This window comes from Streptomyces sp. NPDC041068 (assembly GCF_040647455.1).
Taxonomy (GTDB): domain Bacteria; phylum Actinomycetota; class Actinomycetes; order Streptomycetales; family Streptomycetaceae; genus Streptomyces.
The window spans coordinates 1-113,088 of sequence record NZ_JBEZCG010000014.1; the positions used below are offsets into that span (position 1 = coordinate 1).

Genomic DNA, 113,088 nt, shown 5'->3' on the forward strand with positions numbered 1-113,088 from the left:
CGGGGCGTGGGTGCGGGAGGGGGCGGTGGGTGCGCTCTTGGTGTGGTGGGCGTAGCAGAGCTGTGGCGGGGGTTGTTTGTTTCACGTGAAACAACCACTGGTCCGTTATGTGCTGAGGGGCGCTGTTTCACGTGAAACCGTGAAACAGCGCCCCTCGGCCGTCGCTTACTTGGTTTCCTTCAGGCAGAGCACGACGTTGTGGCCCTTGCCCTGCTGGTAGTAGGCGATCTCGGAGGTCTTGACGGCCTCGCACTTGGTGCTGTCGCTGGTGTTGTCGAACTTCTCGACGACCTCGAACTCGGAGTCGCTCGAGGAGCAGTCGACCTCTTCCAGGTCCGGCGAGATCTGCGTGCCCTTGTTGTGCATGCAGCTGCCGACGGTGGTGGATTCGGCGTCACTCTTGCCGAGGTACCACTTGCCGACGCCTATGAGGATCGCGACCAGGACGAAGCCGCCTATGCGCAGAAGCAGCTTGCGGCCGCCCCGGCCGCGAGCGGGCTGCGGCGGAACCGGCGCACCCTGATTGAAGGCCGGATACGGCTGCTGCGGCATGCCCGGCTGGCCCTGCTGCGGCGGGTACGGAGCCGCTGGTGCCTGCTGGCCGTAAGGAGCTCCACCCTGGGGCTGGCCATAGGGGTTCTGGCCCTGGGGCGGGTACGGAGTCTGGCCCTGGGGCGGCGGAGTGGTCACTTTGGGGGTCCCCCTCGAACGAGAACGCGATGGCGCGAATAAGACGCCCGTAAGTTATCGAGGAGAAGCGGTATCTCTGAAACCCACAGGGACTCTGTGGCACTGATGTGACACTTACTGCGCTTCAAATCAGGTCATAGCCCCACGAATTGGTTGCCCGTCCTATCTACACGTTGTGGAGGTAGTAGCTGACGAGCTTGCCGTCGACACCGGCCCTCATCCACTGCTCCTTGTCGATCTGGAAGCTGCTTCCCTTGAACAGCACGTTGCCCTCCCAGACGACTGACGCGTCAACGTTGTGGCCGCTGGTGCAGTGGTCAAAGGTGCGGCATCGGGTCCACTTGCTCAGTGACTTCTTCGGAGTGCCCTTGGAGAGGCTGATGGCGCCGCTGAGGTTCGTCTTGCCGGCGTCGGCATGGTTCGCCTTAGTGATGTCTCGTCCATTGCTGTGGAAGTTGACCCACAGACTGAGCTTTATGACCTTGATGCCGAAGTACTTGACATAAGTGGTGTACTTCGCCTCGTGATTTCCCTTGGGCAGGGCTCCCTTAGCCGTGGAGGAGCGACCGCTGATTGTGCGCTCTTGTCCGATGGTGACGTCGCCGTTGTGCAGTGAGGTCGTGCTCTTGCCGCTCCGGGAGTAGACCGAAATTCCGCCTCCCTGATTCCCGGCCTCCTCGAGGAGTGACTTGAGCAGGGCCGGGTCGTGCAGATAGTCGATGAACTTATTCTGCTGGGTCTTCGTCAGGCGCTGGAACTTCTTGAGGGCGTCAGCAGCGCCCTCTTCGCCGGAGTGGCGCAGATAGTCGACGTACGCGGCCGGCGTAGCGACGAGGTCGCCCTGCATGGTTGTGGGCTGCGTAATCTCGGTGGCGGAGGCCTGGGTAACGGTGCCTGCGAGGAGGGCGACAGCGCTGAACGATGCTGCTACACCATGCTTGGCGCGATTCTTCATTGACATTCCCCGATTTCTGGAAAGTGAGGTCCTGTGCTGTTGTGCTCGGGTGGTCGTAGCCGCGCACTGAGCAAGATCAGTTCATGGGAACTTCTCCTGGAACAAGGGAGTTGAGGTTCTTCAGAGAAAGATGGGTTTTGGCACAGGCGGCCAAGGCTGTAACTGCTGCACTAGCCCGATGCTCGTCTCTTTTCTGCCTGGAACATGTAGGCGGCAACTGCCGCGTAGAGCAGTGCCACCCCCACGACAAGCGGAACCGACCTGCCGTCAGGCGGCAGCATCAGGGCTGCCACCGCTGCCGCGCCGACGAAAGCGACGTTGAAGAGGACGTCGTAGACGGAGAAGATTCGGCCGCGGAAGCCATCGTCCACCGAGGACTGCACCACCGTGTCCGTGGCGATCTTCGCGCCCTGAGTCGTGAGGCCGAGGACGAAGGCGGCGATGAGCAGGGGGACGGGCTCGAAGGGGAGGCCCAGGGCCGGCTCCAGGACCGCCGCTGTCGCCGCGCAGGCCACGATCCAGCCGCTCGCCCCCAGCCGCGCCACCGCGGAAGGCGTCACCACGGCGGCCACGAAGAACCCCGCGCCGGAGATCCCCACGGCAAGTCCCAGCAGCGCGAGCCCGTCGGACTCCGTCGACGTCCAGGCGTACCGGCACAACATCAGGACCATGACCGTGAGCGCGCCGTAGCAGAACCGCATCACCGTCATCGCGGCCAGCGCGCGGGCGGCCGCGGGGCGCTGCGCCAGATGGCGTACTCCCGCTCGCAGGCCTCGGGCCGTCCCGGCCAGCGCGACCGCCAGGCGTGGCTGCACCAACTCAGGGTCCGGGCCGAGCAGTTCACGGGCCATGCGGAGGGACGCGAGCGCCGCACAGAGGTACAGGCCGGCGCCGAGGAGCACCACCGCCGCGTCCGAGTCCGACGCCACCAGACGGACGACGAAGGCGAGGCCGCCTCCCACGGTCGCGGCGAGCGTCCCCGCGGTCGGCGAGAGGGAGTTGGCGATGACCAGGCGGTCGGCGTCGACGACGCGGGGCAGGGCGGCCGAGAGCCCGGCCAGGACGAAGCGGTTGACGGCCGTGACGCACAGCGCGGAGGCGTAGAAGAGCCAGTCGGGGACGTCACTGAGCATCAGCAGCGCGGTCAGTGACGCAAGCCCGGCCCGCAGGAGATTGCCGTACAGGAAGACCTGGCGGCGCTGCCAGCGGTCGAGCAGGACACCGGCGAAAGGCCCGATCAAGGAGTACGGGAGAAGCAGCACGGCCATGGCGGAGGCGATCGCTCCGGGCGAGGCCTGCTTCTCCGGCGAGAAGACGACGTACGCCGCGAGGGCGACCTGATAGACACCGTCCGCGCCCTGCGAGATCAGTCGTACGGCGAGCAGTCGCCGGAAGTCCCGCAGCCGCAGCAGTATCCGCAGGTCACCGACGACAGCCATGGGCCAAGCCTCACATACGAAGAGGGTCCTCGGGCGGAATGCCCGAGGACCCTCAACACGTCACAAGGAGAAGGCGGTTGGCGCGCCCTCCGGGTCTCGCTAGCGCTCGACCTCGCCCTTGATGAACTTCTCGACGTTCGCGTAGGCCTCGTCGTCGAAGTACTGGACCGGCGGGGACTTCATGAAGTAGCTCGACGCGGAGAGGATCGGGCCGCCGATGCCGCGGTCCTTGGCGATCTTCGCGGCGCGCAGGGCGTCGATGATGACACCGGCCGAGTTCGGGGAGTCCCAGACCTCGAGCTTGTACTCCAGGTTCAGCGGGACCTCACCGAAGGCGCGGCCCTCGAGGCGGACGTACGCCCACTTGCGGTCGTCGAGCCACGCCACGTAGTCCGACGGGCCGATGTGGACGTTCTTCTCGCCCAGCTCGCGGTCCGGGATCTGCGAGGTGACGGCCTGCGTCTTCGAGATCTTCTTGGACTCGAGGCGGTCGCGCTCGAGCATGTTCTTGAAGTCCATGTTGCCGCCGACGTTGAGCTGCATGGTGCGCTCGAGACGGACACCGCGGTCCTCGAACAGCTTCGCCATCACGCGGTGCGTGATGGTGGCGCCGACCTGCGACTTGATGTCGTCGCCGACGATCGGGACACCGGCCTCGGTGAACTTGTCCGCCCACTCCTTGGTGCCGGCGATGAAGACCGGCAGGGCGTTGACGAACGCGACCTTGGCGTCGATGGCGCACTGCGCGTAGTACTTCGCGGCGTCCTCGGAGCCCACGGGCAGGTAGCAGACGAGCACGTCGACCTGGCGGTCCTTGAGGATCTGGACCACGTCGACCGGGGCCTCGGCGGACTCCTCGATGGTCTGGCGGTAGTACTTGCCCAGGCCGTCGAGGGTGTGGCCGCGCTGGACCTGGACGCCGGTGTTCGGCACGTCGCAGATCTTGATGGTGTTGTTCTCGCTGGCACCGATGGCGTCCGCGAGGTCGAGGCCGACCTTCTTCGCGTCGACGTCGAAGGCGGCGACGAACTCGACGTCACCGACGTGGTAGTCGCCGAACTGGACGTGCATCAGGCCCGGGACCTTGGTGTCCGGGTCGGCGTCCTTGTAGAACTCGACGCCCTGGACCAGCGAGGCGGCGCAGTTGCCCACGCCGACGATGGCTACGCGAACCGAACCCATTCCGGTTGCTCCCTGTGTGATCTCGGTATTCCGGATGAAACCCTGCAAAACGCCGGGTCTCACTTGGCGGGGTCATCGGACGGATCCGGCGGCGGGTTGTTCTCCCGCCGCCGGGGCAGGACCGCCGACTCCCCTGATGTGCTGTTCTGTTGAGCGGAGCTGTCGGGGGCGGACCGTTGCTGGTCCCGTCCCGCTCGCTCGCTCTCGATGAGCTCGTTCAGCCAGCGCACTTCGCGCTCCACGGACTCCATGCCGTGCCGCTGGAGCTCAAGCGTGTAGTCGTCCAGGCGCTCCCGGGTACGGGCCAGGGAGGCGCGCATCTTCTCCAGGCGCTCTTCGAGTCGGCTGCGGCGGCCCTCGAGCACCCGCATGCGTACGTCCCGCGAGGTCTGCCCGAAGAAGGCGAAGCGGGCGGCGAAGTGCTCGTCCTCGTACGCGTCGGGGCCGGTCTGCGAGAGCAGATCCTCGAAATGCTCCTTACCTTCCGCCGTCAACCGATAGACGATCTTGGCGCGACGCCCTGAGAGTGGAGCTGCGAGGGCGTCCTCGGGGTTGCTGCCCGGCTCCTCGATCAACCAGCCGTTGGCGACCAGCGTCTTGAGGCACGGATAGAGGGTCCCGTAGCTGAAGGCGCGGAACACCCCCAGCGACGTATTGAGTCGTTTCCGCAGCTCATAGCCGTGCATCGGGGACTCGCGGAGCAGACCGAGCACGGCGAATTCCAGGATGCCGGAGCGCCTGCTCATCGTCGCCTCCCGTCTGCCGCGGTCTCTCAGTACGACCTTTATGCCGAGCTGATGTATCGACTCGATACATCGAGACGATAGAACGGCGATCCGGCTGAGACAAGAGGGGGCACGGTGAACGGCGTCACATCACCGATTCGTAGGAAGTAACTTGCCTGATTTGGGGTGAACTTCAGCTCTACGAGGGTTTTGACGGTGCGTAGTCTGTGCGCCATGCATGCCGCCGGGAACCAAGTGACGCGAGGGAGCGTCGTCGTCCCCGGTGTAGTGCGGGTGAGCGCCGGAACGGGCGCATCCGTACTTCGGGGGGACCGGAAACCAGCCGCCGTTTCCAGGCGTGGACAGCTGCGCCTGCCCGAGGAGTAATCGTTCGATGAGCGAGCACCGTCGCAAACCGCCGCAGCCGCAGGGTGGCGGACGCGCCGCGGCCAGGCGCGGCGCCCCAGGAGCGTCGTCGGGCCGCCGCGCGGCACCGCGGGGCGCCACTGGATCGCCCTCTTCCTCCTATGGGTCGCATGGATCAGGGGCCCCGGACGACGGGGACCGCCCTTACGGCGGACGGGCCGAGGCCCGTCGCGCCGCTCAGCGCAGTGGTTCGGTGGGTGCGGGCGGCAGTCGTCGCAGAGCGCCCGACGGGTCCGGCGGCGGGCGCTCCGGCGCCGGCGGCGGTGGCCGTCGTGGTGGTGGCGGGCCCGGTGGTCCGAGCGGCCCCGGGCGCGGCAGGGGACGGGGCGCCGAGCCGCCCCGCAAGAAGAGGTTCATCGACTACCCGCGCGCGGGCAGGCACGGCGCGCGGCGCTGGATCCCGTCGTGGCGTCTGGTCAGCGGCGTGTTCATCGGCTTCCTCGGCAGCCTGATGGCGGTCGCCGGCATCTCGTACGCCCTGGTGGAGGTGCCGGAGGTCGACAAGGCGGCCAAGGCCCAGAACAACGTCTACTACTGGGCCGACGGCAAGCAAATGGTCGCGACCGGCGGTGAGCGCAACCGCCAGATCATCGACTACGACGACATCCCCAAGGAGATGCGCTTCGCCGTCATGTCGGCGGAGAACAAGACCTTCGAGAAAGACAAGGGCATCGACCCGATGGGCATCACCCGTGCCCTGGTCAACATGGCCAAGGGCGGGCAGACCCAGGGTGGCTCCACCATCACCCAGCAGTACGTGAAGAACGCGCGCCTGGGCGACCAGTCGCAGACGTTCACCCGTAAGTTCAAAGAGCTCTTCATCTCGATAAAGGTCGGCCGGACGGTCCCCAAGGAGGACATCATGGCCGGCTACCTCAACACCGCTTACTACGGTCGTGGGGCGTACGGCATCCAGGCGGCGGCGCGGGCGTACTTCGACAAGGAAGCCAAAGAGCTGGACCCGAGCGAGTGCGCTCTCCTCGCCACGGTACTCAAGGGCGCCACGTACTACGACCCGGCCGGCTACCCCGAGATCGACCCTGCGGCCAACAGCAAGGACAACACTGAGCGTGCCAAGAAGCGCTGGGCGTGGATCCTCGACGAAGAGGTCAAGGACGGTCGTCTGACCGCCGAGGAGCGGGGCAAGTACAACAAGTTCCCCAAGCTGCAGAACCCGCGGTCGAACACCCAGCTCGCCGGCCAGACCGGTTACCTCGTGGACCTGGCCAAGGCGTACGTCATCAGGAACACCGACATCACCGCCGAGAAGCTCCAACAGGGCGGCTACGAGATCCACACGACCTTCGACAGGAAGAAGGTCAAGGAACTCGAGAAAGCGGTGAAGAAGGTCCAGAAGGACAAGATCAAGCCGAAGCTGCGCCCGGACAAGGACACGCACGTCCAGTTCGGTGGTGCCTCCGTGAGCCCGAAGGACGGTGCGATCAAGGCCATCTACGGTGGTGAGGACGCGACGAAGCACTTCACCAACAACGCCGACCAGACCGGTGCCCAGGTCGGTTCGACGTACAAGCCGTTCGTGCTGGCCGCTGCTTTCAAGCACGGAGTGCGGGACCCGGAGGGCGCCGAGGTCCAGTCCGACACCGAGCGCACCGTCGTCAACCCGAAGAGCCTGTACAGCGGCAAGAACAAGCTCAAGATCCAGAAGTACAACGGGGACGTCTGGACCGACCGGGAAGGCAAGGAGTGGCTCCAGACGAACGACGGAGACCAGTCCTACAACGCCCCGACCTACCAGATCGACCTGCGTGAGGCGATGCGGGAGTCGGTCAACTCGGCCTATGTGCAGCTCGGCATGGACGTCGGCCTGGACAAGGTGAAGGAGACGGCCATGGAGGCCGGTCTCAAGGACGACACCTCCATGGCCAGTGCCAATTACCCGTCCTTCTCGCTCGGTACCTCGTCGCCGAGCGCGATCCGGATGGCCGGGGCGTACTCCACCTTCGCGGCCAGCGGCGAGCAGAACGAGCCGTACTCGGTCACCGAGGTCGAGCACGAGGGCGACACGGTCTACCAGCACGAGAAGGAGACCAAGCGGGTCTTCACCTCGGAGGTCGCCGACAACGTCACCGACGTGCTGAGGACCGTCGTGGAGAAGGGCACCGGTACGTCGGCCCGGCTGCAGGGCCGCCAGGTCGCCGGCAAGACCGGTACGACCGACGGCAACAAGTCCGCCTGGTTCGTCGGCTACACCCCGCAGCTGTCGACGGCGATCAGCATGTACCGACTCGACGACGACGAGAACAACAAGAAGCGCGAGTTCCTGGAGATGTTCGGCACGGGTGGCGAGGAGAAGATCCACGGTGCCTCGTTCCCCGCGCAGATCTGGCAGGACTACATGACGCAGGCGCTCAAGGGCGCGAAGGTCGTGAACTTCCCCGTGCCGAAGCCGATCGGTGAGCTCGTCGGCGAGACTCCGCCTCCGCCGCCGTCCCCGACGGAGACCGAGGAGCCCGAGGAGACCACGTCGCCCACGCCCACGGAGTCCGAATCCTCGAAGCCTCCGACGGAGTCGCCTGACCCCGGTGAATCCTGCGACCCGTTCGACTGGGACTGCAACCACGACGGTGGCCAGGAGAACGGTGGTGCTGACGGAGGAGTCGACGGTGGCCCCGGCGGCGAGTCGCCACCGGCCACCGAGGATCCGACCGGTGGTGGCGGGAACAACGGCAACGGCAATGGCAGTGGAGGCGGCTTCATCTCCGGTTCGGACGGCTGAGCCGAGACCGCCGGACCGAGCCGGCGGGACGCCGGGGACTCCCCCGCGGATGTTTCACGTGAAACGAGGGTCGTCGCACCGATGGGTGCGGCGGCCCTCTCCGTGTTCTCAGTCGCGTACGGCAGGATGGCGGTCATGCCCAGTGCAGACCCCAGCGCAGACCCGAGCGCAGAGACGCCGCGCACGAGCGTGTACGAGCCTGTGAGCCCGCAGGAACCGGAGCCGGATCCGGTACGGCCCACGAAGGAGGACGAGGTCGCCAGGGCCGGCAGTGAGCTGATCGGCGGCCCCATCGGCCGAAGAGTGCTGTTCGCGGCGACCTGGTGGACGCCCGTACGCATCATTGCGCTCGTCGCAATCGGGATGTTCGCGCTCGGAATGATCCAGAAGATGCCCTGCTACAACGGCGCGTGGTTCTTCGGGGCGAGCTCGCAGTACACGCACGCGTGCTACTCCGACATCCCGCATCTCTACCAGGGGCGTGGCTTCGCCGACGGTCTCGTGCCGTACTTCGACAAGCTGCCCGGCGACATGGAGTACCTCGAGTATCCGGTCCTCACCGGGGTGTTCATGGAGGTGGCCTCCTGGGTGACTCCCGGCAGCGGCTCCATCCAGCACCAGGAGAAGATCTACTGGATGGTCAACGCCGGGATGCTGATGGTCTGCGCCGCGGTCATCGCCGTCTGCGTCGCCCGCACCCACCGGCGCCGTCCTTGGGACGCTCTGCTGGTCGCCCTGGCACCGGCCTTCGCGCTGACGGCCACCATCAACTGGGACCTGTTCGCCGTCGCTCTCACGGCCGCGGCGATGATGATGTGGGCACGCGCGCGTGTACTCGCCTTCGGTGTGCTCCTCGGGCTCGCGACGGCCGCCAAGCTCTATCCGGTGCTGCTGCTCGGGCCGCTGCTGATTCTGTGCTGGCGCGCGGGCCGGTGGCGGGAGTTCGGCACTGCCCTGCTCGGTACGGCGGGAGCCTGGCTGGGCGTCAACCTTCCGGTGCTGCTGCTCGCGAGCGACGGCTGGTCGAAGTTCTACACCTTCAGCCAGGAGCGCGGCGTCGACTTCGGGTCCTTCTGGCTGATCCTCTCCCAGCGCATGGACTCCCCACTGACCACCGACACGGTCAACACCCTGGCGCTGGCACTGATGCTGCTCGCCTGTCTGGGCATAGGAGCGCTCGGGCTCACCGCGCCGCGCCGCCCGCGCTTCGCACAGCTCGCCTTCCTGGTGGTCGCCGCCTTCATCCTCACCAACAAGGTCTACTCACCGCAGTACGTGCTGTGGCTGATCCCCCTCGCCGCGCTCGCGAGGCCGCGCTGGCGCGACTTCCTGATCTGGCAGGCGTGCGAGGTCGCGTACTTCTTGGGGATCTGGCTGTACCTGGCGTACACGACGAGCGGAGACGCCCACAAGGGGCTGCCGACCGAGGGCTATCAACTGGCCATCGCCGTCCACCTGTTGGGGACGCTGTACCTGTGTGTCGTGGTCGTACGCGACATCCTGATGCCGGAGCGGGACGTGGTGCGGAGAGCCGGGGACGACGACCCTTCGGGGGGTGTCCTGGACGGGGCGGAGGACGTCTTCGTCCTGACGCCAGGAGGGCAGCCGACACGGACCACTGCGCACTCCAGCGCGGGGCCGTGTGTGAAGTGGGGGTCGGCGAGCGACCTGCCGCGCTGAGGCGCGTGGCGTTCACTCTGGGCGAACGGTGCATGGGGAAGGGCCGGTACGACACACGTCGTACCGGCCCTTCCCCATGCACGACCGACTGCTCAGCGGTCGATGATCCGGTCGAACTGCGTGGTGGTGTGCCGCAGGTGGGCCACCAGTTCCTCGCCGACCTTCGGCTCCGGTGCGTCGGAGGGCACGAAGAGGATGGAGACCTGCATGTGCGGCGGCTCCGCGAACCAGCGCTGCTTGCCCGCCCAGACGAACGGCGAGAGGTTGCGGTTGACGGTCGCGAGACCGGCGCGGGCCACGCCCTTGGCCCGCGGCATCATGCCGTGCAGGGCCTTCGGGGCCTCCAGGCCGACGCCGTGCGAGGTGCCGCCCGCGACCACGACCAGCCAGCCGTCGGAGGCGGCCTTCTGCTGGCGGTAGCCGAAGCGGTCGCCCTTCGCGACAGCGGTGACGTCGAGGACGGCGCCGCGGTACTCCGTGGCCTCGTGGTCGCCCAGCCAGAGGTTCGTGCCGATGCGGGCGCGGAAGCGGGTCTGCGGGAACTGCTGCTGCAGACGGGCGAGTTCGCCGGCCTTGAGGTGGCTGACGAACATCGTGTGCAGCGGGAGGCGGGCCGCGCGCAGGCGGTCCATCCATCCGATGACCTCCTCGACGGCGTCCGAGCCGTCGGTGCGGTCCAGCGGCAGGTGGATCGCGAAGCCTTCGAGGCGTACGTCCTCGATGGCGGCGTGCAGCTGCGGGAGCTCCTGTTCGCTGATGCCGTGGCGCTTCATCGAGGACATGACCTCGATGACGACGCGGGCGCCCACGAGGCCGTGCACGCCGTCGAGCGACGACACGGAGCGGATGACGCGGTCGGGCAGCGGCACCGGCTCCTCGCCCCGCCGGAACGGGGTCAGGACCAGCAGGTCGCCGCCGAACCAGTCCTTGATCCGGGCGGCTTCATAGGTGGTGCCCACGGCGAGCACGTCGGAGCCGAAGCGCGTGGCTTCCTCGGCCAGGCGCTCATGACCGAAGCCGTAGCCGTTGCCCTTGCAGACCGGGACGATGCCCGGGAACTGCTCCAGCATGTGCTTCTGGTGTGCCCGCCAGCGCGCGGTGTCGACATAGAGCGTGAGCGCCATGGCTGGATCCCGGAACCTTTCTCGTGTCTGCGGTGTATCAGAGTTATGGAAGGAAATTGTGCGGGATCAGCGGCGCGACATGTAGATGTCGAGCGCCTTGTGCAGCAGCTTGTTGAGCGGGAAGTCCCACTCGCCGATGTACTCGGCGGCCTCGCCACCGGTGCCGACCTTGAACTGGATCAGGCCGAAGAGGTGGTCGGTCTCGTCCAGGGAGTCGGAGATGCCGCGCAGGTCATAGACCGTGGCACCCATCGCGTAGGCGTCACGGAGCATCCGCCACTGCATCGCGTTCGAGGGCCGGACCTCGCGCCCGATGTTGTCCGACGCGCCGTAGGAGTACCAGACGTGTCCGCCGACGACCAGCATCGTCGCGGCCGACAGGTTCACGCCGTTGTGCCGCGCGAAGTACAGCCGCATGCGGTTGGGGTCCTCGGAGTTGAGGGCCTGCCACATCTGCTGGAAGTAGCCGAGCGGGCGCGGGCGGAACTTGTCGCGGACCGCCGTGATCTCGTACAGGCGCTGCCACTCGGCGAGGTCCTGGTAACCACCCTGGACGACCTCGACGCCGGCCTTCTCGGCCTTCTTGATGTTGCGGCGCCACAGCTGGTTGAAGCCCTTCTGGACCTCGTCCAGGGAGCGGTTGGCCAGCGGCACCTGGAAGACGAAGCGGGGCTGGACGTCACCGAAGCCGGCGCCGCCGTCCTCGCCCTGCTGCCAGCCCATGCGGCGCAGCCGGTCGGAGACCTCGAAGGCGCGCGGCTCGATGTGCGTGGCCTCGGTGTCCCGCAGGCGCTTCACATCGGGGTTCTGGATGCCCGCCTTGATCGCCGGAGCGTCCCAGCGCCGGATGACGACCGGCGGGCCCATCTTCACGGAGAAGGCGCCCTGCTGCTTGAGATGCGCCAGCATCGGCTGCAGCCACTCGTCCAGGTTCGGGGCGTACCAATTGATGACCGGACCCTCGGGGAGGTACGCGAGATACCGCTTCAGCTTGGGCAACTGGCGGTAGAGCACCAGGCCGACACCGACCAGCTGACCGGTCCTGTCGTCGAACCAGCCCAGGTTCTCCGAGCGCCATTCGCTCTTCACGTCAGCCCATGCCGGGACCTGGCAATGACTCGCCGACGGCAGGCTCTGGATATATGCCAGATGCTGCTCGCGACTGATGGTCCTCAGGGTCAGACTCATTCGGGGCGCTCCTCGGGCTGGTGTGTCCCCATGGGTACAGGGGCTCCGGCTCTCGCGCCGAAGCCTACTGCGCCCTGCGAGCGACCCGTCTGGGCGTACGGAACCTGGGCCCCCGGCCGACTGCGTGACCGGGGTGCCGCGAGGTCGTCAGCCGACGATTCCGCCGAAGAGTCCGCCGTGTGCCATGCCCAGGAAGAAGCCGACCGCCGAGGCGCCGAGCCCCAGGATCAGGCCGAACCGCTCTCGCGTCGTGGCCGAGATGAACTGGCCGTACGCACCCGTGGCGATCCCGACCAGGCCGGCCCACGAGCTGAGCAGATGGAGGTTGTGGAACATCGCGGTCACGAAGGCGATCGCACCCAGCACCAGCGTCACGCCGACCAGCGTGTCCTGGAGCGGATGGGACTTGCCGTCCGTGGCGAAGAGAGAGGTGGCGGTGTTCGGACGCATTGTCTGTGCCATGTGAGGCACCTCCTGCGGAAGGCGGCGCATCGTAGCGCCATACACACCCGATGTGTACAGATTCTGCCCGTCCGACGTCGGATTTCAACCGGAAGCCTCGGTGCGGGTACTCTGTACCGTCTGCACCGGTGTCTGCCCAGGCCACGGCATGAGCCCCCGCTCTCGGGAGCCGATTGTCAGTGGCGGCCGATACCGTTGCGTACGCATCACGACCCTCCTGCCACGGAACGACCGTGGCCGCTGAGTCCAAAGGAGGTGGGTTCCACATGCGTCACTACGAAGTGATGGTCATCCTCGACCCCGATCTCGAGGAGCGCGCTGTCTCCCCGCTGATCGAGAACTTCCTCTCCGTCGTCCGTGAGGGCAACGGAAAGGTCGAGAAGGTCGACACCTGGGGCCGTCGTCGTCTGTCCTACGAGATCAAGAAGAAGCCCGAGGGCATCTACTCGGTCATCGACCTGCAGGCCGAGCCTGCGGTCGTCAAGGAGCTCGACCGACAGATGAACCTGAACGAGTCGGTCCTCCGGACCAAGGTCCTCCGTCCCGAGACCCACTGAGCTTCCTAGCTCAGCGGCACTCGGGATTCGAGTAGCAGCAAGCAGCCAGCAGCAAACCCGCCGAGAGGTTCCCCCATGGCAGGCGAGACCGTCATCACGGTCGTCGGCAATCTTGTCGACGACCCCGAGCTGCGCTTCACCCCCTCCGGTGCGGCGGTCGCGAAGTTCCGTGTCGCGTCCACCCCCCGCACCTTCGACCGTCAGACGAACGAGTGGAAGGACGGCGAGAGCCTGTTCCTGACCTGCTCGGTCTGGCGTCAGGCGGCGGAGAACGTCGCGGAGTCGCTCCAGCGAGGCATGCGCGTCATCGTGCAGGGCCGACTGAAGCAGCGGTCCTACGAGGACCGTGAGGGCATCAAGCGCACGGTCTACGAGCTGGACGTCGAGGAAGTCGGCGCCAGCCTGAAGAACGCCACGGCCAAGGTCACCAAGACCACCGGTCGCGGTGGCCAGGGCGGTTACGGCGGCGGCGGTGGCGGCGGCCAGCAGGGCGGCGGCTGGGGCGGTGGCTCCGGCGGCGGTCAGCAGCAGGGTGGCGGCGGTGCTCCCGCCGACGACCCCTGGGCGACCGGTGCGCCTGCCGGCGGCGGCCAGCAGGGCGGCGGCGGTGGCGGCTGGGGCGGAAGCTCCGGCGGCTCCGGTGGCGGCTACTCGGACGAGCCCCCCTTCTAAGCCCTCAGGGCTTGGTGGCCCTTGGGCCAGGGGTGGGGCCGTACCCACACTTCTTGATCACACAGGAGAAACACCATGGCGAAGCCGCCTGTGCGCAAGCCTAAGAAGAAGGTCTGCGCGTTCTGCAAGGACAAGGTCACGTACGTGGACTACAAGGACACGAACATGCTGCGGAAGTTCATTTCCGACCGCGGCAAGATCCGTGCCCGCCGCGTGACCGGCAACTGCACGCAGCACCAGCGTGACGTCGCCACGGCCGTGAAGAACAGCCGTGAGATGGCGCTGCTGCCCTACACGTCCACCGCGCGATAAGGGAAGGGTGACCGACTAATGAAGATCATCCTCACCCACGAGGTCTCCGGCCTCGGCGCCGCCGGCGAGGTCGTAGACGTCAAGGACGGCTACGCCCGTAACTACCTGATCCCGCGGAACTTCGCGATCCGCTGGACCAAGGGTGGCGAGAAGGACGTCGAGCAGATCCGTCGTGCTCGCAAGATCCACGAGATCGCGACGATCGAGCAGGCCAACGAGGTCAAGGCCCAGCTCGAGGCCGTCAAGGTCCGCCTGGCCGTCCGCTCCGGCGACGCCGGTCGTCTCTTCGGTTCCGTCACCCCGGCTGACGTCGCTTCGGCGATCGAGGCTGCCGGTGGCCCGAAGATCGACAAGCGCCGCGTCGAGCTGGGTGCGCCGATCAAGACCCTGGGCGCCCACGCGACGTCCGTGCGTCTGCACCCCGAGGTTGCCGCCAAGGTCAACGTCGAGGTTGTCTCCGCCTAAGCACTGCGCTTGGCAGGACTGAGTGAAGGGGCCGTACCCACTGGGTGCGGCCCCTTCCTCGTGCGATCTGGCGTGGTTTCACGTGAAACAGCGTGAAACCGAAGCAGCGTGAAACAGTCAGCGCATGGCGCCCGTGACGATCCAGCGGCCGGAGCGGGAGCGAAGCCACAGGGTTACCATGCGCACGGCCATCATCAGCGTCATCGCTCCCCACAGCGCCGTCAGGCCTCCGCCGAGGGTCGGTACGACCAGGGCGACGGGGGTGAAGACGGCCAGCGTGATGAGCATCGCCCAAGCGAGATACGGTCCGTCGCCCGCGCCCATCAGGACACCGTCGAGCACGAAGACGATGCCGCAGATCGGCTGGGCGAGCGCCACCACCACCAGGGCGGGCAGCGCCGCGTCCTGGACGGCGGCGTCGCTGGTGAACAGAGGGATGAACAACGGCCGCGCGAGGACGACCAGCAGACCGAGGACGACGCCTGAGGCGATGCCCCACTGCACCATTCGTCGGCAGACGTCGCGTGCGCCGTCGGGATCGTCGGCGCCCAGATAGCGTCCGATGATCGCCTGCCCGGCGATGGCGATGGCGTCCAGCGCGAAGGCCAGCAGACTCCACAGCGAGAGAACGATCTGGTGGGCTGCCACGTCGGCGTCGCCGAGGCGGGCGGCCACGGCGGTGGCGATCATCAGGATGGCCCGCAGTGAGAGCGTGCGGACCAGGAGGGGTGCCCCGGCCTGGGCGCAGGCCCGGATCCCGGCGGCGTCGGGGCGCAGCGAGGCGCCGTGCCGTCTGGCACCGCGTACGACGACGAAGAGGTACACGGCGGCCATGCCGCACTGGGCGATGACGGTGCCCCAGGCGGAGCCGGCGATGCCGAGGTCCGCGCCGTAGACCAGGCCGACGTTGAGGACGCCGTTGGCGACGAAGCCGCCGATCGCGACGTACAGCGGGGTCCTGGTGTCCTGCAGACCGCGCAGTACACCGGTGGCGGCGAGCACGACGAGCATGGCGGGGATGCCGAGCGAGGAGATCCGCAGATACGTGATGGCGTACGGAGCCGCGGTGTCCGAGGCGCCGAAAAGCTCCACCAGTGCGGGGGCGGTGGGCAGGACGACGGCGATGACGGCGGCGCCGAGGAGCAGCGCGAGCCAGATCCCGTCCATGCCCTGGCGGATGGCGGCCTGGAGATCCCCGGCCCCCACCCTGCGGGCGACGGCGGCCGTGGTGGCGTAGGCGAGGAAGACGAAGACGCTCACCGCTGTGGTGAGGAGCGCCGAGGCGACGCCGAGGCCGGCCAGTTGCGCGGTGCCGAGGTGGCCGACGATGGCGCTGTCGGCCATCACGAAGAGGGGCTCGGCGACGAGTGCGCCGAAGGCCGGGACGGCGAGCGCGATGATCTCTCGGTCGTGTCTTCGCCGGGCAGCCTTGGGCGTCGCGGGAGCCTGTGTCATGGGCACCAATCTAATCTTCCACAGGTAAGAGATGCAATGTTCTTTAGACCCTTACTTGATCTCTCGTGGGACGCTCCGCGGCGCGCCGTTTGCGACGATCTTGATCCGACTGGGGAAGTTTTTCTTCTGCACAGCCGGTGGATGGGAAAGGTGCAGGTCAGAGGTCATTTGTTGAGATGCCTGAGGGCTTGTTCACAGGGCTGTCCACCGGCCCGTGCACAGGTTTTGCCGGGTTCTCCACAGCGTAGGGCCCGTCATCCACACCGCCTGTGGATAACCAGATTGGCTGACGGTGCCCACAGGCCTACCGTGGTCCGGCGCCCGCCTCGTCGTACGACATCGGAAACCCCGCAAAACCGACGCGTCAGAACCGGAGTTGGGCCCCCTTATTTGTCAGTGTCGTGCCGTAGGAAAGAGGGGCACGGCGAGGTCCGCTCGGCGGACGGGAGGAGGTGGCCCGGTGAGTATCTCCGAGCCTTTGGACGACCCCTGGGCCGACAGCGGTCCCAGTGATCGTCTGCCCGTCTCCCGCCAGCGCCGCGACGGAGGCAAGGGCCGCGACGAGCAGCACGAGCGCGGACGCGAGGGCGGCTGGGACGGCGGCGGTTCGTCGTTCGAGCGCGTCCCTCCGCAGGATCTCGACGCCGAGCAGTCCGTGCTCGGCGGCATGCTGCTCTCCAAGGACGCCATCGCCGATGTCGTCGAGGTCCTCAAGGGCCATGACTTCTACCGGCCCGCGCACGAGACGATCTTCGCCTCGATCCTCGACCTGTACGCGAAGGGCGAGCCGGCCGATCCGATCACCGTCGCCGCCGAACTCACCAAGCGCGGCGAGATCACCAAGGTCGGCGGCGCATCGTATCTGCACACCCTGGTCCAGACGGTCCCGACGGCGGCGAACGCCGAGTACTACGCGGAGATCGTCCACGAGCGCGCGGTCCTGCGCCGCCTCGTCGAGGCCGGCACGCGCATCACGCAGATGGGATACGCGGCCGACGGCGACGTCGACGAGATCGTCAACAGCGCCCAGGCCGAGATCTACGCGGTTACCGAGCAGCGCACCGCCGAGGACTATCTGCCGCTCGGCGACATCATGGAGGGCGCCCTCGACGAGATCGAGGCGATCGGCTCGCGGTCGGGGGAGATGACCGGTGTGCCGACCGGCTTCACCGACCTCGACCAGCTCACCAATGGTCTGCACCCGGGCCAGATGATCATCATTGCGGCCCGTCCCGCCATGGGTAAGTCGACACTGGCCCTGGACTTCGCGCGGGCATGCTCGATCAAGCACAACATGCCGAGCGTGATCTTCTCGCTCGAAATGGGGCGCAACGAGATCGCGATGCGCCTGCTCTCCGCCGAGGCGCGGGTGGCGCTGCACCACATGCGTTCAGGCACGATGACGGACGAGGACTGGACCCGGCTCGCCCGCCGGATGCCGGACGTCTCGGCCGCCCCGCTCTACATCGACGACTCCCCGAACCTGTCGATGATGGAGATCCGTGCCAAGTGCCGCCGTCTCAAGCAGCGCAACGACCTGAAGCTCGTCGTCATCGACTACCTGCAGCTGATGCAGTCGGGCGGCAAGCGGTCCGAGAGTCGCCAGCAGGAAGTCTCGGACATGTCGCGAAACCTCAAGCTCCTGGCCAAGGAGCTGGAGCTGCCGGTGATCGCGCTCTCGCAGCTGAACCGTGGCCCCGAGCAGCGTACGGACAAGAAGCCCATGGTCTCCGACCTGCGTGAATCCGGCTCGATCGAGCAGGACGCGGACATGGTGATCCTGCTGCATCGCGAGGACGCGTACGAGAAGGAGTCACCGCGCGCGGGCGAGGCGGACATCATCGTGGGCAAGCACCGTAACGGCCCGACGGCGACGATCACGGTCGCCTTCCAGGGCCATTACTCGCGCTTCGTGGACATGGCGCAGACCTGATCCGGGCCCGTGTGGGGTCTCAGATTTCGTGGCCAAATCTCACGAGCGACGGCCAAGCGAAGGCATATCTGACACGAAGCTGAGACTGGCAGGTCAAGCCGCCCAGACGATCCCGGCTGAGGAAATGCCACGACGGTGAGAGGAAACACCCGTCCAAGCCGTGAGGCAGCGGGAAGCTGCTCAGCGCCTCGTCGCGTACCTGGTCAGGATCACGCCGCCGGGAAGCGTCCGCGTCTCCACCAGGTTCAGGTTCACCCAGCTGTCCAGCGCGGTGAAGAACGGTGTGCCGCCGCCCACCAGGACCGGCGTGGTGGCCAGCACGTACTCGTCAATCAGACCGGCCCGCATGGCCGCCCCGGCGAGCGTCGCGCCGCCGATGTCCATCGGGCCGCCGTCCTCGGCCTTGAGGCGGGTGATCTCGGCGACCGCGTCGCCGGTGACCAGGCGGGTGTTCCAGTCGACCTTGTGGATCTTCGAGGAGAACACCACCTTCGACATCTCCCGCCAGCGGCGCGCGAACTCGATCTCCGCCGGGGTGGCGTTGGGCTGCTGGTCGCCGGTCGGCCAGTAGGAGCTCATCGTCTGCCAAAGCTTGCGCCCGTACAGCGTCAGGTCGGTCGCCTGCAACTGGTCGGACCAAAACTGGAACAGCTCGTCGCTGGGCACGCTCCAGCCGATGTCGTCGCCGGGCGCGGCGATGTAGCCGTCCAGGGACAGGTTCATGCCGTAGATCAATTTCCGCATGGCGCCAGCCTTCCGTGAGTCGGTCTCACGCGTACGGACCGGCGCGGCGCGGGAAACTCATCGGTGCGCGATCTGAGCTCGCATGCAGTCCGCGTGCTCGGTGGCTCAGCCGCAGACTCATCGTTCCGCCGAGGAAATGGCATCGATCCGAGACTGATCTTGGGTGACGTCGCGGTGAGACAACAGAGAACCAGCAGGTCACAGAGGATCGACATGTCATCGGCGGCGAGACCCTACAGTCCGCTCCGTACCGCGGCTCAGCGTTCCAGGGCGGCGGCCTTGGTCTCGCGCTGTGCGAAGACGTCGTCCTGGCGGTTGTCCATCTGCCGGAGGGCGTCCTTGCGGTCCCGCTTGGAGAGTCGGTCGAGGTAGGTGTGGCCGATGAGGTGGTCGCTCTCGTGCTGCAGGCATCGGGCGAAGTAGCCCGCCCCCTCGATGAGGAGTGCGTTGCCGTCCTTGTCGAAGCCGCGGACGACGGCCCGATCGGTGCGGGGCACCTCCATGGTGGCGCCGGGCACGGACAGGCAGCCCTCGAACTCGTCGACGAGCCGGCGGCTGCCCGGCTCCGGCAGTTCAAGGACCGGGTTGATGATGTGGCCGACGTGCCGGACCCCCTGGTCGTCCGGGCAGTCGTACACGAACAGGCGCAGGTCGACTCCGACCTGGTTGGCGGCCAGGCCGGCGCCGTCGGCGACGTGCATGGTCAGGAACATGTCGTCGATCAGCGCAGACAGCTCCGGAGTGCCGAACCCGGTCACCTCCCGGCAGGGGCGGCTCAGGACTTCCTCGCCCACCACCGTGATCCTGCGGACCGCACCCCGTTCCGCCTCCGGCGGCAGGGCCGGGTAGGTCTCGACGGGGTGGCCCTGCAGGCGGACCCGCCGGTCGACCGAACGGGACGGTTCGTGCTGAACAGACATGGCTGTCTCCCCTTTTCGCGCATGCCTCAAAGGCCGCGGAGGTCACCGCGGCTGATGTCCTGGGCAAGGATGGCCGCTTGCCAAGGGCTTTGCAAAGTAGCAGACTTTGCAAAGTGACTGAAGATGACGTCAACGCCCAGGGCGCGCAGGACGACCGGGCCGCAGGTGCCGGCGAAGGGCTGCGGGAGCATGAAGTCCGCACGGCCCTGTTGGACCTGCTCGCCGAAGTCGGCACCGTCACCGCGACCGAAGCCGCCTCCCGGCTGGGCTACAGCTCCGGCCTCTGCTCCTTCCACCTGCGGCAGCTCGAGCGTCACGGGTACATCGAGGAGGCGCCCCACAGCGGTGGCCGCGCACGCCCCTGGCGGTTGAGACAGCGCACGGCTGGAGCCGAGGGGCCCGCGGAGGAGCAGTTCGGGGATCTGGCCCGGGGCCTTGAGGACGAGAGCTGGCAGCGATGGCTGACCCAGCGGGACCAGGCGCCGTCCGAATGGCGCCATGACGAGGCCTTCAGCGCCATCGCCTATCTGACTCCCGAGGAGATGAGCAGGGTCGCGGACGTCATCCGGCGGGCGCTCGCGCCCTACCAGGACCGTGAACAACGCCCCCTGGCCCGGCCCGACGGCGCTCGTCCGGTGGCTCTCATCACCCGGCTGTTCCCCCTGCTGCCCCACACGGCGGACGACGACGTGGACCGGGACTGACGACGCGGGCCAGGACTGACGACGACGCAGGCCGGGACTGAGGTCAGCGGGCCCGGCCTTTCAGAAGGCGCTGAGTCCCGTGAGCTCGCAGGAGAGGTCCCAGAGCCGGGCCGCCGCGTTGGGGTCGGTGGCCCACGGCTTGACGCCGCCGATGAGCATGTCGTCCGTGGTGGCCGGTTCGGCGATGTCGCAGTCCTGGCAGTACGCACCTCCGTGGCCGTCAAGGAGCGGTGATGTCGCCGCCCACACGGCGGTCGCCGCGCCCTGTCCCGGGGTCTTGAAGCCTTCGGCCGGAGTGCCGTCCGGCGTCACCCAGCCCTGCGCGAGCCACTCCTCGCGGGGGATGTGACGCTGCAGCGGGGTGAGGATGCTGCCGGGATGCACGGCGAAGGCGTGCAGGCCGCGTTCGGCGCCGAGGCGGTCGAGGTGCAGGGCGAACAGGGCGTTGGCGGTCTTGGACTGGGCATAGGCCAGCCACCGGTCGTAGCCGGTGCGGAAATGGAGGTCGTCCCAGCGGATGTCGGACAGGAAGTGCCCGGAGGAGGCGACGGCCACCACACGCGCCCTGCCGGGGGTGAAGGCCGGGCTCAGGCGGTGGGTGAGCGCGAAGTGCCCGAGGTGGTTGATCGCGAAGTGCGCTTCCCAGCCCGGGGCGATGCGCGACTCCGGGCAGGCCATCACGCCTGCGCCGTTGATGAGGACGTCGAGGGTGCGGCCGGTTTCCAGGAAGCGCTCGGAGAAGACGCGGACGCTGTCCAGGTCGGCCAGGTCGAGGGCGTGCACCTCTGTCCGGGGTGTGCCGCGCAGGGCCTCCTCGGCGGTGTCGGGGCGGCGGGCCGGGACGACGACGTGCGCGCCCGCGCGGGCGAGAGCGCGGGTGGTGGCGAGCCCGAGGCCGGAGTATCCGCCGGTCACCAGGGCGGTGGTGCCTGTCAGGTCGATGCCGGTCAGGACGTCGTCGGCGGTGCTCCGGGCGCCGAATCCGGTCCCGAGTCTCCGCTGTTCTGTGATCATGCACGCGACGCTAAAACCTAGACTGCGCGCTAGGTCAAGGGCGGTCGGTACGGTCGTGGCATGAGCGAGGACGCGGGTGGCCTGTCCACCAGGAACACGGGCGGTCTGTCCATCGGGAAGGTCGCCGAGGCGACCGGTCTGAGCGTGCACGCGCTGCGGTTCTTCGAGCGCGAGGGACTCTTCCTGCGCGATATCCCGCGTTCCGGCGGTGGTCAGCGGGTCTATGAACAGGCAGACGTGGACTGGCTCCTGCTGTGCGGGCGGCTGCGGGACTCGGGCATGCCGATCGCCACGATCAAGCGGTTCGCGGCGCTCGTCCGCTCCGGGCCCGGCAATGAGAAGGACCGCCTCGCGCTGCTCCGGGAGCACGAGTGCGACGTACGCGCGAAGATCGACGATCTCGGTGCCTGCCTGGACGTCATCCACGGCAAGGTCGTCGTCTACGAGCAGCATCTGCGCGACGGCACGGCCGCCGGGCTCTGGTCGCCGACGCCAGGGTCGGGACCGACACTGACACCGACACCGACACCGACACCGACACCGGGGCAGGAATCGGCATCGGTCACTGGCTGAATTCGCTCGACTCGTAGACGCCTCCCAGGTGAACTGGTCCCATGACGACACCCCACGAAGAGCTGCTCCCCACCACGCGCCGAGCCCTCCTGCACCGCATCGCCACCGCTCAGGCGGAGGGCCGGACACCCTCGCTGGTCGCCTCGGTGGCCCGGGACGGAGAGCTGGTGTGGAGCGGCGGCCGCAGCATGACGGACGGTCATGAGCCGGACGAGAACGTCCAGTACCGCATCGGCTCGATCACCAAGACCTTCACCGCCGTGCTGGTGATGCGGCTGCGGGACGAGGGTGTGCTGGACCTGGGTGACCCGCTGGAGAAGCACCTGCCGGGCACCGGCGCAGGGGAGGCAACGATCGCCGAACTCCTTGCGCACACAGGTGGGTTGGCGGCCGAGACCCCGGGCGAGTGGTGGGAGCGCACCCCCGGCGCGGTGCGTCCGGACCTCACCGACGTACTCGGCGAGCAGCCCTTCAAGCACCCCGTCGGCCGCCGTTTCCACTACTCCAACCCCGGCTATACGCTGCTGGGATCGCTGGTGGAGGCGCTGCGGGGCGCTCCGTGGGAAGAGGTACTGCGGCGTGAGGTCCTCGAGCCGCTGGGGCTGAGCCGTACCAGTGCGCAGCCCGAGGCCCCGCACGCGGGCGGTTGGGCCGTGCATCCCTGGGCGGACGTGATGATGCCGGAGCCCGTCGAGGACTTGGGGCTGATGGCCCCGGCCGGCCAACTGTGGTCCACGACGGCGGACCTGGTGCGCTTCGCCTCCTTCTTGGCCAAGGGCGACGACCGGGTCCTCGGCGCGGAGTCCGTGCGGGAGATGAGGACGCCCGCGGCGCCCTCGCAGGCGGGGGACTGGGACAGGGCGTACGGCCTGGGCATGGATCTGCTGCGGTGGGACGGGATCGGCCTGGCCGGGCACACGGGATCGCTCCCCGGCTTCCTCGCCGGTCTGTGGGTGAGCGAGAAGGACGGTGTGGCCGCGGTCGCGCTCGCCAACTGCACGTCCGGGCCGCTGATGGCGGCGCTGGCCGCGGACCTGGTGAAGATCGTGGTCCAGGCCGAGCCCCGTATCCCCGAGCCGTGGCGCCCCCTGCCCGAAGTCGACGAGAAGGTACTGGAGTTGGCGGGGCCCTGGTACTGGGGGACCCAGGTGCTCGCGCTCCGGCTGACGGCCGGTGGCGGGGTCGAGCTGGGCCCGCTCTCCGGCGCGGGCCGCCAGGCGCGGTTCCGGTCCAACGGCGACGGCACGTGGACGGGGCTCAACGGCTACTACGCGGGTGAGCTCCTGCAGGCGGTGCGGCGGCCGGACGGATCGGTGAGCCATCTCGACCTGGGCTCGTTCGTCTTCACCCGTGAGCCGTACGACGCGGGGGCACCGGTGCCGGGCGGGGTGGACCCGCAGGGGTGGCGCGGCTTCTGACGCCGAGAGGTTCTCACCGCGACGTTCTCATCGAAGGTTCTCGCCGAAGAAGTCTCGCTGAAGAAGCCCTCGTCGAAGGGGCCTCGTCGAGAGGGCCTCGTCGAAGGGGGTCTCGTCGAAGGGGGGGTGTTTCACGTGAAACACCCCCCCTTCGGCACATCAAGAGCCGACTCAGAGCTGCATCTTGAAGCCCACGTGCGACGCCTCGAATCCGAGCCGCTCGTAGAAGCGGTGGGCGTCGGTGCGGGTGACGTCGGAGGTCAGCTGCACCAACTGGCAGTTCTGGCGCCGGGATTCCTCGACGGCCCATTCGATGAACCGAGTACCGAGCCCGCTGCCACGCTCGTCGGCGTGGACGCGTACGCCTTCGATGATCGACCGCGTGGAGCCCTTCCGGGAGAGCCCCGGAATGATCGTGAGCTGGAGCGTGCCGACGACGCGCCCCTCGCGTACGGCGACGACCAGACGCTGGTTCGGGTCGTTGGCCAGGCGCTCGAAGGCGGCGACGTACGGAGTGAGGTCGTCCGGCGACTCGCGTGCCGCGCCCAGGGGGTCATCGGCGAGCATGCCCACGATGGAGGGCAGGTCCTCGGCGACGGCAGGGCGTAGTTCAAGATCTCCCATGGCCGCAGCCTATGCGGACCGACCGCCGTGTGGGCAGGTGCTCGCGGCTTGCCCTAGGCGGGCACGCGCAGCGTTTCGACGGCCTTGACCAGCGGGGCGAGCTCCGGGTTCCGCGCCGCCTCGTCGAGCGCCTCGCGCAGGGCGGCGTCATTGGTGGGGCGCGCCTCGGCGAGCAGCGTGGCGCCGGCCTCGCTGACGTCCGTGTAGATGCCGCGGCGGTCGGTGGGGCACAGATAGCGGGCGAGCAGGCCGCGCTCCTCGAGGCGGGTCACCAGGCGGGTTGTCGCGCTCTGGCTCAGCACCACGGCGTCGGCGACCTGCTTCATCTGCAGATGGCCGCCCTCTCCGTCGTGCTGACGGTTGAGGACGTCGAGAAGGCTGTACTCGCGCACGCTCAGGCCGTGCTTGGCCTGGAGGGCACGCTCGACGCGGGCCTCGATCTTTCCGTGGAGCAAGGAGAGTGCGCACCAGCTTTGGGCGAGCGCGGTGAGTGCGGGGTCTGTCGCTGTCATGGCTCTTGTTCCTCCGTCCCGGAGCGGCTGCACCCAGGGTAATCCACAGATGCAATATCCGGCGCTTGCAATTAACCAGCGCGTGCAACTATTGTGGACGCACGTTAAGCGCACCTGCAACCGTCTGGAAGGTAGATCCATGCCTCTCGCGCTGCTGGCCCTTGCGATCGGGGCCTTCGGAATCGGAACCACAGAGTTCGTGATCATGGGGCTGCTTCCCGAGGTCGCGGGTGACTTCGGTGTCTCCATCCCCACGGCCGGCTTCCTCGTGACCGGCTACGCCCTCGGCGTCGTCCTCGGCGCCCCTCTGATGACCGCCCTCGGCACCCGCATCTCCCGCAAGCGGATGCTGATGCTGCTGATGGGCCTCTTCATCATCGGCAACCTGCTCTCCGCCGTGGCCCCGGTCTTCGGCGTGATGGTGGCGGGCCGCATCGTCGCCTCGTTGGCCCACGGCGCCTTCTTCGGCATCGGATCGGTCGTCGCGGCCGAGCTGGTGGCACCCGAGAAGAAGGCAGGAGCCATCGCCATGATGTTCTCGGGCCTCACGGTCGCCAACGTGGTCGGTGTCCCGCTGGGCACCTTCGTCGGCCAGGCCATCGGCTGGCGCATCACCTTCGTGATCGTCGCCGCCCTCGGTGTCGCCGGCCTCGCCGGGATCGCCAAGCTCGTACCGGACCTGCCCAAGCCCGAAGGCGTGCGACTGCGCGACGAGGTCGGCGCCTTCCGTAACGCACAGGTGCTGCTCGCCATGGCGATGACCGTTCTCGGCTTCGGCGGCGTCTTCGCGGCCATCACCTACATCACGCCGATGATGACGGACGTCGCCGGCTACGCGGACTCCTCCGTCACCTGGCTGCTCGTCCTCTTCGGGCTCGGCATGGTCGGCGGCAACCTCGTCGGAGGACGGTTCGCTGACCGCGCGCTGATGCCGATGCTGTACGTGTCGCTGGGCTTCCTCGCTTTGGTCCTCGCCCTGTTCACCCTCACCGCGCACAACAAGGTCGCGGCCGCCGTGACGATCATGCTGATCGGTGCCCTGGGCTTCGCGACCGTGCCGCCGCTGCAGAAGCGGGTCCTGGACTACGCCTCCGGCGCCCCGACGCTTGCCTCCGCGGTCAACATCGGCGCCTTCAACCTGGGCAACGCGCTGGCGGCGTGGCTCGGCGGGATCGTGATCTCGGCCGGCCTCGGTTACACCGCCCCGAACTGGGTCGGCGCGGTCCTCGCCGCCTCCGCGCTCGTCCTGGCTCTCGTCTCGGCCGCCCTGGAGCGCCGCTCCGGCGCCCCCAGCCTGGTCGTGACCGGCTCGGCACCCGTCGAGCAGGCAGTGCCGGTCCACCACTGACCTCTCCCCCCTCTTCCGCCTCTCCCCCTGTAACCCCAGCAACACCCGCAAGGAGAAACCCCTCATGAGCACCACCGCCGTCGCCCCGCTGACCATCGAGGACGCCGAAGCACTCGTGACCGCGGCCCGTCGCGCCGCTGAGGCAGTCGGTGTCACGGTCAGCGTCACCGTCCTCGACGCGGGCGGTCACCTGCTCGCCTTCCGGCGCGACGACCGGGCCGTGCTGATCTCCGGTGAGACCAGCACGCGTAAGGCGTACACCGCCCTCCAGCTGAACGCCCCGACCGCCGATCTCGTCGACGCGGTCCAGCCCGGTGGCCTCTTCCACACCCTGCCCACCGCCCTCGACCGCCCGCTGCTCTTCATCGCGGGCGGGGTGCCGGTCCACCGCGACGGCCGTCTGATCGGTGCGATCGGGGTCGGCGGCGGCGCGCCGGAGCAGGACCACGGTTTCGCGACGGCGGCCGTGGAGGCCCTCGCGTAAGCCACGTACGGACGACGTTCGATACGTGCGACGTTCGATGCGTACGAGAGAGGCCCGCCCCTTCAAGGGGCGGGCCTCTCCGCGTTGGTGTCGCGCGGCGACGGTCGGGGGCGGGTCAGCCGGCCGCGACCGTGAGCGGTGCGAAGCGGCGGGTCCAGTCGCCGGGCAACTCCGGTGCGCCGAAGGCCATCACCGCGTTGAAGGCGACGGTCTCGAGGCCGCTCTCCTTCACCCACGCCAGGAGCTCTTCGTGCCGCACGTCGATGTCGGTGCGCAGCGGGCGGTCGCTGTGGGCGCCGAGCGAGGCGATGAGGGCCTTCGCGGTCTCGGTGTCACGGGCGATGAGCGGACCCACGACATGGGTGTCCATGTTCGGCCAGGCGCCGGCGTAGCCGATGATCTCGCCGTCGGCCTCCGCGACTCGGAGCTGGTCGGTGAAGGCGGGCAGCCGGGTGATCACGTGCGTGCGGTCGTGGCCGAAGACTTCGGTGTCGAGCCGGAGGATGGTGGTCAGATCCTCCGCGGTGGCCGGCCGGGTGGCGATGTCGGGCAGCGAGCCCGCAGGAGTGAGGCGGCCGCGAACCATCTCGGCGCGACCGATCACCTTGAACCCGAGCTGTTCGTAGAGCGGGCGGCCGTTGGGTGTCGCGTGGAGGGTGAGCGGGGTGGTGGCCGCCTCCTCGATGGCGTACTGCATCAAGCGGCGACCGATGCCCTGGCGGGCGTACCTCTCGGCGACGAGGACCATGCCGATCGCCGCGAGACCGGGACGCTCCTGAGGGCCGTACTGGGTCACTACATAGGCACCGATGAGGCCGTGACCGTCGGGGTCGTCGATGCCGTAGCCCGTTCCGGCCGAGAGCAGCAGACCCCACTTGTGTTCTTCACGAGGCCAGCCCCGGTCCTCGGACAGATCGGCGCAGGACTGCAGATCGCGGGGGGTGAGTCGGCGGATGGGCAGTGCGGAGAGGGAAGGTGTCGACACCCGGGTCAGGCTGTCTGACGTACGACCTCGGCGTCCACCCGTTTGTGGGCAGAAGCACGTTGCTTTTGGCCACGTTGCTTCCGGCCATGCCGGGTCAGCCCTCAGGGCTTGAGCACCGACAGGACCGTCATGAAGAGGTAGGCGCTGAGCGAGACGATGGGGCCGGCGATCAGATCGGTCGGCTCCGCCAGTGGGTTCCCCGCCGCGACGGTCGCGGCCGCGTCGCTGACACCAGGGCGCAGCGCGAAGACCGACGCGATGGTGGTGGCCAGGGTCAGCCAGAACTTCGTGTACACCCAGCGGTGCCTGGCGAGGCCCCACTGCGTCCCCAGGGACAGCAGCAGACCACTCAGCAGGGTGAGCAGGGCAAGAGGGATCACCAGCCAGTCCGTGAAGATCTGCATCGAGCGGACGGTGGCCTCGACGGTCGCGGTGGATCCCGTCGTGATCGCGGTCAGGGCGAGAGCGAGCAGCCCGAGCGTGAGCCCGAGCCAGCCGGCTGCGCCGACTACATGGACAACCAGGGTGGCCCGTCGTGCGGGGCGGCTAAGTTTCACGTGAAACACGGTGCCAAGCGGGGGAGCCAGGGGCGTCTGACAGCGGGAGTAACCGCGGGTACTAGCCTCGGCGTACATGGCACGCCTACACCTCTTCGATCTGGACGGGACGCTGCTGCACGGCACGGCGGCACCCGTGGAAATATCGCGGCAGCTCGGACTGGACGCTGAGATCGCCGAGCTCGAGCGGGACTTCGTGGCGGGGTTGATCGACTCACCGGAGTACGCGGTGCGCGTGCACGCCTTGTGGGCGGAGCTCACGGACGCGCAGGTGACGGCCGCCTTCGATGGAGCGCCCTGGCTCTCCGGCATCCAGGACACCTGGGCGGAGATCCGGGAAGGCGGTGACTACTGCGCGGTGGTGTCGCTGTCGCCGTCCTTCTTCGTGGAGCGGCTCGTCGCGTGGGGCGCGCATGCCGCGCACGGATCGCGTTTCCCTGCCGTGCCGTTCACCGAGCCCATCGATCCGACGGGCATTCTCAATGCGGCGGGCAAGGTGAAGATCGCGGACCGGCTCTGTGAAGAGTTCGGGGTGAGTCGGAGCGATTGCGTCGCGTACGGCGACTCGCTTTCCGACCTGGAGTTGTTCGGTGCCGTGCCGGTTTCCGTGGCCGTCAATGCGGATCAACGGCTGGTGGGGCTGGCCACTCACTCCTATGTCGGGCGGGATCTGCGTAAGGCGTACGAATTGGTGCGGCACGCCCGGTAATTGAGGCAATTGGCAGGCGGAGGCGTTGAATTGCAGGTGAAGGGAAGGAGGGCTTGTGCGCCCGGCGGCTGCCGGTATGGTCGACTCCGATTCGTGCCGGGTGCGTTTCTTCGCACTCTGGGGGCACGCGCGCAGGCCAATGAAGCCTAACGGGGCAAAGAGATCCAGAACCCGTACTTCTCGTTATGCGGCCTGCGCGGACGCGGCGAATGGGATGCTGCGGTGAGGCGACTGCGGCCAATGTCACATTCTCGACCTACTTGTCCGTAGGGTCCCGGAATCCGGGGTTCAATGTGGCCGTATCGGCGATCGAGGCAGAGCGGGGACAGCGAGGAGAACAGGCGGCTTCCGACAGGCGGCTTCCGACAGGAAGTGCGCAGACCGACCGAGAGATGTTCGAGGCGAGGCACAGCATGGACGCTCCGACCACCGCGTCGGCGGACGATGGCACTGCCGGTGACGGGGGCGGCTGGTTCACCCCGCGCAGGCCGCCGCAGCGGCAGGAGGACGGGGTGCCGCGGCAGTCCGACGCCTCCGACCCGACACCTGGGCCGACGACGACCGGGGCTCCTGAGCGGATGGCACCTGCCGCGCCGACCGACGAGCGAATACCCGCCGCGTCGACGGCCTCGCGCCTGACCTCGACCCCGTCGCCCTCGACCGCCTCGCACGCGCCCTCGACCGCGGAGGCCCGGCAGGCGCCGACGCCGACACCTGCGCCCACGCTGGAAGTGAAGCCGCCGGAGGGGGGTTCGGAGAAGGCATCCCCCGACGCCGTCCTGGTGCAGCGCACGATGGCTGAAATCGGCCCTGTCGCCGGCCAGGTCACCTCGTACTTCTACGCGCTGCTCTTCACCCGCCACCCCGACCTGCGCGCCCTGTTCCCCGCCGCGATGGACACCCAGCGGGACCGGCTCCTCAAGGCGCTGCTGACCGCTGCCGAGCACATCGACAACACCGACGTACTCGTCTCGTACCTGAAGAACCTCGGGCGCGGACACCGCAAGTACGGCACCCAGCCCGAGCACTATCCGGCCGTCGGCGAGTGCCTGATCGGCTCCCTGAGCCGGTACGCGAGCGCGATCTGGGACGAGGAGACCGAGGCCGCCTGGGTCCGGACGTACACGACGATCTCCCAGGTCATGATCGACGCGGCCGCGGAGGACGAACTGCGCGCCCCGGCCTGGTGGTTCGCCGAGGTCGTCTCGCACGACCTCAGGACCCCCGACATAGCCGTCGTCACGGTCCGCCCCGACCAGCCGTACCCCTTCCTCGCCGGGCAGTACACCAGCCTGGAGACCCCCTGGTGGCCCCGGATCTGGCGGCACTACTCCTTCGCTTCGGCGCCCCGCTCCGACGGGCTGCTGTCCTTCCATGTGAAGGCCGTGCCGGCCGGCTGGGTCTCCAACGCCCTGGTGCACCACGCGCGCCCCGGTGACGTCCTGCGGCTCGGTCCGCCGGCCGGTTCGATGACCGTCGACCACACCACCGACAGCGGCCTGCTCTGCCTGGGTGGCGGCACGGGCATCGCGCCGATCAAGGCCCTGGTCGAGGACGTCGCCGAGCACGGCAGACGGCGCCCGGTCGAGGTGTTCTACGGCGCCCGGACCGATCACGACCTGTACGACATCGACACGATGCTGCGGCTCCAGCAGAACCACCCCTGGCTGTCCGTCCGCCCGGTCGTCGACCAGCGCGCCCAACTGCCGGACGCCGTGCGCGAGTACGGCCCGTGGAACGAGTACGACGCGTATCTCTCGGGACCGCCCGGCATGATCCGCAGCGGAGTGGATGCCCTGCGGGACGTCGGCATCCCCGAGGGCCGCATCCGCCACGACTCCGTCGAGGAACTGGTGGCGGCCGGGGACTAGCCCGGAGCCGGGAACCCGGAACCGGTGGTCAGCCCAGATCGGGGGCGTGCATCGCACGCACGCCCTCGATGTTCCCGTCCAAGTAGTGCCGCAGCGACAGCGGTACGAGATGGACCGAGGCAATGCCGACCCGGGTGAAGGGCACGTGCACGATCTCGTACTCGCCGCACGGCTCCTCGATCTCGGGGCCGTGCCGCAGGCCGGTGTCCATGGACTCCAGGCGGCAGACGAAGAAGTGCTGCACCTTCACGCCGGTCGCGCCGCCGTCCTCGCCGATGTGTTCCACGGTGTCGACGAAGCAGGGCACGACATCGGTGATCTTGGCGCCGAGTTCCTCGTGGACCTCACGATGGAGCGCGTCGACGACGGTGGCGTCCGCGGGCTCCACGCCGCCCCCCGGGGTGACCCAGTACGGATCGACACCGGGCTTGGTCCGCTTGATCAGGATCAGGTCGTCTCCGTCCAGCAGGACGGCGCGTGCGGTGCGTTTGACCACGGGTCGGACGGTCATGGGAGAAATGTGGCCCGGACTGTTCCACGTGAAACATCGTGAACCAGCCGGGACCTCCATCAAGCCCAGTCGACGGCAGCACGCAGCAGCCACTCGTGCGCCCGCGCGATGTGCGGCATGGCGAGCGTGCCGGTGCGCACCGCCAGGAAGTACGTGCGCAAAGGAGGCACCGCGGGGTCGAGGAGCGCCACGACGTCTCCGCGCTTCAGGGCCTCGGCGCACAGATAGCGGGGCAGTACCGCGAGGCCGGCGCCCGCGGCCGCGCAGGCCAGGACCGCGCGCAGATCCGGCACGATGACGGCGCCGGCTGCCGCGGGACGGGCATCGAAGACGGATGCCCAGTAGCGGGAGACGAACGGCAGCGACTCGTGCACCTCGACCACCGGAAGGTTCTCCAGCGGCAGTGCTCCCTTGCGGCGCAGCTTGCCGGGGCCGATACGGGCGGCCCAGCGCTTCCCCGCGACCAGGACGTGCTCCTCGTCGCAGAGCGGTGTCGCGGTGAGCAGTGCGCCGCGCGGCTGGGCCGTGGTGATGGCCAGGTCGTGGTGCCCGGCGGCGAGCCCCTCCAGGGCCTCCTCGGCGGTGCCGAATGAGGCACGCAGGGCGTAGCCGTGGCCGTCCTGGCCGGTCAGGGTGGTGAGCGCGGGCAGGGCGCGCTCCGCGGTGAACTCCGGTGGCCCCGCGAGGTGAAGGGTGCGTACCGACGAGTCCTCCTCCAGCCCGGTCTCGGCGATCTCCACCAGGGCGTCCAGATGAGGGGCGGCCTTGTGCGCGAGCTCGTCGCCGATGGTCGTGGGTGTCACGCCGCGGGCCTGGCGGAGGAAGAGGGGGCGGCCCAACTGCCGTTCCAGGGTGCGGATCTGGGAGGTGACTGCGGGCTGGGAGAGTCCGAGCAGCGCTGCCGCGCGCGTGAAGGAGCCGGCCCGGTGCACCGTCACAAAGGTGCGCAGCAGGGCCAGATCCATCGTGACGTCCCTTCCCTTCCTGTCCTCAGGGCGCGCCCCACTATAAATATGTCGATAGGTCTCTGTCGCTACTGTGATTGGACACTGACACAGAGTCAACTAGCCTTGTTGGCGCGGTTCTTCGCGCGCGGAACCGGAACGGTCCGAGCCACGAGGGGGGAGGCTCGGACCGTTCGTTGTGCGTAGGCGCGGTGCTGTCTGGAGCGTCAGTCGCCGAACCGGCGCGTCAGTCCGCTGAATCGGAGCGTCGGTCCGCCGAATCGACGCGTCAGCCTGCCGAATCGGCCGACTCGTCCAGCGCACGCAGGACGTCCGCCACCAGGTCGTCGGGGTCCTCGGCACCCGCGGAGAAGCGGATGAAGCCCTCAGGGACGGCGTCTCCGCCCCAGCGACGACGGCGCTCGGCCGTGGACCGCACACCGCCGAAGCTGGTCGCGTCGTCGACGAGACGCAGCGCTTCGAGGAAACGCTCGGCACGCGCGCGCGTGGGCAGCGTGAAGGAGACCACGCACCCGTAGCGCCGCATCTGCTGCGAGGCGATCTTGTGCGAGGGGTCGTCGGGCAGCCCGGGATAGCGCAGCCCGGACACCTCGGCGCGGTCGCGCAGCGCCTCGGCGAGGGCCAGGGCGTTCGAGCTCTGCCGGTCGGCGCGCAGCTGGAGCGTGGCGAGCGAGCGGTGCGCGAGCCAGGCCTCCATCGGCCCCGGGATGGCTCCGACGATCTTGCGCCAGCGCCGTACGGAGGCGGTCAGCTCCGCGTCGCGGCAGGCGACGTACCCCAGGAGGATGTCGCCGTGGCCGGTGAGCATCTTGGTGCCGCTGGCCACCGAGAAGTCGGCACCGAGGTCGAGGGGGCGCTGGCCGAGCGGCGTGGCCAGGGTGTTGTCGACCGCCACCAGGGCACCACGCGCGTGTGCCGCCTCTGCGAGCCTGCGCACGTCGCACACGTCGAGGCCGGGGTTGGACGGAGTCTCGATCCACAGCAGCTTGGCGCCGTCCAGGACGTCGAGTTGGGCGTCGCCGCCGGTCGGGGCGGTGCGCACCTCGATGCCGTACGCCGTGAGCTGCTCGCGGACCAGCGGGAGCGCCTGATAGCCGTCGTCCGGCAGGACCACCGCGTCACCGGCGCGCAGCTGCGAGAACAGCACCGCCGAGATCGCGGCCATGCCGGAGGCGAAGACCAGAGTCTCGACGGCCTCCCCGGAGTCCGGAGCCTCGAGCTCGCCGACGGCGCGCTCCAGGTGCGTCCAGGTGGGGTTCTCGTCGCGGCCGTAGGCGTATCCGCCCGTGGGATCCCCCGGCAGGTGGAAGTGGGCCGCGAACACCGGCCCTGGAAGCGTCGGTTCGTGCTTCACCGGCTCGGGGAGCCCGGCGCGCACCGCGCGCGTGCCGTCGCCTATGGGACCCGTGGGCTCCGATTCCGTCGTCATGCCGCCCGCCTCTCCACTGCTTCGCGTACCGCGTCGAGCAGGCCATCGCTCGCCGCCTCCACCATTCTCAGACACTCCTCGAACCCCTCGAAGTCCCCGTAATAGGGGTCGGGAACGTCCGGCTCCGCGGCCTCGGGGTCGTACGAGCGCAGCAGCCGCACCTTGTCCGCGTCGGCCGGGGTCGGCGCCAGGCGGCGCAGCGTGCGCAGATGGCCGGAGTCCAGGGCGATGACGAGGTCGAGCTTCGCGAACCAGTCGGCCTGGAAGTGGCGGGCCATGTGGTCGCTCTGATGTCCCGCGGCCCGCAGGACGGAGACGGTGCGCGGATCGGCGCCGTCCCCTTCGTGCCAGCCGTCGGTGCCCGCACTGTCGACCACGACCCGGTCACCGAGACCGGCCTCGTCGACCAGGGAGCGGAAGACCGATTCGGCCATCGGGGAGCGGCAGATGTTGCCGGTGCAGACGAAGCAGACGGAGAAGGGCATCGGGCGGGCTCAGTCCTTGTCGTCGGGGAGCACGACGTTCATGGCCCAGGAGACGATCGAGATGATCAGGCCACCCAGGACGGCGGTCCAGAAGCCCTCCACGTGGAAGCTGAGGTCGAGCTTGTCCGCCAGCCACGAAGTGAGCAGCAGCATCAGGGCGTTGACCACGAACGTGATCAGGCCGAGGGTCAGGATGAAGAGCGGGAAGGTGAGGACCTTCACCACCGGCTTGACCAGGAAGTTCACCAGGCCGAAGAGCAGGGCGACGATGAGCAGCGTGCCCACCTTCTTGCCCGTGCTGTCGCCGGTCAGGGTGATCTTGTCGAGCAGCCACACGGCGACGGCCAGGGCCGCTGCGTTGGCGATCGTCTTGACTACGAAATTCTTCATGTGTCTGATCGTGGCAGACGTGGGCCGGTAACGGTCGGTCCACGAGGGGCCGAGGATCAGCAAGGGGCGTACGAAGGCGATGAAGGCATTCCGACTGGACGAGCTGGAGGCGGAGCGCGCCGCGAACGACGGCGCGTATCTGCAGTTTCTGCGTGAGCGGAACATGTCGGTCGGGCTGTACGCGCTCAACGCGGGCGAGGCCGACCCGCAGCAGCCGCACGGGCAGGACGAGGTGTACATGGTGGTCAGCGGCCGTGCCTCGATCACGGTCGGCATGGAGACCACGCAGGTGGCGCGCGGCAGCGTCGTCTATGTGCCGGCCGGGGTCGCCCACAAGTTCCACCACATCAGCGAGGACCTGCGGGTGCTCGTCGTCTTCTCTCCGCCCGAGGCCTGACGGCGCCCCCTCCTGGAGACTGACTGAATCGGGGCTCCGACCTCGGGGTTCCCTAAGGGTTGGATCAGGGGAGTTCGGGGGATCGCGGGCGCCCATACGGCTCTTTGCGGCCCTAGCATCGAATGCAGGAAGCAAGGAACTTGCAGAGAGAGGTAAGGACGATGGCGGCGAAGGAGATCTTTGCGGGAATGCCGTGGTGGGTGAAGTGGGTGGCCGTGCCGGTCATCGCACTCGTCGTGTTCGGCAGCGTGATAGCGAGCGTGGTCGGATTCGTGGTCAGCCTGCTCTTCAAGGCGCTGATTTTCGTCGCCCTGGTCGGTGGACTCATCTACGTCGTACGGAAGTTCATATCCGGCTCGTCCTCGTCGCGCACCGACTGGTGACCGTGGGCCGATGACCACCGACTGGTGAGTTTTCGCAACGGTTCCCTCGGCCGGGGGAAGTTTCCCGGCAGGGCGCCGTAGAGCGGTGGCCAAGGGTTAGAGTCCGAAAACCGACGCGGGGGGCGATCCCCGCGGACGGGCGCACTGCCCCTTCCCGTGTGTATCCGGTGTATCTGGTGTAACCGGGCATGGGCGGAGACCCCCCACGTGCTTCGGGAGCGAACCTTGGCCGCGGTCGACACCACCACTCCACCGGTTGACGCCGACGCGGTCTCCGCAGGCGTCGCGCCGACCCTCATCGGCTCCGTGCAGCGGGCGATGCGGCTGCTGGAAGCCGCCGCCTCGCACCAGGACGGGGCGCCCGCCAAACAACTGGCCCGAGAGGCGAGGCTCGCGCTCCCCACCGCGTACCACCTGCTGCGCACCCTGACCCACGAGGGCTATCTGCGCCGCCAGAAGGGCGTGTTCGTGCTCGGCGAGGCAGCCGAGAGGCTGAGCGGCAGCGGGGCGCAGCAGAATCGGCGCGGCCTGATCGACGAATCGCTGGCCCACTGGCGCGACACCATCGGCGTTCCCGTCTACTTCGCGGTCTACCGCGAGGGCGAGATCGAGATCGTCGCCGTCTCCGACACCCCGAGCAATCCCGCAGTCGAGGAGTGGGCGGACTTCCGCGAGACGGGGCACGCCCACGCGATCGGCCAGTGTCTGCTCGGCCAGCTCGACGACGAGGCGCGCCAGGACCACCTCGACCGCTATCCGGTGCAGTCGATCACTCGCTACTCGGTGCGGGACGACCGGACGTTCATGCGACGGCTGGAAGCCATGGAGCGGATGCGGCCCGTCGTGGAGCGCCAGGAGTACGCCCTCGGGACGGTCTGCGCGGCGATTCCGATCACGGCCGGGGACACCGCGGCGACCATGGCCATTTCTGTTCCCGCCTATCAGGCCGACCGGCTGCTGCCCGCGGCCGAGAGGCTGCAGCGCGAGATCGGAAAGCTACTAGGGACACTCGCCTTCTCTATCAGCATCTGAAAACTCACTCCTTGTGATCTGGTGTGTACGTTAAGCAAGATGCCAGGAGTGTCAGGGAGTTGGTTCCTGGCCAAGTGAGGGCTAAGCGACGGGGTAGGGCGCGATGGGCGAGTCGGTTCAGGCAGAGGTCATGATGAGCTTCCTTGTTTCCGAGGAGCTGTCGTTTCGTATCCCGGTGGAGTTGCGCTACGAGATCGACGATCCCTATGCCGTGCGGCTGACATTCCATCTGCCCGGCGATGCCCCGGTGACGTGGGCCTTCGGGCGGGAGTTGCTGATCGACGGGGTCGGCAGGCCGTGCGGGGACGGGGACGTGCGCATCGAGCCCACCGATCCCGATCTGCTCGACGAGGCCCTGATCAGGCTTCAGGTCGGCGGGGACCAGGCGCTGTTCCGGGTGGGCATTCCGCCGCTGCTTGCCTTCCTCGACCGTACGGACAAGCTGGTGCCGCTCGGGCAGGAGCGGGCGCTCGCCGACTTCGACACGCATCTCGACGAGGCGCTCCACCGGATCCTCGCGGAGGAGCAGAACGCGGGCTGACCCCTGAGGCCAACGGGCCGATGGGGATGGCAGATTGGTGCATTTCGTGGCACGCCGGGAGAGGTCTCACGGTTGGGAGCGACCCCGCGTGTGCCCGCCGTCAGGCCTTGCGGCGGCGGCCCCTTCCCCCGCGTGAAGGGCGAGCCACCGGGGCTGCCGGACCCGGCGAGCGGTCGGCGGACACCACCAGGGCGGCGAGCGCGGTTGTCACCGGCACCGAGGCGACCAGGCCGATCGAGCCGATCAGGGTGCGCACGATCTCCTCGGCGACCAACTCGCTGTTGGCCACGGTGCCCACGCTGGACTGCGCGATCGAGAAGAGCAGCAGCAGGGGCAGCGCGGCGCCCGCGTAGGCGAGGACGAGGGTGTTGACGACCGAGGCGATGTGGTCGCGCCCGATGCGGATGCCGGCGCGGTACAGGCCGCGCCAGCCCATCGTCGGGTTGGCCTGGTGCAGCTCCCAGACCGCGGAGGTCTGCGTGACCGTCACGTCGTCGAGTACGCCGAGCGAGCCGATGATGACGCCCGCGAGCAGCAGGCCGCTCATGTCGATGGACGGATACAGGCCGTGGATGAGGCCGGTGTTGTCGTCCGTGTTGCCGGTCAGCGCCGCCCAGCCGATGAACAGCGAACCGAGCAGACCGATCAGCAGCAGCGAGATCAGTGTGCCGAGCACCGCGACCGAGGTGCGGGCGGTGAGGCCATGGCAGAGATAGAGCGCGATCAGCATGATGGCGCTCGCCCCGATCACCGCCACGACCAGGGGGTTCGAGCCCTGCAGGATCGCCGGCAGGATGAAGAAGGTCAGCACCAGGAAGCTGATGGCGAGCGCGACCAGGGCCATCACACCGCGCAGCCGTCCCACCACGACGACGGCGAGCGCGAAGATGCCGGCGAGCAGCGCCATCGGGACCTTGCGGTTCACATCGGTGACCGAGTACTGCAGCGACTCGGGTGCCTTGGGCTCGTAGGCGACCACCACCTGCTGGCCCTCGTGGAGTTGCCGGGGCGAGTCCGGCTGGATGATCTCGATGAAGGTGCGGCCCTTGTCCTTGCCGCTGGTCACCTCGATCGTCGCCTTCTTGCAGGTGCCCTCGGCGCGGGACTGCGCGGACTGGCCCTCGGCGGTGGAGGTGTCGCCGTTCGGCGGGGTCTGCGAGGCGTTGAGGTCCTTGCAGGGCAGCTCCTGCACCTTCGTGACCTTCGCCGACTGCATCTGCCGGTCGAAGCCGACGCCGGTCCGCTCGTGCGCGGGTGTGCCGCCGGGCCAGAAGACCATGAGCCCCACGACCACCGCGGTGGCGAAAGGAATCAGCACCGCGGCGATGACTTTGCGCAGATGCTTGGAGACGGGCGCGGCGGGGCCGTGGCTGTGCGAGTGCCCGTGGCCTCCGCCACCACCTCCGTGACCGTGTCCATGGGGGTCGGGAGGCGGCGGCTGCGAGGGCGGCGGAGGCGGCGGCTCTGTGGTGGTCACTGCCCGATCATCGCAAGAACGGAGGGGGCCCTCTGTTCAGCGCGCCCGACATGACGCTAGCGTGGAGCCACCTTTGCAATCGCGGGAGCTCGGAGCACCGGGCTGAGAGGGCGCTGACCTCCGTAGAAATCGGTACGAAGCGACACGAGTCGTGGAAGCCGTGCGGAATCCGCTGCGTCGACCGCCGAACCTGTTACCGGGTAATGCCGGCGTAGGGAGTAGGTCTCATGACCACATCGGACGCACGCACGCCTGCCTCAAGCACGCCCGAGGGCGCGGAGGCCGGGAAGTCCATCGGCTGGCACAAGGCGTACGTCGAGGGTTCGCGCCCCGACCTGCGCGTGCCGGTCCGCCAGGTGCACCTCACCAACGGCAAGTCCGTCACGCTGTACGACACCTCGGGTCCCTACACGGACCCGTCGGCCGAGACCGACGTCCGCCGCGGCCTGCCGCCGCTGCGGGAGAACTGGATCATCGCCCGCGGCGACACCGAGGAGTACGTGGGCCGTCCGCCCCGCCCCGAGGACGACGGCATCAAGCACACCTCGCCGCGCGGCGGGCTCAAGAACCTCGACGCGGTCTTCCCCGGCCGCCCGCGCCAGCCGCGCCGCGCCCGCGCGGGCCAGGCGGTGACGCAGCTCGCGTACGCCCGCCGCGGCGAGATCACGCCCGAGATGGAGTTCATCGGGATCCGGGAGAACATCGACCCCGAGATCGTGCGCGCCGAGGTCGCCGCGGGCCGTGCGGTCATCCCGGCCAACGTCAACCACCCGGAGATCGAGCCGATGATCATCGGCAAGAAGTTCCTGGTGAAGGTGAACGCCAACATCGGCAATTCCGCGGTCACTTCCTCCATCGAGGAGGAGGTGGACAAGATGACATGGGCGACCAAGTGGGGCGCCGACACGGTCATGGACCTCTCCACCGGCCGCAACATCCACACCACCCGCGAGTGGGTCCTGCGCAACTCCCCCGTCCCGATCGGCACCGTCCCCCTCTACCAGGCCCTGGAGAAGGTCGACGGCAAGGCCGAGGAGCTGACCTGGGAGATCTACAAGGACACGGTCATCGAGCAGGCCGAGCAGGGCGTGGACTACATGACGGTGCACGCGGGCGTGCGCCTTCCGTATGTCCCGCTCACCGCGCGCCGCAAGACCGGCATCGTCTCGCGCGGCGGTTCGATCATGGCCGCCTGGTGCCTCGCGCACCACAAGGAGAGCTTCCTGTACGAGCACTTCGAGGAGCTCTGCGAGATCCTCGCGGCGTACGACGTGACGTACTCGCTCGGCGACGGCCTGCGGCCCGGATCGATCGCGGACGCCAACGACGAGGCGCAGTTCGCGGAGCTCAGGACCCTCGGCGAGCTCAACACCATCGCCAAGCGGCACAACGTACAGACCATGATCGAGGGCCCGGGGCATGTCCCGATGCACAAGATCAAGGAGAACATCGACCTCCAGCAGGAGATCTGCGAGGAGGCGCCGTTCTACACGCTCGGCCCGCTGACCACGGACATCGCGCCCGCCTACGACCACATCACCTCCGGCATCGGCGCCGCGATGATCGGCTGGTGGGGCACGGCGATGCTCTGCTACGTCACGCCCAAGGAGCACCTGGGCCTGCCGAACAGGGATGACGTCAAGACGGGCGTGATCACGTACAAGATCGCGGCGCACGCCGCCGACCTTGCCAAGGGGCACCCCGGCGCGCAGGACTGGGACGACGCGCTCTCGGACGCGCGCTTCGAGTTCCGCTGGGAGGACCAGTTCAATCTGGCCCTCGACCCGGTCACGGCACGGGAGTTCCACGACGAGACGCTGCCGGCCGAGCCCGCGAAGACGGCGCACTTCTGCTCGATGTGCGGGCCGAAGTTCTGCTCGATGAAGATCTCCCAGGACATCCGCCGCGAGCACGGCGGGGATCTGGCCGCCGACGACATCGAGGCGGGCATGGAGCAGAAGTCCAAGGAGTTCGCGGCCGCGGGAAACCGGGTCTATCTGCCGATCGCCGACTGATCCAGGACTCGCCGACTGATCCAGGGCCGCGATCGCCACCGCGCGGGGGCAAGGCCGTGCACCGGTTCCCGACCGGTCACTGCCCTGCTCCCGTACCGCGCGAGGGCCGGCTTTCGCGCTTCCAGGGCCATGAGGGCATGACGAACCGCCCACCTGGCCCTACGCCTCCCATGCGCGCCGCCGCTCGTCGACAGCGGCGCGTCGAGGCGAAGTCGAACCCCGTCGTCCGGGACCCCGTCGTCCGGGACCCCGGGTCCGGAGCCCGTTACTCCGGCTTGTGGTCGGGCCCGCCGAAGTCCGGGCTGGAGAAGTCCGGGCTCGAGAAGCTCGGCCGCGGACCCGCCGTCGGGCCGCCGTCCGGGCTGCTGAATCCCGGCCTGTGGTAGCCGAGTTGAGGCATGCGGCCGTTGCCGCCGTGCCCCCCGGACCCCGATGACGGCGTACGGGCGGCGGGAGCCCCGCCCGGTTCCGTCAGGGCTTCCCGCAGGAACGGCACGACGCCCCGCTCGAGGAGCGCCCGGCCCCAGGCTTCCCTGGCGCGGGACACTTCCTCATGCCGCTCGCCGTGCAGTCCTGCCTGGAGCGAGGTGGCGCCGTTGCGCAGGGCGGTCAGGAGAAGCCCGACCGCGGCGACCAGGATGCCCCCGGCGGTGAGCGCGCCGAACAGCCATCCCGCGGTGAGCAGGGTGTTCGCGAAGGCGGGCTCGGGGTTGAGCATCTTCAGGATGTAGCCGACGAGCAGGAAGATCGCGGCTGCCGTCCCCGCGAGGACGGGTGCGAGGACCGCGACGACGGCGATCGCGCCGGCTCCCGCTGCCGCCGGTTCGGCGACCTCGCCCATCGTGGTGGCGAGGCTGACGCCGCCGGAGCCCGACTCCGCGGCGCTCTGTCCGCTCCCTTCGCGGATCGATGTGGACGTCGGTCGAGGTTCGCGCAACTCCTCGCGAACCTTCACGTAGTGCGCGTATTCGGCCGAGGCAGCGGCCGTGATCAGTGCTGTCGCGTTCAGGGCCATGGTGCGCAGTTGTTCGGTGTTGAGCCGCTGGCCCACTGCGGCGAGTTCGGGACGGTCAGGTGCGGTGCGCAGCGCCTCATCGAGGATCCGCTCGTACTCGGGGCGGTCCTCATTGAGCAGGTGTGGAGCGCTGTTCATGTGCATCCCCCGATGCTCCGTAGGGCTAAGGCTCGCATGGCTACGAGCCGTCGGGCAGAAACGGAGGGGAGCCTGCTACGGATAAGCCGATGGTAGAGCCGTGACGGCACGCGGTGACAGGGGGTTTCCAGAAATTGCCCCCCTGGCCAGCGTGATCCTGTAATGGACCGCCTGCCCAGTGAACGCTCAGATACCCAGGGGGAGTTGCTGGACCAGTAGCTTTCCGGCCATGGTCACTCCGCCGTCCATGGCGATGGCCAGACCGTCGGCGTAGACGTGCGGGCCCTCGATGACCGGACCGCCGCCGTCCGACTCGTCCTCGGAGCCGACGTCGCCCAGGAGGTACGGGATGGGGCTGTGGCCATGGACGATGCGCGTGCCGCCGTACATGTCGAGGAGCTCGCGCACGGCCGAGGGGCCCGACTCGTCGCGGAAGGCGAAGCGCTTGGTGAACTTGCGGAAGAGGTCCCAGCACTCGTCGGCGTCGTTGCGCGTGAGTGTCTCCCGGATGGTGTCGTTCACCGCCTCGATCGAGTCACCGTAATCCAGATAGGCGGTCGTGTCGGAGTGCACGAGGAGATGACCGTCGGCCTCCTCCATCGCGTCCAGGCGGGCCATCCACTGGAGATGGTGGTCCTCCAGGCGCTCCATGTCGGTCTTCTGGCCGCCGTTCAGGAGCCAGGCGGCCTGGAAGGTGGCGGTGCCCGCGCCGGAGTTGACGGGGGTGTCGCCGAAGCGCTTGGCGCCGAGCAGGAGCAGCTCGTGGTTGCCCATGAGCGCCTTGCAGTAGCCGCCGGCGGCCGCCGCCTCCGCGGAGAGGCGCATCACGAGGTCGATGACGCCGATGCCGTCGGGCCCGCGGTCCGTGAAGTCGCCGAGGAACCACAGGCGCGCGTTGCCCGCGGACCAGCTGCCGTCGGCGTCGATCAGGCCCTGCTCCTGGAGGGCCGCGACGAGCTCGTCCAGATAGCCGTGGACGTCGCCCACGACGTACAGCGGGCCGTGCTCGTCGCTCGGCCGCGGCTGCGGGGGCTCCGGCATGACCTGCACCTGCACGGTGTCGCCGCGGTTGATGACGGGCAGGTCGCGCTGGGTGGGGGTGTAGCCGTCGTCCGGCAGTTCACCGGGCGCCCCGGGGCTCGCCGCGGCGGGACCGGTCGTCTCATGGACGTACGCCGGTACGCGGAAGTCGCGCAGCGTCGCCGTCCGCACATCGGGTCCCTGACCGGCCCCCTGAGTCATCGACCCCTCCACCACCATTGCGCCGCATCTGCACCGAGATCGGACTGCCTGGTCGCAGCGGCCCGCGGTGTCGTCCGCCCATCATAGGAATGCGGCTCCCGCTGTGTGGTGCACCAGGGGTGGTGAATCGGTGCCGGAGCCGGGTTCACCGAGGTTTTCTCCCGAATTGGGCAGAGGTTTCCCCGCTGGTGGCGGGGTATTGGTCGGCCTCTGCCCGGTGCCGGCGGCTCGGGCGGGAGCGGTCAGCCGTGGCCGGGCGAGCGGGGCGGGCTGACCGTCGTGCGCGGTGGACGTCGCTCGGACGAGGTGCGCACGATCAGTTCGGTCGGTATCACCTGCTCGATGGGACGCCCCGCGTCGAGCCCCTCGATCGCGTCGATCAGGAGCTGGACGACGGCGGTGCCGATGCGGCGCGGTTTGAGGGAGAGCGTGGTGATGGGCGGTTCCGTGGTGGCGTACACCGTGGACTCGCTGCAGCAGACGAGCAGCAGGTCGTCGGGGACGCGCAGGCCGTACCGCCGGGCGGCGGCGAGCAGGTCGGTGCCGTTGGGGTCGAAGAGGCCGTACACGGCGTCGGGACGGTCGGGTCGGGCGAGCAGCCGGTCGGCGGCGACGGCGCCCGCACAGGGGTCGTGGGCGGGGTAGGACTCGTAGACGGGATCCTGGCCCACGCGCTCGCACCAGCGCAGATAGGCAGTGGTGGACAGATGGGTGTACGTGTCCGTGGTGGTGCCGGTGAGCAGGCCGATGCGGCGTGCGCCGGCGGCGGCGAGGTGGTCGAGGATCTCCAGGACGGCGGCCTCGTGGTCGTTGTCGACCCAGGCCGTGACCGGGAGGGAGCCCGCCGGGCGTCCGTCGGAGACCACCGGCAGGCCCTGTCTGACCAGCTCGCTCACGACCGGGTCGTGGTCGGAGGGGTCGACGACGACGGTTCCGTCGAGGGCGACGTTCGACCACACGTCGACCGGGCTGCGGCGTGAGGTGGCGGGCAGGATGACCAGGGCGTAGCCCCGGGCGAGGGCGGCCGATGTGGCGGCTCTGGCCATCTCGGCGAAATAGGCGAACTCGGTGAAGGTGAAAGGTTCATCCCCGTACGTCGTCACGGTCAGGCCGATGAGGCCGGACTTGCCGGTACGGAGGGTGCGGGCCGCTGCGGACGGGCGATAGCCCAGCCGCTCTGCGACCTCGCGGACATGGCGTCGGGTGGCGTCGGGCAGCCGACCCTTGCCGTTGAGGGCGTCGGAGACAGTCGTGATGGAGACACCGGCTGCGGCGGCGACGTCTCTGATGCCCGCTCGGCTCTGCCGGTTACCCCGGCGCGCGGTCTCCGCTCGGCTCACCTGGTGCTTCCCTGCTGCTGTCATGGCGAGCCGATAGTAGGGCTCATGGGGGTGGGTAGCAGGGGCGCATATTCACGCGTTGACAGGCACGTTTCTGCATGGTGATGACCTGTCAATGACCATGGAATACAAGGGGGTTCGGCAGATCAACAGGTAGCTGCCCCTGATCGTCGCGCGCGGGCCTGCCAAATGCGCGAGGTCTCGAAGAGGTCTCAACTCACCTTCACGAGGGACGCGCGCCACGGAGCGAGCCACCGGCGCATGGGGGAGCACGAGGCGCTCCCCCCTCTCCGCACGCCTTCGTACGGCGATGTTGCGGGGCTCGGTGGACCAATGCCGCGAGGCCATTCGCAGCGGCGCCGAATCCTCATAAGGTAAGCAGTATTCGAACCTGTCTGTGACTGGCTACGAGGAGGACTGCGGTGAGCGAGACGAGCCCGAGGCTGCGCGCCGAGCTGGAGGGTATCCCCACCTACAAGCCGGGCAAGCCCGCCGCGGCCGACGGGCCTGTGGCCTACAAACTGTCCTCCAACGAGAACCCCTATCCGCCGCTCCCCGGCGTCATGGAGAGCGCGCTCGCCGCCGCCGGATCCTTCAACCGCTACCCCGACATGGCGTGCACGGGCCTGATGAACGAGCTGGCCGAGCGTTTCGGGGTGCCCGTCTCGCACATCGCCACCGGCACCGGCTCCGTCGGCGTCGCCCAGCAGCTGCTGCAGGCCACGGCGGGCCCGGGTGACGAGGTGATCTACGCCTGGCGGTCCTTCGAGGCGTACCCGATCATCACGCAGGTCAGCGGCGCGACGTCGGTGCGGGTGCCGTTGACCGAGGGCGAGGTGCACGACCTGGACGCGATGGCCGCTGCCATCACCGAGCGCACCCGCCTCATCTTCGTCTGCAACCCCAACAACCCCACGGGCACCTTGGTCCGCAGGGCCGAGCTCGAGCGCTTCCTGGACCGGGTGCCGAGCGACGTCCTGGTGGTGCTCGACGAGGCGTACCGCGAGTTCATCCGTGCCGCCGAAGGTGAAGGGGGTGCGGTCCCGGACGGCATCGAGCTCTACCGCGACCGCCCGAACGTCTGCGTCCTGCGTACGTTCTCGAAGGCGTACGGCCTCGCGGGTCTGCGCGTCGGCTTCGCGGTCGCCCACGAGCCGGTGGCCGCGGCCCTGCGCAAGACGGCGGTGCCCTTCGGTGTCAGCCAGCTCGCGCAGGACGCGGCGGTGGCCTCGCTGCGCGCCGAGGACGAACTGATGGGCCGCGTCGGCTCGTTGGTCTCCGAGCGCACGCGCGTGATCGAGGCGCTGCGCGGTCAGGGCTGGACGGTGCCCGAGACGCAGGCGAACTTCGTGTGGCTGCGGCTCGGGGACCGTACGACCGACTTCGCTGCGGCCTGCGAGAAGGCCGGCGTCGTGGTGCGGCCGTTCGCGGGCGAGGGGATGCGGGCCACGATCGGCGAGACCGAGGCCAACGACATCTTCCTGCAGGCGGCGGAGGCGTTCCGCAAGGAGCTGTAGCGCTCCGCTTCGGGGTCGGTGTTTCGACTGCGCGTCCGCCGTGGCTGGTCGCGCAGTTCCCCGCACCCCTGTGGGGCGCGGTCGGCTAGGAGGCCTGTTCCACGCGGATCGGGTCGCCGCTGCGCACGGTGGCCAGGGTCCTTGGGTCGCCGTCGATCCGGCCCAGGAGATTGCACGGGCTCGCGAGGCGGCACTCGTCGCCCCGCGAGATCGGCGTGGGGCCGTAGGGGAGCGCGAGGGCGTCGCCGTCGGTCCAGAAGGCGACCGTGCCCGGCTCGACGACCTGCTGGGCGCCGTCCTCGCGCGGGACGCTGACGCCCGTGTCGAAGTAGACCTCCTCGCCCCAGGTGTTGGCGGTGGCGGAGAGCGGCAGTGCCTGGGCGAGGGCCTGGCTGGTGGGGGTCTCGTCGAGCGTCGCGGTGAGGTGGCCTGCGGGCCAGGAGATCCGTATCTGCATGGCGCGGATTCAACAATATGTTGAAGTTCTTGGGAAGGCCCCGGAGGGCGTCTCTCCAGGGCCTTCGCGCGCTCTTCGCGGCGATCCGGCTCGCTCCTTGCGGTCATCGGCGCGTTCCCCGCGGTAAGGGGACCCCCGCGTCAACGTGCCGACAGCCAGTACGACATAATGCTTGTGAATGTGAACGCGTTCACAAGCGTGTCCCGGTTCCTCCGGAGATCAGTGGGATTAAAGGGGCAAACTGCCGCTATGACCACGGCGAGTAAGGAGAAGACGCAGTGGACCTGGCTCTAGCGCCGGAGACCCTGGCGCGATGGCAGTTCGGCATCACGACCGTCTACCACTTCTTGTTCGTTCCCCTGACGATCTCGCTCGCCGCTCTCACGGCGATCCTCGAGACGGCATGGGTGCGGACGGGCAAGGAGCACTACCTCAGAGCGACCAAGTTCTGGGGCAAGCTGTTCCTGATCAATATCGCGATGGGCGTCGTCACCGGCATCGTCCAGGAGTTCCAGTTCGGCATGAACTGGTCCGATTACTCGCGCTTCGTCGGTGACATCTTCGGGGCGCCGCTCGCCTTCGAGGCGCTGATCGCCTTCTTCTTCGAGTCGACCTTCATCGGCCTGTGGATCTTCGGCTGGGACAAGCTGCCGAAGAAGCTGCACTGTGCGACGATCTGGATCGTCTCCATCGGCACGGTCCTGTCGGCGTACTTCATCATCGCCGCCAACGCCTGGATGCAGCACCCGGTCGGCTACAAGATCGTGGAGCGGGACGGCACCAAGCGCGCGGAGCTCACCGACTTCGCCAAGGTGCTCTTCCAGGAGACGACGCTCGTCAACTTCTTCCACGTCATCTCGGCGGCCGTCCTGGTCGGTGGCGCCTTCATGACCGGCATCGCCATCTTCCACCTGCGCAAGAAGCAGCACGTCCGCACCATGCGGATGTCGATGCGGCTCGGCCTGGTCACCGCGTTCGTGGGCACCCTGCTCACGGTCATCAGCGCCGACACCCTCGGCAAGGTGATGTACGAGCAGCAGCCGATGAAGATGTCGGCCGCCGAGGCGCTGTGGGAGACCGAGAAGCCGGCGCCGTTCTCGCTCTTCGCGTACGGCGACGTCTCCAAGGGGCACAACGACGTCGCCATCGAGATCCCCGGGATACTGTCCTTCCTCGCCAAGAACAACTTCAGCGCCGAGATCCCCGGCATCAACGACCTCAACAAGGAGGCGCAGGAGAAGTTCGGGCCCGGTGACTACCGGCCCAACATCCCCACCGCCTACTGGTCGTACCGCTGGATGATCGGCTTCGGCGGCGTCTCGATGGCCCTGTGCACCGCGGGCCTGTGGCTGACGCGCAAGAAGTTCTGGCTCGCTCCGGAGCACCGCACCGGCGCCGACGACGTGCCGAAGCTGATGCTCACCAAGAACAAGGAGCTGGCGCCGAAGCTCGGCAACTGGTGGTGGCGGCTCTCCCAGTGGACGCTGATCTTCCCCCTCATCGGCACCGCCTGGGGCTGGATCTTCACCGAGACGGGGCGTCAGCCCTGGGTGGTCTACGGGGTGCTGCGCACCGAGGACGCGGTCTCGCCCGGGGTTTCGCAGGGCGAGGTGCTCACCTCGCTGATCGGGTTCACGCTTCTCTACGCGATCCTCGCCGTGATCGAGGTGAAGCTCCTGCTCAAGTACATCAAGAAGGGGCCGCCCGAGCTGACCGAGGCGGACCTCAACCCGCCCACCAAGATCGGCGGACCCGGGTCGGGCAACGGCTCCGACTCCGATTCCGACGACGCCGACCGGCCCATGGCCTTCTCGTACTGAAGGAAGGAGCGACGAGGACATGGAACTTCACGACGTCTGGTTCGTACTGATCGCCGTCCTGTGGATCGGCTACTTCTTCCTGGAGGGCTTCGACTTCGGGATCGGCGTACTGACCAAGCTGCTCGCCCGCGACCGGGTCGAGAAGCGGGTTCTCATCAACACCATCGGACCCGTCTGGGACGGCAACGAGGTGTGGCTGCTCACGGCGGGCGGCGCGACCTTCGCCGCCTTCCCCGAGTGGTACGCGACGCTCTTCTCCGGGTTCTACCTGCCGCTCCTGATCATCCTGATCTGCCTGATCGTGCGCGGTGTCGCCTTCGAGTACCGCGCCAAGCGGCCCGAGGAGCGGTGGCAGACCAACTGGGAGCACGCGATCTTCTGGACCTCGCTGATCCCGGCGCTGCTGTGGGGTGTGGCCTTCGGCAACATCGTGCGCGGCGTGAAGATCGACGCCCACAAGGAGTACGTGGGCAACTTCTGGGACCTGCTCAATCCGTACGCGATCCTCGGCGGTCTGGTCACCCTGACGCTGTTCACCTTCCACGGCGCGGTGTTCGCCTCGCTCAAGACGGTGGGTGACATCCGGGTGCGGGCGCGGAAGACGGCGCTCGGCCTCGGGCTCGTCACGGCCGTGCTCGCGCTCGGGTTCCTGATCTGGACGCAGGCCGACAAGGGCGACGGCAAGAGCCTGGTCGCGATGATCGTGGCGGTGGTGGCCCTGGTCGGCGCCATCGCGGCCATCAGGATCGGGCGTGAGGGCTGGTCGTTCGCGCTGTCGGGGATCACCATCGCGGCGGCCGTAGCGATGCTCTTCCTGACGCTCTTCCCGAACGTCATGCCGTCGTCGCTGAACGAGGAGTGGAGCCTGACGGTCACCAATGCCTCGTCCAGCCCGTACACCCTGAAGATCATGACCTGGTGCGCGGGCATCGCGACCCCTGTGGTGCTGCTCTACCAGTCGTGGACGTACTGGGTGTTCCGCAAGCGGATCGGGACGCAGCACATCGCGGATGCGGCGCACTGAGTCCGTACTGAGTCCGTACTGAGTCCTTGGTGTTCCTGGTGTTCCTGATGTTCCTGACCGAGCTCCCGATGTTCCCGCTGGTTTCTCGGAGGGTGTGTTTCACGTGAAACCGATCGACCCGCGTCTGCTTCGCTACGCCCGCGCCACTCGCTTCTTCCTTGTCGCGGTGGTGGTCCTGGGGCTCGTCGGGGCCGGCCTGGTCATCGGCCAGGCGATGCTCATCGCCGAGGTCGTGGTGGACTCCTTCCAAAAGGGCCTCACCACGGGGGACTTGGGAACTCCGCTCGTGCTGCTCGCCCTGGTCGCGGTGGGACGGGGCCTTGTCTCCTGGCTGACCGAGCTCGCCGCGCACCGGGCGAGCGCGGCGGTCAAGTCGGAGCTGCGGGGGCGGCTCCTCGAACGGGCCGGGGAACTCGGGCCGGGGTGGCTGACCAGCCAGCGGACCGGCTCGCTCGTCTCGCTCGCGACGCGGGGCGTGGACGCGCTCGACGACTACTTCTCGCGCTATCTGCCGCAGTTGGGGCTCGCGGTGGTGGTGCCGGTGGCGGTGCTCGCCCGCATCGTCACCGAGGACTGGGTGTCGGCGGCGATCATCGTCGTGACGCTGCCGCTGATCCCGGTCTTCATGATTCTGATCGGCTGGGCCACGCAGAACCGGATGGACCGTCAATGGCGGCTCCTGTCACGCCTGTCGGGGCACTTCCTGGACGTGGTGGCGGGGCTTCCGACCCTGAAGGTGTTCGGCCGCGCCAAGGCGCAGGCCGAGTCCATCCGCAAGATCACCGGCGAGTACCGGCAGGCGACGATGCGGACCCTGCGCATCGCCTTCCTGTCGTCGTTCGCCCTGGAACTGCTCGCGACGATCTCGGTCGCGCTGGTCGCCGTGACCATCGGCATGCGGCTCGTCCACGGCGAGATGGACCTGTACGACGGTCTCGTCGTCCTCGTCCTCGCGCCCGAGGCCTATCTGCCGCTGCGCCAGGTCGGTGCGCAGTACCACGCGGCGGCGGAAGGGCTCTCGGCCGCCGAGGAGATCTTCGAGGTCCTGGAGACGCCGGTGCCGGCCGTCGGAACGGGGCCCGCGCCCGCCGGTGCCATCCGCTTCGAGGGGGTGACGGTTCGCTACCCGGGCCGGTCGGCGGATGCCGTGTCGGACGTCTCCTTCGATGTCGGGGCCGGCGAGACCGTGGCGCTCGTGGGGCCGAGCGGCGTGGGTAAGTCGACGCTTCTGAACGTGCTGTTGGGCTTCGTACGTCCTGACAGCGGGCGGGTCCGTGTCGGCGACGTCGACCTGGCCGAGGTGTCGCCGGAGCGGTGGTGGGAGCGGATCGCGTGGGTGCCGCAGCGGCCGCATCTGTTCGCGGGGACCGTCGCGGAGAACGTGCGGCTCGCGCGGCCGGACGCGGACGACGCGGCGGTGCGGGGGGCGCTGCGCTCGGCGGGGGCGTGGGGCTTTGTGGAGGCGCTGCCTGCGGGGCTTGAGACCGTGCTCGGTGAGGACGGGGCCGGGCTCTCCGCCGGGCAGCGGCAACGGCTTTCACTGGCGCGGGCGTTCCTCGCGGATCGGCCTGTGGTGCTGCTGGATGAGCCGACGGCGGCGCTCGACGGTGGGACCGAGGCGGAGGTTGTCGAGGCGGTTCGGCGGCTGGCCGTCGGGCGGACGGTGCTGTTGGTGGTGCATCGGCCTGCGTTGTTGGCTGTCGCGGATCGTGTGGTGCGGCTTGAGGCACGCCCCTCCGGGGCGGGGGAGCTTCCCACCCACCCGTCCGTACACGTCGACTTGCCCGGTGAGGAGCGAGAGACGGGTGGGGCAACTCCCGCTGATGGTGCGGTGGACGATGGCGTCTCCGGCGCCTCGGCTCTGCCAGGAGGCGGCGTCCTGGCCCGGGTCAGGAAGGCTGCTCAGGCCCGGCGTGGGCAGCTGGCGCTTGCGTTGCTGCTCGGGAGTCTCGCGCTCGGGAGTGCCGTCGGGCTCATGGCCACGTCCGGGTGGCTGATCTCGCGGGCCTCTGAGCAGCCGCCCGTGATGTACCTGATGATTGCCGTGACGGCGACCCGTGCCTTCGGGATCGGCCGTGCCGTCTTCCGGTACGCCGAGCGGCTCGTCGCGCACGACGCCGTGCTGCGGATGCTCGCCGACACCCGGGTCGCCGTCTACCGGCGCCTGGAGCGGCTCGCTCCCGCGGGGCTGCGCGCGACCCGCCGCGGTGATCTCCTCTCCCGGCTCGTCGCCGACGTCGACGCCCTGCAGGACTACTGGCTGCGCTGGCTGCTGCCCGCGTCCGCCGCGGCCGTGGTGAGCGCCGGGGCCGTCGGCTTCACCGCGTGGCTGCTGCCCGAGGCGGGCGCGGTGCTCGCCGTCGGACTGCTCGCCGCGGGGCTCGGCGTGCCGCTGGTGAGCGGTGCCGTGGCGCGCCGTGCGGAGCGCAAGCTGGCTCCCGCGCGCGGGGTGCTCGCCACGCGCGTGGCCGACCTGCTCACCGGGACCGCCGAGCTGACGGTCGCCGGTGCGCTGAAGCGACGTACGGCCAAGGCCGGGGAAGCCGACGCAGAGCTCACCGGAATCGCCTCCCGGGGCGCCACCGCCACCGCGCTCGGCGACGGACTCGGTGCGCTCGTCACCGGTCTCACCGTGGCCGGAGCGGCCTTCGTCGGCGTGCAGGCGGTCGGCGACGGGCGGCTCAGCGGTCTCGCCCTCGCCGTGGTCGTGCTCACGCCGCTCGCCGCCTTCGAGGCGGTGATGGGCCTGCCGCTCGCCGTGCAGTACCGCCAGCGGGTCAGGAAGAGCGCAGAGCGGGTCTACGAGCTCTCCGACGCGGCCGAGCCCGTGCCGGAGCCGGCCGAGCCCGTACAGGCGCCGCAGTCGCCGTTCCCGCTGCGCGTCGAAGGGCTCAGCGCCCGCCACGAAGGGCAGTCCGTCGAAGCGCCCGCGCTCGCAGGCGTCGGCCTCACGCTGGAGCGGGGCCGGCGGATCGCGGTGGTCGGCCCGTCCGGGTCCGGCAAGACGACGCTCGCGCAGGTGCTGCTGCGGTTCCTGGGCGCGTACGAAGGGACGTACACGCTCGGTGGCACGGACGCGGCCACGCTGGACGGCGACACCGTGCGCGGCATGGTCGGGCTGTGCGCCCAGGACGCCCACATCTTCGACAGCTCGGTGCGCGAGAACCTGCTGCTCGCCAAGAGGGACGCCACGGACGCGGAGCTGCGCGACGCCCTGGAGCGGGCGCGTCTCGACGGCTGGGTCGCCTCGCTTCCCGAGGGGCTCGACACGCTCGTGGGCGAGCACGGCGCACGGCTCTCCGGAGGGCAGCGGCAGCGTCTCGCGCTGGCCCGCGCGCTGCTCGCCGACTTCCCCGTCCTCGTCCTGGACGAGCCGGCCGAGCACCTCGACCTGCCGACCGCGGACGCCCTCACGACCGACCTGCTGGCCGCGACCGAGGGGCGCACGACGCTGCTCATCACGCACCGGCTCGCCGGGCTCGACGCGGTGGACGAAGTGATCGTCCTGGACGCGGGGCGGGTGGCGCAGCGCGGCACGTACGCGGAACTCGCGGCCGAGGAGGGGCCGCTGCGGCGGATGCTGGAGGTGGAGCGGGCGGCGGATCTGCTGATGGCGGGCTGAGTCCCGGCGGCCGCCCGCCCGGGAGAGCTCCGGCTTTCCCCGCCGGGCTCTCCGAGACGGTCTCGGCTTTCCCTGCTGGGTTTCCGGAGATGGTCTCGGCTTTCCCCGCCGGGCGTCCCGAGACGGCCTCGACTTTCCCCTGCAAATAGGACTTACTAGGCTCAAAGGCATGCCAGCACCCTCGGCCTCCGCCGACTCCCCGCTCCCCGACGGCACACCGGACTCGGTGGAGGCGGCGGCGCGGGCGACCCGCAGCCTCCAAGGGCTCTCGCCCGAGCTGACCTCGCGGGTGCCGCAGCTGCTCGAAGCCATGCGGTCGGTCGGCACCGGTCTTGAACTGCACACCACCCTGGACCGCATCTGCGAGACCGCCGCCGAGCTCGCCGACGCCCACTACGCCGCGATCGGTGTCGTCGCGGAGGACGGCGAAGGGCTCTCCGACTTCGTCTACTACGGCATCGACGAGGAGACCGCCGAGCGGATCGGGCGTCTGCCCGACGGCCACAGAGGACTGCTCGGCGCGCTCATCCACCAGCCGAGGACGCTGCGTCTCGCCGATCTCTCCGCCGACCCGCGCTCCTGCGGATTCCCGCCCCACCACCCGCCGATGCGAACCTTCCTCGGTGTCCCGATCCGCGTGCAGGGCGAGATCTTCGGCAACCTCTATCTGACCGAGAAGCGCGGCGGGGCCGAATTCAACGACTACGACGTGCACATGGTGCGTGTGCTCGCCACGGAGGCCGGTATCGCCATCGGGAACGCACGCCTCTACGAAGCCGCCAAGCAGCGCGAGCGCTGGATCGACGGCTCCGTGGCGGTCACCACCGCCCTGCTGTCCGGCAGCGACGCCGAGGAGGCGCTCGCGGTCGTCGCCGAGCAGGCCAGGCACCTCGCGGACTCGGCCGCGGGCATCGTGCTGCTGCCCGACGAGGAGGGCGGCATGGAGATCGTCGCCGTCTCCTCGGACGACCCCTCCGGGGCGCTCGGCGTGATCGTCCCTCCGGAGAGCCGCATCGTCGCCGACCTGCTCGAAGGGGAGGCCGTGTTCATCGACGACGCGGCCACCGACCCGCGCATCATGACCGATCTCGCGCGCGGCTACGGCCCCTGCATGATGCTGCCGTTGCAGAGCGACGGCCGGGTCCTCGGGACGCTCGTGACGCCCCGCGCGCGTGGGGGACGTCCCTTCAGCGAGGCCGAGCGGACGCTGGCCGCCCAGTTCGCCTCGCAGGCCGCGCTCGCGCTGATGATGGCCGAGGCACAGCGGGACCGGGAGCGGCTCGCGGTGTACGAGGACCGCGACCGGATCGCCAGGGACCTGCACGACCTGGTCATCCAGCGGCTGTTCGCCACCGGGATGATGCTGGAGAGCGCCCAGCGCAGGTCGGTCGTGCCGGAGGTGCAGGTCGGGGTCGGCAAGGCGGTCGACGAGCTGGACGTGACGATCCAGGAGATCCGTACGGCGATCTTCGCGCTGCAGCAGGGCCCCGCCGAGGCGCCGTCCGGGCTGCGGACCCGTGTGCTGCGCGAGATCAACATGGCCGCCGTCCCGCTGGGCTTCAAGCCCACGCACCACTTCGTGGGCCCCGTCGACACGGTGGTCGGCGAGCTGACCGGCAAGAACCTGATCGCGGCCCTGCGGGAGGCCCTGTCCAACGCGTTCCGGCACGCGCAGGCCGCCCGCATCGACGTCGTCGTCGACTCGACCGTGGTCCTCCCCGACGGTCAGCAGGGCGTGCGCCTGACCGTCGCCGACGACGGCGTGGGCATCGCGGAGGGCGGTCGGCGCAGCGGCCTGAAGAACCTCAAGCGGCGGGCCGAGTCGCTGGGGGGCGACAGCTGGTACGGGCCCGGCATCGGCGAGGACGGCGGCGGCACGACGGTGGTGTGGCAGGCGCCGTACTGATCCGACGTGCGGGCCGCCGTTCCGACCTCACGCCCTGGCCGCCGTTCGGCGGTACGCACGTGGGCCGTACGGGGCACGACGCCCCCCGAGTGCACGAGTCGCGCAGGACCCGCGCCGCCGTGGCGGGCAACGATCCCTGACATGTTCCTGAGCCACCGCAGCCGTCCGCGCCCGCTCGTCAGTGTGTCGGTGCTGCTGTGCGCGCTGCTCGGCTCCCCTCTCCCCGCCACCGCGTCCGAGGGGCCGAGCGCGAGCGCCGATGTGGCACGGCTCTACGAAGAGGCGTCCGCCGCGACCGCACGCTACGAAGAGGGCCGTCGCGCGGCGGGCATCCAGAAGGCGAAGGTCCGGAAACTGGACCGACTCCTCGCCGAGGAGCGCGACCACGTGGCGGTGCTGCACGGGGATCTGGGGCGGATGGCCAGCGCCCAGTACCGCACCGGTGGCGGACTCCCCTACACCGCGCAGTTGCTCCTCGCCGACAGCCCCGACGCCCTGATGCGCGGGAAGCAGGTCCTGGGGCAGGCGGACCTCGCCGTCAACAGCGCCGTGGCCAAGACCCAGCGGGCCGCGGCCCGTCTCGCCGTCGCCAAACGCAGGGCGGACCGGGCCAAGCGCTCCCTGGACCGGCGCAACGTACGCCTTGCGGAGCTCAAGCGCGGCATCGAGCGGAAGCTGGAGTCGGCGCGGTGGACCCTGCAGGGCGAGGCCGACCGGTCGGTCGCGGCGGGCAAGTGCCGCGGTGCGGTGCGCCTGGACCAGCAGAGAACACCCGTCACGCGCGCGTGGGTCGCGCCCGTGGAGTCGTACGAACTCTCGGCGGGCTTCGACAGCGCCGGTGAGCGCTGGGCCCACCGGCACACCGGGCAGGACTTCGCGGTCGGCATCGGGACGCCCGTGCGGTCGGTCGGCGCGGGCCGGGTGCAGAGCGTGTCCTGCGGCGGGGGCTTCGGTATCGAGGTCGTGGTGCGCCACGAGGGCGGGTACTTCACGCAGTACGCGCACCTCGCGGCCGTCACCGTCGACCAGGGGGACCGGGTGCGCCCCGGTCAGTGGATCGGGCAGGCGGGCACGACCGGCAACTCGACCGGGCCTCACCTGCACTTCGAGGCGCGGCTCACGCCCTACCTGGGATCCGGCGTCGATCCCAGCAAGTGGCTGGCCGAGCGGGGCGTCAGGCTCTAGGAGCCCTGCCCTGCCCTGCCTTGCCCTGTCTCTTGCCCTTGCCCCGCCCCGTCGGCCTCCGCCCCGCCGGCCTCCGGCCTCTAGGAGGTCCGGTCCGTTTCGTTCCGGCGGTCCGCCAGGATCTGTTCGATCACGACCGCGACACCGTCGTCGTTGTTGGCGACCGTGCTTCCGGAGGCCGCGGCGATGACGTCAGGGTGGGCGTTGCCCATCGCGTACGACGTACCGGCCCAGGTCAGCATCTCGATGTCGTTCGGCATGTCTCCGAAGGCGACGACCTCCTCCGGGGCGATGCCGCGCTCGGCGCAGCACAGCTCCAGGGTGCTCGCCTTGGAGACGCCGGGGCCGCTGATCTCCAGGAGGGCGCTGGGGCTCGAACGGGTGACCATGGCCCGGTCGCCGATGGCCGCGCGGGCGAGCACCAGGAAGTCGTCGGGAGCGAGACCCGGGTGGAAGGCGAGGACCTTCAGGACGGGCTGCTCGGCGACGGCGGGGTCCGCGGGGTTCTCGGCGAGCAGCTTCTCGGCGGGCGCGACGCTCTCGCCCGGCTCCATGTGCAGCGGCGGGTACGTCTCCTCGTGGTGCAGTCCCCCGGTCCGCTCGATCGCGAAGGACGTGCCCGGCGCGGCGGCGCGGAGCCTGCGGACCACGTCGAGGGCGCACTCCCGCTCCAGCGCGCGGATCTTGACGAAGCGGTGGGTGCCGGGGCCGCCGTGCAGGTCGACCACCGCCGCGCCGTTGCCGCAGATGGCGAGGCCGTGACCGTGGACGTGGGCGCTGACGACGTTCATCCAGCGGGCCGGGCGGCCGGTCACGAAGAAGACCTCGATACCGGCCTCCTCGGCCGCGCCGAGCGCGGCGACCGTGCGGTCCGAGACCGTCTTGTCGTCGCGCAGCAGCGTGCCGTCCAGGTCCGTCGCTATCAGCCGGGTCCGCGGTCGGGGCCCGGACGGGGCGGCGGTTGCCGGAGCGGTGGAGGCCGGGGACTCCGGCCCTGGGGTAGCTGAGGTCACGCCGTCGATTGTCCCGCACATGCGTGCACGGCCGTGCGCTGGGGCGCACATTTGAGTGCCCCCAGGCCCCACCCGTGCCTGTGTTCAGCCGGTCCTCGGGCGCCGCCGTAAGCTCGGAGACATGAGCCTGCGCCTGAGCACTGTGATCCTTCCCGTACGTCGCTGGCACGCAGGGGGCCGTGAGCAGTGGGTGCGCGCGGAGGAACTGGGCTTCCACACCGCGTACACGTACGACCACCTGGCCTGGCGGACCTTCCGCGACGGACCCTGGTTCGGCGCGGTGCCGACGCTCACCGCCGCCGCGGCCGCCACGGAGCGGATGCGCCTGGGCACGCTCGTGACGTCGCCCAACTTCCGCCACCCGGTGACGCTCGCCAAGGAGCTCATCTCGCTCGACGACATCTCCGGCGGGCGGATCACGCTCGGCATCGGCGCGGGCGGCAACGGCTTCGACGCGACGACGCTGCTCAAGGAGGGCGAGGAGCCCTGGACGCCGCGTGAACGTGCCGACCGCTTCGGGGAGTTCGTGCCGCTGCTCGACCGTCTCCTCACCGAGGACTCGGTGACGTACGAGGGGACCTTCTACTCGGCGACCGAGGCGCGCGACATCCCCGGGTGCGTGCAGCGGCCGCGGCTGCCCTTCGCCGTCGCGGCGACAGGACCGCGCGGTCTGCGGCTCGCGGCCCGGCACGGGCAGGCGTGGGTGACCACGGGCGACCCGAAGCTCTTCGAGACGGGCACGCCCGAGCAGTCCCGCGAGGCGATCCGGGGGCAGATCGAGAAGCTCGGCAAGGCGTGCGCGGACATCGGCAGGGACGCGGCCGAGCTCGACAAGATCCTGCTGACCGGCTTCACGCCGGACCGCAACCGGCCGCTGGAATCCCTCGACGCCTTCGTGGACTTCGCGGGCAGGCACGCGGAGCTCGGCTTCACCGAGATCGTCGTGCACGCGCCGATCCCCGACTCGGACTTCGCCGCCGATCAGGGCGTCTTCGAGAGGATCGCGACCGAGGCGCTCGCTCAGCTGGGCTGAGCGGGGCCGGGTGACCGGGGCTCAGCGGAGCCGAGAGCTCAGCGGACCGGGGGCTCAGCGGAGCCGAGAGCTCAGCCAGGGCGTGAGGGTCACCATCGGCATGTACTCCTTGTGCGTCACGTCGCCCGGCAGCGGCACGATCAGGCGGTAGCCGGGCGGGAAGCGCCTGCCCTTGACGTAGGCGATGCCGCCGAGGACCGACCGCACGAAGGCGGGCACGGAGTCGCGCGGGATGTCGTGGCACTCGACCCCCTCGACCGTGATGAGGGCGTCGGGGTCGCCGTCGTCGGCGTAGAGCCGCACGGACATCCGGGGCGAGCCGCCGAACTCGACGTACGCCTCGTGCGGCATCGAGCCGTCGGGGTCCGTCGTCACACCGATGCCCGCGGTGGTGCGGCGCGAGGTCTGGTCGGCGCCGATGTCGTGGGAGACCGTGATCTCCCGGTCGTACTCGCGGGCGAGCTCACGCAGGGCGTTGAGGGCTGCCTCGGTGCTGTGCAGATGCTCCATACAGCCGATCATGCCTGCTCAGCGAGGTGCGGGAAACCGCAGATAGCCGGGCGGTACGGCGGCTGTGAGCCAGACGCCGTTGGCGCTGACCTGGAAGACGTGGCCGTCGCGGTGCATCGCGCCGGCGCCGACGGACAGGACGACGGGACGTCCGCGGCGGGCGCCGACGCGCGTCGCGGTCTCGCGGTCGGGCGAGAGGTGCACGGCGTGCCGCCTCATGGGCCGCAGCCCTTCGGCGCGGATCGAGGCCAGATGGGCGGCGACGGTGCCGTGGTAGAGGTACGCGGGCGGGGTCGCAGGGGGCAGCGCGAGGTCCACGGCGACGGAGTGGCCCTGGCTGGCGCGGATCCGGCCGTCCTCGACGGCGAAGCGCCGCTTGTCGTTGACCGCCACGACATGGTCGAGCTCGGTCCTGGTGATGGGGAAGCGGTGCGCGGCGGCCGCGGCGAGCAGGGCGTCGATCTCCGCCCAGCCGTTCTCGTCGAGGGTGAGCCCGATCCGCTCGGGCTGATGGCGCAGGTGTTTCGAGAGGTATTTGGACACCTTCACGGTGCGTCGTTCGTCGGGGGCTTTCGTGACGCGGGGGTCCTTCGTGACGCGGGGGTCTTTCGCGACGCGGGGGTCTTTCGCGACGTGCGGGTCTTTCGTGTCATCGGGGTCTTTCATGACGTCAGCGTCTCGGTGATCCGTTTTCCGCGCACTCGATTTTCGTCCACCGATTTTTCATCCAGGAATTTCGGTCCACAGGTTTGATCCACAGCCAAGTCGAGTTATCCACAGGTTAGTTGATGATTCTGTGGACAACTCTCAGGAGATTAGCGGCATTTGACCAACTCATTCACTCTTGACCTGAGTTGCCGCAAGTGAGTCCAATGTCCTTGTCTGGACTTCCCGTTCCGCGGCCGCCGCGATGAACGCGGCGGCGTTGCCCTCGCCAACCAGCGCCTGTACAGCACGCATTGTGGAGGCGGGCAGTGTCACGTTCTGCGGCTCTTCCGTACGCTGCGGGGGCCGCTCGGGGTCGAGATGCTGACGGAGGTGGCGAGTGGCGAACAGACGCATCGCGCGCGCCAGTTCGGCGTCCACGGACTGCTGTGCGAGCGGCCTGAGGCGGCGTACGAGAGAAGCCGCCTCGGCCGCGTCCGCCTCCGTCGGCGGGTGATTTCCGAGATAGCGGGCGAAGACGTACTCCGTCGTGAACTCCAGGAAACGGGAGGCGATGTGCTCGACCTGCCCCCTCAACTCCCGCAAATGACCCGAGATCGCCGACAGCGGAACTCCCGCCGCGTACAACTCGACGGCCACCGACAGCTCTTGAGGGCTCGGCACCAGGAACTCGTCCTCACGGCCCGGAATCGCTTCGAGCACGCCGAGGTCCACCGCGTCGGCCACCGCCGCGTCGTCCGGGGTGCCGCCGAAGGCCGCGTCGAGCTCGGCGCGGGTGATCCGGTCGGCCTTCTCGTCCGTCCAGGGGCCGTCCACCTCCGCGGCCAGGCCGAGCACCCCGCCGAGGCCGCGGCCCGCGTCCCAGGCCTCCAGGAGTTCCTTGATGGAGGCCAGGGTGTAACCGCGGTCGAGCAGGTCGGCGATCTGCCGCAGCCGGGCCAGATGCGCCTCTCCGTAGACATTGGACCGGCCGCGCCGTTCCGGGCGGGGGAGCAGCCCGCGGTCCTGATAGGCGCGGATCGTGCGGACCGTCGCGCCGCTGTGGTGCGCCAGGTCCTCGATGCGGTACTCCACGCTGCCCGTCCTCCGTGATGCCTCGTGCCGGCCGGTGGCCGCCGCCCGGGTTCTTCTGCTGGGCGAGGGCCGCCGCCCGGGTCTTCTGCCGGGCGATGGCCGCCCGGGGCGTCCTGCTAGGCGATGGCCGCCCGGCCCACCGCGCCCGCCGCCGCCCGTGCCGCGGGCGACTGCGCCAGATACTCGACGGCCTTGCGCAGCGAGCCCTCCTGCGAGGGATGGTACGACCGCCGCAGATAGCGGGGTATCGCCGTGCCGATCTCGCGCCAGGTGGGCAGCAGGCCCTTCCTGACGGCCCTGTTGTGCTCGGCCAGTGAGTACCGCAAGCGGCCCGCCAGTTGGGGGTCGTGGCGGATCAGATAGGCCGAGCCCCAGACCCACAGGTACAGCATCACGGGCGCGGTGACCGTCATGCCGGCGATGCGGCGGGCGTAACGGGGCAGGCCCTCGCCGCCGCAGTGCTGGTACATGTCGAAGGCGACCGCGCGGTGTTCGACCTCCTCCGCGCCGTGCCAGCGCAGCAGGTCGAGCATGACCTCGTCGGCGCGGGCACGGTCGAGGCCCTCGGCGTGCAGCACCCAGTTCCCCAGGACCGCCGTGAACTGCTCGATCGCGGCGACGATCGACAGGCGGAAGCGCAGCCACTCCTGCGTCGGTACGGGAGCGCCCAACGGCGGCTTCTCACCGAGGAGTTTCTCGAAGAGGAAGTCGACATACTTGGTGAACGCGGCGGTGTCGAGCCGCTGCGCCGCCAGGTGGTCGAGCACGTGCGCGTGCTGCACGCTGTGCGTGGCCTCCTGTCCCATGAACCCCTTGACGTCGTCGCGCAGCACCGGGTCGATGATCAGCGGCAGGCCTTCCTTGAAGACCTTCACGAACCACCGCTCCCCCGCAGGGAGAAGCAGATGCAGGACGTTGATGACGTGGGTGGCGGTCGGCTCGTCCGGTATCCAGTGCAGCGGTGTCTCGTCCCAGTCGAACGAGACCCGGCGCGGAACGATCGCGTAGTGCTCCTCGGCGCTTGTGTCGGGGCGCTCCTCCGTGCTCACAACGGCGGCTCCAATCGGGCTATCGCGCGCAGGGCCTTGGGCGTGAAGCGGGACATGAGGTGGGCGCCGCGGGCCTCGGGGGTGACCGGGACGACCGCCTGGTTCCTGACGACGGCGCGCAGGACCGCGTCGGCGACCTTCTCCGGCGGGTAGTTGCGCAGGCCGTACAGCCGGGAGGACTTCTTCTGGCGGCGCTTCTCCTCGTCCGCGTCGACGCCGACGAAGCGGGAGGTCGCCGTGATGTTCGTGTTCACGAGACCCGGGCAGATCGCCGAGACCCCGATGCCCTGGTCCGCGAGCTCCGCGCGCAGGCACTCGCTGAGCATGAGGACCGCGGCCTTCGACGTGCTGTAGGCGGGCAGGGCCTTGGAGGGCTGATACGCCGCCGCCGACGCGGTGTTGACGATGTGGCCGCCCTGGCCGCGCTCGGACATCTGCCTGCCGAACAGCCGGCAGCCGTGGATCACACCCCACAGATTGACGTCCAGGACCTTCTTCCAGTCCTCGGAGCTGGTGTCGAGGAAGGGGCCGGAGAGGCCTATCCCGGCGTTGTTCACCAGGACGTCCACGACGCCGTACTCCGTGGCGACCTTCTGGGCGAGCTTCTCCATGGCCTGCTCGTCGGCCACGTCGACCGTCTCGCCCCAGGCCTCGGGGGCGCCGATCAGGCGGGACATCTCCGCCGTACGGGCCGCGCCCTCCGCGTCCCTGTCGACGGCCACCACGCGGGCGCCCGCCTCGGCGAACGCGAAAGCGGTGGCACGCCCGATGCCGCTGGCCGCGCCGGTGACCAGGACGAGCTGGCCGCCGAACCGGTCCGCGTACTTCCCCCTGGCCATGCTGTCCTTGGTGGGCACGCCGTCCTCGTTGGCCGTGACGAACTCGCCGATCCAGGCGGCCAGCTGGTCGGGGCGGGTGCGGGGCACCCAGTGCTTGGCGGGCAGGGTGCGCCGCACCAACTGCGGGGCCCACAGCTCCAGTTCGTCATAGAGCCGCTCGGACAGGAAGATGTCTCCGGAGGGCGTGATGAGCTGCACGGGCGCGTGGGCGTACGCGTCGGGGCGGGGCCTGCGCAGCCTCGCGCGGACGTTGTCGCGGTAGAGCCAGGCGCCGTGCGCGGCGTCCTGGGGGAGCGAAGCCGTCGGGTAGTCGCCCGCCGGGACCTTCTCGACGCGCTCCAGGATCTTCGGCCACCGCTTGCCGAGCGGGCCGCGCCAGGCCAGCTCGGGTAGTACGGGGGTGTGCAGCATGTACACGTACCAGGACTTGGCGCCCTGGCCGAGCAGTTGACCGACCTTGCGCGGGGTCGGACGGGACATGCGCTTCTTGATCCAGTGACCGAAGTGGTCCAGCGAGGGCCCCGACATGGACGTGAAGGACGCGATGCGGCCCTCCGTCCGCTTGACCGTGACGAACTCCCAGGACTGGACCGAGCCCCAGTCGTGCCCGACCACGTGCACCGGCTTGTCGGGGCTGACCGCGTCGATGACCGCCACGAAGTCGTCGGTCAGCTTCTCCAGGGTGAAGCCGCCGCGCAGCGGGCGCGGGGCGGTGGACCTGCCGTGGCCCCGCACGTCGTACAGCACGACGTGGAAGCGGTCCGCGAGGCGTTCGGCGACCTCGGTCCACACCTCCTTGGAGTCCGGATAGCCGTGCACCAGAAGGACCGTGGGCCGCTGGGGGTCGCCCAGCTCGGCGACGCACAGCTCCACACCGCCCGTGCGCACCCAGCGCTCGCGCGCGTCCTTCATTCCCCCGGCGGTTCCCTTGGCGACTTCCCCGGTCGTCATGCGGCGGCCCTCTCCTCAGCCCAGCGCCGCACATGCGGCAGATCGTCGTCCAGCCAGAAAGCGCTCTGCTCGGGGTCCTTGGAGTCGGTGACGACGAGGATCTCCTCGAACTTCGCGCCCGTACCCCTGAATCCGAGGTGCGGTTCGACCGCCCAGAGTCCCTTCTGGGGCGGGTGGTCGGAGAACTTGTAGGGGGACCACAGCGGCGACCAGCCGTCCCGGTGGCCGTGGATCGCGTCGGTCGCGAGGCCCTTCAGGGACTGCGTGCCGAACCCGAAGAGGTGCGGCGACAGGCGGCGCTCCTTGACCCGGTCGACCTTGTGCGCGATGACGCCGAACGGATAGGCGCGGTGGCGGTTGGCATAGCCCTGGCGGACCATGAGCCGGTCCACGTCCTCATAGATCTCGCGCAGCGACCGGCGCTCGCGCACCTCGCGCAGGATCAGCTCGCGGTGCGCCTCCAGGTCGGCGAGGAGCTTGTCGTGCACGGGGTTGAGGCCGAGGCAGCCGGAGTACCCGATGTCGGCCGTGAAGCCCTTGTACACCGGGGCCATGTCGAGGATGAAGGGCATCCCCGGCTCCAGCTTCCGGTGGGTGGGGAAGAACTGCAGCGGTATCCGGAAGCCCGCGAACGCCGTGCGGTCCCCGAACCAGGCGAAGGGGAGGTGGAACCAGTCCCGCACACCACGCTCGCGCAGCCACTCGCGCTGCATCCGCGCGGCCTCGCGCTCCGTCACACCCGGCTTGAGCTGCGCCGCGACCGCCTCCGCGCATTCGTACGCGAGGGTCTGCACTTCCCTGAACCCCCGCAGTTCCGCGGAGAGTTCGCCTGCAACTGCTGAGGTCATGCCACCGTCCGTCCCGAGTCCGGTCCTTGCCGTGTCCGGCTCATCGCCGTACGCGTCCGTAACTTGACACTGATGAATGTGACAATGCTCGGCGGCTGCGTCAAGGGTTCTGCACAACACCGCGGGACAGGTCCGGAAGAACCCGCAGGGGGCGACTTCCGGTGGACCCCTACGGGCCCGTAATACTCCAGAGTGAGGGCAGGGCAAGCCCGTGGTCTGACGACTGTCTGTGGCCTGCGCCACTACCGTCGAAGCGTGACTGTGATCGCGACCGAAAGCCTGAGCAAGCGGTTCCCGAGGGTGACCGCGCTTGACCGGCTCTCCATGGATATCGGGCCCGGTGTGACCGGACTCGTCGGAGCCAATGGAGCCGGCAAGTCCACACTGATCAAGATCCTGCTGGGTCTGTCCCCCGCCACGGAGGGCCGCGCCGCCGTGCTCGGCCTCGACGTCGCCACCGACGGCGGCCAGATCCGTGAGCGCGTCGGGTACATGCCCGAGCACGACTGCCTGCCGCCCGACGTCTCGGCCACCGAGTTCGTCGTCCACATGGCGCGCATGTCCGGACTGCCGCCCACCGCGGCCCGCGAGCGCACGGCGGACACCCTGCGCCACGTCGGGTTGTACGAGGAGCGGTACCGCCCCATCGGCGGCTATTCGACCGGCATGAAGCAGCGCGTGAAGCTCGCGCAGGCCCTCGTCCACGACCCCCAGCTGGTCTTCCTCGACGAGCCGACGAACGGCCTCGACCCGGTCGGCCGCGACGAGATGCTCGGCCTGATCCGCCGCGTCCACACGGACTTCGGCATCTCGGTCCTCGTCACCTCGCACCTCCTCGGCGAGCTGGAGCGCACCTGCGACCACGTCGTCGTCATCGACGGCGGCAAGCTCCTGAGGTCCAGCTCCACCACCGACTTCACCCAGACCACCACCACGCTGGCCGTCGAGGTCACCGACAGCGACGAACACCCGGACGGCACGCGCGCGTTGAGGGACGCGCTGCAGGGCCGGGGGATCGGCACGGAGACCGGCGGCGAACTGCCCGGCGCCGGGCACACGATCCTGCTCACCGCCGAGGGAGAGGACACGTACGACCTCGTGCGCGACCTCGTCGCCGACCTCGGGCTCGGCCTGGTCCGGATGGAACAGCGCAGGCACCACATCGCCGAGGTCTTCAAGGCCGAGCCGCAGCAGGAGCCCGTCTCCGAGCGCGCGGCCGCATGGGCCGCCACCGCGGCCGCCGCACAGCAGAAGGAGGGAGGGACGCGATGAGCACCGAGTCCACCCAGATCCACAACATCGGCTACCGCAACTACGACGGCCCCCGGCTCGGCCGTGCCTACGCCCGCCGCTCCCTCTTCTCGCAGAGCCTGCGCGGCGCGTACGGCCTCGGGCGGTCCGCCAAGTCCAAGGTCCTGCCGATGATCCTCTTCGCGGTGATGTGCCTCCCCGCCGCGATCATGGTGGCGGTCGCCGTGGCCACCAAGGCCAAGGACCTCCCCCTCGACTACACGCGCTACGCCATCGTGCTGCAGGCCGTCATCAGCCTCTTCCTGGCCGCCCAGGCCCCGCAGACCGTGTCGCGCGACCTGCGCTTCAAGACCGTTCCGCTCTACTTCTCGCGGCCCATCGAGCGCGGTGACTACGTCCTCGCGAAGTTCGCCGCGATGACCTCGGCGCTCTTCGTCCTGACCGGGGCCCCGCTCCTCGTGCTCTACGTGGGCGCCTTGCTCGCCAAGCTCGACTTCGCCGACCAGACGACGGGATTCGCGCAGGGTCTGGTCTCCGTGGCGCTCCTCTCGCTGCTCTTCTCCGGCATCGCGCTCGTCATCTCGGCGATCACGCCCCGCCGCGGCTTCGGCATCGCCGCCGTCATCGCCGTCCTGACCATCACCTACGGAGCGGTGTCCACGGTCCAGGCGATCGCCTACGAACAGGGCAGCACCGGAGCCATCGCCTGGCTCGGCCTCTTCTCGCCGATCACCCTCATCGACGGCGTGCAGACCGCCTTCCTCGGCGCGACCTCCGCCTTCCCCGGAGGGGACGGACCGTCGACAGGCGTCGGCGTCGTCTACGTACTCGTGGTCCTCGCCCTCATCGCGGGCTGCTACGGCGCCATGATGCGCCGCTACCGAAAGGTCGGCCTCTGATGACCATGATCACCATCGACCACACGTCCCGCTGGTTCGGGAACGTCGTGGCCGTCAACGACATCACCATGAACATCGGCCCGGGAGTCACGGGGCTCCTCGGTCCGAACGGCGCGGGCAAGTCGACGCTCATCAACATGATGGGCGGCTTCCTCGCCCCCTCCACCGGCAGCGTCACGCTCGACGGCAAGCCGATCTGGCGCAACGAACAGATCTACAAGGAGATCGGCATCGTCCCCGAGCGCGAGGCGATGTACGACTTCCTCACGGGCCGCGAATTCGTCGTCGCCAACGCCGAGTTGCACGGCCTGGACAAGCGGGCCGCCCAGAAGGCCCTCGCCACGGTCGAGATGGAGTACGCGCAGGACCGCAAGATCTCCACGTACTCCAAGGGCATGCGCCAGCGCGTGAAGATGGCGTCCGCCCTGGTCCACGACCCCTCCGTGCTGCTGCTCGACGAGCCCTTCAACGGCATGGACCCGCGCCAGCGCATGCAGCTGATGGACCTCCTGCGGACCATGGGCGACCAGGGCCGCACGGTCCTTTTCTCCTCGCACATCCTCGAAGAGGTCGAGCAACTGGCCTCGCACATCGAGGTGATCGTCGCCGGACGGCACGCGGCGAGCGGTGACTTCCGCAGGATCCGCCGCCTGATGACCGACCGACCGCACCGCTATCTGATCCGTTCCAGCGACGACCGCGCCCTGGCCGCCGCGCTGATCGCCGATCCGTCGACGGCCGGCATCGAGGTCGACCTCAAGGAGGGCGCGTTGCGCATTCAGGCGGTCGACTTCGGCCGGTTCACCACGCTGCTGCCCAAGGTCGCCCGCGACCACGGCATCCGGCTCCTGACGGTCTCGCCCTCGGACGAGTCCCTCGAGTCGGTCTTCTCCTACCTCGTCGCGGCCTGAAGGGAGCCACCGTGTACGACCCCACTGTCGCCCGGCTCACCTACCGGGCCCTGCTCGGCCGCCGCCGGGCGCTGATCCTCTTCGCCCTGCCCGTCCTGCTGATCGTCATCTCCGCGGCGGTCCGCGCGTTCAGCGGCGCCGACGATCAGGTGGCCGTCGACGTCCTGGGCGGCTTCGCGCTCGCCACGATGGTGCCGATCATCGGTGTCATCGCGGGCACCGGCGCGATCGGCCCCGAGATCGACGACGGCTCCGTCGTCTACCTGCTGTCGAAGCCGGTCAAGCGGCCCACGATCATCTTCACCAAGCTGATCGTCGCCATCGCCGTGACCATGGCCTTCTCCGCGATCCCCACGTTCATCGCGGGGATGATCCTGAACGGCAACGGCCAGCAGATCGCCATCGCCTACACGATCGCGGCGCTGGTCGCCTCCATCACGTACGCGGCGATCTTCCTGCTCCTCGGCACGATCACCCGGCACGCCGTGGTCTTCGGGCTCGTCTACGCCCTGGTCTGGGAGGCCCTCTTCGGATCCCTCGTCATGGGCGCCCGCACGCTCAGCGTGCAGCAGTGGTCCCTCGCCGTGGCCCAGAAGGTCGGCGACGGCGACCTGATCAGGTCGGACGTGGGCCTGACGACGGCGACGGTGCTGCTGGTCGCCGTCACGGTGGTCACGACCTGGTACGCGGGGCAGAAGCTGCGGTCGCTGACGCTGGCCGGGGAGGAGTAGCCCCCGCCCGCCCGCTCTTCCTGACGGCGTCTTCACCCTCCCATCAGCACACTGGTGGGAGGGTGCGCTGTTGAGCGTGCTGTTTCCGAGGAGGTGCCGCGATGGCATCGGAGGAGGACTGGGACGACGTCGTCCTGGACGAGGACTTCATTCGGTCCGCACAGGCGGAGGAGCCGTCCGCGCGGGCGCGCATGCTGACCGAGCGGTGGCGGCGGAGCGGGGCGCCCGAGCCGCAGCCGTGGCGCTCCGATGAGCCGCCCGCGGGGTGGTTCTTCAGCAGGGCGCGGCGGCGGAAGCGGCGTCGGTAGTCCGCCGCCCGGTCGGCACGGACTGCCGACGCGGACTGCCGGCGCGGACTGCCGGCGCCGATTAATTCGGTGGCGGTGAACTCCGCGCGCGGGCAGAGTAGTTGATGTCACCGCGCCAGCACCTGGCGCCCACCGACCGGGAGAGGAGCCGACGTGTCCATCAGTAGTCCGTCGAGTTCCCGACAGGGCAGCCCGCGGCAGGCTCCGGAGTAGTTACTCACTCCGTAGAGCCCCGCCCGCGGGGAGTGCCCGGGGCGGCCGCTTCGAGCGCGCAGAATCCGCATCGCTGCGCGGGCCGCCCACCCGGAGGATTGGCCGAGTGGTAAGGCAGCGGCTTGCTAAGCCGTCGTCAGGGCTGGCGCCCTGCGCGCGTTCGATCCGCGCATCCTCCGCGAGACGTTGCACCGGGCCTGAGCGGTTTCTCGGCGCCCGGCACCTTGTGCACCGTCGATCACCGGCTTCGCCGAGTCCGTCCCCAAACGCCGGACAGGCCCGATATCCCGGAACGCCTGCCCACAACGGGCACGGCCGAGTGCCCGCGTCGGCGTCAGCCGAGGAGCTTCTCCAGGACCACCGCGATGCCGTCGTCCTCGTTCGACGTCGTCACCTCGTCCGCGATCGCCTTGAGCTCCTCGTGGGCGTTGGCCATGGCCACGCCGTGGGCCGCCCAGCCGAACATCGGGATGTCGTTCGGCATGTCGCCGAAGGCAATCGTGTCCGCGGCCTTCGCGCCCAGGCGGCGGGCCGCCAGGGAGAGGCCCGTGGCCTTGGAGAGCCCCAGCGGCAGCAGCTCGACGATGCCCTCGCCCGCCATGGTCACGCCGACCAGATCGCCCGCCACCTGGCGCGCCACGTCCGCCAGGGCGTCGTCGCTGAGGCCGGGATGCTGGACGTACACCTTGTTCAGCGGGGCGGCCCACAGGTCGGCGATGTCCGTGAAGGGGATGACCGGGAGGGGGCCCTCCTGGACCGCGTACCCGGGGCCGACCAGGACCTCGCCGTCGATGCCGTCACGGCTCGCGGCCAGCGCCAGCGGGCCGATCTCCCCCTCGATCTTGGCGAGTGCGAGGCCGGCCAGCTGGCGGTCGAGCGTCACCGAGGTCAGCAGCCGGTGCTCCCCCGCGTGATAGACCTGCGCGCCCTGCCCGCACACCGCTATGCCCTCGTACCCGAGGTCGTCGAGGATGTGGCGGGTCCAGGGCACCGCACGGCCGGTGACGACGATGTGCGCGGCGCCCGCCGCGGTGGCCGCGGTGAGCGCTTCGCGCGTGCGCCCCGAAACCGTGTCGTCGGGGCGCAGCAACGTCCCGTCGAGGTCGGTCGCGATCAGCTTGTACGGGAAGGAGGGCGTGACCGGAGCAGGGTGGCTCACTTGGCGATGGGCTCCAAAATCTCTCGTCCCCCGAGGTACGGGCGCAGCACCTCGGGCACCACCACGGAGCCGTCGGCCTGCTGGTGATTCTCCAGGATGGCCACGATCGTGCGCGGGACGGCGCACAGGGTGCCGTTCAGCGTCGCGAGCGGCTGGACCTTCTTGCCCTCGCGCATGCGCACCGAGAGGCGGCGGGCCTGGAAGCCGTCGCAGTTCGAGGCCGAGGTCAGCTCGCGGTACTTGCCCTGGGTCGGGATCCACGCCTCGCAGTCGAACTTGCGCGAGGCCGAGGCGCCGAGGTCACCGGTGGCGACGTCGATCACCTGGAAGGGCAGGCCGAGGCCGGTCAGCCACTGCTTCTCCCACTCCAGGAGGCGCTTGTGCTCGTTCTCCGCGTCGGCCGGGTCGACGTACGAGAACATCTCGACCTTGTCGAACTGGTGGACGCGGAAGATGCCGCGGGTGTCCTTGCCGTACGTGCCCGCCTCGCGGCGGAAGCAGGGCGAGAAGCCGGCGTACCGCAGGGGCAGCTTGTCGGCCTCGATGATCTCGTCCATGTGGTACGCGGCGAGGGGGACCTCGGAGGTGCCGACCAGGTAGTAGTCGTCCTTCTCCAGGTGGTAGACGTTCTCGGCGGCCTGGCCGAGGAAGCCCGTGCCCTCCATGGCGCGCGGGCGCACCAGCGCCGGCGTCAGCATCGGGGTGAACCCGGCCTCCGTCGCCTGCGCGATGGCTGCGTTGACGAGGGCCAGCTCCAGCAGGGCGCCGACGCCCGTCAGGTAGTAGAAGCGCGAGCCGGAGACCTTCGCGCCGCGCTCCATGTCGATGGCGCCGAGCGCCTCGCCGAGCTCCAGGTGGTCCTTCGGCTCGAAGCCCTCGGCGGCGAAGTCGCGCGGGGTGCCGATCGTGTCGAGGACGACGAAGTCCTCCTCGCCGCCGACCGGAACGTCCTCGTGGACGATGTTCCCCAGCTGCAGCAGCAGGCGCTTGGTCTCCTCGTCCGCCTCGTCCTGTGCGGCGTCGGCGGCCTTGACCGCGGCGGAGAGCTCGCCCGCCTTCTTCAGGAGCTCCTGCTTCTCCTCGGGCGAGGCCTTGGGGATCAGCTTGCCGAGCGCCTTCTGCTCGGAGCGCAGCTCGTCGAAGCGGAGGCCGGACGACCTGCGCCGCTCGTCGGCAGAGAGGAGGGCGTCGACGAGTGCGACGTCCTCTCCACGGGCGCGCTGGGAGGCGCGAACACGGTCGGGGTCCTCACGGAGCAAGCGAAGGTCAATCACCCCTCAAGGCTACCGTCGTGCGGTTCCGGCCCACGACTCGATATTCCATTGAGTACGTTATGCCCGGTTTGCCGGAATGTGAATTCCCGGATTCGGCCATTCCGATTCGAGGTCGGGCCGATGTCGAATCGAGGCCGAAGCAAGATCGGCGCGGCCGGAAAAGGCCCGTCGCCGACGCTTCGGTACCCGGTCAATAAAAGGGGCACCATTCCCTGAAACGGGGCAGAGCGCACTCGTCGCCTTGACTCGAACCCCTTGCGGGAGGCGGGACTTGAGGCGGTTGTCCACCTCGGTTGTCCACAGGAATGAGCCCCTCCGGAGAGTTGTCCACAGGGTGTGTGCAAGATCTGTGGACTTCGGAAGGGCGTGTTCCGAAAGCCGCATGCGCGACGAAGGAATCCCTTCCCAAACCATCCCCACCCCCACTTTCGAGTGGAAATGGTTCGCTCCAAAGAGTTGATCAATGGAAAAGAGTGGACGAGGGGTGACGTGCGCACCTGTGGAGGGACTTGGACGCCGTAGGCCGATTTGTCGACCATGTAGCGCTTCGTTGTCGACTTGTCCCCAGGTCGAGATGCAGGCCTGTGGATAACTTCTGTGGACAACGTAAATCTGCAGGTAGGACAGGACAGGAAAGGAGCGGCTGGCTAGAAACGGCCGTCCTGGCAGCGCGTCAGCCAGTCCGACGCGGCCACGAACTCGCCATCCGTCGTGCCGGGCCGCGGCGCCCGGACGTCCTCAGGCTCCATACCGGCCCGCGGATACGAGCCGAGGAAGCGCACCTGCGGGCAGATCCGCTTGAGCCCCATCAGGGCCTCGCCGACGCGGCGGTCCGTGATGTGCCCCTCGGCGTCCACCGAGAAGCAGTAGTTGCCGATGCCCTGGCCCGTGGGGCGCGACTCGATCCGCATGAGGTTGACGCCGCGCACGGCGAACTCCTGGAGCAGTTCGAGCAGGGCGCCGGGGTGGTCGTCGCCGAGCCAGATGACGACGGACGTCTTGTCGGCCCCCGTCGGCGCGGCGGGCCGGGCCGGGCGGCCGACCAGGACGAAGCGGGTCTCGGCGTTCGCCGCGTCGTGGATCTCGCGGACCAGCGTCTCGAGGCCGTACGTCGCCGCGGCGAACTCGCCCGCGAAGGCCGCGTCGAAGCGGCCCTCCTGGACCAGCCGTGCGCCGTCCGCGTTCGAGGCCGCGGACTCCCACACGGCGTCCGGCAGATGCTCGGCCAGCCAGTTGCGGACCTGCGGCTGGGCCACCGGGTGGCCCGTCACCGTCTTGATGTCCTTGAGCTTCGTGCCGGGCCGCACGAGCAGCGCGAAGGCGATCGGCAGGACGACCTCGCGGTAGATCATCAGGGGCTCGCCCTTGGCGAGTTCGTCGACGGTGGTGGTGACGCCGCCCTCGACGGAGTTCTCGATCGGCACGAGCGCGGCCGCCGCCTCGCCGCTGCGGACCGCGTCCAGCGCGGCAGGCACGGACACCATGGGGACGAGCTCCCGGGTGGCCGCCTCCGGCAGTGTGCGGAGAGCCGCCTCGGTGAAGGTGCCTTCGGGGCCCAGGTACGTATAGCGCGTCGCCGACATACCGTCACCCTAATGGGCCCGCCGTGGCACGGCTCACGTGTCTCACGAAGCGGCACACGCCCCTACGGCTCCAGCACAGGCGTCCCTGCGCCTGCAAGCACGCTTACCCCTACGCCTCCAGCAGCCGCTGCCCCACGTACTCGCCCTCGGCCGCCCCGCCCGGCACCGCGAAGAGACCGCTCGCCTCGTGCCGGATGAACTCCGAGAGGGCGTCGCCCCGGTCGAGCTTGCGCTGCACGGGGACGAAGCCGCGCATCGGATCCGCCTGCCAGCAGATGAACAGCAGCCCCGCGTCCGGCTCGCCCTTGGCGTCGAAGCCGTCGTGGTACGAGTACGGGCGGCGCAGCATCGCGGCGCCGCCGTTCTGGTCGGGCCGCGTGATGCGGGCGTGGGCGTTGAGGGCGATGACGACCTTGCCGTCGGACCCCGTCTTGTCGAGCTCCGGCTCGGTCGTCTCCGTGCCGCCCGTCAGCGGCGAACCGTCCGACTTGTGCCGCCCGATCACCGCCTCCTGGTCCTTCAGGCCGAGCTTCTCCCAGTCGTCGAGGAGCATCCGGATACGGCGTACGACGGCGTAGGAACCGCCCGCCATCCAGGCGGGATCGCCGTCGGCGGGCACGAAGATCCGCTTCTGGAAGTCCTTCTCCGAGGGCTTCGGGTTGTTCGTGCCGTCGATCTGGCCCATCAGATTGCGGGTCGTCATCGGCCGCGCGGTGGCGCCCGGCGCCCGGTTGAAGCCGTTCATCTGCCAGCGGACCTTCGCCGCGCCCGCCGCCTCCCGCTGGATCGCGCGCAGTGCGTGGAAGGCGACGAGCGAGTCGTTCGCGCCGATCTGCACCCACAGGTCGCCGTTGCTGCGTCCCTTGTCGAGGCGGTCCGAGGAGAAGTCGGGCAGCGGTTCGAGGGCGGTGGGGCGCTGCTTCTCCAGGCCGGTGCGGGAGAAGAAGGAGGCGCCGAAGCCGAAGGTGACGGAGAGCGAGGACGGGCCCGCGTCCCGCGCGACCGCCGTGTCCTCGCCGTCGACCGGCTTGCCCGCCATCAGCCGCTCGGCCGCCGCCGACCAGCGGCGCAGCAGGGCCGTCGCCTCCTTGCGGCCCGCTCCCGCCGCGAGGTCGAAGGCGATCAGATGGCCGCAGGCCTGGCTGGGCGTGGTGATCCCTGCCTGATGTTTCCCGTGAAACATGACCTCGTCCGTGCCCACGGACGTCAGCCCCTTCGCCGACGAGGCGCCGGACGACGAGCCGGACGAGGAGTCCGAGGACGAGGGCGCGGCGGCGTATCCGACGGCGCCGCCCGCCGCGCCGAGCGCGAGGCCGGTCGCGCCGGCGGTGCCGAGCAGCCGCCGCCTGGAAATGCCGTTGTCCGCCATGGTGGTTCCGTTCAGCCGATCTGCGCGTTCTTGTTCACGGTGACCTGGTCGATGTCCGAGGTCCGCACGGTCACCGCGATCTTCCAGTTGCCCGCCATCGGGATCTGGACGCCGTTCGCGCTCCAGTGTCCGGTGGCGATGTGGTCAGGGGCCACGGGCAGCGGTCCGACGTCCTTCGACTTGAGGGTGAAGGAGACCTTCACCTCGGGGATGTCGAAGGCGCTGCCGTTGGGCCGCTTCACGTACACGTGCAGGGCGTTGCTGCCGCTGCGGCCCGGGTCGAGGTCGAGCTGCACGGTGCCCTTGCCGTCCTGGCCGCCCGTGTCGAAGGGCACCTTGAGGCTGAGCGGGCCCGAGCGCTGTGCGGCCGCCGCCGAGGTGGCCTTGGCGGCCTCCTCTTCGGTGCGGCCCGGCTCGGTGGTCGTCAGGGCCGTCGTGACCGCGAGCAGGACGACGGCGATGCCGGCCTCGGTGAGCACCGAGCGGCGCAGGCCCGAGCGGTGCGGGTCGGCATCGCGCAGGCGCTTCTCGCGGGCGGTGGCCATGGCGGCCTGCTGGCGGGCGAGCTGGGCGGAGCGCTCGGAGCCGCCGTCCGACTCCCCGGCGGCCGCGGGGACCGTGACGGGCTTCTTCTGCGACTTCTTCGCAGCCTGTGCTTGCTTCGCGGCCTGTGCTTGCTTCGTGGTCTGCGCCTGCTTTACGCCCAGCGTCTGCTTCACGCCCTGCGTCTGCTTCGCGGCCTGCTTCTCCGCGCGCTGCTCGACGACCAGGGCGGCAGCGGCCTCCGGCGCGACCCCGCCCGCCTCGGCGGTGATCCGCCCGGTCCACCGCCGCGAGATGTAGGCGACGCCCACCAGGACGACGACCAGGCCGACCTTGACGAGGAGCAGCTGTCCGTACGCCGTGCCGGTGAGGGCCGACCACGAGCCGACCTGCCGCCACGACTGGTAGATGCCGGTCGCGGCGAGGACGACGACGCTGCCGAACGCCACGCGCGAGAACCGCCGCACGGCAGAGGCGTCCACCGACGGCGTGCGGTACAGCGCGACGACCAGGGCCGCGAGGCCGCCGAGCCAGGCGGCGACGGCCAGCAGGTGCAGCACGTCGACGGGCATCGCGATGCCCGCCTGGATGCCGGCCGACGCGTGCTCGGCCATCGCCCAGGTCGCCGCGAGCCCGATGGCGACGACGGTGCCGCCGATGGCGAGCCCGAAGGTGAGGTCCTTCTTCTCCTTCGGGTCCTCACGCTTCTCGTACGCACCGAAGAGCACCGCGATGAACAGCGCGGCGGCGGCGAGCAGCAGCAGCCGGGAGACCAGCGCCGCACCCGTCTTGGTGTTGAGCACATCGCCGAGCGCACCCATGTCGAAGATGTCGGCGAGCTTCCCGGAGCCGGTGTAGGGGGCGCGCAGGAGCAGCAGGGCGAGGGTGGAGGCGGTGAGCGTGAGCCAGCCGGTCGTGACGAGCCGCTGCACGGGCCGCACCCCCGCGCCGCGCGGCCAGCAGCCGAGCACGAAGGCGGCACCGCCGACGACCAGGACGAACCCGGTGTACGAGAGGTAGCGCGCGATGTCGTAGAGCAGGCCGACCAGACCGCCGCCGGCCTCCTGGTCGGGCAGCGCGACCTTGGTGTCGGAGGGCGCGCCGATGGAGAAGGTGAAGGCACCGGCGACCGGGTGGCTGTCGGCGGAGACCACTTGGTAGGCGACGGTGAAGGTGCCGTCCGGCAGGCCGGGGCGCAGCTTCACTGCGTACGTGTTGGCGCCCAGGTCGGTGGTCTTGTTGGTGTCGGCCCGCTTGCCGGACGGGTCGAGCACCCGCACCGAGCCGTCCGACATGGCGACCTTCTCCGAGAAGGTCAGCTTCACCTGGGCGGGAGCCTTGCCGACCACCGCTCCCTGCTTGGGGTCGCTGCCGGTCAGCGCGGCGTGCGCGGACGTCGGCGCGGCACCGGCAAGGAAGGCGCCGGTCGCGGCGATGAGCACCAGAAGGACCCGCCAGCAGCGGGCGACGATTCTGGACCGCGGAACGATCCTGGAGCGGGAAGCGATGGTCTGCATCAACGGTCCGTCCCTCAGTGCGAGTTGTGTGACGAGTCGTGCTGCTCGGGCTTGTACGTCGCCGCCTCGACCGGCACCTCGACCGTGATCGGGTCGGACTTCCGGAAGTGCAGCGTCATCTCGACCTTCTCGCCCTGCTTCGGCTTGCGCTTGAGCTTCTCGAGCATCAGGTGGTTGCCGCCGCTGGCGAAGTCGAGGTGGCCGTTGGCGGGCACCTTGAAGGACTTCTCCTCCTTCATCGCGCCGCCCTTGGTGCTGTGCAGCGTGATGGAGCCCGCGATGTCGCTGGTGGCGGAGGTGAGTTCGTCGGCGCCGCCCTTGTTCGTGAGCGTGAAGAAGCCGGCCGCCATGTCGTTCATGGTCGGTTCGGGGATGTACGCCCCGCTGACCTTGAGTTCGGGCTTCGCCTTCGTAGCGGAGTCCTTGGCGCCGGAGTCGTCGTTGCAGCCCGCCAGGGTGAGCGCGGCGGCCAGAGCTATGGCGCCGCCCGCGAGGGTGCGGCGGCGCGTGGTGGTGCGGTGGTTCACGGGGTCTGTCCCTTGAGGAGCTTGGGGAGGTCCTTGGTGTATTCGTCGGCGGTGGCGTCCTCGCCGTACAGGACGTATCCGGCGTCGGTCTTCGGCGAGAAGGCGATGACCTGCGTGCCGTGCATCGAGACGATCTTGCCCTTCTTGTCCTTCTTGGACGGCTCGATGCTGATGCCGAGCTGGCGGGCACCGGCCTGGATGGTGGCGAAGTCGCCGGTGAGGCCGACGAAGTCGGCGTCCACGCCCTTGAGCCACTTGCCGAGCTCGGCCGAGGTGTCGCGCTCGGGGTCGGTGGTGACGAAGACGACCTTGACCTTGTCCTGGTCGGCCTTGGGGAGCGCCTTCTTCGCGACCGCGATGTTGTTCATCGTCAGCGGGCAGACGTCCGGGCAGTGCGTGTAGCCGAAGTAGAGCAGCGTCGGCTGTCCCTTCGTCTCCTCGCGCAGGTCGTACTTCTTGCCGTGCGTGTCCTTCAGGACGAGGTTCGGCTTCTCGAACGGCTTGTCCAGGACGGTCGCGGCCTTACCCGAATCGGCCTCGGTGGAGACCTCGGCGACGGGCTTCTTGTTGTCGTCGCCCCCGCCGCAGGCGGTCAGGGTGAGGGCGGCCGCGGCCAGCAGGGCAGCGGCGGCGAGCTTCTTGGTGCTCTTCTTGGTGCTCTTCGTGCGCATACGAAAATGTCCCAGATGTGAGGGGGGCCGGGGTGCACCGGGGCGGGTGTACGCCGCGTCCGGGCACCCCGAAGGATGGATCCGCCCGTGGCTCAGCTGGTGGCGCGGCGGCGTCCGGCGAGGACGCCGAAGGCGACGCCCGCGGCGCCGACGACGATGCCGACGATGCCGAGGACGCGGGCGGTGGTGTCGCTGCTGTCGGAGGACTCCGAGGAGGCGGCCTTCTCGGTGTCACCGGACTTGGCGTCGTCCTTCGCGTCCGCGCCACCGCCGTGGTGGTCGTCGGACGCGGCGGTCAGCTGGAGGGTGGGAGCGGGGTGCTCCGGCTCCTCCTGGCCCTTCTGCTGCGGCTCGATCCAGCGGACGACGTCCTTGTTGTCGTACGTCTGGATCGCCTTGAAGACCAGTTCGTCGGCGTTCTCGGGCAGCTGGCCCATGGAGACCGGGAACTTCTGGAAGGTGCCCGGCTGGATGCCCTTGCCGTCGGCGGTCCAGGTGACCTTGGAGACGGCCTCGTCGATCTTCTCGCCGTGGATCTCCAGCGGCTTGTCGAGCTTGGTCTTGGTGACCTTCGCGGTCCAGCCGGGGACGGGCTGCGTCATCACGGAGGCGAGCGGGTGGTCGGTCGGGAAGGAGACCTCGACCTTGTTCGTCGAGGCGTCGTCCTGCTCGTTCGGCACCTTGAAGTTCACGACCGCGTACCCGCCCTTGGCGGCCTCGCCCTCCGGCGAGACGCTGACGTGCGCGAACGCGGGGGCGGAGAGGACGACGACGGCGGTGGCGGCGATGGTGCCGACGGCGGCGAGGCGGGACTTCTTCAGAACGGTCATGACAGGAACACTCCACTTTCGGCAGTGGTGATCACGGCAGTGGTGACCACGGCAGTGGTGATCACTGCGACGGTGATCAGGACTGGGTACGAGGGGGTGCGCGGGCCGACGGGCACGCGCGCGTGCCGAGCGACCCCTCCGTACTGCGGTGTGGAGTGCGTCGCGTCAGGCAGCGAGTTCGACGTCGTAGGGGCCGGCCGGGGGGCCGCGCCTGATCACCGCGTCCTCGAGCGCGACCGTGCGCGGCTTCGGCGGTGTGACCAGGGCGGTGCGCGGGGCCCGCGGCCCGGTCGTCTCGGGCGCTCCGGGCAGGCCGGCCCGCAGGGCGCGTACGAGAGTCAGAGCGGAGCGCAGGGAACGTACGAGCGCGCCTTCGGCGACGCCGTGCGCCCCCTGTGCGAGCCGGACGAGCCTCAACAGGGCGAGGTCGCCGCGGCGCAGCAGCCATCCGGCGGCGACGGCCGCGAGGACGTGCGCGACCAGCATGGGCAGCGACGGCACGAGCGACATGGCGCCCATCGACGGCATCGACGGCATCGCGTCCACCGCGGTGTCCGCGGCCGCCGCGGCGGACTGCCCGTGGCCGTGCAGGGCGGAGTGGTCCACTCCGGAAGCGCCCGCGCCGACGGAGCCGCCCGCGGTGTCGGAGCCCTTCGGGCCGAGCCCCGCCGTGGTGAGGATCCGGTGGGCCTGCGCGGGCGTGATCGTCGCGGCGCCCGCCCCGCAGACCAGGCGCGCGGCCCGCTCCACCAGGGAGGCGTCACCGCCCTGGGCGACCGCGGTCCCGGCCGTCGCGCCGTGCTGGCCGAGGCCGAACAGGGCGTGCAGGCCGAGCTGGCCCACGGCGAGCAGCGCGGCGATGCCGGGCAGCGAACGCGCCCGACCGGCGAGCGGCAGCGCGACCGCGAGTACGGCGAGGAAGCCCACGCCCAGCGTCCACAGCGGGACGGCCACGCAGGAGGCGAGCACATGGCCCCCGGCGGACAGCACGACACAGACCGCGGCGAACATCGCGGCCCTGAGCAGCCGGAGATCGACTCCGTCGCGTGTCGTGCGCTGGTGGGGGGCAGTCATGGCCGGGCCATCATCGCACTGGACTTACCCGCCGCATACGGCAGGTCCGGAAGGTCCGGTTCCAGCCGATGCGGGCGCGGCGAGTACCCGGAGCGTCCCGGCGCGGGCGCTCCGCATCGGGCGGCGCCGGTCGCTTTACACCGGGCGGGGCGGGGAGCGCGTCCGCCGTATGGGCGGCATCACGTCAACTGCACGATTGTCCAGGGGTGGGCGCGGCAATACGTATCGGTATGTCGAGCCGCGGCCAGGAGGCTGGAGCATGAGCATCTGGTGGTCTCTCCATCTGCGGCGCGAAGCTGCGAGCGTTCCGCTCGCCCGCCGCCTGCTGATCGGCACGATGGAGACCGCGGGCGTGGACCCGGACGTCTCCTACGACCTGTCGGTCGCCCTCAGCGAAGCCTGCGCCAACGCCGTGGAGCACGGCGGCGCCCCCGCTCCCGGGGGCGCGTCGGGCGCGTATCGGGTCACGGCCTATCTCGACGGCGAGAAGTGCCGCATCGAGGTGGCCGACTCCGGCCCCGGGTTCCCCGGGTCACCACGCGGGTGTACGACGCCCCGGCCGCCCGCCGCGGAGACGGACGAGCACGGCCGGGGCCTGTGCCTCATCAGGGAACTCGCCGACCACGTCCACCTCGGCAACAAGCCGGGCAGGGGCGGTGCGGTGATCAGCTTCGACAAGATCCTCAAGTGGCGCGAGGACGCGCCGCTGATGACGGCCTGAGCGCTCGGAACCACCTCGCGGCAGCGAAGTGCGCTCTGCGGCGACAGTGGCAGCGAAGTGCGCTCTGCGGCGGCAGTGGCAGCGAAGTCCGCCCTGCGGCGGCAGCGGCAGCGACGGGCTCCGCCGGGTGCCCTACCCGGACGACTCCTCGGTCCGGGCCACGCGGGTCAGGGCGATCACCGGGATCGTGCGCGGGGCCCGGTCGCGGAACTCCGCGAAGTTCGGGTCCCGTTCGATCTGCCGGCGCCACAGCTCGTCGTGCTCCTCCGGGGCGACGGGCGTGGCCAGGGCCTCGTACCGCTCCGTGCCGACCTCGACGACGACCGAGGGGTCCTTGACGAGGTTGTGGTACCAGGAAGGGGCCTTCTCCGAGCCGCCGTTGGACGCGAACACGACGAGACGGTCGACGAGGCGGTCGACGAGGCGATCGCTGTCAGGAGCGTCCGGGCGGGCGTCGGGCAGATAGACCGCCGGAGTTGTCCTCGGCAGCCCGCTCTTCGCGCCCCGCGTGGTCAGCAGGAGCAGCGTCACGCCGTCGAAGGGGCCGCCGACCCGGCCCTCGTTCGCGCGGAACTCCTCGATGACGCGGCGGTTGAAGGGGTTGGCGTTGTTGATCCCGTCGCCCTTGGTGCCGCTGTCCGTGGTCATGATGCCCCGCCCACAGTGCCCGCGCCGATCGCCGACAGGCGTTCGAACTGCTCGTCCGAGAGCGCCACTTCGCGCGCCCCCACGTTCTCCTCCAGGTGCGCGATCGACGACGTACCCGGAATCGGCAGCACCGCGGGCGAGCGGCGCAGCAGCCAGGCCAGGGCCGTCTGGGCCGGGGTCGCGCCGACCTCTGCGGCCACCTCGGCGACCGCGCCGCCGGGCGCCGCGTGCGCGCCCATCGCCACCGGGAAGAACGGCAGGAACGCGATGCCCTGCTCGGCCGCGAAGTCGACGACGGCCTCGTGCTGCCGGTCGGCGAGGTTGTAGAGGTTCTGCACGCTCGCGACCGGCACGATCTCCTGGGCCTCGCGCAGCTGCTCCACCGTCACCTCGGAGAGGCCGATGTGCCGCACCTTGCCCTCGTCGCGCAGCTGCTTGAGCGCGCCGAGCTGGTCGGCGAGCGGGAACTCGGGGTCGATGCGGTGCAGTTGGAGCAGGTCGATCCGGTCGACGCGCAGGCGGCGCAGGCTCAGCTCGGCCTGCTGGCGCAGATAGGCCGGGTGGCCGAGCGGCACCCACTCCAGCGGCGAGGGCCTGGTGACGCCCACCTTCGTCGCGACGACGACCTGGTCGGCGTACGGATGGAGGGCCTCGGCGATCAACTCCTCGCCGCCACCGAGTGCGTACGAGTCGGCGGTGTCGATCAGGTCGACACCGAGCTCGACCGCACGGCGCAGCAGCGCGACCGCCGAAGCGCGGTCGGCCGGCGGTCTCCAGATGTGCCCCGCGCCCGGGTCTGTGCCCGGCTCCGGAGGGGCGGTCAGGCGCATGGTCCCGTAGCCGATCCGGCCGACCGGCAGATCGCCGCCGAGGGCGAAGGCGTCGGTGCGGCGGTCCTGTGCGGTGGGCTGTGTGTCGGTGCTGCTCATGATGCGGTCCCTCCCCGTGCTGACTGACAACCGCCCTCAACGATCAATGAACCAGGCTTATTTCCCCTGCTCAGGGGCAGTTCATGAGGAGTTCATCGGAGCTCGGCCCGCAGCGTTCGCAGCGCCTGAAGCGTCCGCGGCGCTCAGGACGCGCCATCCGCGGGCGGCGCACCCGCAGCGCTCAGGACGCGGCATCCGCGGGCGGCGCGCCCGCAGTGCTCAGGACGCGCCATCCGCGGGCGGCGTGCCCGCAGTGCTCAGGACGCGGCATCCGCGGGCGGCGCGCCCGCAGCGCTCAGGACGCGGCATCCGCAGGCGGCAGCGCCCGCAGCAACGCCTCCACGGCCGCCCCGTACGCATGCTCCGCGGGCGTCGAATACCCCACGACCAGACCGTCCGCGCCCCTCATCGTCGCCCGCGGATGCCGGAACTCGGCGAGGCCGTCCAGCGCGATCCCCTGCCAGGACGCGGCCTTGACCACGGACGCCTCCGTGCCCGGCGGCAGCCGGAGCACCGCGTGCAGGCCCGCCGCGATGCCGGTGGCCGTGATGTGCGGGGCCCGTTTGGCGAGGGCGGTGACGAGCTGGTCGCGGCGGTTCCGGTAGCGCTGGCGCATCCGGCGGACATGGCGGTCGTACTGTCCGGAGGCGATGAACTCGGCGAGCGTGAGCTGGTCGAGGACGCTCGCCCACGCCTCGCGCTCGCCCTTGGCGGCGAGCACCCCGTCGACGAGCTGCTCGGGCAGCACCATCCAGCCGATGCGCACCGCGGGGGACAGGCTCTTGCTGACCGAGCCGAGATAGACGACCCGTTCGGGGTCCAGGCCCTGCACGGCGCCGACGGGCTCGCGGTCGTAGCGGAACTCCCCGTCGTAGTCGTCCTCCAGGACGAGGCCGCCGGTGCGACGGGCCCAGTCGATGACGGCGGCGCGCCGCTCCGGGTGCAGCGGGCCACCGGTGGGGAACTGGTGTGCGGGCGTGAGCAGTGCGCCGCGCACCCGCGGGATCTCCGCCAACTCCTCGACGCGCGCGCCCTGTTCGTCCAGGCCCAGCGGCACCGTCCGTACGCCCGCGTCCTCCAGGATCTGGTGGTGGAAGCCGAGTCCGTACGACTCCACGGCGAACGAACCGCGCAGCACCGCACCGCCCGCGCCGTGCGAGCCGCCGAACAGCAGCCGCAGCGCGTGCGCGAAGCCGGAGCACACCACGATCCGCTCGGGGGCGACGCGCACCCCGCGGGCCCGCGTCAGATAGTCGGCGAGCGCCCGGCGCAGCTCGATGCGGCCGCGTGGATCGCCGGGCCCGAAGGCCTCGTTGGGGGCGGCGGCCAGCGCGCGGCGGGCGGCGGCGAGCCAGGCCGTGCGGGGGAACGAGGCGGCCTCGGGGGTGCCCTGGCGCAGGTTGTAGGCGGGCGCGGCGGGCCGTGCGGGGGCGGGCTTCGGCTTCCGCGGACGCTTCGCCGGAGCGGCCCGCTCCGCGACCCGTGTCCCCGAGCCCTGCCGCGCGGTCAGCCACCCCTCGGCGACCAGCTCGGCATAGGCGTCGGCGACGGTGTTGCGGGCCAGGCCCAGGTCGGCGGCGAGCGAACGGTAGGGCGGCAGGCGGGTGCCCGGCGGGAGCCGTCCCTCGCGCACGGCGTCCCGCAGGGCACCGATGAGGACGGCGCGGCGACTGCCGGGCCCCGAAAGGTCCAAGTGCAGGTCACTGCCGATGCGTTCCGCCAAATTGACCCATGATTCCGGCATGGAAATGCACCCTACCCGAGGTCTTTTCGGCCCGTAGATTCATGGTCATGACGAACAACGCGAACACCACGCAGACCACCGCCACCACGACCGCCCAGGGCACCACGGCCACCCACGACCACGCCCCCCGCCTCAACTTCGCCAAGGCCGCGCCCAAGGCCTTCAAGGCCCTCATCGGCTTCGACGCCGCCGCCCGCGACGGCCTCGACCCGGCCCTGGTCGAACTGATCCAGATCCGCGCCTCGCTCCTCAACGGCTGCGCCTACTGCCTCCACATGCACACCTCCGACGCCCGCAAGGCCGGTGAGGACGAGGCACGCCTGCACATGATCGGCGTGTGGCGCGAGGCCCGTAACTTCTTCTCGGAGAAGGAGCAGGCGGCCCTCGCCCTCACCGAGGCGGTCACCCTCGTCTCCCAGGGCGGCGTCCCCGACGACGTCTACGCCGAGGCGGCCCGCCACTTCGACGAGTCCGAACTGGCCCGCGTCCTCGCCCTGATCTTCACCATCAACACCTGGAACCGCATCGCCCTGAGCACCGCCAAGGTCGCGGGCGAGGACGAGAGGGTGGCCCACTGATGACCACCCCCCTGGAGACGACGGCCGACTCACCCTCGGCCGCCGCCCCGGCCCCGGCCCCCGCCACCGCTTCGGCCGCCGCTCCGGCTCTGGCTGCCGCTCCGGCCCCGGCCGCCGCCCCGGCTGCTGCTCCGGCTCTGGCTGCTGCTCCGGCCCCGGCCGCCGCCCCGGCTGCTGCTCCGGCTCTGGCTGCTGTTCCGGCCCCGGCCCCCGCCACCGCTTCGGCCGCCGCTCCGGCCCCGGCCGCCGCTCCGGCCCCGGCCGCCGCTCCGACCCTCGCCACCGCCCCGGCCCCCGTCACCGCCCCGGCCCCCACCGCTGCCCCCGCCCTCTCCGCCACCGCCCCGGCCCCCGCGTCCGCCCCCACGCGCCGAGGGGCGAGCGCAGCGGCCGCGACCCTCGCTCTGCTCGCCTTCGCCCAGCTGATCATCTCCGTCGACTACAACATCGTGTACGTCGCACTCCCCCAGATCGGCAGCGGCCTCGGCTTCTCCGCGCAGCACCTCCAGTGGGTGATCAGCGCGTACGCCGTCGCCTTCGGCGGCTTCCTGCTCCTCGGCGGCCGCGCCTGCGACCTCTTCGGCCCGCGCCGCATGTTCGTGCTCGGTCTCGGTCTGTACGGGGTCTCGTCCCTGGCCGGCGGCCTCGCCACCGGGCCAGGACTGCTGATCGCGGCCCGCGCCGTGCAGGGCATCGGCGGCGCCTTCCTCTTCCCGGCCACGCTCACCCTCGTCGGCACGCTCTTCACCGAGGGCCGCGAGCGCAACCGCGCCTACTCGGTGTGGGGCGCGGCGGGCGGCAGCGGCCTCATCGTGGGCGCGCTCCTCGGCGGCGTCCTCACCCAACTCCTCGGCTGGCGCTCGGTCCTGTACGTCAACGTGCCCCTGGCCGTGATCGCGATGACCGCAGCCTTCCGCCTCATCGCCCCGGACACCGCACGGCGTGACGGCCGCCGCATCGACCTGCCCGGCGCGCTGACCTCGACGCTCGGCGTCACGGGCCTGGTCTTCGCGCTGGTCCAGGGCCCGGAGTCGGGCTGGCTCTCGGCGACCGTGGGGCTCTCCGCGGCGGCGGGCACGACCCTGCTGGCCGCCTTCCTGCTCATCGAGGCCCGCACCCGCGACCCCCTGATGCCCCTGCGCCTGCTCCGCGGCCGCGGCCTGCGCACCGGCATGGCGGTGACGTTCCTCTTCATGGCGACGATCGGCAGCCTCGCCTACTTCCTCACCGTCTACTTCCAGGACGTGCTCGGCTACAGCGCCCTGCGCACCGGCCTCGCCTACCTCGTGCCGATGGCGGCGATCACCGCGGGCTCGCTCCTCGCGGGCCGGATCACCACGCGGCTCGGCATCCGCACCGCGATGACCGGCGCCCTCGGCCTCGGCGCGGCGGGCACGGCGCTGGTGGCCCTGGCCATGGCCGCCGACGGCTCCTACCCGGCCCTGGTCCCCGGCTTCCTGATCCTGGGCCTCGGCCAAGGGGCGGGCTACACCCTGATGTTCGGCGCCGCTTCGGCCGGCATCGCGGGTCACGAGCAGGGCATCGCCTCCGGAATGGCGTCCACGGCCCAGCAGATCGGCGGCGCGGTGGGCCTCGCGGTCCTGGTGGGCATCGCGGGCCTCGGCGATCACACCTCGACGGCGGCCACGGCGGACGGCACGCGCACCGCCCTCTTCGTCGCCACGGCGGGCATCGCGCTGACGGCGCTGGTCGCGCTGGGCTTCCCGAGACAGGCGAAGCGTTGAGCGACACCGCAGTACCCGGCAACGTCAAAGGGCCGGCCCCACCGGGGCCGGCCCTTTGACGTATGCCCTGAAGACCTGGCTCAGCCCTTGAGCTGCGCCATCCACGCCTCGACGTCCTCGGACGTACGCGGCAGCGCGGCGGACAGGTTCTTGTTGCCGTCCGCCGTCACGAGGATGTCGTCCTCGATCCGGACGCCGATGCCGCGGTACTCCTCCGGCACGGTCAGGTCGTCCGCCTGGAAGTACAGGCCGGGCTCGACGGTCAGGCACATGCCGGGCTCCAGCGTGCCGTCCACGTACGTCTCGGTGCGCGCGGCGGCGCAGTCGTGGACGTCCATGCCGAGCATGTGGCCGGTGCCGTGCAGCGTCCAGCGGCGCTGCAGACCGAGTTCGAGGACCTTCTCGACGTCGAGGTCGCCGAGCAGCCCCCACTCGACGAGCCGCGTGGCGAGCACGCGCTGCGCGGCGTCGTGGAAGTCACGGAACTTGCCGCCCGGCTTCACCGCCGCGATGCCGGCCTCCTGGGCCTCGTACACCGCGTCGTAGATCTTCTTCTGCAGCGGGTTGAAGCGGCCGTTGATCGGCAGCGTGCGCGTGATGTCCGCGGTGTAGTACGAATGCGTCTCCACACCGGCGTCGAGCAGCAGCAGCTCGCCGGAGCGGACGGCGCCGTCGTTGCGCACCCAGTGCAGGGTGGTGGCGTGCGGGCCCGCGGCGCAGATGGAGCCGTAGCCGATGTCGTTGCCCTCGACGCGGGCGCGCAGGAAGAACGTGCCCTCGATGTAGCGCTCGCTGGTGGCCTCGGCCTTGTCGAGGACCTTCACGACGTCCTCGAAGCCGCGGACGGTGGAGTCCACGGCCTTCTGCAGCTCGCCGATCTCGAACTCGTCCTTGACCAGACGCGCCTCGGAGAGGAAGACGCGCAGCTCCTCGTCGCGCTCGGCGGTGACCTTGTCGGTCAGGGCCGCCTCGATGCCGGCGTCGTAGCCGCGCACGACACGGACGGGGCCCGTGGCCTCGCGCAACGCGTCGGCGAGCTCGCGCACGTCGGAGGCGGGGATGCCGTACAGCTTCTCGGCCTCGGTGAGGGAGTTGCGGCGGCCGACCCAGAGCTCGCCCTGGCCGTTCAGCCAGAACTCGCCGTTCTCGCGGTTGGAGCGCGGCAGAAGGTAGATGGTGGCCTTGTGGCCGTCGGAGACCGGCTCCAGGACGAGGACGCCGTCCTCGGTCTGGTTGCCGGTGAGGTACGCGTACTCGACGGAGGAGCGGAAGGCGTACTCGGTGTCGTTCGAGCGGGTCTTGAGGTTGCCCGCGGGGATCACCAGACGCTCGCCCGGGAAGCGCGCGGAGAGCGCGGCACGGCGGGCGGCGGTGTTCTCGGCCTGCGCGATCGGCTGCAGGTCGCGCAGCTCGGTGTCGGCCCAGCCGGACTGCATGTTCTCGGCGAGCTCGTCGGAAACGCCCGGGTACAGGCCGTTCTTGCGCTGCTTGATCGGCTCTTCTTCGGTCTCTTCCGGGGTCTCCGGGTTGAGCGCGTCCGACACGGTCTGCCTCCTATGTACGACACTGGACCACCCTCCATCGTACGGGCGTACGGAAGGGGGCCCAGGGCCGGAAGACCACTTACAGCGCGTGCCCGGGGGCTCACTCTGCCTACTCGAAGCGTGCCGCCAGGATCACCACGTCCTCGTCGCTGTCCACGGCGTCGAGCCCGTCCGGAAGGACGGTCCGCAGCACGTGGTCGGCGATGGCGCCCGGGTCCTCCCGGATTCCCTTGGGCACGCTCGCCGCTGCCGCGTGCAGGCGCGCGAAGGCCCGGTCCATCTGGTCGCCGGTGCGGTGCAGGAGCCCGTCGGTGTAAAGAAGCACCGTTTCTCCGGGCTCCGGGCTGATCTCCACGCTCGGCGCCTCCCAGCAGGCGAGCATCCCGAGCGGCGCGGACAGCGAGGTCTCCACGAACTCCGTGCGCCGCTCCCCGACGATCAGCGGCGGGCTGTGCCCGGCACCGGCGAGAGTGATCTTGCGCAGCGCGGGCTCGCAGTACGCGAAGAGGGCCGTCGCCGACCGCGCGGGCTCGGTCAGCCGCAGCAACAGCTCCAGATCGGAGAGTACGGCGACGGGGTCCTCGCCCTCCATCACGGCATACGCCCGAAGACTCGCCCGCAGTCGCCCCATCGCGGCCACGGCACTGGGCCCCGACCCGGTCACGGACCCGACCGCGAGCCCCAGCGCCGCATCCGGCAGCGGCAGCGCGTCGTGCCAGTCGCCGCCGCCGCGCGGCCCGGTGCGGTGCCGTGCGGCGAGCTGCACCCCGGCGACCCGGGGCAGCCGCGAGGGCATGAGCTCCTCGCGCAGGGTGGCGCCGGTCGTGCGGGCGCGGTCGAGCTCGATCAGCCGCGCCAGGTGCTCGGTGGCGTAGCGGGCGTAGAGCCCGACGAGGTGGCGCTGGCGCTCGACCGGCTCGGCGGGCTCGTCGTACAGCCAGACGGCGGCGCCGATCCGGCCCGCCTCCTCGGTGGCCAGCGGCAGGGCGTAGCTCGCGGCGTACCCGAGGCGGGCGGCGACCTCGCGGTGGCGCGGGTCGAGGCCGTCGTCCGAGAGCAGGTCGGGCTGGACGATCTCGCTCTCGGGCCCCGGCGCCGCGGCCGTCGCGGTGTCCAGGATCCTGCCGTACGAGGTGGCGCCGCGCGGCACCGTCTCGATGTGCCCGAGGTCGGCGCGGCCGAGGCCGAGGCCGATGGTGGTGTCGGGGCCGCGCCCGTCGGAGGGCTCGACGACGACGAGGCCGCGCCGGGCACCGACCAGGGCGGCACCGGCGCGCAGCAGTTCCCGCAGGGCCCCGTCGAGGGTGTCCGTACGGGCAAGCCGCTCCGTCAGTTCGTGCAGAGTCGTGAGATCGGAGACCCAGCCCGCGAGACGGTCCTGGATCACGACGCCGGGCGCGCTGGTCACGGAAGTGCCCTCCGCGGCGGGCGCGGCGGGCGTGGCCTGCGCGGCGGGCGCGACAGTGTGTGCCGGTGGCGGAACGGTGGAGTCGATTCCGGCCACTTTCGGAAGGTGCGGGGCGTTCATGGCTGACGGCTTTCCGGCCGGTGCGTAATGCTCAATAGCATCGCAAACCCCCATGTTGTTCTGCGCCGCTAGCAATGTCTCCAGATGTACACGCACTGGTGAGGGGATGTCCAGCATTGTCCTGCTGGGATTCCTGGTGTCCGAGGGAATTCGGGGAACATTAAGAGATCTTGAGAAGTTGGCCGAAAACAGCGCCGGGTTAGGGCATATTAGGGTCGACTGAGGTTGTTCGGTAGAGCGTTGCGGCGGTCGTGCTGGGTACCTACTCAGTGATGGCCAGGGGCAGTTGGGATCCGTCCGGAACCTGGCGAAGGACCCGGGCGTCCTTACTCACGACGACCGTGCCCCATCCTCCCGTGGGGGAGGCGGCAAGAAATATCGCGGGACGGCAAACGCCAGGCGCCGCCACCCCACGCCACGTCAACGCTCGGTTCAGAGTGGTTCCCCATGCCGCAGGCTGGGGTCAGATGTGCCAGCTCGTACGTACAGCGAAGTGATCCACACATGGTGTGATGTGGCCCGCAGTCTCCCCGGCGCAAGCCGGCGTGCAACGGAAAGGAACGAGCGCTCATGCGCGAGATCCTCGGAAGGCGACGCAGGCTCCTGTCCTGGCGAATCGGAAGGAAGCCCGGCCGGAGCGCCGGACAGCTCGGCGCGGCTCTGACCTTCGCGACCGCATGGCGGTGGCCCGTACTGCCGGGCGTCGGCCTCGACCGACGCGACGGCACCCGGTGCGCCTGCCCCGACCCCGACTGCGCGGTGCCGGGCGCGCATCCCCTCGACCCCGGCCTCCTGGCCGCCACCACCGACGAGCGGATGGTCCGCTGGTGGTGGACCAACCGTCCGGGCGCCCCCGTCGTGCTCGCCACCGGAGGCCGCGCGCCGTGCGCCGTCAGCCTCCCCGCGGAAGCGGGCGTGCGCGCCCTCGCCGCGCTCGACGAGGCGGGCATCAGGCTCGGCCCGGTGGTCGCCACCGAGAGCCGCGTCCATCTGCTCGTCGCGCCGTACTCCATGGCCCAGTTGGGCGAACTGCTCTACGCCAAGGACTACGTCCCCGGTTCCCTCCGCTTCCACGGCGAGGGCGGCTACATCGCCCTGCCCCCCTCGGCGACGGGACAGGGTCAGGTCCGCTGGGAGCGCGCGCCGCTGCCCGGCTCCGCCGCCCCCTGGGTGCCGGATGTCGAGGCGGTCGTGGACGCCGTGGTGGACGCCCTCACTCGTACGGGTGTGAGCGCACCCGAGATGTAGGGGAAATGGGCGCGGGGCGAACGGGCCGCGCGCCCACTCTCGTTAACCTCGGCCCATGCAACCCCGCCTGATCGTGCTCCTGGGCGTCGTGGCCGTCACGGTTCTCCTGCCGCTCGCCGGCGCGTCCGCGGGGCCGGTGGGCGACGGTGACGCGAAGTCGCCCCTCCCCTCACCCTCCGTCTCCGTTTCGAACGCTCCTTCGGAGCCGGAGGCGCCGGATCCGGAGCCGCCCTCGCTCGTGGACGGCGCCCTCGGAGGGCTGTCGACCGCCGCCCGGTGTGGCCCCGAACTCTCCTCGCCCGACGGCATCGAGGCCCAGACGTGTGTCCTCACCCAGGGGCGTGACACATGGGCGCGCACCTACTACCGCAACGCCACCGGCGAGGAGCTGACCGCCGTACTGACCGTGATGGGCCCCGGCGCGCGCACCGTACAGATGCACTGTTCGGTGGGTGCGGGGGACGAACCGGGGGCGTGCGAGACGCCGCGCGAGCGGTCGGCCGGTGAGGCGGACGCGTACTCGGCCGTGGCGGAGTTCGCGGCGGGTGAGTCGGGCGCGCTGCTGCTGCGCTCGGGAAGCAACTCGGCTTCCCCGCAGGGCAGTTGAGGAATGAACCTCTCCCTGACATGGAAGGGCCCGGTTGCTGGCGACGGGGGATGCACCAGCAACCGGGCTACCTGAACGGTAACAAGAGATCGGCTCCTGGCAAATTCGATCTCAGTTATCCGGACAGGGATTTACTTGTGACTACAGGGAGTTGTGACTGGAGTCACGCACTCCGCTACTGCTCGCTCCAGGGTCGCTCCATGGGGGCTCCGAGAGGGCTCCTGGTGGCTCCATGGGGGCTCCAGGGATGCTTCGGCGGTGCTTCGGCAGTGCTTCGGGAGCGAGCCGGTGGGTCAGCTGAGCGTGACCTGGCGGTTGGTGAGACCGCCGCGGGCCCGGCGCTCGTCCGCCGTCAGCGGGGCGTCCGACGCGAGCGCCGCCGCGAGCCGCTCGGCGAACTCGGCCGCGGGCTTCTCGATGTCCTCGGCGCCGACGCCGCTCGGCAGGTCCCACACCGGCACGGTCAGGCCGTGCGCGCGGAAGGAGCCGACCAGGCGCGTGCCCTCGCCGAGGGAGGACGTGCCGGCCGCGTGCAGCCGGGCCAGCGCGTCGAGCAGCTGCTCCTCGGGGTGCGGCATGACCCAGCGCAGGTGGTTCTTCTCCGGGGTCTCGCACCAGTACGCGGCGTCGACACCGGTCAGCTTCACGGTCGGGATGGCGGCCGCGTTCGCCCGCTCCAGGGACGCGGAGACCTCCGGCGTCGCGTTCTCCGAGTCGGGCACCCAGAACTCGAAGCCGGGGTGCACGATCGGCTCGAACTCACCTTCGGGGTCGAGCAGATCCTGCAGCCGCGGTCCGTCGGAGGGGGCGCGGCGGCCCTTCACCGGCGTACCCGGCTCGGCCTCGACGGCGCGCTGAAGGGTGTCGGCGAGGTCGCGGCTGATGTCGCCGGACGAGGTGTCGTTCTGCAGGCCGAGCAGGACCGAGCCGTCGTCGCGGCGCAGCGCGGGCCAGGCCATGGGCAGCACGGTGGCGAGGGTGACCGAGGGGACGCCGTCCGGGAGTCCGCCCTTGAGCTTCAGCTCGACCGTGGCGGCGGGGACAAGCTCGCGCAGCGCGACCCAGTCGCACTCGCCGGGCAGGCCGTCGAAGGGGCGCTGCACCAGCTCGGTCACCGCGTGCGCGGCGGCCCGGCCGTGACAGGCCTTGTAGCGGCGGCCCGAACCACAGGGACAGGGCTCGCGGGCCCCGACCACGGGGATCTCCCCGTCCTTGAGCTGAGGCTGCTGCTTGCCCTTGGTCTGGGGGCGCTTCTTGGCCATCTTGGCTGTCTCCCGGCTACGGCTCTCATGCACTCTTGCGTACGGGCGCGAGCCTAGCCGTTCGGAGATTCGGTCCGACGCGGAGAAGGCCGGGTCCGACGCGGAGAAGCCTGGGTCCGGCGCGGAGAAGTCCTGGAGCGGGCCCGGAGCGTCAGTCCAAGTCGTCGAAGGGATCCGAGAAGGCGAGCTCCGATATCGCGGCCGCGGAGGGGGCCGCGACGCGCGTAGCGAAATCGTCGTGGCGGTGCCCCGCTTGGACGACGACCCACACCGTGACCTCGCCGTGCACGTCGTCGCGGACTCCCCAGGTGTCGGCGAGCGCCGTGATGATGTTGAGCCCGCGGCCGCCGTGCGCCGTGACCGACGGGGTGGCGGGGACCGGGCGGGTCGGGCCGCCGCCGTCCGTCACCTCGACCGTCAGCCGGCCTGTCTTGTCGACGTGCCATGCCGCGCGCACATCGCCGTCGCCCACCATGCCGCGGCCCAGTGGCCTGCCGTGCCGGCAGGCATTGCTGAGCAACTCCGACAGGATCAGTACGGCATCGTCGACGACCGACTCCGACACTCCGTGCCTGCGCAGCTGATCGCGCATCCGGTGTCGTGCTTCCCCCACGCCCGCAGGGCCATGGGGTACGGCCATGCTCGACGACGTGGGCACCTCCCGTGCCACCACCAACGCCACCCCCGAGACCTCCTTCGCCCCACGCCACGGTGTGGATGCCCCAATGGACTGGACCGGAAACCGGCCAATCCCCGTCCGGTGACGCACTCGTAACGATCGAATACGGACCGAACGCGCCGGTGCACTCCCTGTAACCGGAGTTAATGGAGTCCCAGACGGTCCAGTTGGGTCAGAACCTGCTTGGGGCGGTTGGTGATGATCGCGTCGACACCCAGTTCCGCGCAGAGCTCGACGTCCTCGGGCTCGTTCACCGTCCAGACGTGCACCTGGTGGCCCGCGCGCTTCAGTTTGGCCACGTACGCGGGGTGATTGCGCACGATCCGCATCGCGGGTCCGGCGATGCGGACGCCCTCGGGAAGGCGCCCGTCGCGGTGGCGCGGCGAGACGAACTGCATCAGATAGACGGTCGGCAGCGTCGGGGACGCGGCCCGCACGCGGTGCAGCGAACGCGCCGAGAAGCTCATGATCCGTACCGGGGACGGGCCTTCGGCGGGCGGCGCGTCCAGACCGAAGCGCTTGAGGAGCAGCAGCAGACGCTCCTCCACCTGCCCCGCCCAGCGGGTGGGGTGCTTGGTCTCGACGGCGAGCCGCACCTGGCGGCCCGACGCGTTGCTCTCGGCCACCAGCTCGAGCAGCCGCTCCAGGGTCAGTACGGAGGTGTCCTCGTCCGAGGAGCCCTCCCAGTCGGGGCCTTCGCCCTCCTCGGTCTCGTCGTGGTCCTTCTTCCAGGAGCCGAAGTCCAGGGCGGCCAGATCGGCCAGTTCGAGCGCCGAGACGGCTCCGCGGCCGTTCGACGTGCGGTTGACGCGGCGGTCGTGGACGCAGACGAGGTGTCCGTCCGCGGTGAGTCGTACATCGCATTCGAGGGCGTCGGCGCCGTCCTCGACGGCCTTCTTGTAGGCGGCCAGCGTGTGCTCGGGGGCGTCCTCGGAGGCTCCGCGGTGGGCGACGACCTGGATCTGGTGCTGTCGTGCGGGGGTCACCGCGTCATCGTGCCATCACGGGGTACCCGGCGGCTCGCCGGAGGGCGGTCTCCCGGGGCGCCGGACACACAGGATCGGCTTATGGTGCCCTGACAGCCCATGGGAAAAGCTGACTGCAGACAAACACACAGTTGGTACAGCCAGGCCGTGACCGAGAACGCAAGCACCAACAGCATGGACCGAGGAGAAAGAGCTGTGAGCACCGAGAACGAGGGCAACGAAGTACCCCAGGCCCCGTCCGTGCCTCCTGCCGCGCCTGCCGTGCCTCACGCGCCTCCCGCGCCGGTGGACGCGCCCGCTGTTCCTGCGGAATCCGCGGCTGCGCCTTCTGCGGCCGCGCCTCCTGCAGCTGCGCCTTCTGCGGCTGCGCCTTCTGCGGCTGCGCCTTCTGCCGCGCCGGGTGGAACAGAACCCTCCGCTCCGAACGCACCCTCCGCTCCGAGCACGTCCTCCGCTCCGAGCGCACCCGCCGCCCCCGAGCCCATGGGGCAGCCGGGGTACGAACGGGGGTACGAAGGGGCGCACTCCGCTCCCGCCCACGTCGGCGCCCCGCAGGCCGCTTCCGGTGCGGGCGGCTGGCCGCCTCCGGCCCCGCCCGCCGTGCCGTCGTACGCCACGGGTGGCGGAAGCGGTTCCGGCTGGGGTGCCTCGTACCAGCCGCAGGAGCCGAAGCCCGGCGGCCGGCGCGGCGGGCTGGTCGCCGCTGTGCTCGTTGCCGCCCTGGTCGCGGGCGGTGTCGGCGGCGGCGTCGGCTACTGGGCCGCCGACCGCAACGACGACACCAACTCGACCACGGTCTCCGCCCCGGACACCCCCGCCGACCTCAAGCGGGAGCCTGGCTCTGTCGCCAAGATCGCCAATGACGCGCTGCCGAGCGTCGTCACCATCGAGGCGCAGAGCGGCAGCGGCGAGGGCGGCACGGGCACCGGTTTCGTCTACGACAAGCAGGGCCACATCCTCACCAACAACCACGTGGTGGCGTCGGCCGCCGAGGGCGGAAAGCTCCAGGCGACGTTCTCGAACGGCAAGAAGTACGCCGCCGAGGTCATCGGCCGCGCCGAGGGCTACGACGTGGCGGTCATCAAGCTCAAGAACGCCCCGGACAACCTGAGGCCGCTCCAGCTCGGCAACTCCGACCGCGTGGCCGTCGGTGACTCGACGATCGCGATCGGCGCGCCCTTCGGCCTGTCGAACACCGTCACCACCGGCATCATCAGCGCCAAGAACCGCCCGGTGACCTCCAGCGACGGCGGGCAGAGCGGCAAGAGCTCGTACATGAGCGCCCTGCAGACCGACGCGTCCATCAACCCCGGCAACTCCGGCGGCCCGCTCCTGGACGCGCGCGGGGCGGTCATCGGCATCAACTCCGCGATCAAGCCCGCGGACAGCGGCGGCCTCGGCGGCTCCGGCCAGTCCGGCTCCATCGGCCTGGGCTTCGCGATCCCGGTCAACCAGGCGCAGAACGTGGCCAAGGAGCTGATCAAGACCGGCAAGCCCGTCTACCCCGTGATCGGTGCGTCCGTCTCCCTCCAGCAGGAGGGCACGAACGGCGCGACGATCTCCCAGGAGGGCGCGGGCGGTTCGGACGCGGTCACCCCGAACGGTCCGGCGGACAAGGCGGGCCTCAAGCCCGGCGACGTCATCACGAAGCTGGACGACACGGTGATCGACAGCGGCCCGACCCTGATCGGCCAGATCTGGACCCACAAGCCGGGCGACACAGTCAAGATCACGTACGAGCGCGACGGCAAGGAGCGCACGGTCGACGTGACCCTGGGCTCACGCAAGGGCGACAGCTGACCCGTCGGCCCAGCAGGTGACCCGCTAGTCTTGTCCCCGCGCCGTTCCGGTTCTCCGGTGGTCGGCGCGGGGTGGGTTGCCCGAGCGGCCTAAGGGAACGGTCTTGAAAACCGTCGTGGTGCGAGCCACCGTGGGTTCAAATCCCACACCCACCGCGTGTTGTGCGTAAGGGGCGTCCGCTATTGCGGGCGCCCCTTACGCATGTCCCGTATGCATGTCCCGGGGGGGGGCACGGTTGCCCGCTACGCGTGCCCCGTGAGACGTGCCGCCGAGGCGATCGTCGAGCGGGCCTCGCGTTCCGTGAGGCCGACGCGGACCGCGGCCTCCGTGAGCCGGGGCGCGAGGGTCTCGCCGATGCCGTTCTCGTAGGCGCGGCAAGCGGCCCAGAAGAGGCGGGTGTTGCGCTGCCCCTCGTGTGCCGCGAGGACGAAGTGCACGAGCCCCTGGCCCCGCTGGGCGTCCGTGTCCGGGTGTCCTGCGGGTGTGTTCCCGGACGGTGGGTTCCCGGGCGGCGGGGGCGTGGGGTGGTGTGCGCGCGGCGGGGGCGTGAGCAGGCGCAGCAGGGCGGGCGGGCAGGGTGCGGGCGGCAGTTGGGCCGTGCCGGGCGCGGTGCCGTAGACGCCGTGCTCGGTACGGGAGCCGGGGCCTACGAGGTAGCCGCCGGCGCCCCGGATGTCGATGCCGGGGGCGAGCCGGCCCGCGGAGTTGGGGATCACGGCGTCGGCGGGCCCGGCGAGCCAGATGTGGCGGCCCCCGCTCGGGGTGGTCACGACGACGGTGTCGGGGATCGTGAAGAGGTGGCGCAGCGCCAGTGCACGCAGCGCCGCCGAGGCGTCCGTACCGGACTTGGTGTCCAGGTCGATGCCGATCAGATGGTGCGGCGGCAGCCCGCAGGCGATGCCGTAGCCGGTGGCCCAGGGGGCGGCGGCGAAGAGTTCGCGGATACGCCGGGGGTCGGTCGACGCGTCGTACACGCCGTGCCCGAGGCGGCCGCATTCGCCGTGGCAGAGGACCGGTTGGGGGTCTTCGTGGTGGGGGGAGCGCAGGGCGGGGAGCTTGGTGCGGGACAGCGGGATCACCGCGAGGCCGCGCTCGGCGGCGGACAGTGCGTGGGCGAGCGCCAGGGTGGTGGCATGGCGGTCGGTGGTGGCCATGACTTCAGTTTCGTACGCATGTTCGAAGAAGGGAAGAGGGAGCGGACGGGGAGTGGTCCCGGCGGGGCGGCCGGGCGGGGAAATGGCGGCCTCGGCGGGCCCGTCCGATCGGTGGTGGCGGAACGCTTCGCCTCGTGCGGGGACTGGGGTGAGGCGGGTTTCGGGCAGATCGTGCGGGACTGATCTGGGGATTTGGGGGCGTGAAGCGGGTTTATCGACATGTCCTCACGCTTGCGGGGGAATCGGGGCTTCTTGGGTGGTTCGCCGGGGATTCGGTGGGCAACTCTGGAGTCGCGACGTCGAGCAGCACATCCGAGGCGGTCGGCCAACCGCCTTGGGATAAGCCGTACTTCTGGTACTCCCGACCTGTGGGTCGGTGCGTACCTCCTGTTCTGGAGGAATAGACATGGCAAGCATCCGTACCGCCCGCGTCATCGCTGCCGCCGCAGCCCTGCCCTTGGCCGCCGCGCTCTTCTCGGGCGTCGCGATGGCCGACAACGGCTCTTTCGCGGACAACGGATCGAACGCGGGTGTGGCGACCGTCAACGGCAGTGGCGTCGGCGGCGACAACAACGGCAACTCGAACACCACGCAGCAGCAGGCCGTCGGCAACGGCGCCTCGAACCAGAACAACAACGCTCAGGTGAACGGTTCCGGTTTCACGGCGATCGACCAGTCGAACGAGAACATCGCGGTCAACTTCACCGAGCTCTGGTGAGCCGGGTACCCCTGGAGTCGCTCGGGACGGCTCCAGGGGGTTCGCACTGTGGGGTGTGACGTTCCTGTGCGGCGGTGCTTCGGTGCCGCCGCACAGGCGTGTCCGGGGGGCGAGGGCGGCTCTCCCTGCGGGGCCGTTACCGGATGATCTCTTGACACCGGCACGACATCTGACGGACAGTCAGAAATCCTTGTCGGTACGAGATGGAGAGGCCGCCACCGTGCACCTCGCCCCCACCGAACGCCAGCGGCACCTGCGCGCCGAACTGCGCGCGTACTTCCGGGACGTGATGCCCGACGGGCCGCCCGACAGCACGGACGTGACGGAACAGCGCCGTCTGCTGCGGCGCATCGGTGCCGACGGGATGCTCGGGCTCGGCTGGCCCGTGGCGTACGGCGGCCAAGGGCGCGGCGCCGACGAGCAGTTCGTCTTCTTCGACGAGGCCCATCGCGCGGGCGCGCCGGTGTCGATGGTCACCCTCAACACCGTCGGGCCGACCCTGATGAAGTACGGCACCGAGGAGCAGAAGGCGGCCTTCCTGCCCCGCATCCTCAGCGGTGACCTCGTCTTCGCCATCGGCTACAGCGAGCCGTCCGCCGGCACGGATCTGGCCGCGCTGCGGACCAGGGCCGTGCGCGACGGGGACGGCTGGCTGATCGACGGCCAGAAGATCTTCACCTCGAACGCGCAGAACGCCGACTGGATCTGGCTGGCCTGCCGCACCGACCCCGAGGCCCCCAAACACCAGGGCATCTCGATCGTCCTCGTGCCGACGGACGCCCCCGGCTTCTCCTGGACGCCCATCGAGACGGTGGGCGGCCTGACGACGACCGCGACCTACTACGACGGGATCCGGGTGCCCGCCGCGAACCTCGTCGGCGAGGAGAACGGCGGCTGGGGCCTCATCACCAACCAGCTCAACCACGAGCGGGTGGCGCTCGCCGCGATCGGCATGCAGGCCGAGGACTTCTACGCCGCGGCCCTGGACTTCGCGCGTACACCCGATCCGGTGACGGGTGAGCGTCGGATTGACGCCCCGTGGGTGCGGTCGAGGCTGGCCGAGGTGCATGCGCGGCTCGCGGCGACGCGCCTGCTCAACTGGCGTCTGGTGGGGGATGTGGGGGCGGACCGGCTGGCGCCCGGCGACGCGAGCGGCGTGAAGGTCATGGGAACCGAATCGGCCGTGGAGGTGTACCGAATGTGTCAGGAGATCACGGGCGAGTCCGGGCTCGTACGGGCGGGTTCGCCGGGTGAGCTCGGGGGCGGGCAGCTGGAGCGGATGAACAGGGCCGCGCAGATCAACACGTTCGGGGGCGGGGTGAGCGAGGTGCAGCGGGAGATCGTCGCGACGATGCGGCTCGGCATGCGGAGGGGGCGGCGGTGACCACTACATCGCGGGACGCGGGCGCGTCGCGGGGCACGGGCGCAGAGCGGGGCACGGGCGCGTCGCGGAGCGCGGGGAGGAAGGCTCCGCAGGACATCGCGTACGAGGAGTTGAAGGCGTTCGAGGGCAGGGCCGCGGCCGAGGCGGGGCTCGGCAAGGACCCGGTCAACACGCCGATGATCAGGCACTGGTGCGAGGCGATGGGCGACACCAACCCCGCGTACGCGGGCGCGGATCCCGTGGCGCCGCCGACGATGCTGCAAGCCTGGACGATGGGCGGCCTCTCCGGACACGAGGGACGTTCGCAGGCGTACGACGACCTGTTCGCGCTGCTCGACGGCGCCGGGTACACCTCGGTGGTCGCCACCGACTGCGAGCAGGAGTATCTGAGGGCGCTGCGGCCGGGCGACGAGATCACCTTCGACGCGGTGATCGAGTCGGTGTCGGAGCGCAAGACGACCAAGCTCGGCACGGGCCACTTCGTCACGACGCGCATGGACGTCCGCGCGGGCGGCGAACTCGCGGGCACGCACCGCTTCCGGATCCTCAAGTACGCCCCTGCGGAGCGCACACCGAAGGGCAAGCGCCCCCGCCCGGTCGTCAACCGCGACAACGCGGGCTTCTGGGAGGGCGTCACCGAGCACCGCCTGCTGATCCAGCGCTGCGGCGGCTGCGGCGAGCTCCGCTTCCCGTGGCTGCCCGGGTGCAACGCCTGCGGCTCGCCCGAGTGGGACACGGTCGAGGCGAGCGGCGAGGGCACGGTCTATTCGTACGTCGTGATGCACCACCCGCCCTTCCCTGCCTTCGATCCGCCCTATGCCGTGGGACTCGTCGAGCTGGCGGAGGGCGTGCGGATCGTCAGCAACGTGGTCGGGGTGCCGTGCGACAAGGTGCGGATCGGGATGCCCGTGCGTCTCGAATTCCAGCGCGTGGACGCGGAGTTGGAGCTGCCGGTGTTCCGGGCCCTGGAGGAGACGTCGGGAGGTGAGCTCTGACATGGACTTCACGCCCACGGAGGAGCAGGCCGCCGCGCGCGATCTCGCCCGGGAGATCTTCACCGACCTGGCGACACCGGAGCGCCTGGCCGCGGCGGGGACGGGCTCGGACGCCGAGCTGTGGAAGGCGCTGTGCGCGGCGGGGCTGCCGGGCGCGGTGGAGGACGTCGGGCTGCTCGGCCTCGTGCTTCTCCTGGAGGAGCAAGGGCGGGTGACGGCCCAGGTGCCGTTCGCGGCGAGCTGTGTCTACGGCCTGCTGGCCATCTCCGCGCACGGCACGGCCGAGCAGCGGGACCGGCTGCTGCCCGCGCTGCGGCAGGGGGACGCGGTCGCCACAGGGGCGCTTCCGGCCCGGGGCGGTGTGGAGGCCTCCGCGGACGGGGTGTTGAGCGGCACGGTGCCGTGGGTGCCGTGGCTGAGGGATGCCACGCAGGTCCTGGTGGCCGCGGCCGACCGGAGCCTGTGGCTGGTGCGGGTCGCCGACGCCCGGGTGGAGCCGGTCGAGCTGACGGCGCCCTGGGCCGCGGGGCGGCTGGTCCTGGACCGGGCCCCCGGGGAGCGTCTCGGCGGCCTGGACCGGACCTCCGGGGAGCGTCTCGGCGGCGCCGCGGCGTACGAGGACGTGCGGGCCACCGCGCGCACGGCCTTCGCGGGGCTCCAGGCCGGGGTGTGCGCGGGGTCACTGGCGCGGGCCGTGGCCCATACGAACGAGCGGGAACAGTTCGGGCGCCCCCTCGCGGCCAGACAGGGCGTCCAACTCCGCGCCGCGGACGCCCACATGGATACCGAGGCGATCCGCGTCACGGCCTACGAATCGGCCTGGCGCCGCGACACCGGCCTGGCGTACGACACGCATGCGCTGACCGCCGCCTGGTGGGCGTCGGAGGCGGGCAAGCGCGTCGTGCACACGGGCCAGCATCTGCACGGCGGCATGGGCGCCGACCTCGACCATCCCGTGCACCGGCACTTCCTCTGGGGGCGGCAGTTGGACGCGTATCTGGGCTGCGGGAGCGAAGTCCTGGAGGAGTTGGGCGAGTTGATCGCGGAGTCCCGGGAGGGGGAGTCGGCATGAGGACGGGTGAGAAGCTGCCGCCGCTGGAGATCCCGATCACGCGCACGCTGATCGTCGCCGGAGCCGTCGCGTCCCGCGACTACCAGGACGTGCATCATGACGCCGAGCTCGCGAAGGCGAAGGGATCGCCCGACGTCTTCATGAACATCCTGACGACCAACGGCCTCGTCGGGCGCTACATCACCGACCACTTCGGCCCCGCCGCCGTCCTGCGCAAGGTGGCGATCAGACTCGGGGCGCCCAACTACCCGGGGGACACGATGGTGTTGACCGGCTCCATCGGCCACGTCGAGTCCACCTCCGAGGGCGACACGGCCACCGTCCAGGTCGTCGGGGCCAACGGCATCGGCAAGCACGTCACCGGCACGGTCACGGTGACCGTCCCCGCGGGAGGTGCCGCATGAGCGTCCGCGCGCGAGACAGCCTCGGCGGAAGGGCCGCGATCGTCGGGATCGGGGCCACGGAGTTCTCCAAGGACTCCGGGCGCAGCGAGCTCAAGCTGGCCGTGGAGGCGGTGGGCGCCGCGCTCGACGACGCCGGGCTCACCCCCGCCGACGTCGACGGCATGGTCACCTTCACCATGGACACCAGCCCGGAGATCACCGTCGCCCAGGCAGCCGGCATCGGAGAGCTGTCCTTCTTCTCCCGCATCCACTACGGCGGCGGCGCGGCCTGCGCCACCGTCCAGCAGGCGGCGCTCGCGGTGGCGGCGGGAGTGGCCGAAGTGGTCGTCTGTTACCGCGCGTTCAACGAACGCTCCGGGCGCAGATTCGGCTCGGGAGTGCAGCGGCGCGAGCCGTCGGCCGAGGGGGCCGCGCTCGGTTGGTCCCTGCCGTTCGGCCTGCTCACCCCCGCCTCCTGGGTGGCGATGGCCGCCCAGCGCTACCTCCACACCTACGGCCTGACACCGGACGCCTTCGGCCATGTCGCCGTCACCGACCGGAAGTACGCGGCGACCAACCCCGCGGCGTACTTCCACGGCAAGCCGATCACGCTCGCCGACCACGCCGCGTCGCGCTGGATCGTCGAGCCCCTGCGGCTCCTGGACTGCTGCCAGGAGACGGACGGCGGCCAGGCGATCGTCGTCACGAGCGTGGAGCGGGCCCGCGACCTGCCGCACCCCCCGGCCGTGATCACGGCGGCGGCCCAGGGCGCGGGCAGGGCACAGGAGCAGATGACCAGCTTCTACCGCGACGATCTGAGCGGACTCCCCGAAATGAGCGTGGTGGCACGGCAGTTGTGGCGCACCTCGGGCCTCGCCCCGAGCGACATCGACGTCGGGATCCTGTACGACCACTTCACGCCGTTCGTGCTGATGCAGCTGGAGGAGTTCGGGTTCTGCGCGCCCGGCGAGGCCGCGGGCTTCGTCGCCGAGGAGCGGCTGCCGCTGAACACGCACGGCGGACAGCTGGGGGAGGCGTATCTGCACGGCATGAACGGCATAGCGGAGGCCGTCCGCCAGGTCCGCGGCACCTCGGTGAACCAGATACCGGACGCCGCCCGCACCCTGGTCACCGCCGGCACCGGCGTCCCCACATCGGGGCTGATTCTGGGGTCGGACGGCTGAACGTGGCGCGTGTCCCGGGCTCGCGCGCATGTCCGGGCCGTTCACTCGCCCTATGCGTCTCCGAAAGATGATCATTGGACTTGTCCTCGTCCTGACGACCCTGACCCTGGACCTGGCCGCGGCGCCACCGGGCGCCGCGACCGACCGTGCCAAGGGGGCCAAGGCGGCCAAGGTGGCGACCTTCAAGGGCTGGGCCTTCGACACCTGCACCACCCAGTCCACCGACACCATGCGGCGCTGGCGCAAGTCCAGCTATCGCGCGGTCGGCATCTACTACGGCGGCCGCGGCCGGGCCTGCAAGCGCCAACCGCACCTGAACCGCGGCTGGATGCGTGCGGTCAAGCGGATGGGCTGGCGGGTCCTCCCGGTCTACGTCGGATCGCAGTCGCCCTGCGTCGTGGCGAAGAACAAGAAGGGCGTACGCATCGGACGGCACCCCTGGAGCCAGGGCAAGCGGGAAGGACGTGACGCGGTACGCAGGGCGAAGGCACTCGGTATCCGGCGGCTCAGCCCGCTCTACCTGGACATGGAGGCGTACACCTATCGGAAGAAGAGCTGTGCGCGCACCACCCTCTCCTTCGTCCGCGCCTGGGACCGAGAGGTGCGCAGGCGTGGCTACGTCCCCGGCTTCTACAGCAGCGCCGACTCCGGAGTGCGGCACATGGAGGCGGCGCGGCGGGCGGGCGTGCGGGATCTGCCGGCGGTGATGTGGTTCGCGCGCTGGCACACCCGGCCGCACCTGTACCGCGAGCCCGCGTTGCGGCGCCACGCCTGGCACCCGGCCCGGCGTATCCACCAGTACGCGGGGAACGTGAAGGAGCGGCACGGCGGCCGCACTCTGATGATCGACCGCAATCTGATGCACGCCCCCGTGGCCCGCATCCGCTAGCCGTCGCTCCGGTCGGAGGCGCGGTGCACGCCGGGCGGCTCTCGGGGAGGAACCCTCAGGGGGTGTGCTCCGCCTCCTCCACCTGTAGGAGGTGGAGGCAGCACCATTCGTACAACCTGAGGCGGACACGGCTTCGGGACCTGCGGCCGATCCGGAGAAGTAGGGGGCGCTTCTAGCGTGGAGCCATGACCGCATCCATGGTGTCCGTGTGCACCAGCGCATCGAAGGCCGCGACGCGGCGCACGGGGCAGGCGCGGGCCACCGGGCCCTCGGCGTACCCGTCGTTCGCGTCCTACGTGCGGGCGCGCCAGCCCGTACTGCTGCGCACCGCCCGCTCGTTGACCGCGAATCCGAGCGATGCCGAGGACCTGCTGCAGACCGCGCTCACCAAGACGTATGTCGCGTGGGACCGGATCGAGGACCACCGCGCCCTCGACGGCTATGTGCGCCGGGCCCTGCTGAACACGCGCACGTCGCAGTGGCGCAAGCGCAAGGTCGACGAGTTCGCGTGCGACGAGCTGCCGGAGCCCGATGTGACGCCGGCCGGGGACCCGGCCGAGCAGCAGGTGCTCAGGGACGCGATGTGGCGCGCGATCATGAAGCTGCCCGCACGGCAGCGGGCGATGGTCGTCCTCAGGTATTACGAGGACCTCAGCGAGGCCCAGACCGCCGAGGTGCTCGGGGTCTCGATCGGCACGGTCAAGAGCGCGGTGTCGCGTGCGCTCGGCAAGCTCCGCGAGGACCCGGAGCTCACGCCGGTCCGCTGAACGCCTGGCGCATGACGCGTGACGCGTGACGCCTGACGCCTGACGCCTGGCGTATGACGCGTGACGTCTGACGTCTGACGCCTGGCGCATGACGCTTGACGTCTGACGCGTGACGCCTGAAGCGCCGGTCCGCCGAACACGGTGGCCTGAAGCGCCGGTCCGCCGAACACGGTGGCCTGAAGCGCCGGTCCGCCGAACACGGTGGGCGGAGGGCCGACGGGACGCGGCCGATGATCGATCATCCCCTGGAGTAGTGACATACCACGCGGTATGCGCGCAGAATCAGCGCAACCCTTACTGCCGCGTAGGCGATGCCGCCCCAGGAGGACGCCGTGCTGAGCACGATGCAGGACGTACCGCTGACCGTCACCCGCATCCTGCGGCACGGGATGACCGTGCACGGGACCTCGCAGGTCGTCACATGGACCGGGGAAGGCGCCCCGCAGCGCCGCAGCTACCGCGAGCTCGGTGAGCGCACCGCTCAGCTCGCCCACGCGCTGCGCGAGGACCTCGGCGTCACGGACGACGAGCGCGTCGCCACCTTCATGTGGAACAACGCCGAGCACGTCGAGGCGTACTTCGCGGTGCCCTGTATGGGCGCCATCCTGCACACCCTCAACCTGCGCCTGCCCGCGGACCAGTTGACGTGGATCGTCAACCACGCCGCCGACCGCGTCATCATCGTCAACGGCTCCCTGCTCGGCCTGCTCGCGCCGCTCCTTCCGCAGCTGACGAGCGTCGAGCACCTGGTGGTCTCGGGCCCCGGCGACCGCTCCCTGCTGGAGGGGGCGAGCGCCCAGGTGCACGAGTACGAGGAGCTGCTCGCCGGCAAGCCCACCGGCTACGACTGGCCCGAGCTCGACGAGCGCACCGCGGCCGCCATGTGCTACACCTCCGGCACCACCGGCGACCCCAAGGGCGTCGTCTACTCCCACCGCTCCATCTACCTGCACTCCATGCAGGTCAACATGACCCAGTCGATGGGTCTGACGGACGCGGACACGTCCCTGGTCGTCGTCCCGCAGTTCCACGTCAATGCCTGGGGACTGCCGCACGCCACCCTCATGACCGGCGTGAACATGCTGATGCCGGACCGCTTCCTGCAGCCCGCGCCGCTCGCCGAGATGATCGAGACGGAACGGCCCACGCACGCGGCCGCCGTCCCGACCATCTGGCAGGGCCTGCTCGCGGAGCTCACCGCGAAGCCGCGCGACGTCAGTTCGCTCGGCCAGGTCACCATCGGCGGCTCGGCCTGCCCGCCGTCCCTGATGGAGGCCTTCGACAAGCTCGGCATGCGCGTCTGCCACGCCTGGGGCATGACGGAGACGTCCCCGCTCGGCACGGTCGCCCGCCCGCCGGCCCACGCCATCGGCACCGACGAGGAGTTCGGCTACCGCCTCACCCAGGGCCGCTTCCCCGCCTCGGTCGAGGGCCGCCTGGTCGGACCCGGCGGCGAACGCCTGCCCTGGGACGGCGAGTCGGCCGGTGAGCTGGAGGTGCGGGGCCCCTGGATCGCGGGCGCCTACTACGGCGGTGCGGGCGGCGAAGTCCTCAGGCCCGAGGACAAGTTCAGCGAGGACGGCTGGCTGAAGACCGGCGACGTCGGCGTGATCACCGAGGACGGCTTCCTGACCCTCACCGACCGGGCCAAGGACGTCATCAAGTCGGGCGGCGAGTGGATCTCGTCGGTCGAGCTGGAGAACGCCCTGATGTCCCACCCCGACGTCGCCGAGGCCGCGGTCGTGGCCGTGCCGGACCAGAAGTGGGGTGAACGTCCGCTCGCCACGGTCGTGTTGAAGGAGGGCGCGAGCGCCGACTACGCCACCCTGCGCGACTTCCTCGCGGGCCGCGTCGCCAAGTGGCAGCTCCCCGAGCGCTGGGCCATCGTCCCCGCGGTCCCGAAGACCAGCGTCGGCAAGTTCGACAAGAAGGTCATCCGCAGGCAGTACGCGGACGGCGAGCTGGACGTCACACAGCTCTGACGTCACACAGCTCTGACGTCACACAGCTCTGACGTCACGCAGGTCTGACGTCCAGCCCCGAGGAGAGGCTGCGCTCCTCCAGCGGTCAGTTCGTGCCGATCTTCGCCAGCAGGTCCACGATCCGGCTCTGCACCTCACCGCTGGTGGAGCGCTCCGCGAGGAACAGCACGGTCTCGCCCGCAGCGAGCCGCGGCAGCTCCGTCTCGTCGACGGCCGCGGTGTAGACGACCAGTGGGGTGCGGTTCAACTGGCCGTTCGCGCGCAGCCAGTCGACGATGCCCGCCCTGCGGCGGCGTACCTGCAGCAGGTCCATCACCACCAGGTTCGGCCGCATCTGCGCCGCAAGCGTCACCGCGTCCGCGTCGCTCTCGGCCCGCGCGACCTGCATGCCGCGCCGCTCCAGCGTCGCCGTCAGGGCGAGCGCGATCTCCTCGTGCTCCTCGATGAGCAGGACGCGCGGCGGGTGCTGCTCGCTGTCGCGCGGCGCGAGGGCCTTCAGGAGTACGGCGGGGTCGGCGCCGTACGCCGCCTCGCGCGTCGCCTGGCCGAGGCCCGCCGTCACGAGCACGGGTACCTCGGCGGCCACGGCTGCCTGGCGCAGCGACTGCAGTGCTGTCCGCGTGATCGGCCCGGTCAACGGGTCCACGAACAGGGCCGCGGGGAACGCCGCGATCTGGGCGTCGACCTCCTCGCGCGAGTGCACGATCACGGGGCGGTAGCCGCGGTCGCTGAGCGCCTGCTGGGTGGTGACGTCGGGCGCGGGCCACACCAGGAGGCGGCGCGGGTTGTCCAGCGGCTCGGGCGGCAGCTCGTCGTCCATGGGCTGCGGCTGGGGGCGGTTCGCGACCTCGACGGCGCCGCCGGGGCCGTCCAGCGGCTCCGGGCCCTCGTCGGCGTCCTCGTCCGGAGCGCCGATCGCGTACGCGCGTCCGGTGCCCTCCGCGGTGGACGCGATACGGGACTGGGGGTGCGCCGCGGCGGCCTGCTGGGGCTGCGGATGCGGGCGCGCGGAGGCCTCGGGGCGCTCCTCGGCCGCGGGCTCCGGAGGCGTGGCGAGGCGACGCCGGCGACCGGAGCCGCCGAGCGTGTGCGACTGCGCGGCGGCGGCCTGCTGCGGCTCGGCGGGGGTCTCCTGAGGCTGCGGCGAGGTCTGAGGCGAGGTCTGCGGCATGGGCCCGGCACTCTGCGGCAGCGGACCGGAAGCCTGACCCTGAGCCTGCCCCCGCCCACCGCTCTGCTCCGGCTGCGCACCCTGCGGCGGCAGCGGAGGCTGAGGTGACTGGGGGACACGGGCGTTCCGCGGCGGCTGCTGACCCTGACCGGGCGCGGCCGTACCGCCCTGCCCGCCCTGCTGACCCCGCTGCTGCTCCGAGATCTGCTGGCCGAACGGGACGCCCTGGCCGAGCGTACGCACGCTGATGGCGCGCCCCTGCGTCGAGTTGGGGTCACCGGGCGCGGCCTCGGCGGGCAGCGGCTGGGCCGCCCTGGCCTGCGCGCCGCGCTCGGGCGGGAGCGCGGCGCCCCGGGCGGGCGTCGGGATGCCGTGCGCCGGAGTGCCCGCGGAGTGCGGGGTGCCCTGCGTGGGGACACCACCGGCCGGGGTGGTGCCGTCGGGCCACGGCTGCGGCGCGGGCAGCGGACCGGACTCGGCGCCCGGACCGCTCTGCCGCGGGCTCTGCGGGGGTGAGCCGGGGGCAGAGGGGGTCTGAGTGGCGGCCGGGGCCTGGGGTGCTCCTGGTGCCTGGGGGGCGCCGGGGACCTGCGGAGTGCCCGGGGCCTGGGCGGTGCCCGGGGCCTGGGCGGCTTCCGGGATCTGCGGGGCGCCCGGTGCCTGAGCGGCTTCCGGGATCTGCGGGGCGCCCGGGACCTGAGCGGCTCCCGGCATCTGCGGGGTGCCCGGAACCTGAGCGGCGCCCGGAACCTGAGCGGCGCCCGGAACCTGAGCGGCTCCCGGGACCTGCGGGGCGTTCGGGCCCGCCGGAGCTGTGGGGGCTGCGGGGGCCCCGGGGTTCACCGGAGCCGCCGGGTTCGCCGAAGCCGCCGGGTTCACCGGGCCCGCCGAAGCCCCCCGGCTGGCCGGAGCCGCCGGGTTCGCCTGAGCCGCGGGACCCACCGGAGCCTCGGGCCCCGCCGGGCTTCCGGGAGCCGCAGGGTTCCCGGGCTCCCCCGCACCGGCCGCCTGCCGGGACCGGCGGCGCCCCGTCGGGGCCTGCGTCGGGTGCGGCTGCGGAGGCGTGTGGTCGTGGGCCCCGGCGTGCGGCGCCGCGGCGTGGTGCTGCCCGGCCCCGTCCTGCCCGGCCCCGTCCTGGACGGCCGCGTACTCCTGCCCTGCGTACTCCTGGCCCGGCGCGCGGTCGGCCTCGGCGGGCGGCAGTGCGAAGACACGCCCGCTGTTCGCCTCCTCCGCGGCGGCACGCTCCTTGGCGGCGGCCAGCGCACGTCGCGCCCGACGCCCCGTGGGCCGCGCGGCGGCGTCGCCGGAACCGGCCTCGACCGCGGCGAGTTCGGCACCCGGAGCGGTGCCGGGAGCGTTGCCCGAGGACTCCGAAGGACCCGACGCCAGCGCGGGCAGCGCGTGCTGCTCACCGGCCCGCCGAGCGCGACGCCCCCCGGAGGGGACGGGCACGCCCTGCGGCGGCACCGTCTCGCCCAACGCCGCCGATCCGGCCGCGTGTTCGGCAGCCGTCACCACGGAACCCTCGGTGGCACTCGGCCGACCGCGCCGCCGACCCGTGCCGCCGGACGCGCCTCCAGGCATGCCACCGGACGTCTCCGAAGCCTGCGTTCCCGCCCCCGGAGAGCCCCCGGGAGAGACCCCCGGAGAAGCCGCCGGGTCCGTCGCCACCGCCCCGCCGAGGGACGCGGGGCTCTCCGGAGCGGCCTCCGCCGCACGCCGGCCCCTGCGCCGTCCCGTGCCGGTCGACGGGGCGACCGCCCCGCCTTCCGTACCGCCGCCGGACGTGTCCGAGGCTCCCGCGACGTTGCTCTCCAGGAAGGAGTCGACAGAGGAGCGCCGGGCCCGCCGACGCCCGCCGCCCGTGGCGGCCGACGCCTGCTCGGGCACCACGACCGAACTGCCCGGGGCGGAAACGGCCCCCTCCGGAGCGACAGCCCTTGAAGCCGCAGCGGAAGCCGCCCTCTCCGAAATGCCCACTCCAGAACCCGGGGCGCCCACCCCGGAACCCGAGGTGCCCCCTCCGGAACCGGTCGCCCCCGAAGAGCCCGCCCCGATCGGCACCTCAAGTACGTACGCACTGCCGCTCATCCCCGGCACCTCGTGCGTCTGCAGCACGCCTCCGTGCGCCCGCACGATGCCCCGGACGATCGGCTCGTGCACCGGGTCTCCCCCGGCGTACGGCCCCCGCACCTCGATGCGGACGACCTCGCCGCGCTGTGCCGCGGCCACCACGATGGTCGAGTCGACGTAGCCGCCCGCGACACCGAGGCCCGCGCCCGTGCCGACGCCCGCGCGCGTGTTGCCCGTGGCGTCGATCCCCGCCACGTCCGCGACGAGATGGGCGACAGCCGTGGCCAGCTGCTCCGCGTCGACGACGAGCTCGATCGGCGGCGCGTGCACCGCGAACTGGGCGCGCCCGGGACCGATCAGCTCGACCGCGCCCTCCACGCCGGTGGCGACGACCGCGTCGAGCATGACCGGCGTCAGGGTGAGCTGTGCGTCGCCCGCGTCGAGCCGCTGGAAGCCGAGGACGTTGTCGACGAGCGTGGTCATCCGGGCGTACCCGGCGGACAGATGGTGCAGGACCTGGTTGGCCTCGGGCCACAGCTGGCCCGCGTCGTCCGAGGCGAGCGCGTTCAGTTCGCGGCGCAGCTCGTCGAGGGGCCCGCGCAGGGACGAACCGAGGACGGCAAGGAGCTGTTCGTGCCGCGCGGCCAGCGACTCGTACCGCGTCTTCTCGCGCTCGGCCAGCTCTTCGAAGCGGTCCTTCTCGCGCTCGGCGAGCGCCGCGTACCGCTCCTGTTCGGCGGCGAGTGCCTCGGCCCGCTGCTCCTCGGCGGCCTTGATCTCCTCGGCCCTGCGCTCCTCCGCGGCCTTGATCTCCGCGTCGTGCCGCTCGGTCGCCTCGCGGAGCTCCTCCGCGTGCCGGGCGACGGCGGCCTCGTGCTTCTCCGCCAGCTCGTCGTAGGGCCTGCGGTCGGTGAACGTCATCACCGCGCCGACCAGTTGGTCCCCGTCGCGCACCGGCGACGTCGTCAGGTCGACCGGCACCTTGGCGCCGCTCTTGGACCACAGGACCTGCCCGCGCACCCGGTGCTTGCGCCCGGAGCGGAGCGTGTCGGCGAGCGGGGACTCCTCGTAGGGGAAGGGTTCGCCGTCCGCGCGGGAGTGCAGGACCAGCGCGTGCAGGTCCTGTCCGCCGAGGTCGCTCGCCCGGAAGCCGAGTATCTGTGCGGCGGCCGGATTGACGAGGACGACGCGTCCGTCGGTGTCCGTGCCGACCACGCCCTCGGCGGCGGCCCGCAGGATCATCTCGGTCTGCCGCTGCGAACGCGCGAGCTCCGCCTCGGTGTCCACGGTGCCCGACAGGTCGCGCACGACGAGCATCAGCAACTCGTCGCCGGTGTACCCGTGGCTGTCGTACGCGTCCCTGCCGTCTTCCAGGGGGGAGCTCGTGACCTCGACGGGGAACTCGCCGCCGTCCGTGCGCCGCGCGACCATCCGCGTCGGCTTGGTCCGCCCGCGCTGGTCGATGGTGTCCGGACGCCGCATGGATCCGGGGATGAGCCGGGAGTCGAACTCCGGAAGGAGATCGAGCAGTCCGCGCCCCACGAGGGCCGTGCCGGGTGCCTCGAACGCCTCCAGCGCGATCGCGTTGGCGTTCACGACGGTGCCGTTGGCGTTGACGAGGACCAGCGCGTCCGGGAGCGCGTCGAGTATGGCTGCGAGGCGAGCAGCGCCTCGGGATGGCCTGCTGCTCACGACGACGCTTCCTCCCTGATTACCGCTGCTTGCCGACTCGCTCAGGCCATCTTGCCCCTCGGCCCGTGGCGTGTCACGGGAGGGAGTCTACGGGGAGTGGTTGCGCGCGCGACGCCGGATGAGAGGGAGGTCGCACGCAGAAGATGTGAGTTTTCGGTACCGCCTGGTCACGCGGAGGTCGCGGGCAGCACCGGTACGAGAGAGTCCCAGCGCGAGATCTCGCAGCCGTTGCTGCGGTCGAACGTGGCGTCGACGGGCCGTCCCTGCCAGGTCCCCGTGATGTGCGCGGTGGCCGGTCCGCCGTACTGCATCGTGCACATCGAGTCGGCCGGCACGGGCGCGAACGGATCGGTTCCGTAGACCGTGACCTCGTCGAGGCCGGCGCACGCGGCGGCCGCATCCGGATGCGTGCCGCCCGTCGGGTGGCAGTTCAGTTCGTACGTCCCGTCGCCGGTGCCTCCCGACCCGGTGACCGTCACGGTGAGCCGGTCGGTCGGGGCGACGATGCCCGGGGCGGCGTGCGCGGTCGCGGGCAGGGCGGACAGGGCGGCGGCAGAGGCGGCGGCGGTGAGGACGAGGCGGCGCAGCATTCGAATCTCCATGGGAACGAACGGGACTGGGACAGGTGCTCCACCGCCTCTAACGCCGTTCGCCGCGCGACGTTGCGGTGCCGTGGGACGCTTTGCCCTGCGGGCCGCGCGACTAGTACCGTGGGGGCCGCGATTGGTGACACACCACCTGGCTGTGTCATCATCTGCACGCACCCCCGCGCTCGCGCAGGTGTGCAAGCTGGAGGCGTCGCCTAGTCCGGTCTATGGCGCCGCACTGCTAATGCGGTTTGGGCCTTAAAGCCCATCGAGGGTTCAAATCCCTCCGCCTCCGCTTCAAGACCCGAAGCCCCGTTCCATCTGGACCGGGGCTTCGGTGCGTCTGGGGCTCGGGCTTCGGCTCGTCCAGGTTCCGGCCTCGGCTCGTCCGGGTTCCGGTCTCGGTACTCCTGGGACCCGACCGCGGGTCGCAGCACCCCCTGGATGGCATTTCCGCAGGTCACAAGGGGTCGGGCAAACGGATTTCACATGGCGGCGGCAGTCATGTAATGTTCTTCCTGTCGCCGCGAGCGGGCCGAAAGGCCGGGGAGCGGAGACGAAAACCAAACAAAACAAGCACTCGTAGCTTAACGGATAGAGCATCTGACTACGGATCAGAAGGTTGCAGGTTCGAATCCTGCCGAGTGCACAGTAGATCAGAGGCCCTGTGGAGCAATCCACAGGGCCTCTGGCTTTTGCCTTGACGGCAGTTTTGACGGCAACCGCCGATGGCTGAGCACTTCCCTGTGTTGTCCTGCGCATGGTGGGCCCTTCGCGTGGTGGCCCACACAGGGTGCCGGGCGTGGCGACGCTCTCCGTCACGGCAAGGGGGCAGGCGCGGCGATACTTGGCCATTCGGCCCCCGAGATCTCCTCGTCTGCCCCTTGATCCTCGGCGTTCTTCCATCCACGGATTGCAGGCTGACCGGTACATGAAGCCTGCTGCCGGGAATGCGGCGCTGTCAGCCGACATGTCCGAAACGGGACAGTGGATGGTCTTCTTCGACTTCTGTGGCGATGACAGGTCGGCCAGGCGGTGCCAGAGTGTGCACGCACAGTACGTCGAGGGACTCCGGCCGGACCCGTCCCCGCACCCTGATGCCCGCCTCCCGTGGCGCCAGGGCCTTGAGAGCACGTCTCACTTCAGCATGCCCCTGCCGGTGATGCCGGGACGGGGGCCGGAGAGGGAACGCGATGGGTTCATGGCAGTGGAACGACCAGGAAAGGCCCACCACCACAGTCGGTGTCCGGGCCACGATGGGCGCCGTCACCATGAAGGACGACCCACAGGCCGTGCAGCGCCCGTACGTCTTCGTGCGCGGCTATGACTCGCGTCTGCACGTCAACTGGTGGGACGGCAAGGCGTGGCACTGGAGCGACCAGGGCACGCCGGCCGGACGCACGATCATCGAGAAGGTCGGCGCCGTCACCATGCAGAACGACGCCAACGCGCAGCAGCGCCCGTACGTGTTCGTCATCACCGACGACTCGAAGCTGCACGTGAACTGGTGGGACGGCTCCAAGTGGCACTGGAGCGACCAAGGCGCGCCCGCCGGACGTCTGATCCGTGAGGGCGTCGGCGTCATCTCCGCCCGGGACAATCCGAGCGCGGCGCAGCGCCCGTACGCCTTCGTCATCACCGACGACTTCCGCCTGTGGGTCAACTGGTGGGACGGCTCCAAGTGGCACTGGAGCGACCAGGGCGCCCCGCCGAACCGCACCATCTCCCGGCCCATCGGCGTCACCACGATGAAGAACGACCCCAACGCCTTCACTCGCCCCTACGCCTTCGTCATCACCGACGACTCCAAGGTCTGGGTCAACTGGTGGGACGGCTCCAAGTGGCACTGGAGCGACCAGGGCGCGCCGTCCGGGCAGCCGGTCAAGAAGGGCGCGGGCGTCATCAGCGCCCAGAACGACCCGAGCGCGGCGGAACGGCCGTACGTCTTCGTCCAGGGCTACGACTCGAAGCTGTACGTGAACTGGTGGGACGGCTCCAAGTGGCACTGGAGCGACCAGGGTGCGCCCAGCGGGCGGCTCATCCTCGACTCCGTCGGCGTGGTCACGATGAAGGATGACCCGAACGCCTTCACCCGCCCCTATGTCTTCGTCATCGCCGACGACTCGAAGCTGTACGTCAACTGGTGGGACGGCAAGGCGTGGCACTGGGCCGCCCAGAACACCCCGCCCGGACGCGTCATCGAGCGCCCCGGCGAGGTGCTCACCATGCAGGACAATCCGAATGCCACACAGCGGCCGTATGCGTTCGTCATCACCGATGACTCCGACCTGTGGGTCAACTGGTGGTCGTTGCCTTAAGCAGCGCCATAGGTTGGCCGCCGGGTCTTTTCCGGCGGCCAACCTATGATCGGCGTGAGAGGAAAATAGACCCAATCGTGCCAGTCAGCCTCCCTGTGGCCCCACTGAGAGGGGTCAGGAGACGATCCGACCGCCCGCGTGGCGAACGATCGCTCCTACTTGTAGTCGGGTGACTCCGCAGCCAGTCGCCGAACGCGCGCCATGTGTCCCGTGTGGACCTGTGATGCGGTACAGCAGCGAAGTACCGCAACTACAGCAGCCGAGCGCACCCAGCAACACCCCTGCGACGAGAAATCGTCGGGGCCTCTGGTCGTTGCTGTGTTCAGTTCGTCCGGGCCCCGGCATTCAGGGGCGGGTCGGCGGCGGATCAGCGGCGGATCAGGGGGCAATCGGGGCTACCTTCGCAAGGACGTAAAATCTGGACATCATGAGCAAGGTGGACGCCCCCGGACGCGGGGCCATGTGGTGGGTGCTGGTTCCGTTCTTCTCCGTCGGGTT

Annotated in this window: 101 protein-coding genes, 4 tRNA genes and 1 riboswitch (1 of these 106 only partly in view); of the genes, 52 read left to right on the plus strand and 53 right to left on the minus strand. The window is 70.2% G+C overall.

What is annotated here, in order from left to right:
• Positions 1–165: 165 nt before the first annotated feature.
• From AB0B50_RS29685 to AB0B50_RS29705, 5 genes are all read right to left on the minus strand, one after another.
• The gene (locus AB0B50_RS29685) at positions 166–552 is read right to left on the minus strand and encodes a hypothetical protein (RefSeq protein WP_362338616.1); all 387 of its coding nucleotides are present in this window, start codon (positions 550–552) and stop codon (positions 166–168) included.
• A 304-nt stretch (positions 553–856) separates the two neighbouring features.
• The gene (locus tag AB0B50_RS29690) at positions 857–1,645 is read right to left on the minus strand and encodes a hypothetical protein (RefSeq protein ID WP_362338619.1); all 789 of its coding nucleotides are present in this window, start codon (positions 1,643–1,645) and stop codon (positions 857–859) included.
• Between the two features lie 170 nt (positions 1,646–1,815).
• A complete protein-coding gene (locus tag AB0B50_RS29695; RefSeq protein ID WP_362338622.1) occupies positions 1,816–3,084 on the minus strand; it encodes an MFS transporter in 1,269 nt (422 codons plus the stop codon).
• A 99-nt stretch (positions 3,085–3,183) separates the two neighbouring features.
• Positions 3,184–4,266 (minus strand): inositol-3-phosphate synthase, encoded by a 1,083-nt coding sequence (locus AB0B50_RS29700; protein WP_362338625.1) that lies wholly within the window; start codon positions 4,264–4,266, stop codon positions 3,184–3,186.
• Between the two features lie 59 nt (positions 4,267–4,325).
• On the minus strand, positions 4,326–5,012 hold the full coding sequence (locus AB0B50_RS29705; protein WP_362338627.1) for a helix-turn-helix transcriptional regulator: 687 nt from the start codon (positions 5,010–5,012) through the stop codon (positions 4,326–4,328).
• 373 nt (positions 5,013–5,385) lie between these two features.
• Between AB0B50_RS29705 and AB0B50_RS29710 the strand changes: the two genes are divergently transcribed.
• Together AB0B50_RS29710 and AB0B50_RS29715 are read left to right on the plus strand one after the other, a co-directional pair.
• Positions 5,386–8,154 (plus strand): transglycosylase domain-containing protein, encoded by a 2,769-nt coding sequence (locus AB0B50_RS29710; RefSeq protein WP_362338630.1) that lies wholly within the window; start codon positions 5,386–5,388, stop codon positions 8,152–8,154.
• A gap of 135 nt (positions 8,155–8,289) precedes the next feature.
• Positions 8,290–9,834: a glycosyltransferase 87 family protein gene (locus AB0B50_RS29715; RefSeq protein ID WP_362338633.1), complete on the plus strand. Its 1,545-nt coding sequence runs from the start codon at positions 8,290–8,292 to the stop codon at positions 9,832–9,834.
• Positions 9,835–9,926: 92 nt separating this feature from the next.
• Here the strand turns inward: AB0B50_RS29715 and AB0B50_RS29720 are convergent, their stop codons facing one another.
• The 3 genes from AB0B50_RS29720 to AB0B50_RS29730 form a co-directional block, all read right to left on the minus strand.
• Positions 9,927–10,958 (minus strand): alanine racemase, encoded by a 1,032-nt coding sequence (locus AB0B50_RS29720; protein WP_362338636.1) that lies wholly within the window; start codon positions 10,956–10,958, stop codon positions 9,927–9,929.
• Between the two features lie 66 nt (positions 10,959–11,024).
• The gene (locus AB0B50_RS29725) at positions 11,025–12,146 is read right to left on the minus strand and encodes a peptidoglycan bridge formation glycyltransferase FemA/FemB family protein (RefSeq protein ID WP_362338639.1); all 1,122 of its coding nucleotides are present in this window, start codon (positions 12,144–12,146) and stop codon (positions 11,025–11,027) included.
• A gap of 147 nt (positions 12,147–12,293) precedes the next feature.
• Positions 12,294–12,608, minus strand: coding sequence for a hypothetical protein (locus AB0B50_RS29730; RefSeq protein WP_362338642.1), 315 nt, complete (start codon positions 12,606–12,608; stop codon positions 12,294–12,296).
• 266 nt (positions 12,609–12,874) lie between these two features.
• Here AB0B50_RS29730 and rpsF point away from each other — a divergent pair, with 266 nt between their 5' ends.
• The 4 genes from rpsF (at position 12,875) to rplI (ending at position 14,614) form a co-directional block, all read left to right on the plus strand.
• Complete coding sequence (gene rpsF / locus AB0B50_RS29735) at positions 12,875–13,165, plus strand: 30S ribosomal protein S6 (protein WP_006604399.1); 291 nt, start codon at positions 12,875–12,877, stop codon at positions 13,163–13,165.
• A 75-nt stretch (positions 13,166–13,240) separates the two neighbouring features.
• The gene (locus AB0B50_RS29740; protein ID WP_055699822.1) at positions 13,241–13,837 is read left to right on the plus strand and encodes a single-stranded DNA-binding protein; all 597 of its coding nucleotides are present in this window, start codon (positions 13,241–13,243) and stop codon (positions 13,835–13,837) included.
• A 75-nt stretch (positions 13,838–13,912) separates the two neighbouring features.
• Positions 13,913–14,149 (plus strand): 30S ribosomal protein S18, encoded by a 237-nt coding sequence (rpsR, locus tag AB0B50_RS29745; RefSeq protein ID WP_003949403.1) that lies wholly within the window; start codon positions 13,913–13,915, stop codon positions 14,147–14,149.
• 18 nt (positions 14,150–14,167) lie between these two features.
• Positions 14,168–14,614, plus strand: a complete 447-nt coding sequence (gene rplI / locus AB0B50_RS29750) for a 50S ribosomal protein L9 (RefSeq protein WP_362338645.1) — start codon at positions 14,168–14,170, stop codon at positions 14,612–14,614.
• Between the two features lie 117 nt (positions 14,615–14,731).
• Here rplI and AB0B50_RS29755 read toward each other — a convergent pair whose 3' ends face one another.
• Positions 14,732–16,069: an MATE family efflux transporter gene (locus AB0B50_RS29755; RefSeq protein ID WP_362338648.1), complete on the minus strand. Its 1,338-nt coding sequence runs from the start codon at positions 16,067–16,069 to the stop codon at positions 14,732–14,734.
• A 460-nt stretch (positions 16,070–16,529) separates the two neighbouring features.
• On the opposite strand from AB0B50_RS29755, the gene dnaB reads away from it, so the two are divergent.
• A complete protein-coding gene (gene dnaB, locus AB0B50_RS29760) occupies positions 16,530–18,002 on the plus strand; it encodes a replicative DNA helicase (protein WP_362338650.1) in 1,473 nt (490 codons plus the stop codon).
• A 180-nt stretch (positions 18,003–18,182) separates the two neighbouring features.
• On the opposite strand, the gene AB0B50_RS29765 is transcribed toward dnaB, so the two are convergent.
• A complete protein-coding gene (locus AB0B50_RS29765; protein ID WP_362338652.1) occupies positions 18,183–18,746 on the minus strand; it encodes a dihydrofolate reductase family protein in 564 nt (187 codons plus the stop codon).
• A gap of 257 nt (positions 18,747–19,003) precedes the next feature.
• A complete protein-coding gene (gene def / locus AB0B50_RS29770) occupies positions 19,004–19,666 on the minus strand; it encodes a peptide deformylase (RefSeq protein ID WP_362338655.1) in 663 nt (220 codons plus the stop codon).
• Between the two features lie 113 nt (positions 19,667–19,779).
• Here def and AB0B50_RS29775 point away from each other — a divergent pair, with 113 nt between their 5' ends.
• A complete protein-coding gene (locus AB0B50_RS29775; RefSeq protein ID WP_362338658.1) occupies positions 19,780–20,370 on the plus strand; it encodes a winged helix-turn-helix domain-containing protein in 591 nt (196 codons plus the stop codon).
• A gap of 60 nt (positions 20,371–20,430) precedes the next feature.
• Here the strand turns inward: AB0B50_RS29775 and AB0B50_RS29780 are convergent, their stop codons facing one another.
• Positions 20,431–21,384 carry an SDR family NAD(P)-dependent oxidoreductase gene (locus AB0B50_RS29780; RefSeq protein ID WP_362338661.1) on the minus strand — a complete coding sequence of 318 codons (954 nt, stop codon included), beginning with the start codon at positions 21,382–21,384 and terminating at the stop codon, positions 20,431–20,433.
• 60 nt (positions 21,385–21,444) lie between these two features.
• Between AB0B50_RS29780 and AB0B50_RS29785 the strand changes: the two genes are divergently transcribed.
• Positions 21,445–21,957, plus strand: coding sequence for a MerR family transcriptional regulator (locus tag AB0B50_RS29785; RefSeq protein ID WP_362338664.1), 513 nt, complete (start codon positions 21,445–21,447; stop codon positions 21,955–21,957).
• A 41-nt stretch (positions 21,958–21,998) separates the two neighbouring features.
• A complete protein-coding gene (locus tag AB0B50_RS29790; protein WP_362338667.1) occupies positions 21,999–23,375 on the plus strand; it encodes a serine hydrolase domain-containing protein in 1,377 nt (458 codons plus the stop codon).
• Positions 23,376–23,546: 171 nt separating this feature from the next.
• Here AB0B50_RS29790 and AB0B50_RS29795 read toward each other — a convergent pair whose 3' ends face one another.
• Positions 23,547–23,999, minus strand: coding sequence for a GNAT family N-acetyltransferase (locus tag AB0B50_RS29795; RefSeq protein WP_362338670.1), 453 nt, complete (start codon positions 23,997–23,999; stop codon positions 23,547–23,549).
• A 53-nt stretch (positions 24,000–24,052) separates the two neighbouring features.
• Positions 24,053–24,511: a MarR family transcriptional regulator gene (locus AB0B50_RS29800; protein WP_362338673.1), complete on the minus strand. Its 459-nt coding sequence runs from the start codon at positions 24,509–24,511 to the stop codon at positions 24,053–24,055.
• 139 nt (positions 24,512–24,650) lie between these two features.
• Between AB0B50_RS29800 and AB0B50_RS29805 the strand changes: the two genes are divergently transcribed.
• Complete coding sequence (locus AB0B50_RS29805) at positions 24,651–25,859, plus strand: MFS transporter (RefSeq protein ID WP_362338676.1); 1,209 nt, start codon at positions 24,651–24,653, stop codon at positions 25,857–25,859.
• 64 nt (positions 25,860–25,923) lie between these two features.
• Complete coding sequence (locus AB0B50_RS29810) at positions 25,924–26,343, plus strand: heme-binding protein (RefSeq protein ID WP_362338679.1); 420 nt, start codon at positions 25,924–25,926, stop codon at positions 26,341–26,343.
• A gap of 115 nt (positions 26,344–26,458) precedes the next feature.
• Here the strand turns inward: AB0B50_RS29810 and AB0B50_RS29815 are convergent, their stop codons facing one another.
• Both AB0B50_RS29815 and AB0B50_RS29820 read right to left on the minus strand, forming a co-directional pair.
• Positions 26,459–27,328, minus strand: coding sequence for a GNAT family N-acetyltransferase (locus AB0B50_RS29815; protein WP_362338682.1), 870 nt, complete (start codon positions 27,326–27,328; stop codon positions 26,459–26,461).
• A gap of 101 nt (positions 27,329–27,429) precedes the next feature.
• The gene (locus AB0B50_RS29820) at positions 27,430–27,885 is read right to left on the minus strand and encodes a DUF2269 domain-containing protein (RefSeq protein WP_362338685.1); all 456 of its coding nucleotides are present in this window, start codon (positions 27,883–27,885) and stop codon (positions 27,430–27,432) included.
• A 76-nt stretch (positions 27,886–27,961) separates the two neighbouring features.
• On the opposite strand from AB0B50_RS29820, the gene AB0B50_RS29825 reads away from it, so the two are divergent.
• Together AB0B50_RS29825 and AB0B50_RS29830 are read left to right on the plus strand one after the other, a co-directional pair.
• Positions 27,962–28,594: an HAD-IB family phosphatase gene (locus tag AB0B50_RS29825; RefSeq protein WP_362338688.1), complete on the plus strand. Its 633-nt coding sequence runs from the start codon at positions 27,962–27,964 to the stop codon at positions 28,592–28,594.
• Between the two features lie 413 nt (positions 28,595–29,007).
• Positions 29,008–30,465: a globin domain-containing protein gene (locus AB0B50_RS29830; protein WP_362338691.1), complete on the plus strand. Its 1,458-nt coding sequence runs from the start codon at positions 29,008–29,010 to the stop codon at positions 30,463–30,465.
• A gap of 28 nt (positions 30,466–30,493) precedes the next feature.
• Here AB0B50_RS29830 and AB0B50_RS29835 read toward each other — a convergent pair whose 3' ends face one another.
• The 5 genes from AB0B50_RS29835 to AB0B50_RS29855 all read right to left on the minus strand — a co-directional run bounded on the left by AB0B50_RS29835 (position 30,494) and on the right by AB0B50_RS29855 (position 34,245).
• Positions 30,494–30,976, minus strand: a complete 483-nt coding sequence (locus AB0B50_RS29835) for an NUDIX hydrolase (RefSeq protein ID WP_362338694.1) — start codon at positions 30,974–30,976, stop codon at positions 30,494–30,496.
• 59 nt (positions 30,977–31,035) lie between these two features.
• Positions 31,036–31,941: a LysR family transcriptional regulator gene (locus AB0B50_RS29840; protein ID WP_362338697.1), complete on the minus strand. Its 906-nt coding sequence runs from the start codon at positions 31,939–31,941 to the stop codon at positions 31,036–31,038.
• A gap of 268 nt (positions 31,942–32,209) precedes the next feature.
• Positions 32,210–33,370, minus strand: coding sequence for a cystathionine gamma-lyase (locus AB0B50_RS29845; protein ID WP_362338700.1), 1,161 nt, complete (start codon positions 33,368–33,370; stop codon positions 32,210–32,212).
• Positions 33,367–33,855: a low molecular weight protein-tyrosine-phosphatase gene (locus AB0B50_RS29850; RefSeq protein ID WP_362338702.1), complete on the minus strand. Its 489-nt coding sequence runs from the start codon at positions 33,853–33,855 to the stop codon at positions 33,367–33,369. Before AB0B50_RS29850 ends, AB0B50_RS29845 begins: the two co-directional genes overlap by 4 nt.
• 9 nt (positions 33,856–33,864) lie before the next feature.
• On the minus strand, positions 33,865–34,245 hold the full coding sequence (locus AB0B50_RS29855) for a phage holin family protein (protein WP_362338705.1): 381 nt from the start codon (positions 34,243–34,245) through the stop codon (positions 33,865–33,867).
• Between the two features lie 79 nt (positions 34,246–34,324).
• On the opposite strand from AB0B50_RS29855, the gene AB0B50_RS29860 reads away from it, so the two are divergent.
• From AB0B50_RS29860 to AB0B50_RS29875, 4 genes are all read left to right on the plus strand, one after another.
• Positions 34,325–34,642, plus strand: a complete 318-nt coding sequence (locus AB0B50_RS29860; protein ID WP_362338708.1) for a cupin domain-containing protein — start codon at positions 34,325–34,327, stop codon at positions 34,640–34,642.
• A 161-nt stretch (positions 34,643–34,803) separates the two neighbouring features.
• Positions 34,804–35,025 carry a DUF5326 family protein gene (locus tag AB0B50_RS29865; protein ID WP_362339102.1) on the plus strand — a complete coding sequence of 74 codons (222 nt, stop codon included), beginning with the start codon at positions 34,804–34,806 and terminating at the stop codon, positions 35,023–35,025.
• Positions 35,026–35,331: 306 nt separating this feature from the next.
• Positions 35,332–36,057, plus strand: a complete 726-nt coding sequence (locus tag AB0B50_RS29870; protein WP_362339103.1) for an IclR family transcriptional regulator C-terminal domain-containing protein — start codon at positions 35,332–35,334, stop codon at positions 36,055–36,057.
• 103 nt (positions 36,058–36,160) lie between these two features.
• The gene (locus AB0B50_RS29875) at positions 36,161–36,598 is read left to right on the plus strand and encodes an SsgA family sporulation/cell division regulator (protein ID WP_362338711.1); all 438 of its coding nucleotides are present in this window, start codon (positions 36,161–36,163) and stop codon (positions 36,596–36,598) included.
• Positions 36,599–36,698: 100 nt separating this feature from the next.
• Here the strand turns inward: AB0B50_RS29875 and AB0B50_RS29880 are convergent, their stop codons facing one another.
• Complete coding sequence (locus AB0B50_RS29880) at positions 36,699–38,075, minus strand: YibE/F family protein (RefSeq protein ID WP_362338714.1); 1,377 nt, start codon at positions 38,073–38,075, stop codon at positions 36,699–36,701.
• A 71-nt stretch (positions 38,076–38,146) separates the two neighbouring features.
• Positions 38,147–38,310: riboswitch (TPP riboswitch) on the plus strand.
• On the opposite strand from AB0B50_RS29880, the gene thiC reads away from it, so the two are divergent.
• A complete protein-coding gene (thiC, locus tag AB0B50_RS29885; RefSeq protein ID WP_362338717.1) occupies positions 38,303–40,090 on the plus strand; it encodes a phosphomethylpyrimidine synthase ThiC in 1,788 nt (595 codons plus the stop codon). Its footprint overlaps the riboswitch before it by 8 nt.
• A gap of 265 nt (positions 40,091–40,355) precedes the next feature.
• On the opposite strand, the gene AB0B50_RS29890 is transcribed toward thiC, so the two are convergent.
• The 3 genes from AB0B50_RS29890 to AB0B50_RS29900 all read right to left on the minus strand — a co-directional run bounded on the left by AB0B50_RS29890 (position 40,356) and on the right by AB0B50_RS29900 (position 43,849).
• Positions 40,356–41,249, minus strand: a complete 894-nt coding sequence (locus tag AB0B50_RS29890; protein ID WP_362338720.1) for a hypothetical protein — start codon at positions 41,247–41,249, stop codon at positions 40,356–40,358.
• Between the two features lie 180 nt (positions 41,250–41,429).
• On the minus strand, positions 41,430–42,485 hold the full coding sequence (locus AB0B50_RS29895) for a metallophosphoesterase (protein WP_362338723.1): 1,056 nt from the start codon (positions 42,483–42,485) through the stop codon (positions 41,430–41,432).
• Between the two features lie 242 nt (positions 42,486–42,727).
• Complete coding sequence (locus AB0B50_RS29900; protein ID WP_362338726.1) at positions 42,728–43,849, minus strand: LacI family DNA-binding transcriptional regulator; 1,122 nt, start codon at positions 43,847–43,849, stop codon at positions 42,728–42,730.
• A 398-nt stretch (positions 43,850–44,247) separates the two neighbouring features.
• On the opposite strand from AB0B50_RS29900, the gene hisC reads away from it, so the two are divergent.
• Positions 44,248–45,342 (plus strand): histidinol-phosphate transaminase, encoded by a 1,095-nt coding sequence (hisC, locus tag AB0B50_RS29905; RefSeq protein WP_362338729.1) that lies wholly within the window; start codon positions 44,248–44,250, stop codon positions 45,340–45,342.
• Between the two features lie 85 nt (positions 45,343–45,427).
• On the opposite strand, the gene AB0B50_RS29910 is transcribed toward hisC, so the two are convergent.
• Positions 45,428–45,799 carry a cyclophilin-like fold protein gene (locus AB0B50_RS29910; protein WP_362338731.1) on the minus strand — a complete coding sequence of 124 codons (372 nt, stop codon included), beginning with the start codon at positions 45,797–45,799 and terminating at the stop codon, positions 45,428–45,430.
• 278 nt (positions 45,800–46,077) lie between these two features.
• Here AB0B50_RS29910 and AB0B50_RS29915 point away from each other — a divergent pair, with 278 nt between their 5' ends.
• From AB0B50_RS29915 to AB0B50_RS29935, 5 genes are all read left to right on the plus strand, one after another.
• Positions 46,078–47,619, plus strand: a complete 1,542-nt coding sequence (locus AB0B50_RS29915) for a cytochrome ubiquinol oxidase subunit I (protein WP_362338734.1) — start codon at positions 46,078–46,080, stop codon at positions 47,617–47,619.
• Between the two features lie 19 nt (positions 47,620–47,638).
• Positions 47,639–48,643 carry a cytochrome d ubiquinol oxidase subunit II gene (gene cydB / locus AB0B50_RS29920; RefSeq protein WP_362338737.1) on the plus strand — a complete coding sequence of 335 codons (1,005 nt, stop codon included), beginning with the start codon at positions 47,639–47,641 and terminating at the stop codon, positions 48,641–48,643.
• A gap of 103 nt (positions 48,644–48,746) precedes the next feature.
• Positions 48,747–52,265 carry a thiol reductant ABC exporter subunit CydD gene (cydD, locus tag AB0B50_RS29925; protein WP_362338740.1) on the plus strand — a complete coding sequence of 1,173 codons (3,519 nt, stop codon included), beginning with the start codon at positions 48,747–48,749 and terminating at the stop codon, positions 52,263–52,265.
• Positions 52,266–52,434: 169 nt separating this feature from the next.
• Positions 52,435–54,171, plus strand: coding sequence for a GAF domain-containing protein (locus AB0B50_RS29930; RefSeq protein ID WP_362338743.1), 1,737 nt, complete (start codon positions 52,435–52,437; stop codon positions 54,169–54,171).
• A 141-nt stretch (positions 54,172–54,312) separates the two neighbouring features.
• Complete coding sequence (locus tag AB0B50_RS29935) at positions 54,313–55,356, plus strand: peptidoglycan DD-metalloendopeptidase family protein (RefSeq protein WP_362338746.1); 1,044 nt, start codon at positions 54,313–54,315, stop codon at positions 55,354–55,356.
• A gap of 80 nt (positions 55,357–55,436) precedes the next feature.
• Here the strand turns inward: AB0B50_RS29935 and AB0B50_RS29940 are convergent, their stop codons facing one another.
• Positions 55,437–56,369, minus strand: coding sequence for a Cof-type HAD-IIB family hydrolase (locus AB0B50_RS29940; protein ID WP_362338748.1), 933 nt, complete (start codon positions 56,367–56,369; stop codon positions 55,437–55,439).
• A 121-nt stretch (positions 56,370–56,490) separates the two neighbouring features.
• On the opposite strand from AB0B50_RS29940, the gene AB0B50_RS29945 reads away from it, so the two are divergent.
• Positions 56,491–57,402 (plus strand): LLM class flavin-dependent oxidoreductase, encoded by a 912-nt coding sequence (locus AB0B50_RS29945; RefSeq protein WP_362338751.1) that lies wholly within the window; start codon positions 56,491–56,493, stop codon positions 57,400–57,402.
• Positions 57,403–57,456: 54 nt separating this feature from the next.
• On the opposite strand, the gene AB0B50_RS29950 is transcribed toward AB0B50_RS29945, so the two are convergent.
• From AB0B50_RS29950 to AB0B50_RS29975, 6 genes are all read right to left on the minus strand, one after another.
• On the minus strand, positions 57,457–57,912 hold the full coding sequence (locus AB0B50_RS29950) for a hypothetical protein (RefSeq protein ID WP_362338754.1): 456 nt from the start codon (positions 57,910–57,912) through the stop codon (positions 57,457–57,459).
• 18 nt (positions 57,913–57,930) lie between these two features.
• A complete protein-coding gene (locus tag AB0B50_RS29955; protein WP_362338757.1) occupies positions 57,931–58,578 on the minus strand; it encodes an RNA 2'-phosphotransferase in 648 nt (215 codons plus the stop codon).
• A 168-nt stretch (positions 58,579–58,746) separates the two neighbouring features.
• Positions 58,747–59,652, minus strand: a complete 906-nt coding sequence (locus AB0B50_RS29960) for a MerR family transcriptional regulator (RefSeq protein WP_362338760.1) — start codon at positions 59,650–59,652, stop codon at positions 58,747–58,749.
• Between the two features lie 116 nt (positions 59,653–59,768).
• On the minus strand, positions 59,769–60,701 hold the full coding sequence (locus tag AB0B50_RS29965; protein WP_362338763.1) for a metal-dependent hydrolase: 933 nt from the start codon (positions 60,699–60,701) through the stop codon (positions 59,769–59,771).
• Entirely contained in the window at positions 60,698–62,491 is a 1,794-nt protein-coding gene (locus AB0B50_RS29970) for an SDR family oxidoreductase (RefSeq protein WP_362338766.1), read from the minus strand. The genes AB0B50_RS29965 and AB0B50_RS29970 overlap by 4 nt, the downstream gene beginning before the upstream one ends.
• Entirely contained in the window at positions 62,488–63,339 is an 852-nt protein-coding gene (locus AB0B50_RS29975; RefSeq protein WP_362338769.1) for a M24 family metallopeptidase, read from the minus strand. Before AB0B50_RS29975 ends, AB0B50_RS29970 begins: the two co-directional genes overlap by 4 nt.
• A gap of 261 nt (positions 63,340–63,600) precedes the next feature.
• Here AB0B50_RS29975 and AB0B50_RS29980 point away from each other — a divergent pair, with 261 nt between their 5' ends.
• From AB0B50_RS29980 to AB0B50_RS30005, 6 genes are all read left to right on the plus strand, one after another.
• Positions 63,601–64,611, plus strand: a complete 1,011-nt coding sequence (locus tag AB0B50_RS29980; RefSeq protein ID WP_362339104.1) for an ABC transporter ATP-binding protein — start codon at positions 63,601–63,603, stop codon at positions 64,609–64,611.
• Positions 64,608–65,489: an ABC transporter permease gene (locus AB0B50_RS29985; RefSeq protein WP_362338772.1), complete on the plus strand. Its 882-nt coding sequence runs from the start codon at positions 64,608–64,610 to the stop codon at positions 65,487–65,489. Before AB0B50_RS29980 ends, AB0B50_RS29985 begins: the two co-directional genes overlap by 4 nt.
• The gene (locus tag AB0B50_RS29990) at positions 65,489–66,400 is read left to right on the plus strand and encodes an ABC transporter ATP-binding protein (RefSeq protein ID WP_362338775.1); all 912 of its coding nucleotides are present in this window, start codon (positions 65,489–65,491) and stop codon (positions 66,398–66,400) included. The genes AB0B50_RS29985 and AB0B50_RS29990 overlap by 1 nt, the downstream gene beginning before the upstream one ends.
• Positions 66,401–66,411: 11 nt before the next feature.
• Positions 66,412–67,131, plus strand: a complete 720-nt coding sequence (locus AB0B50_RS29995) for an ABC transporter permease (protein WP_362338778.1) — start codon at positions 66,412–66,414, stop codon at positions 67,129–67,131.
• 101 nt (positions 67,132–67,232) lie between these two features.
• Entirely contained in the window at positions 67,233–67,439 is a 207-nt protein-coding gene (locus AB0B50_RS30000) for a hypothetical protein (RefSeq protein WP_362338781.1), read from the plus strand.
• Between the two features lie 305 nt (positions 67,440–67,744).
• A tRNA-Ser gene (locus AB0B50_RS30005) sits at positions 67,745–67,831 on the plus strand.
• 155 nt (positions 67,832–67,986) lie between these two features.
• Here the strand turns inward: AB0B50_RS30005 and AB0B50_RS30010 are convergent.
• The 9 genes from AB0B50_RS30010 to AB0B50_RS30050 all read right to left on the minus strand — a co-directional run bounded on the left by AB0B50_RS30010 (position 67,987) and on the right by AB0B50_RS30050 (position 78,199).
• Entirely contained in the window at positions 67,987–68,811 is an 825-nt protein-coding gene (locus tag AB0B50_RS30010) for an HAD family hydrolase (protein ID WP_362338784.1), read from the minus strand.
• The gene (serS, locus tag AB0B50_RS30015; RefSeq protein ID WP_362338786.1) at positions 68,808–70,085 is read right to left on the minus strand and encodes a serine--tRNA ligase; all 1,278 of its coding nucleotides are present in this window, start codon (positions 70,083–70,085) and stop codon (positions 68,808–68,810) included. Before serS ends, AB0B50_RS30010 begins: the two co-directional genes overlap by 4 nt.
• Before the next feature lie 647 nt (positions 70,086–70,732).
• Positions 70,733–71,668 carry a prephenate dehydratase gene (gene pheA / locus AB0B50_RS30020; protein WP_362338789.1) on the minus strand — a complete coding sequence of 312 codons (936 nt, stop codon included), beginning with the start codon at positions 71,666–71,668 and terminating at the stop codon, positions 70,733–70,735.
• A 109-nt stretch (positions 71,669–71,777) separates the two neighbouring features.
• A complete protein-coding gene (gene efeB / locus AB0B50_RS30025; protein WP_362338791.1) occupies positions 71,778–73,037 on the minus strand; it encodes an iron uptake transporter deferrochelatase/peroxidase subunit in 1,260 nt (419 codons plus the stop codon).
• An 11-nt stretch (positions 73,038–73,048) separates the two neighbouring features.
• Positions 73,049–75,097 carry a copper resistance protein CopC gene (locus AB0B50_RS30030; RefSeq protein ID WP_362338794.1) on the minus strand — a complete coding sequence of 683 codons (2,049 nt, stop codon included), beginning with the start codon at positions 75,095–75,097 and terminating at the stop codon, positions 73,049–73,051.
• A gap of 14 nt (positions 75,098–75,111) precedes the next feature.
• Positions 75,112–75,624, minus strand: a complete 513-nt coding sequence (locus tag AB0B50_RS30035) for a copper chaperone PCu(A)C (protein ID WP_362338796.1) — start codon at positions 75,622–75,624, stop codon at positions 75,112–75,114.
• A complete protein-coding gene (locus AB0B50_RS30040) occupies positions 75,621–76,295 on the minus strand; it encodes an SCO family protein (protein WP_362338799.1) in 675 nt (224 codons plus the stop codon). The genes AB0B50_RS30035 and AB0B50_RS30040 overlap by 4 nt, the downstream gene beginning before the upstream one ends.
• Positions 76,296–76,387: 92 nt before the next feature.
• Positions 76,388–77,116 (minus strand): YcnI family protein, encoded by a 729-nt coding sequence (locus tag AB0B50_RS30045; protein WP_362339105.1) that lies wholly within the window; start codon positions 77,114–77,116, stop codon positions 76,388–76,390.
• Positions 77,117–77,290: 174 nt separating this feature from the next.
• Complete coding sequence (locus AB0B50_RS30050; protein WP_362338801.1) at positions 77,291–78,199, minus strand: hypothetical protein; 909 nt, start codon at positions 78,197–78,199, stop codon at positions 77,291–77,293.
• Positions 78,200–78,458: 259 nt separating this feature from the next.
• Here AB0B50_RS30050 and AB0B50_RS30055 point away from each other — a divergent pair, with 259 nt between their 5' ends.
• The gene (locus AB0B50_RS30055; protein ID WP_362338803.1) at positions 78,459–78,920 is read left to right on the plus strand and encodes an ATP-binding protein; all 462 of its coding nucleotides are present in this window, start codon (positions 78,459–78,461) and stop codon (positions 78,918–78,920) included.
• Between the two features lie 132 nt (positions 78,921–79,052).
• Here AB0B50_RS30055 and AB0B50_RS30060 read toward each other — a convergent pair whose 3' ends face one another.
• The 3 genes from AB0B50_RS30060 to AB0B50_RS30070 form a co-directional block, all read right to left on the minus strand.
• The gene (locus AB0B50_RS30060) at positions 79,053–79,568 is read right to left on the minus strand and encodes a nitroreductase/quinone reductase family protein (RefSeq protein WP_362338805.1); all 516 of its coding nucleotides are present in this window, start codon (positions 79,566–79,568) and stop codon (positions 79,053–79,055) included.
• Entirely contained in the window at positions 79,565–80,497 is a 933-nt protein-coding gene (locus AB0B50_RS30065; protein WP_362338807.1) for an aldo/keto reductase, read from the minus strand. Before AB0B50_RS30065 ends, AB0B50_RS30060 begins: the two co-directional genes overlap by 4 nt.
• A 295-nt stretch (positions 80,498–80,792) precedes the next feature.
• Positions 80,793–82,241: a PLP-dependent aminotransferase family protein gene (locus AB0B50_RS30070; protein WP_362338809.1), complete on the minus strand. Its 1,449-nt coding sequence runs from the start codon at positions 82,239–82,241 to the stop codon at positions 80,793–80,795.
• Between the two features lie 47 nt (positions 82,242–82,288).
• On the opposite strand from AB0B50_RS30070, the gene AB0B50_RS30075 reads away from it, so the two are divergent.
• On the plus strand, positions 82,289–82,819 hold the full coding sequence (locus AB0B50_RS30075; RefSeq protein WP_362338810.1) for a carboxymuconolactone decarboxylase family protein: 531 nt from the start codon (positions 82,289–82,291) through the stop codon (positions 82,817–82,819).
• Complete coding sequence (locus tag AB0B50_RS30080) at positions 82,819–84,564, plus strand: MFS transporter (RefSeq protein ID WP_362338812.1); 1,746 nt, start codon at positions 82,819–82,821, stop codon at positions 84,562–84,564. Before AB0B50_RS30075 ends, AB0B50_RS30080 begins: the two co-directional genes overlap by 1 nt.
• An 80-nt stretch (positions 84,565–84,644) precedes the next feature.
• Here AB0B50_RS30080 and AB0B50_RS30085 read toward each other — a convergent pair whose 3' ends face one another.
• Together AB0B50_RS30085 and AB0B50_RS30090 are read right to left on the minus strand one after the other, a co-directional pair.
• Positions 84,645–86,108: an aminopeptidase P family protein gene (locus AB0B50_RS30085; RefSeq protein ID WP_362338814.1), complete on the minus strand. Its 1,464-nt coding sequence runs from the start codon at positions 86,106–86,108 to the stop codon at positions 84,645–84,647.
• A 109-nt stretch (positions 86,109–86,217) separates the two neighbouring features.
• Positions 86,218–87,753, minus strand: a complete 1,536-nt coding sequence (locus tag AB0B50_RS30090; RefSeq protein ID WP_362338816.1) for a PP2C family protein-serine/threonine phosphatase — start codon at positions 87,751–87,753, stop codon at positions 86,218–86,220.
• Positions 87,754–88,206: 453 nt separating this feature from the next.
• Between AB0B50_RS30090 and AB0B50_RS30095 the strand changes: the two genes are divergently transcribed.
• Together AB0B50_RS30095 and AB0B50_RS30100 are read left to right on the plus strand one after the other, a co-directional pair.
• Positions 88,207–88,884: a bifunctional DNA primase/polymerase gene (locus AB0B50_RS30095; protein ID WP_362338818.1), complete on the plus strand. Its 678-nt coding sequence runs from the start codon at positions 88,207–88,209 to the stop codon at positions 88,882–88,884.
• 55 nt (positions 88,885–88,939) lie between these two features.
• The gene (locus AB0B50_RS30100) at positions 88,940–89,491 is read left to right on the plus strand and encodes a hypothetical protein (RefSeq protein WP_362338820.1); all 552 of its coding nucleotides are present in this window, start codon (positions 88,940–88,942) and stop codon (positions 89,489–89,491) included.
• Between the two features lie 293 nt (positions 89,492–89,784).
• Here the strand turns inward: AB0B50_RS30100 and AB0B50_RS30105 are convergent, their stop codons facing one another.
• The 3 genes from AB0B50_RS30105 to AB0B50_RS30115 form a co-directional block, all read right to left on the minus strand.
• Positions 89,785–90,753 carry a DUF5926 family protein gene (locus AB0B50_RS30105; RefSeq protein WP_362338821.1) on the minus strand — a complete coding sequence of 323 codons (969 nt, stop codon included), beginning with the start codon at positions 90,751–90,753 and terminating at the stop codon, positions 89,785–89,787.
• A 151-nt stretch (positions 90,754–90,904) separates the two neighbouring features.
• Positions 90,905–91,522, minus strand: a complete 618-nt coding sequence (locus AB0B50_RS30110; RefSeq protein ID WP_362338822.1) for an ATP-binding protein — start codon at positions 91,520–91,522, stop codon at positions 90,905–90,907.
• A 53-nt stretch (positions 91,523–91,575) separates the two neighbouring features.
• Entirely contained in the window at positions 91,576–92,418 is an 843-nt protein-coding gene (locus tag AB0B50_RS30115) for a glycerophosphodiester phosphodiesterase (RefSeq protein WP_362338823.1), read from the minus strand.
• Positions 92,419–92,613: 195 nt separating this feature from the next.
• Here AB0B50_RS30115 and AB0B50_RS30120 point away from each other — a divergent pair, with 195 nt between their 5' ends.
• Together AB0B50_RS30120 and AB0B50_RS30125 are read left to right on the plus strand one after the other, a co-directional pair.
• A complete protein-coding gene (locus AB0B50_RS30120) occupies positions 92,614–94,218 on the plus strand; it encodes a trypsin-like peptidase domain-containing protein (protein ID WP_362338824.1) in 1,605 nt (534 codons plus the stop codon).
• A 70-nt stretch (positions 94,219–94,288) separates the two neighbouring features.
• Positions 94,289–94,373 (plus strand) — tRNA-Ser (locus AB0B50_RS30125).
• 87 nt (positions 94,374–94,460) lie between these two features.
• On the opposite strand, the gene AB0B50_RS30130 is transcribed toward AB0B50_RS30125, so the two are convergent.
• On the minus strand, positions 94,461–95,372 hold the full coding sequence (locus AB0B50_RS30130) for a bifunctional DNA primase/polymerase (RefSeq protein ID WP_362338825.1): 912 nt from the start codon (positions 95,370–95,372) through the stop codon (positions 94,461–94,463).
• Between the two features lie 406 nt (positions 95,373–95,778).
• On the opposite strand from AB0B50_RS30130, the gene AB0B50_RS30135 reads away from it, so the two are divergent.
• The 9 genes from AB0B50_RS30135 to AB0B50_RS30175 all read left to right on the plus strand — a co-directional run bounded on the left by AB0B50_RS30135 (position 95,779) and on the right by AB0B50_RS30175 (position 104,746).
• Positions 95,779–96,090 carry a hypothetical protein gene (locus tag AB0B50_RS30135; protein WP_362338826.1) on the plus strand — a complete coding sequence of 104 codons (312 nt, stop codon included), beginning with the start codon at positions 95,779–95,781 and terminating at the stop codon, positions 96,088–96,090.
• 220 nt (positions 96,091–96,310) lie between these two features.
• Positions 96,311–97,474, plus strand: coding sequence for an acyl-CoA dehydrogenase family protein (locus AB0B50_RS30140; protein ID WP_362339106.1), 1,164 nt, complete (start codon positions 96,311–96,313; stop codon positions 97,472–97,474).
• A 95-nt stretch (positions 97,475–97,569) separates the two neighbouring features.
• Positions 97,570–98,469 carry a bifunctional MaoC family dehydratase N-terminal/OB-fold nucleic acid binding domain-containing protein gene (locus tag AB0B50_RS30145; protein ID WP_362339107.1) on the plus strand — a complete coding sequence of 300 codons (900 nt, stop codon included), beginning with the start codon at positions 97,570–97,572 and terminating at the stop codon, positions 98,467–98,469.
• A gap of 1 nt (position 98,470) precedes the next feature.
• A complete protein-coding gene (locus AB0B50_RS30150; protein WP_362339108.1) occupies positions 98,471–99,541 on the plus strand; it encodes an acyl-CoA dehydrogenase family protein in 1,071 nt (356 codons plus the stop codon).
• Positions 99,538–99,945 (plus strand): MaoC family dehydratase, encoded by a 408-nt coding sequence (locus tag AB0B50_RS30155; RefSeq protein ID WP_362338827.1) that lies wholly within the window; start codon positions 99,538–99,540, stop codon positions 99,943–99,945. The genes AB0B50_RS30150 and AB0B50_RS30155 overlap by 4 nt, the downstream gene beginning before the upstream one ends.
• Entirely contained in the window at positions 99,942–101,108 is a 1,167-nt protein-coding gene (locus tag AB0B50_RS30160; RefSeq protein ID WP_362338829.1) for a lipid-transfer protein, read from the plus strand. The genes AB0B50_RS30155 and AB0B50_RS30160 overlap by 4 nt, the downstream gene beginning before the upstream one ends.
• A 67-nt stretch (positions 101,109–101,175) precedes the next feature.
• Complete coding sequence (locus tag AB0B50_RS30165; protein WP_362338831.1) at positions 101,176–101,997, plus strand: DUF1906 domain-containing protein; 822 nt, start codon at positions 101,176–101,178, stop codon at positions 101,995–101,997.
• 185 nt (positions 101,998–102,182) lie between these two features.
• Positions 102,183–102,764 carry a SigE family RNA polymerase sigma factor gene (locus AB0B50_RS30170; RefSeq protein WP_362338832.1) on the plus strand — a complete coding sequence of 194 codons (582 nt, stop codon included), beginning with the start codon at positions 102,183–102,185 and terminating at the stop codon, positions 102,762–102,764.
• Positions 102,765–103,096: 332 nt separating this feature from the next.
• Positions 103,097–104,746, plus strand: coding sequence for a long-chain fatty acid--CoA ligase (locus AB0B50_RS30175; RefSeq protein ID WP_362338833.1), 1,650 nt, complete (start codon positions 103,097–103,099; stop codon positions 104,744–104,746).
• A gap of 85 nt (positions 104,747–104,831) precedes the next feature.
• Here the strand turns inward: AB0B50_RS30175 and AB0B50_RS30180 are convergent, their stop codons facing one another.
• Positions 104,832–109,685: a PAS domain-containing protein gene (locus tag AB0B50_RS30180; protein ID WP_362338834.1), complete on the minus strand. Its 4,854-nt coding sequence runs from the start codon at positions 109,683–109,685 to the stop codon at positions 104,832–104,834.
• A gap of 167 nt (positions 109,686–109,852) precedes the next feature.
• On the minus strand, positions 109,853–110,287 hold the full coding sequence (locus tag AB0B50_RS30185) for an SSI family serine proteinase inhibitor (RefSeq protein ID WP_362338836.1): 435 nt from the start codon (positions 110,285–110,287) through the stop codon (positions 109,853–109,855).
• A 189-nt stretch (positions 110,288–110,476) separates the two neighbouring features.
• On the opposite strand from AB0B50_RS30185, the gene AB0B50_RS30190 reads away from it, so the two are divergent.
• The 4 genes from AB0B50_RS30190 to AB0B50_RS30205 all read left to right on the plus strand — a co-directional run.
• A tRNA-Ser gene (locus AB0B50_RS30190) sits at positions 110,477–110,567 on the plus strand.
• Positions 110,568–110,848: 281 nt separating this feature from the next.
• Positions 110,849–110,921: transfer RNA gene (locus AB0B50_RS30195), tRNA-Arg, on the plus strand.
• 544 nt (positions 110,922–111,465) lie between these two features.
• Complete coding sequence (locus tag AB0B50_RS30200; protein WP_362338838.1) at positions 111,466–112,590, plus strand: hypothetical protein; 1,125 nt, start codon at positions 111,466–111,468, stop codon at positions 112,588–112,590.
• 427 nt (positions 112,591–113,017) lie between these two features.
• A protein-coding gene (locus AB0B50_RS30205) for a helix-hairpin-helix domain-containing protein (RefSeq protein WP_362338840.1) crosses the window boundary here: on the plus strand, positions 113,018–113,088 show its 5' portion. It continues 604 nt past the right edge of the window; the window shows 71 of its 675 coding nt (coding positions 1–71); its start codon is at positions 113,018–113,020; its stop codon lies beyond the right edge, outside the window.

Bases quoted from the DNA above. Each gene is read 5' to 3' on its own strand.
- AB0B50_RS29685 (WP_362338616.1), bottom strand. From the start codon at position 552: ATGCCGCAGCAGCCGTATCCGGCCTTCAATCAGGGTGCGCCGGTTCCG.
- AB0B50_RS29690 (WP_362338619.1), bottom strand. From the start codon at position 1,645: ATGAAGAATCGCGCCAAGCATGGTGTAGCAGCATCGTTCAGCGCTGTC.
- AB0B50_RS29695 (WP_362338622.1), bottom strand. From the start codon at position 3,084: ATGGCTGTCGTCGGTGACCTGCGGATACTGCTGCGGCTGCGGGACTTC.
- AB0B50_RS29700 (WP_362338625.1), bottom strand. From the start codon at position 4,266: ATGGGTTCGGTTCGCGTAGCCATCGTCGGCGTGGGCAACTGCGCCGCC.
- AB0B50_RS29705 (WP_362338627.1), bottom strand. From the start codon at position 5,012: ATGAGCAGGCGCTCCGGCATCCTGGAATTCGCCGTGCTCGGTCTGCTC.
- AB0B50_RS29710 (WP_362338630.1), top strand. From the start codon at position 5,386: ATGAGCGAGCACCGTCGCAAACCGCCGCAGCCGCAGGGTGGCGGACGC.
- AB0B50_RS29715 (WP_362338633.1), top strand. From the start codon at position 8,290: ATGCCCAGTGCAGACCCCAGCGCAGACCCGAGCGCAGAGACGCCGCGC.
- AB0B50_RS29720 (WP_362338636.1), bottom strand. From the start codon at position 10,958: ATGGCGCTCACGCTCTATGTCGACACCGCGCGCTGGCGGGCACACCAG.
- AB0B50_RS29725 (WP_362338639.1), bottom strand. From the start codon at position 12,146: ATGAGTCTGACCCTGAGGACCATCAGTCGCGAGCAGCATCTGGCATAT.
- AB0B50_RS29730 (WP_362338642.1), bottom strand. From the start codon at position 12,608: ATGGCACAGACAATGCGTCCGAACACCGCCACCTCTCTCTTCGCCACG.
- rpsF (WP_006604399.1), top strand. From the start codon at position 12,875: ATGCGTCACTACGAAGTGATGGTCATCCTCGACCCCGATCTCGAGGAG.
- AB0B50_RS29740 (WP_055699822.1), top strand. From the start codon at position 13,241: ATGGCAGGCGAGACCGTCATCACGGTCGTCGGCAATCTTGTCGACGAC.
- rpsR (WP_003949403.1), top strand. From the start codon at position 13,913: ATGGCGAAGCCGCCTGTGCGCAAGCCTAAGAAGAAGGTCTGCGCGTTC.
- rplI (WP_362338645.1), top strand. From the start codon at position 14,168: ATGAAGATCATCCTCACCCACGAGGTCTCCGGCCTCGGCGCCGCCGGC.
- AB0B50_RS29755 (WP_362338648.1), bottom strand. From the start codon at position 16,069: ATGACACAGGCTCCCGCGACGCCCAAGGCTGCCCGGCGAAGACACGAC.
- AB0B50_RS29765 (WP_362338652.1), bottom strand. From the start codon at position 18,746: ATGCGGAAATTGATCTACGGCATGAACCTGTCCCTGGACGGCTACATC.
- def (WP_362338655.1), bottom strand. From the start codon at position 19,666: ATGTCTGTTCAGCACGAACCGTCCCGTTCGGTCGACCGGCGGGTCCGC.
- AB0B50_RS29780 (WP_362338661.1), bottom strand. From the start codon at position 21,384: ATGATCACAGAACAGCGGAGACTCGGGACCGGATTCGGCGCCCGGAGC.
- AB0B50_RS29785 (WP_362338664.1), top strand. From the start codon at position 21,445: ATGAGCGAGGACGCGGGTGGCCTGTCCACCAGGAACACGGGCGGTCTG.
- AB0B50_RS29790 (WP_362338667.1), top strand. From the start codon at position 21,999: ATGACGACACCCCACGAAGAGCTGCTCCCCACCACGCGCCGAGCCCTC.
- AB0B50_RS29795 (WP_362338670.1), bottom strand. From the start codon at position 23,999: ATGGGAGATCTTGAACTACGCCCTGCCGTCGCCGAGGACCTGCCCTCC.
- AB0B50_RS29800 (WP_362338673.1), bottom strand. From the start codon at position 24,511: ATGACAGCGACAGACCCCGCACTCACCGCGCTCGCCCAAAGCTGGTGC.
- AB0B50_RS29805 (WP_362338676.1), top strand. From the start codon at position 24,651: ATGCCTCTCGCGCTGCTGGCCCTTGCGATCGGGGCCTTCGGAATCGGA.
- AB0B50_RS29810 (WP_362338679.1), top strand. From the start codon at position 25,924: ATGAGCACCACCGCCGTCGCCCCGCTGACCATCGAGGACGCCGAAGCA.
- AB0B50_RS29825 (WP_362338688.1), top strand. From the start codon at position 27,962: ATGGCACGCCTACACCTCTTCGATCTGGACGGGACGCTGCTGCACGGC.
- AB0B50_RS29830 (WP_362338691.1), top strand. From the start codon at position 29,008: ATGGACGCTCCGACCACCGCGTCGGCGGACGATGGCACTGCCGGTGAC.
- AB0B50_RS29835 (WP_362338694.1), bottom strand. From the start codon at position 30,976: ATGACCGTCCGACCCGTGGTCAAACGCACCGCACGCGCCGTCCTGCTG.
- AB0B50_RS29840 (WP_362338697.1), bottom strand. From the start codon at position 31,941: ATGGATCTGGCCCTGCTGCGCACCTTTGTGACGGTGCACCGGGCCGGC.
- AB0B50_RS29845 (WP_362338700.1), bottom strand. From the start codon at position 33,370: ATGACGACGGAATCGGAGCCCACGGGTCCCATAGGCGACGGCACGCGC.
- AB0B50_RS29850 (WP_362338702.1), bottom strand. From the start codon at position 33,855: ATGCCCTTCTCCGTCTGCTTCGTCTGCACCGGCAACATCTGCCGCTCC.
- AB0B50_RS29855 (WP_362338705.1), bottom strand. From the start codon at position 34,245: ATGAAGAATTTCGTAGTCAAGACGATCGCCAACGCAGCGGCCCTGGCC.
- AB0B50_RS29860 (WP_362338708.1), top strand. From the start codon at position 34,325: ATGAAGGCATTCCGACTGGACGAGCTGGAGGCGGAGCGCGCCGCGAAC.
- AB0B50_RS29865 (WP_362339102.1), top strand. From the start codon at position 34,804: ATGGCGGCGAAGGAGATCTTTGCGGGAATGCCGTGGTGGGTGAAGTGG.
- AB0B50_RS29875 (WP_362338711.1), top strand. From the start codon at position 36,161: ATGGGCGAGTCGGTTCAGGCAGAGGTCATGATGAGCTTCCTTGTTTCC.
- thiC (WP_362338717.1), top strand. From the start codon at position 38,303: ATGACCACATCGGACGCACGCACGCCTGCCTCAAGCACGCCCGAGGGC.
- AB0B50_RS29890 (WP_362338720.1), bottom strand. From the start codon at position 41,249: ATGCACATGAACAGCGCTCCACACCTGCTCAATGAGGACCGCCCCGAG.
- AB0B50_RS29895 (WP_362338723.1), bottom strand. From the start codon at position 42,485: ATGACTCAGGGGGCCGGTCAGGGACCCGATGTGCGGACGGCGACGCTG.
- AB0B50_RS29900 (WP_362338726.1), bottom strand. From the start codon at position 43,849: ATGACAGCAGCAGGGAAGCACCAGGTGAGCCGAGCGGAGACCGCGCGC.
- AB0B50_RS29910 (WP_362338731.1), bottom strand. From the start codon at position 45,799: ATGCAGATACGGATCTCCTGGCCCGCAGGCCACCTCACCGCGACGCTC.
- cydB (WP_362338737.1), top strand. From the start codon at position 47,639: ATGGAACTTCACGACGTCTGGTTCGTACTGATCGCCGTCCTGTGGATC.
- AB0B50_RS29930 (WP_362338743.1), top strand. From the start codon at position 52,435: ATGCCAGCACCCTCGGCCTCCGCCGACTCCCCGCTCCCCGACGGCACA.
- AB0B50_RS29935 (WP_362338746.1), top strand. From the start codon at position 54,313: ATGTTCCTGAGCCACCGCAGCCGTCCGCGCCCGCTCGTCAGTGTGTCG.
- AB0B50_RS29945 (WP_362338751.1), top strand. From the start codon at position 56,491: ATGAGCCTGCGCCTGAGCACTGTGATCCTTCCCGTACGTCGCTGGCAC.
- AB0B50_RS29950 (WP_362338754.1), bottom strand. From the start codon at position 57,912: ATGGAGCATCTGCACAGCACCGAGGCAGCCCTCAACGCCCTGCGTGAG.
- AB0B50_RS29955 (WP_362338757.1), bottom strand. From the start codon at position 58,578: ATGAAAGACCCCGATGACACGAAAGACCCGCACGTCGCGAAAGACCCC.
- AB0B50_RS29970 (WP_362338766.1), bottom strand. From the start codon at position 62,491: ATGACGACCGGGGAAGTCGCCAAGGGAACCGCCGGGGGAATGAAGGAC.
- AB0B50_RS29975 (WP_362338769.1), bottom strand. From the start codon at position 63,339: ATGACCTCAGCAGTTGCAGGCGAACTCTCCGCGGAACTGCGGGGGTTC.
- AB0B50_RS29985 (WP_362338772.1), top strand. From the start codon at position 64,608: ATGAGCACCGAGTCCACCCAGATCCACAACATCGGCTACCGCAACTAC.
- AB0B50_RS29990 (WP_362338775.1), top strand. From the start codon at position 65,489: ATGACCATGATCACCATCGACCACACGTCCCGCTGGTTCGGGAACGTC.
- AB0B50_RS30000 (WP_362338781.1), top strand. From the start codon at position 67,233: ATGGCATCGGAGGAGGACTGGGACGACGTCGTCCTGGACGAGGACTTC.
- pheA (WP_362338789.1), bottom strand. From the start codon at position 71,668: ATGTCGGCGACGCGCTATACGTACCTGGGCCCCGAAGGCACCTTCACC.
- efeB (WP_362338791.1), bottom strand. From the start codon at position 73,037: ATGGCGGACAACGGCATTTCCAGGCGGCGGCTGCTCGGCACCGCCGGC.
- AB0B50_RS30030 (WP_362338794.1), bottom strand. From the start codon at position 75,097: ATGCAGACCATCGCTTCCCGCTCCAGGATCGTTCCGCGGTCCAGAATC.
- AB0B50_RS30040 (WP_362338799.1), bottom strand. From the start codon at position 76,295: ATGCGCACGAAGAGCACCAAGAAGAGCACCAAGAAGCTCGCCGCCGCT.
- AB0B50_RS30050 (WP_362338801.1), bottom strand. From the start codon at position 78,199: ATGACTGCCCCCCACCAGCGCACGACACGCGACGGAGTCGATCTCCGG.
- AB0B50_RS30055 (WP_362338803.1), top strand. From the start codon at position 78,459: ATGAGCATCTGGTGGTCTCTCCATCTGCGGCGCGAAGCTGCGAGCGTT.
- AB0B50_RS30060 (WP_362338805.1), bottom strand. From the start codon at position 79,568: ATGACCACGGACAGCGGCACCAAGGGCGACGGGATCAACAACGCCAAC.
- AB0B50_RS30065 (WP_362338807.1), bottom strand. From the start codon at position 80,497: ATGAGCAGCACCGACACACAGCCCACCGCACAGGACCGCCGCACCGAC.
- AB0B50_RS30070 (WP_362338809.1), bottom strand. From the start codon at position 82,241: ATGCCGGAATCATGGGTCAATTTGGCGGAACGCATCGGCAGTGACCTG.
- AB0B50_RS30075 (WP_362338810.1), top strand. From the start codon at position 82,289: ATGACGAACAACGCGAACACCACGCAGACCACCGCCACCACGACCGCC.
- AB0B50_RS30080 (WP_362338812.1), top strand. From the start codon at position 82,819: ATGACCACCCCCCTGGAGACGACGGCCGACTCACCCTCGGCCGCCGCC.
- AB0B50_RS30090 (WP_362338816.1), bottom strand. From the start codon at position 87,753: ATGCTGGACATCCCCTCACCAGTGCGTGTACATCTGGAGACATTGCTA.
- AB0B50_RS30095 (WP_362338818.1), top strand. From the start codon at position 88,207: ATGCGCGAGATCCTCGGAAGGCGACGCAGGCTCCTGTCCTGGCGAATC.
- AB0B50_RS30100 (WP_362338820.1), top strand. From the start codon at position 88,940: ATGCAACCCCGCCTGATCGTGCTCCTGGGCGTCGTGGCCGTCACGGTT.
- AB0B50_RS30105 (WP_362338821.1), bottom strand. From the start codon at position 90,753: ATGGCCAAGAAGCGCCCCCAGACCAAGGGCAAGCAGCAGCCTCAGCTC.
- AB0B50_RS30130 (WP_362338825.1), bottom strand. From the start codon at position 95,372: ATGGCCACCACCGACCGCCATGCCACCACCCTGGCGCTCGCCCACGCA.
- AB0B50_RS30135 (WP_362338826.1), top strand. From the start codon at position 95,779: ATGGCAAGCATCCGTACCGCCCGCGTCATCGCTGCCGCCGCAGCCCTG.
- AB0B50_RS30150 (WP_362339108.1), top strand. From the start codon at position 98,471: ATGGACTTCACGCCCACGGAGGAGCAGGCCGCCGCGCGCGATCTCGCC.
- AB0B50_RS30155 (WP_362338827.1), top strand. From the start codon at position 99,538: ATGAGGACGGGTGAGAAGCTGCCGCCGCTGGAGATCCCGATCACGCGC.
- AB0B50_RS30160 (WP_362338829.1), top strand. From the start codon at position 99,942: ATGAGCGTCCGCGCGCGAGACAGCCTCGGCGGAAGGGCCGCGATCGTC.
- AB0B50_RS30165 (WP_362338831.1), top strand. From the start codon at position 101,176: ATGATCATTGGACTTGTCCTCGTCCTGACGACCCTGACCCTGGACCTG.
- AB0B50_RS30170 (WP_362338832.1), top strand. From the start codon at position 102,183: ATGACCGCATCCATGGTGTCCGTGTGCACCAGCGCATCGAAGGCCGCG.
- AB0B50_RS30185 (WP_362338836.1), bottom strand. From the start codon at position 110,287: ATGGAGATTCGAATGCTGCGCCGCCTCGTCCTCACCGCCGCCGCCTCT.
- AB0B50_RS30200 (WP_362338838.1), top strand. From the start codon at position 111,466: ATGGGTTCATGGCAGTGGAACGACCAGGAAAGGCCCACCACCACAGTC.